At 51.3% G+C, this 115,343-nt stretch carries 71 protein-coding genes, 1 tRNA gene and 2 pseudogenes (1 of these 74 running past the window's edge); 22 read left to right on the top strand and 52 right to left on the bottom strand.

The features are described from left to right. The 6 genes from IPM52_10785 to IPM52_10760 all read right to left on the bottom strand — a co-directional run. On the bottom strand, positions 1 to 1,712 hold the 5' portion of the coding sequence (locus IPM52_10785; protein MBK9292094.1) for a long-chain fatty acid--CoA ligase. 109 nt of this gene lie to the left of the window's left edge; the window shows 1,712 of its 1,821 coding nt (coding positions 1–1,712); the start codon lies at positions 1,710 to 1,712; the stop codon falls past the left edge of the window. Between the two features lie 8 nt (positions 1,713 to 1,720). Next, positions 1,721 to 2,290 (bottom strand): DUF4442 domain-containing protein, encoded by a 570-nt coding sequence (locus IPM52_10780; protein ID MBK9292093.1) that lies wholly within the window; start codon positions 2,288 to 2,290, stop codon positions 1,721 to 1,723. Between the two features lie 114 nt (positions 2,291 to 2,404). Beyond that, a complete protein-coding gene (locus tag IPM52_10775; GenBank protein MBK9292092.1) occupies positions 2,405 to 4,189 on the bottom strand; it encodes an acyl-CoA dehydrogenase family protein in 1,785 nt (594 codons plus the stop codon). A 20-nt stretch (positions 4,190 to 4,209) separates the two neighbouring features. Further along, positions 4,210 to 5,385 (bottom strand): acetyl-CoA C-acyltransferase, encoded by a 1,176-nt coding sequence (locus IPM52_10770; protein ID MBK9292091.1) that lies wholly within the window; start codon positions 5,383 to 5,385, stop codon positions 4,210 to 4,212. Positions 5,386 to 5,405: 20 nt separating this feature from the next. Next, positions 5,406 to 7,805, bottom strand: a complete 2,400-nt coding sequence (locus IPM52_10765) for an enoyl-CoA hydratase/isomerase family protein (protein ID MBK9292090.1) — start codon at positions 7,803 to 7,805, stop codon at positions 5,406 to 5,408. Positions 7,806 to 7,826: 21 nt separating this feature from the next. Then, positions 7,827 to 8,282, bottom strand: a complete 456-nt coding sequence (locus IPM52_10760; protein ID MBK9292089.1) for a MarR family transcriptional regulator — start codon at positions 8,280 to 8,282, stop codon at positions 7,827 to 7,829. Positions 8,283 to 8,473: 191 nt separating this feature from the next. Between IPM52_10760 and IPM52_10755 the strand changes: the two genes are divergently transcribed. From IPM52_10755 to scpA, 8 genes are all read left to right on the top strand, one after another. Then, positions 8,474 to 9,433, top strand: a complete 960-nt coding sequence (locus tag IPM52_10755) for a nitronate monooxygenase (protein MBK9292088.1) — start codon at positions 8,474 to 8,476, stop codon at positions 9,431 to 9,433. A 128-nt stretch (positions 9,434 to 9,561) separates the two neighbouring features. Next, complete coding sequence (locus IPM52_10750; GenBank protein MBK9292087.1) at positions 9,562 to 9,960, top strand: hypothetical protein; 399 nt, start codon at positions 9,562 to 9,564, stop codon at positions 9,958 to 9,960. Positions 9,961 to 10,052: 92 nt separating this feature from the next. After that, a complete protein-coding gene (locus IPM52_10745) occupies positions 10,053 to 12,296 on the top strand; it encodes a TonB-dependent receptor (GenBank protein ID MBK9292086.1) in 2,244 nt (747 codons plus the stop codon). A 258-nt stretch (positions 12,297 to 12,554) separates the two neighbouring features. Beyond that, positions 12,555 to 16,913 (top strand): CusA/CzcA family heavy metal efflux RND transporter, encoded by a 4,359-nt coding sequence (locus tag IPM52_10740; GenBank protein MBK9292085.1) that lies wholly within the window; start codon positions 12,555 to 12,557, stop codon positions 16,911 to 16,913. Beyond that, on the top strand, positions 16,910 to 18,025 hold the full coding sequence (locus IPM52_10735; protein MBK9292084.1) for an efflux RND transporter periplasmic adaptor subunit: 1,116 nt from the start codon (positions 16,910 to 16,912) through the stop codon (positions 18,023 to 18,025). The genes IPM52_10740 and IPM52_10735 overlap by 4 nt, the downstream gene beginning before the upstream one ends. A 113-nt stretch (positions 18,026 to 18,138) precedes the next feature. After that, positions 18,139 to 19,647, top strand: a complete 1,509-nt coding sequence (locus IPM52_10730; protein MBK9292083.1) for a hypothetical protein — start codon at positions 18,139 to 18,141, stop codon at positions 19,645 to 19,647. Between the two features lie 171 nt (positions 19,648 to 19,818). Beyond that, positions 19,819 to 21,699, top strand: a complete 1,881-nt coding sequence (locus tag IPM52_10725; GenBank protein ID MBK9292082.1) for a methylmalonyl-CoA mutase small subunit — start codon at positions 19,819 to 19,821, stop codon at positions 21,697 to 21,699. Positions 21,700 to 21,720: 21 nt separating this feature from the next. After that, positions 21,721 to 23,874, top strand: coding sequence for a methylmalonyl-CoA mutase (scpA, locus tag IPM52_10720; protein ID MBK9292081.1), 2,154 nt, complete (start codon positions 21,721 to 21,723; stop codon positions 23,872 to 23,874). Between the two features lie 281 nt (positions 23,875 to 24,155). Here the strand turns inward: scpA and IPM52_10715 are convergent, their stop codons facing one another. Both IPM52_10715 and kbl read right to left on the bottom strand, forming a co-directional pair. Then, positions 24,156 to 24,536: a holo-ACP synthase gene (locus IPM52_10715; protein ID MBK9292080.1), complete on the bottom strand. Its 381-nt coding sequence runs from the start codon at positions 24,534 to 24,536 to the stop codon at positions 24,156 to 24,158. Positions 24,537 to 24,629: 93 nt separating this feature from the next. Then, positions 24,630 to 25,820, bottom strand: coding sequence for a glycine C-acetyltransferase (kbl, locus tag IPM52_10710; GenBank protein ID MBK9292079.1), 1,191 nt, complete (start codon positions 25,818 to 25,820; stop codon positions 24,630 to 24,632). Positions 25,821 to 25,968: 148 nt separating this feature from the next. On the opposite strand from kbl, the gene mnmA reads away from it, so the two are divergent. From mnmA to IPM52_10690, 4 genes are all read left to right on the top strand, one after another. Further along, on the top strand, positions 25,969 to 27,036 hold the full coding sequence (gene mnmA, locus IPM52_10705; GenBank protein MBK9292078.1) for a tRNA 2-thiouridine(34) synthase MnmA: 1,068 nt from the start codon (positions 25,969 to 25,971) through the stop codon (positions 27,034 to 27,036). Positions 27,037 to 27,103: 67 nt separating this feature from the next. Beyond that, positions 27,104 to 30,067 carry a histidine kinase gene (locus tag IPM52_10700; GenBank protein MBK9292077.1) on the top strand — a complete coding sequence of 988 codons (2,964 nt, stop codon included), beginning with the start codon at positions 27,104 to 27,106 and terminating at the stop codon, positions 30,065 to 30,067. Further along, positions 30,060 to 30,461: a response regulator gene (locus IPM52_10695; GenBank protein ID MBK9292076.1), complete on the top strand. Its 402-nt coding sequence runs from the start codon at positions 30,060 to 30,062 to the stop codon at positions 30,459 to 30,461. Before IPM52_10700 ends, IPM52_10695 begins: the two co-directional genes overlap by 8 nt. A gap of 198 nt (positions 30,462 to 30,659) precedes the next feature. Beyond that, a complete protein-coding gene (locus IPM52_10690; protein MBK9292075.1) occupies positions 30,660 to 31,046 on the top strand; it encodes a hypothetical protein in 387 nt (128 codons plus the stop codon). A gap of 80 nt (positions 31,047 to 31,126) precedes the next feature. Here IPM52_10690 and IPM52_10685 read toward each other — a convergent pair whose 3' ends face one another. The 9 genes from IPM52_10685 to IPM52_10645 all read right to left on the bottom strand — a co-directional run bounded on the left by IPM52_10685 (position 31,127) and on the right by IPM52_10645 (position 50,946). Continuing rightward, on the bottom strand, positions 31,127 to 33,262 hold the full coding sequence (locus IPM52_10685; protein MBK9292074.1) for an elongation factor G: 2,136 nt from the start codon (positions 33,260 to 33,262) through the stop codon (positions 31,127 to 31,129). Between the two features lie 155 nt (positions 33,263 to 33,417). After that, complete coding sequence (locus tag IPM52_10680) at positions 33,418 to 34,392, bottom strand: adenosine kinase (protein ID MBK9292073.1); 975 nt, start codon at positions 34,390 to 34,392, stop codon at positions 33,418 to 33,420. Between the two features lie 67 nt (positions 34,393 to 34,459). Further along, positions 34,460 to 42,430 carry a hypothetical protein gene (locus IPM52_10675; GenBank protein MBK9292072.1) on the bottom strand — a complete coding sequence of 2,657 codons (7,971 nt, stop codon included), beginning with the start codon at positions 42,428 to 42,430 and terminating at the stop codon, positions 34,460 to 34,462. Between the two features lie 3 nt (positions 42,431 to 42,433). After that, positions 42,434 to 43,453: a PorP/SprF family type IX secretion system membrane protein gene (locus tag IPM52_10670; protein MBK9292071.1), complete on the bottom strand. Its 1,020-nt coding sequence runs from the start codon at positions 43,451 to 43,453 to the stop codon at positions 42,434 to 42,436. Beyond that, on the bottom strand, positions 43,450 to 44,970 hold the full coding sequence (locus IPM52_10665) for a gliding motility-associated C-terminal domain-containing protein (GenBank protein MBK9292070.1): 1,521 nt from the start codon (positions 44,968 to 44,970) through the stop codon (positions 43,450 to 43,452). The genes IPM52_10670 and IPM52_10665 overlap by 4 nt, the downstream gene beginning before the upstream one ends. 361 nt (positions 44,971 to 45,331) lie before the next feature. After that, on the bottom strand, positions 45,332 to 46,723 hold the full coding sequence (locus IPM52_10660; GenBank protein MBK9292069.1) for a hypothetical protein: 1,392 nt from the start codon (positions 46,721 to 46,723) through the stop codon (positions 45,332 to 45,334). Further along, the gene (locus IPM52_10655; GenBank protein MBK9292068.1) at positions 46,701 to 47,801 is read right to left on the bottom strand and encodes a PorP/SprF family type IX secretion system membrane protein; all 1,101 of its coding nucleotides are present in this window, start codon (positions 47,799 to 47,801) and stop codon (positions 46,701 to 46,703) included. The genes IPM52_10660 and IPM52_10655 overlap by 23 nt, the downstream gene beginning before the upstream one ends. A 1-nt stretch (position 47,802) precedes the next feature. Further along, complete coding sequence (locus IPM52_10650; protein ID MBK9292067.1) at positions 47,803 to 50,565, bottom strand: gliding motility-associated C-terminal domain-containing protein; 2,763 nt, start codon at positions 50,563 to 50,565, stop codon at positions 47,803 to 47,805. A 78-nt stretch (positions 50,566 to 50,643) separates the two neighbouring features. Next, entirely contained in the window at positions 50,644 to 50,946 is a 303-nt protein-coding gene (locus IPM52_10645; protein ID MBK9292066.1) for a hypothetical protein, read from the bottom strand. 152 nt (positions 50,947 to 51,098) lie between these two features. On the opposite strand from IPM52_10645, the gene IPM52_10640 reads away from it, so the two are divergent. Continuing rightward, positions 51,099 to 51,172: transfer RNA gene (locus IPM52_10640), tRNA-Asn, on the top strand. A gap of 1,137 nt (positions 51,173 to 52,309) precedes the next feature. Here the strand turns inward: IPM52_10640 and IPM52_10635 are convergent. Continuing rightward, a complete protein-coding gene (locus tag IPM52_10635; GenBank protein ID MBK9292065.1) occupies positions 52,310 to 52,765 on the bottom strand; it encodes a hypothetical protein in 456 nt (151 codons plus the stop codon). A gap of 156 nt (positions 52,766 to 52,921) precedes the next feature. Here IPM52_10635 and IPM52_10630 point away from each other — a divergent pair, with 156 nt between their 5' ends. From IPM52_10630 to IPM52_10615, 4 genes are all read left to right on the top strand, one after another. Then, a complete protein-coding gene (locus IPM52_10630; GenBank protein MBK9292064.1) occupies positions 52,922 to 54,721 on the top strand; it encodes a glycosyltransferase in 1,800 nt (599 codons plus the stop codon). After that, positions 54,681 to 55,685 (top strand): diacylglycerol kinase family lipid kinase, encoded by a 1,005-nt coding sequence (locus IPM52_10625; protein MBK9292063.1) that lies wholly within the window; start codon positions 54,681 to 54,683, stop codon positions 55,683 to 55,685. The genes IPM52_10630 and IPM52_10625 overlap by 41 nt, the downstream gene beginning before the upstream one ends. Before the next feature lie 159 nt (positions 55,686 to 55,844). Then, positions 55,845 to 57,830, top strand: coding sequence for a glycosyltransferase family 39 protein (locus tag IPM52_10620; protein MBK9292062.1), 1,986 nt, complete (start codon positions 55,845 to 55,847; stop codon positions 57,828 to 57,830). After that, entirely contained in the window at positions 57,827 to 59,023 is a 1,197-nt protein-coding gene (locus tag IPM52_10615; protein MBK9292061.1) for a phosphoglycerate kinase, read from the top strand. The genes IPM52_10620 and IPM52_10615 overlap by 4 nt, the downstream gene beginning before the upstream one ends. A gap of 1,528 nt (positions 59,024 to 60,551) precedes the next feature. On the opposite strand, the gene IPM52_10610 is transcribed toward IPM52_10615, so the two are convergent. The 7 genes from IPM52_10610 to IPM52_10580 all read right to left on the bottom strand — a co-directional run bounded on the left by IPM52_10610 (position 60,552) and on the right by IPM52_10580 (position 78,653). Continuing rightward, positions 60,552 to 66,488 carry a hypothetical protein gene (locus IPM52_10610; GenBank protein ID MBK9292060.1) on the bottom strand — a complete coding sequence of 1,979 codons (5,937 nt, stop codon included), beginning with the start codon at positions 66,486 to 66,488 and terminating at the stop codon, positions 60,552 to 60,554. Positions 66,489 to 66,759: 271 nt separating this feature from the next. After that, positions 66,760 to 67,569 (bottom strand): DUF3108 domain-containing protein, encoded by an 810-nt coding sequence (locus IPM52_10605; protein MBK9292059.1) that lies wholly within the window; start codon positions 67,567 to 67,569, stop codon positions 66,760 to 66,762. Beyond that, a complete protein-coding gene (locus IPM52_10600; protein ID MBK9292058.1) occupies positions 67,569 to 70,352 on the bottom strand; it encodes a leucine--tRNA ligase in 2,784 nt (927 codons plus the stop codon). Before IPM52_10600 ends, IPM52_10605 begins: the two co-directional genes overlap by 1 nt. Positions 70,353 to 70,371: 19 nt before the next feature. After that, entirely contained in the window at positions 70,372 to 71,115 is a 744-nt protein-coding gene (locus IPM52_10595) for a M15 family metallopeptidase (protein MBK9292057.1), read from the bottom strand. A 483-nt stretch (positions 71,116 to 71,598) separates the two neighbouring features. Next, positions 71,599 to 72,957 carry an ATP-binding protein gene (locus tag IPM52_10590; GenBank protein MBK9292056.1) on the bottom strand — a complete coding sequence of 453 codons (1,359 nt, stop codon included), beginning with the start codon at positions 72,955 to 72,957 and terminating at the stop codon, positions 71,599 to 71,601. Positions 72,958 to 74,932: 1,975 nt separating this feature from the next. Further along, entirely contained in the window at positions 74,933 to 76,579 is a 1,647-nt protein-coding gene (locus tag IPM52_10585; GenBank protein MBK9292055.1) for a hypothetical protein, read from the bottom strand. 151 nt (positions 76,580 to 76,730) lie between these two features. Further along, on the bottom strand, positions 76,731 to 78,653 hold the full coding sequence (locus IPM52_10580) for a polysaccharide biosynthesis protein (protein ID MBK9292054.1): 1,923 nt from the start codon (positions 78,651 to 78,653) through the stop codon (positions 76,731 to 76,733). A gap of 403 nt (positions 78,654 to 79,056) precedes the next feature. On the opposite strand from IPM52_10580, the gene IPM52_10575 reads away from it, so the two are divergent. Beyond that, positions 79,057 to 79,686, top strand: a complete 630-nt coding sequence (locus IPM52_10575; protein ID MBK9292053.1) for a hypothetical protein — start codon at positions 79,057 to 79,059, stop codon at positions 79,684 to 79,686. On the opposite strand, the gene IPM52_10570 is transcribed toward IPM52_10575, so the two are convergent. The 12 genes from IPM52_10570 to IPM52_10515 form a co-directional block, all read right to left on the bottom strand. Further along, positions 79,687 to 82,212 carry an SLBB domain-containing protein gene (locus IPM52_10570; protein MBK9292052.1) on the bottom strand — a complete coding sequence of 842 codons (2,526 nt, stop codon included), beginning with the start codon at positions 82,210 to 82,212 and terminating at the stop codon, positions 79,687 to 79,689. After that, the gene (locus IPM52_10565; protein ID MBK9292051.1) at positions 82,209 to 82,865 is read right to left on the bottom strand and encodes a sugar transferase; all 657 of its coding nucleotides are present in this window, start codon (positions 82,863 to 82,865) and stop codon (positions 82,209 to 82,211) included. Before IPM52_10565 ends, IPM52_10570 begins: the two co-directional genes overlap by 4 nt. An 11-nt stretch (positions 82,866 to 82,876) precedes the next feature. Beyond that, positions 82,877 to 84,688 carry a hypothetical protein gene (locus tag IPM52_10560; protein MBK9292050.1) on the bottom strand — a complete coding sequence of 604 codons (1,812 nt, stop codon included), beginning with the start codon at positions 84,686 to 84,688 and terminating at the stop codon, positions 82,877 to 82,879. A 147-nt stretch (positions 84,689 to 84,835) separates the two neighbouring features. After that, complete coding sequence (locus IPM52_10555) at positions 84,836 to 85,615, bottom strand: glycosyltransferase family 2 protein (GenBank protein MBK9292049.1); 780 nt, start codon at positions 85,613 to 85,615, stop codon at positions 84,836 to 84,838. Between the two features lie 219 nt (positions 85,616 to 85,834). After that, entirely contained in the window at positions 85,835 to 87,100 is a 1,266-nt protein-coding gene (locus tag IPM52_10550) for a hypothetical protein (protein ID MBK9292048.1), read from the bottom strand. After that, complete coding sequence (locus IPM52_10545) at positions 87,090 to 88,151, bottom strand: hypothetical protein (GenBank protein MBK9292047.1); 1,062 nt, start codon at positions 88,149 to 88,151, stop codon at positions 87,090 to 87,092. The genes IPM52_10550 and IPM52_10545 overlap by 11 nt, the downstream gene beginning before the upstream one ends. 566 nt (positions 88,152 to 88,717) lie before the next feature. Continuing rightward, on the bottom strand, positions 88,718 to 89,629 hold the full coding sequence (locus IPM52_10540; GenBank protein MBK9292046.1) for an IS3 family transposase: 912 nt from the start codon (positions 89,627 to 89,629) through the stop codon (positions 88,718 to 88,720). A 2-nt stretch (positions 89,630 to 89,631) separates the two neighbouring features. After that, positions 89,632 to 89,967, bottom strand: a complete 336-nt coding sequence (locus tag IPM52_10535; GenBank protein ID MBK9292045.1) for a transposase — start codon at positions 89,965 to 89,967, stop codon at positions 89,632 to 89,634. A gap of 216 nt (positions 89,968 to 90,183) precedes the next feature. Then, positions 90,184 to 90,927, bottom strand: coding sequence for a hypothetical protein (locus IPM52_10530; protein ID MBK9292044.1), 744 nt, complete (start codon positions 90,925 to 90,927; stop codon positions 90,184 to 90,186). Further along, positions 90,924 to 91,907, bottom strand: a complete 984-nt coding sequence (locus IPM52_10525) for a class I SAM-dependent methyltransferase (GenBank protein MBK9292043.1) — start codon at positions 91,905 to 91,907, stop codon at positions 90,924 to 90,926. The genes IPM52_10530 and IPM52_10525 overlap by 4 nt, the downstream gene beginning before the upstream one ends. A gap of 42 nt (positions 91,908 to 91,949) precedes the next feature. After that, positions 91,950 to 93,191 (bottom strand): oligosaccharide flippase family protein, encoded by a 1,242-nt coding sequence (locus IPM52_10520; protein ID MBK9292042.1) that lies wholly within the window; start codon positions 93,189 to 93,191, stop codon positions 91,950 to 91,952. Between the two features lie 1,489 nt (positions 93,192 to 94,680). Next, entirely contained in the window at positions 94,681 to 94,863 is a 183-nt protein-coding gene (locus IPM52_10515; protein MBK9292041.1) for a hypothetical protein, read from the bottom strand. Between the two features lie 1,280 nt (positions 94,864 to 96,143). On the opposite strand from IPM52_10515, the gene IPM52_10510 reads away from it, so the two are divergent. The 3 genes from IPM52_10510 to IPM52_10500 all read left to right on the top strand — a co-directional run bounded on the left by IPM52_10510 (position 96,144) and on the right by IPM52_10500 (position 100,177). Further along, positions 96,144 to 96,809 carry a hypothetical protein gene (locus IPM52_10510; protein ID MBK9292040.1) on the top strand — a complete coding sequence of 222 codons (666 nt, stop codon included), beginning with the start codon at positions 96,144 to 96,146 and terminating at the stop codon, positions 96,807 to 96,809. A 259-nt stretch (positions 96,810 to 97,068) separates the two neighbouring features. Further along, entirely contained in the window at positions 97,069 to 98,046 is a 978-nt protein-coding gene (locus IPM52_10505; GenBank protein MBK9292039.1) for a helix-turn-helix domain-containing protein, read from the top strand. Between the two features lie 370 nt (positions 98,047 to 98,416). Further along, positions 98,417 to 100,177 (top strand): hypothetical protein, encoded by a 1,761-nt coding sequence (locus IPM52_10500; GenBank protein MBK9292038.1) that lies wholly within the window; start codon positions 98,417 to 98,419, stop codon positions 100,175 to 100,177. A gap of 240 nt (positions 100,178 to 100,417) precedes the next feature. On the opposite strand, the gene IPM52_10495 is transcribed toward IPM52_10500, so the two are convergent. Together IPM52_10495 and IPM52_10490 are read right to left on the bottom strand one after the other, a co-directional pair. Then, a complete protein-coding gene (locus IPM52_10495) occupies positions 100,418 to 101,023 on the bottom strand; it encodes an archaeosortase/exosortase family protein (protein ID MBK9292037.1) in 606 nt (201 codons plus the stop codon). 131 nt (positions 101,024 to 101,154) lie between these two features. After that, complete coding sequence (locus tag IPM52_10490) at positions 101,155 to 102,177, bottom strand: hypothetical protein (GenBank protein ID MBK9292036.1); 1,023 nt, start codon at positions 102,175 to 102,177, stop codon at positions 101,155 to 101,157. A 71-nt stretch (positions 102,178 to 102,248) separates the two neighbouring features. On the opposite strand from IPM52_10490, the pseudogene IPM52_10485 reads away from it, so the two are divergent. Next, a pseudogene (locus IPM52_10485) lies at positions 102,249 to 103,390 on the top strand (DegT/DnrJ/EryC1/StrS family aminotransferase). On the opposite strand, the gene IPM52_10480 reads toward IPM52_10485, so the two are convergent. The 13 genes and pseudogenes from IPM52_10480 to wzy form a co-directional block, all read right to left on the bottom strand. Then, positions 103,310 to 104,317, bottom strand: coding sequence for a hypothetical protein (locus tag IPM52_10480; GenBank protein MBK9292035.1), 1,008 nt, complete (start codon positions 104,315 to 104,317; stop codon positions 103,310 to 103,312). The pseudogene IPM52_10485 and the gene IPM52_10480 overlap by 81 nt on opposite strands. A 46-nt stretch (positions 104,318 to 104,363) precedes the next feature. Then, positions 104,364 to 105,617 (bottom strand): ATP-grasp domain-containing protein, encoded by a 1,254-nt coding sequence (locus IPM52_10475; GenBank protein ID MBK9292034.1) that lies wholly within the window; start codon positions 105,615 to 105,617, stop codon positions 104,364 to 104,366. Between the two features lie 26 nt (positions 105,618 to 105,643). Continuing rightward, the gene (locus tag IPM52_10470; protein MBK9292033.1) at positions 105,644 to 106,450 is read right to left on the bottom strand and encodes a class I SAM-dependent methyltransferase; all 807 of its coding nucleotides are present in this window, start codon (positions 106,448 to 106,450) and stop codon (positions 105,644 to 105,646) included. 199 nt (positions 106,451 to 106,649) lie between these two features. Then, on the bottom strand, positions 106,650 to 107,075 hold the full coding sequence (locus IPM52_10465; protein ID MBK9292032.1) for a YdcF family protein: 426 nt from the start codon (positions 107,073 to 107,075) through the stop codon (positions 106,650 to 106,652). Between the two features lie 47 nt (positions 107,076 to 107,122). Beyond that, entirely contained in the window at positions 107,123 to 107,722 is a 600-nt protein-coding gene (locus tag IPM52_10460) for an acetyltransferase (GenBank protein ID MBK9292031.1), read from the bottom strand. 4 nt (positions 107,723 to 107,726) lie between these two features. Next, a pseudogene (locus tag IPM52_10455) lies at positions 107,727 to 108,343 on the bottom strand (sugar transferase). Positions 108,344 to 108,345: 2 nt separating this feature from the next. Beyond that, a complete protein-coding gene (locus IPM52_10450) occupies positions 108,346 to 109,428 on the bottom strand; it encodes a glycosyltransferase family 4 protein (protein MBK9292030.1) in 1,083 nt (360 codons plus the stop codon). Between the two features lie 74 nt (positions 109,429 to 109,502). Continuing rightward, on the bottom strand, positions 109,503 to 110,342 hold the full coding sequence (locus IPM52_10445) for a nucleotidyl transferase AbiEii/AbiGii toxin family protein (GenBank protein ID MBK9292029.1): 840 nt from the start codon (positions 110,340 to 110,342) through the stop codon (positions 109,503 to 109,505). After that, positions 110,335 to 110,964: a hypothetical protein gene (locus IPM52_10440; protein ID MBK9292028.1), complete on the bottom strand. Its 630-nt coding sequence runs from the start codon at positions 110,962 to 110,964 to the stop codon at positions 110,335 to 110,337. The genes IPM52_10445 and IPM52_10440 overlap by 8 nt, the downstream gene beginning before the upstream one ends. 228 nt (positions 110,965 to 111,192) lie before the next feature. After that, positions 111,193 to 112,359 carry a glycosyltransferase family 4 protein gene (locus tag IPM52_10435; GenBank protein MBK9292027.1) on the bottom strand — a complete coding sequence of 389 codons (1,167 nt, stop codon included), beginning with the start codon at positions 112,357 to 112,359 and terminating at the stop codon, positions 111,193 to 111,195. Beyond that, entirely contained in the window at positions 112,356 to 112,928 is a 573-nt protein-coding gene (locus tag IPM52_10430) for an acyltransferase (GenBank protein MBK9292026.1), read from the bottom strand. Before IPM52_10430 ends, IPM52_10435 begins: the two co-directional genes overlap by 4 nt. Next, positions 112,925 to 114,010, bottom strand: coding sequence for a glycosyltransferase (locus tag IPM52_10425; GenBank protein MBK9292025.1), 1,086 nt, complete (start codon positions 114,008 to 114,010; stop codon positions 112,925 to 112,927). The genes IPM52_10430 and IPM52_10425 overlap by 4 nt, the downstream gene beginning before the upstream one ends. Further along, positions 114,010 to 115,343 (bottom strand): O-antigen polysaccharide polymerase Wzy (wzy, locus tag IPM52_10420; protein ID MBK9292024.1); only part of this gene is annotated, 1,334 nt, incomplete at its 5' end. The genes wzy and IPM52_10425, both read right to left, overlap by 1 nt.

Here is a 115,343-nt window from a genome sequence, read left to right as displayed (position 1 = left end):
CGGCGCAGCTTCAGGGTGGGCGAGAGTTCGCCGGTTTCGGGAGTCCATTCGGTGCAGGTGAGCTCGAACTTCTTGACCTGTTCATGTGGGGCAAGGCCCTGGTTGATGCGGTCGATCTCCTGCTGGAAACGTTCGATCACTTTGGGGTGTTTGATGAGCTCCTTGGAGTCGCGATATTTCACGCCATGCAGAAATGCCCAACCGTTCAGGAAATGGAAGGCAGGACAGATGATGGCTGCGGCAAATTTTTCGTTTTCGCCCACCACCATCAGCTGCTCGATAAACTGCGACTCCTTGAACTTGTTTTCGATGACCTGGGGCGCCACATATTTGCCTGTGGAGAGCTTGAAGATTTCCTTTTTCCGGTCGGTGATTTTGAGGATGTTGTGTTCATGCAGTTCTCCGATGTCGCCGGTGTGGAACCATCCTTCCTCGTCAATCACTTCGGCGGTTTTTTCCGGGTCTTTGTAGTAGCCCATCATCAGGCTTGGTCCGCGCATCAGGATTTCGCCATCGTCGGCAATTTTCACTTCGATGTTTTTGAGCACCGGGCCTACCGTTCCGAATTTGAGGAAGGGATACTCACGTTCGTTGCAGGCAATCACAGGCGAGGTTTCGGTGAGCCCGTAGCCTTCCTGCACGATGAGGCCGGCGCAGGTGAATACCCTGGCCAGGCGAGGTTGCAGGGCAGCGCCGCCCGACACAATCACCTCCACCTTGCCGCCCAGGGCTGCCCGCCATTTGCTGTAAACCAGCTTGTCGGCAATCTTGCGCTGAAACTCGTACCAGGCACCATTGGCACGGTTGAGCTCGTAGCGCAGACCGATGTCGACTGCCCAGAAAAAGATGGCTCTTTTCAATCCTTTGAGCTCTCTGCCTTTCAGGATCAGCTTGTCGTACACTTTTTCGAGCACACGTGGCACCGTTGTAAAGCCCTGGGGCGAAATCTCGCGCAGGTTATCACCTATGGTTTCTGTACTTTCGGCATAATAAACCGACACCCCCTCGTGCTGCAAAAGCATGTTGACCATGCGCTCGAACACGTGGCACAAAGGCAGGAAGCTCAGGAATCTGGCGGTATGGTCCACTGGCAGCAGGTGCTTGCTGGCCATGATGTTCGACAGGAAGTTTTTATGACTCAGCATCACGCCTTTGCTCCGGCCTGTGGTGCCCGAGGTGTAAATGATCGAAACCAGGTCTTCGTGTTTGATGGAGGCTTTTACCTCTTCCAGCTTTTCGGGTGCCGGGTTGTTCCGTCCGGCTTCCAGGATGTCGTCGAAGCCAGGTGCGCCTTCCACCCGATCGATTGTAAACACCTTTTCCACATTGGGGGTTTGCTGAGCCAGGGGAAGAATCTTCTCATATAGCTCCTTGCTCGAAACAATGACAAAGCGCGCATCGGAATGCGACAAAATGTGCAGAAACTCGTCATCGCTGTTGTTGGGATACACCGGCACATGGATGCCGCCGGCCTGACTCATCCCCATGTCCATGATGTTCCATTCGGGACGGTTGTTGCTGATGGTAAAAATCTTATCCCCTTTATTCAGGCCCATCGAGAGCAGGCCATAGCTGAAAAGGTCAACCTTTTCTTTGTATTCGGCGGTGGAAAATTTCTCCCATCGGCCGTTGCGTTTCACGGCAAGGGCATCATCCTTGGGATAAAGGGCCATCATGCGGGCCACAATGTCGAAGGTTCTCGTTACTTCCATAGTTTAAGTTATTGTGTTGAATGGATATTCTTTCTGCGGAATGTCCAGTGAAAGGTAAACCTGGCCACCTCGGTGCCTTGTGCGTCGAAGCCGCTGGTATGCACCACCACTTCCTGACCATCGTTGCTTTGGCGGCAGGCAGCTATGGCATTGGCAATGGCCTGGCCGTCGCGGCTTTCGAAGCGTACCCTGCTGCGCGCTTTTTTCAGAAACCTGGCTTCCATGCCGATCACCAGCATCGAAACGGGCACTTCGGAGGCCAGAACACCCCTGAGGGCATACAGGCCCGAAGCCAGCTCGGCAGCCATGGTCATGGGCGCAAAATACATCGAACGAAAGGGGTTGGAAGTGATGCGTCCGTAGGGCACCGAAACCACCGATGCTTCCCCGTCGAAACGCTCAACCCGCAACCCGGCCACAAAGCCGAGGGGCAGCTTGCGCAACAGGTAAAAACCAAACATGATGCGGCTGTGTACGGCCCGCTCAAACAATCTAAGTCTTTTATGATTCATGGCTTCCATTCCGGTGAAAATCCCTATTGCTGAATGCCCGGAAGCTGCAGCCGTGTAATGCATCATTGCAAGGTTTTCAGCTAAAATATAAATTCACAGCGTTTTAGCAAAAAAACTCACATTTTTTTACAGATTACTGCAGCTTCGGGCATCAAAATGAACTGTTAACCGCAAAACAGTTTAAAAAGGATATCCCCCAACTTCAATCATATGCCTGGCAATGCGGCGGCGGGCAGCCACCGGATTCACCTGCTGAGGCCTGGTGAAGCGCTTGAGCCCCATGAGCATGGCGTTGCGCTCATCGCCTGTGGCAAAGGCGTTCACGGCATCCAGCCCGTGCTTGTGCATCAGGGCACAGACATCATAAAAATAAACATCGGCAGCATCCTGAAGCAACGCCAGCTTATCGGCTTCGAGCACACCCGCCTGCTTTTCGATACGCAACAGCATCGACTCGGCAGCGTAGGTGTAGATGACCATATCGGCCAGGTTGAGCATAATTTCCTGCTCGTCGGCAAAGCGCTCGGCGAAGTTTTGTACCGCTGCTCCGGCCACCATCAGGATGGCTTTTTTGAACTGGGCAAGCACTTTGTGTTTCTGCTCGAAATAGTCGGCACTAACGCTGCCGAAGTCGGGTATGGCCATCAGTTCTTTGGCCACAGCCATGGCGGGGCCAAGCAGGTCGATCTCGCCTTTCATGCCACGCTTGAGCAGTTCGCCCACGATGACCATGCGGTTGATTTCGTTGGTGCCTTCGAAGATGCGGTTGATGCGGGCATCGCGGAAAGCACGTTCCACCTGTGTTTCTGCCGAATAGCCCATACCGCCGTAAATCTGCACCCCTTCGTCCACCACATAGTTGAGCACTTCCGAGCCATACACCTTGGCAATCGAAGCTTCGATGGCATACTGGCGCATGGCTTCCACGGCGGCTGCACCCTTATCCCCACCCTCAGCAATGAGCGAAGCCCGCACATCCTCGATGTTCTGGCTGGCGCGGTAGGTAAGGGCCTCGCTGGCATAGGTGCGGATGGCCATCTCGGCAAGTTTGTGCTGAATGGCGCCAAAGCTGGCTATGAATTTGCCAAACTGCTTGCGTTCGTTGGCATAGGCCGTGGCGTATTTCATCACACCTTTGGCTGCGCCAACAGTGGCGCCGGAGAGTTTGATGCGGCCCAGGTTGAGGATGTTCAGGGCAATTTTGAAGCCGCCGTTGCGCTCGCCCAGAAGGTTTTCCACGGGCACGTAAACGTCTTCAAAGTAAATCTGTACGGTCGAGGAGCCTTTGATACCCATCTTCTCTTCATCCGGACCAATGGTTACACCTTTGCTGTTTGCCTCCACAATAAAGGCGCTGAGGTTTTTGTCGTCATCGATGCGGGCAAACACAATCAGCAGGTCGGCCACTCCGCCGTTGGTGATCCAGATCTTGACACCGTTGAGGATGTAATGTTTGCCGTCGGGGCTGAGGGTAGCTTTGCTTTTGCCGGCATTGGCATCCGAACCGGCATCGGGTTCGGTGAGGCAGTAGGCGCCAATATATTCGCCCGAAGCCAGCCTGGGGAGGTATTTCTGTTTCTGAGCTTCGTTGCCATAATACAGGATTGGCAAGGTGCCTATGCCTGTGTGCGCCGCAAATGCCACTGCAAAGCTGAAGCCCTTGCCCATCTCTTCGGTGGTGAGCATCGAAGTGACAAAGTTTTGTCCAAATCCGCCATATTCCTCCGGCAAGGCGATGGCCAGCAGGCCCATTTCACCGGCCTCTTTGAGCAATTGGCTCAATAGCCCGCGGTCGTGTTTTTCGAGCTGGTTCATCTGGGGGATGACCCTGGTTTCGTTGAAGTCGCGGCAGCTTTGCGCCATCATCCGCTGTTCTTCGTTAAATTCTTCGGGGATAAACACCTCCGATGCGGCCGTGGCCCTGACAAGAAATTCGCCTCCTTTGAGCATTTTGTTGTTATTCATGGTTTTGGATTGTTTTTTGGTTAAGAAAGATTTTCGAAAATTCCGGCTGCACCCTGGCCCGAGCCTACGCACATGGTTACCATGCCATAGCGTTTGTTCAGCCGGCGCATGTCGTTGAGCAGCTGCACGCTGAGCTTGCTGCCGGTGGCCCCCAGGGGATGGCCGAGTGCGATGGCGCCCCCGTTGATGTTGACCCTGTCGGGATCGAGGTTGAGCTCGCGTATCACTGCCAGCGATTGCGAGGCAAAGGCTTCGTTGAGTTCGATAAGGTCGATTTCGTTCAGGCTAAGCCCACTGTGTTTCAGCACTTTGGGTATAGCCTCCACTGGACCTATGCCCATTTTGTAGGGTTCGACCCCGGCCACCTGATAGTCCACAAACCTGGCTAAAGGTTTGATGTCCAAATCTTTTAACACCTGCTCGGATACCACAAGTACGAAAGCTGCTCCGTCGGACATTTGTGAGGAGTTGCCGGCAGTGCTGGTGCCATTGGCTGCAAAGGCGGGTTTGAGTCTGGCCAGGGCTTCGAGGCTGGTATCGCGGCGCGGACCCTCGTCGGTATCGAACACATAGGAACGTCTGGCCGGCTTGTCGTCTTTCACATAATTTTCTTCCACCCGCAGGGGGACGATCTGCGATTTGAAGACGCCGTTATCCAGGGCAGCGATGGCTTTTTGCATGGAGCGCAAGGCAAAGGCGTCCTGTTCGTCGCGGCCGATGTGGTATTCCTTGGCCACCATTTCGCTGGTGAGTCCCATGCTCAGGTACCATTTGGGGTGCATGCGTGCAATGTCGGGATTGGGTGTCACGCGCCAGCCGCCCATGCTGACCAGGCTCATGGTTTCGGCTCCGCCGGCCAGCACGATATGGGCCATGCCGCTGTGGATTTTTGCTGCAGCTATGGCAATGCTTTCCAGGCCTGATGCGCAATAGCGGTTGATGGTGCAGCCGGGCACGTCCACCGTGTCGAGTGCCAGAAGCGAGAGCATGCGCCCCATATTAAAACCTTGTTCGGCCTCCGGAAAGGCGTTGCCCACAATGAGGTCGTCGATACGGCTTTTTTCGATCTGCGGAAAGTCGGCCAGCAGCCTGCGGATTACTGCCGCAGCCATGTCGTCGGGTCTCATAAAGCGCAGGCTTCCCCGGGGTGCTTTGCCCACTGCAGTGCGGTATCCGCCTATGATATATGCATTCATGTTTTTCAGTTTTTTAGGTTTCAGTTACGCAGAATTTTTCCGGTTGTGATCAGGCTTTGCATGCGTTCGAGGGTTTTGCGCTGCATACACAGTTCCACAAAAGCCTTGCGCTCGAGGTTGAGCAGGTATTGCTCCGACACTTCGGTGAGGGCAGCCGACACATCGCCACCGGCCATAACCCAGCCGAGTTTTTCGGCGATGAGTTTGTCGTGCTCGCTCATGTAGTTGGCTGTGGTAAAGCTGTCGGCGCCCACATAAACCATTCCCATGGCTTCGCGGCCCAGCACTTTGATGTCGGTGCGGGGCAAGGGGCGTGTGTATCCTTTTTCGGCCATTGCAAGCACAGCCTTTTTGGCCTGAGCCAGCTGATGTGCACGCGAAACGATCACCTCGTCGGTGCCTTTGCGCAGGTAGCCCAGATCGAAGGCCTCGTAGGCCGAGGTGGAAACTTTGGCCTGGCCGATGGTCAGAAAGCGTTGCTGAAATGCGTTGATACGCACATCGCCCTCCTTGAGCTCATCGGACAGCCGCAGGGCAAATTCTTTGACACCTCCGCCGCCGGGGATAAGTCCCACACCAAATTCGACAAGCCCCATATAAGTCTCGGCATGGGCTATCACCTTATCGGCATGCATGCACACCTCGCAACCTCCGCCAAGCACCATGCCGTGCGGAGCAGCCACCACAGGCACGGAGGAGTAGCGCAGGCGCATGGTGGTTTTCTGGAACCATTGCACAGCGAGGTCAAGCTCATCGAAATCCTGTTCCACAGCATACATGTAAATCATGCCCACATTGGCGCCGGCCGAAAAGTGTTCGCCCTCGTTGTAGATGACCAGCCCGGCATACTCGCGCTCGGCCAGGTCGAGGGCCTTGTTGAGTCCTTCGAGCACACCCTGGCCGATGGTGTTCATCTTGGTATGAAACTCCACGGCCAACACGTCGTTGCCCAGGTGATGGATGGTAGTATCGTTGTTGTGCCACAGTTTGGAACCGCTGAGGCTGCGCAGGCTGAGCAGGTTTTCCTGACCGGGAATCAGTGCATAGTCGCCCAGATCGGGGCGGTAGCAATAACGCTTTCCTTGCCTGAGTGTGTAGAAGCTATGGATGCCTTTGGCAAGCATTTGATGCACCCAGGGTGCCGGGCTAAATCCCTCTGCTTCCATGGCTTGCAGTGTTTGCTGCACGCCCAGGGCATCCCAGGTTTCGAACGGGCCGAGCGCCCAGCCAAAACCTGCACGCATAGCGTCGTCCACACGGTAGAGCTCATCCGAGATCTCCGGGATGCGGTGCGAACTGTAAGCCAGCAGACTGTAGAAGTTGAACCGGAAAAACCTGCCCGCCTTACCTTTGTCGGCCAGCAGCACGGGCAGGCGTTCAGCAAGGTTGTTCAGGTTTTTGGTTTGGTCGATGATGCCAAGCTTAGGCTTGGGCGCATCTTCATATTCCAGGCTGGAAAAATTGAGCGAAAGAAATTTCTTCTCGCCGTTTTCGGTCACCTTTTTGAAGAACCCCTGCCCTGTTTTATCGCCCAACCATTTGTTTTCAAGCATTTTAGCCAGCCAAGCTGGGGTGGCAAAAGCCTCCTGTGCTTCGTCGGCTGCCTGTTGGCGAATGTTTTCGGCTACATGCAGCAAGGTATCCAGCCCTACGATATCGACTGTGCGGAAAGTGGCTGATTTGGGGCGACCGATAAGCTGGCCGGTAAGTTTGTCAATTTCAGTTACATTGAGGCCGAACTCCTGCACATGATTGAGCAGGTTCATAATGGCATAGGTGCCGATGCGGTTGGCAATGAAAGCCGGGGTATTTTTGGCAAGTACGGCAGTCTTGCCCAGAAACCTTCCTGCATAATCGTTCAGAAAATCAACCACTTCCGGCAAGGTGTCGGCCGAAGGGATGATTTCGAACAGTTGCAGATAGCGGGGTGGGTTGAAAAAATGTGTCCCGCAGAAATGTTTGCGGAAATCGTCGGACCGGCCCTGGGCCATGGCTTCGATGGAAATACCGCTGGTATTGGTGGTGACCAGGCTGCCCGGCTTGCGGTATTTTTCCACGCGTTCAAATACCTGTTGTTTGATGTCGAGGCGTTCGGTAACCACCTCGATCACCCAGTCGCATTGCGCAATTGACGGCATGTGGTCGTCGAAATTGCCGGTGGTGATGCGCCTGGCAAAACTGCTGTGATAGAGCGGCGAGGGCTTCGAACGGATGGCCTGTTCCAGATTTTTTACCGCAATCCGGTTGCGCACAGCTTCATCCTTGAGGCTCAAGCCCTTGGCGGCTTCCTCCGGACTTAGTTCGCGCGGCACAATGTCGAGCAGCAGCACCTCGAGGCCGATGTTGGCAAAATGACAGGCAATACCGGAACCCATGATGCCGGAACCCAGCACGGCTACTTTGTTGATTCTTCGTATCATAAATGATTGTTTAAGGATGTGCTACAATTCTTCGTCTTCCACCTCATATCCTTCGGCCAGCCTGCCGGCTTCGGTGCGAATGAGCTGGCATACCCGGATGAACGCCTCTGTATCGCGGGGATCAAGACCTGCAAAGAGCTTTTTATTGAAATCGATCACCACCTGCCTCACCTTGCGCCGGAGCTGCTGACCTTTTTCGGTGAGAAAAACCATGACCACACGTCGGTCGCCGGTACTTTTTTTGCGGTAGATCAACCCATCCTGCTCCATGGTTTTCAACAGGCGCGTCAGGCTGGTGGCACTCATGCCCATCATGGGTGCGATGCTGGTGGCAGCAATGCCATGGTGAGGCACGTTGATCAGCACATAGGCCACGCCCTGGGTGGTGCCCAGCTCTGCCGCCATGATATTGTACATGCGCCTCATGGCAAACAAAGCTCCGCGGATGTGGTAATCAATGGTTTCGCTGATTCGCATGGAAAATTTATTATGCACGCATGGCAAATTTATAAGGAAACCTTACTTTAGCGCAATCGTTTTCTGTGAAAAATTCACAACAAATGAAAAAATGCGGTTTTTAACGGGACAGACAAAGGTTTTTCAGGAAAGAAAAATCTCAACAGTTTGTTTTTCAGTTATTTAAACACGCATTGTACATTGCGTAACAGATGAGCACTTCAAAAACTACTTTGGCACAGATGCTGGGAATCCGGCACCCCATTTTGGTGGCACCCATGTTTCTCATTTCGAATGTTGCGATGGTGAAAGCGGCGCTGGATGCCGGAGCCACTGCGGCCATACCGGCGCTTAACTTCCGCAGCCCGGAGGAGATGACTCAAGCCATCAAAGAAATCCGCCGGCACAGCGACAAGCCTTTTGGCATCAATCTTATTGTCAACCGGTCGAATCCCAAATACCGCGCCCAGCTTCAGGCGCTTATGGCGCAACCCCCTGATTTTGTGATCACTTCGCTGGGCAGTCCTGCCGAAGTGATTGACAAATGCAAGCCGCTGGGCATCAAGGTGTTTTGCGATGTGACAAATCTTGAGTATGCACAAAAAGTAGAGAAACTGGGCGCCGATGCGCTGATTGCCGTAAACAACAGGGCCGGCGGACATTGCGGCCCGCTGGCGCCTGAAACGCTCATGCCGCTGCTAAACACCCATTGCTCAATTCCGGTGATCTGGGCCGGAGGAATTGCACTGGCAGGGCATGTCAGCGAGGCACAGCAGCTTGGTGCAGCAGGGGTTTCGGTGGGCACTGTATTCATAGCTACACACGAATCACCTGTGTCGGAGGACTATAAAAAGGCGCTGGTAGAATATGGCGCCAAAGACATTGTGCTGACCACCCGCCTCTCGGGCAGCCACCTCACTGTGATCCGCACACCTTACTTCGAAGCCCTGGGCGACAAACAAACCTGGCTCGAGCACCTCTACAAACAACACAAATGGGTACGTAAATACCTCAAAATGATCATCTTTGCTTCGGGCATGAAAAAAATTGAACAGGCCGCATTCAAAGCCACCTACAAAACCATTTGGGTGGCAGGCCCTTCAATTGAACATGTGCATGCCATCCGGCCACTGACCGAAATTGTACACGAATTGGCAAAAGGCTGGCATTGATGCCACACCATGCAATAGCCGGACAAGCTGACATGCCGGGGTCATATTGCAAAAGACTACTTGTTTTTATTCAGGAAAATGAACCGGTCTTTTGTTTTACCAAAGCCGAAACCGTCTAATTTTGGGTTGTGGAAGTACGCCCGGCCATTAGATCTGCACTGATTGCACTGATAATTTTTGCCTCGCTGGTGCAAGGCTCGGGCAGGCTGTTTATCCTGATCAATTTCAAGCTGCACCAGGCTTACATTGCCAGGGTGCTTTGCGAGCAGCGCGAGGTGGCCAACAACCAGTGCCAGGGTAACTGCCACCTCAAAAAAGAGCTCCGGAAAAGCGAAGACCGGGAGAGAAAACAACAGCCTCCGGTCATCCAACTCAAAGAAGTGCTGCTTTGTCCACCTCCGAAACATGGCAACAGCATGGCAGAATTAGTTCGGCCCATCGCCAAAAAGATTTTTCCGGATTGCAATCCTGATATCCTACGCGGCGCCTGCCTTTCAGTATTTCATCCGCCTGAAAATCAGTTTTAAATCTCTTTTCAAGATGCTTTTCTACCCTGACAGTTTAATTTGATTGTCGGGCTTTCTGTCTATTTCTCACTTCTTAAAACTCATTTACAGGCATGAAAAAGTATTTGTTTATTGTGCTGCTGTGGCCCTATTTTGCCTTGGCACAGCAAACGCTGAAACTTACCATAGGCCCTGAAAAAGAGGCGCTTTCCCATGCACATTATGTGTACGGAACCCAGAAGGGAACAGCAAATGAACAGGGAATCATTACACTCAAACCTATTGAGGGTGCGAGCCTCGAAATCACACATCTGAGCTCGGGTTATCAGCTGATAGGCCCGGAAGAACTGAAAAGCGCACTTGCCGCCGGCGAGCTGCAGCTGGCCAGGGGAACCGGCTATCAGTTGCAACCGGTTACAGTGATCGCTTTGCGGCCGTCGAAGCCGCAACAGGAGCTGCTTCCGGTTGGTTATTATGGTGCCATTGCACACGATGCGGGGGCTTTTCTGCTCTCGAACCCGGTGGTGGCGGGCATACGAAAAAGCGGGGCATATGGGGTGGATCCGGTGCTACGCGGTTTCAAATACGATCAGATCAACATCATCCTCGACGACGGACATACTGCCCTGGCCGCGTGTCCGAACCGCATGGACCCTCCTGCCAGCCAGATCCCGATGAATATGACCGGTAGTGTGGAAATCCTTAAAGGTCCGCATGTGCTCCGTTATGGAAATACAACCGGAGGCACCATTCACTTCCGCAGCAACCCGCCGGAGTTTTCGGACCATCTGGCCCCCATGGCACGCGTGACGATTGGCTATGAGTCGAATGGTGAAATTGTACGCAGCGAGCTGATGGCTGGCATCAACAGCCGAAATATTCAGGCTCAGCTCTTTGGTACAGTTTCGCAGGGTGGCAGCTACACCTCGGGCAAGGGCGACGAAATCCCTGCCGCGTTTTATCGTCAAAGCGCGGGTGCCCGAATCTCGGCCAAACCCGCCGGCAATCAGCTGTTGCAAATCAACGTTTTCAACAACCGCGCCAGGGATACCGATTTTCCCTCGCTTCCCATGGACCTGCGTTCGGACAACACCTGGATGCTCAACCTGCGCCACGAATTGGAGAGCAAAGAACAGACTTTCAAGGCCTTGCGCACACAGGTAAATGCCAGCATGGTGGATCATGTGATGGACAACCTCACCCGCCTCATCAATTCCCGCACCATGGATGCCAGAACGTTGGCACAGACATCATTTGCCGGTTTTCGAAGCGAAGGGGAATTCAGCTTCGGAAAAGGAGTGATGTTTGCCGGCATCGACGCCCGCAGTGAGACATCCTCTGGCGAGCGTACGCGCAAGATGCTCATGGGACCAATGGCCGGAAAAGAATTCAAGGACAACATCTGGCAGGATGCTGTGGTCAACAGGTCAGGTTTGTTTGCCGAATACCGCCAGAGCTTTGGCGCATACAACTTTGTAGGAGCCATGCGGCTCGAATACCTGAGTGCCCGGGCCGGCAAAGCCGACGACAAGTTTAGCTCCACCTACACTCAACTTGATGCCAACCAGCTGTTTCCATCGCTGAGTGCCGGGGCTTCGCGGCTGCTGAATCCCAACTTTAGTGTTTCGCTCTGGCTGAGCCGCAGCATGCGCGGCGCGGGCATAGCCGAACGCTATATCAACTTCCTCCCCATCGGCCTCGATCCTTACGAAATTGTGGGCAATCCATCGCTGAAGCCCGAAGTGAACCACCAGGCAGATATTGAACTGCAATACCGAAACAAAGGACTGTTTGCCGTTGTAAGTATCTTCGGTACCCTACTAAATGATTACATCAGCCAGGAGAAAACGGACATGCAACCCAGGCTCCCTTCCTCACCCGGGGTGCGTCAGTTCCGGAACATCGACAGGGCCAGCATGACGGGTTTCGAGTTTCAGCTGAAGAGCAAACTGCCGGCCAGCCTGACCGCCGGCTTGCAGATGGCTTACGTGCGTGGCCAAAACCTCAGCCTGGAGGAACCCCTGCCTGAAATCGCCCCGCTGGATGCACGCATTTTTTTACACGGAAGCTATGCCAAAGGCAAACTCACACCTGAGCTAAGCCTGCGCACTGTTGGCAAACAAAGCCGCATTTCGAACAACTTTGGCGAAACCGAAACCCCCGGATTCACCCTGGTTGATCTTGCCGTTTCGTACCAAATTGCCAATAGCTTCTACCTCAAACTGTCGGGCACCAATCTGCTCAACGAAAATTACTACGAACACCTGAGCAGGGCCATGAGGGTGACCACGCCACCCACACCGCTCTATGCTCCGGGCCGGAGCCTGAATGTGCTGTTGAACTACCGCCTCAATTGATGATCCATTGCACCAGCGGCTTCAACTACCAGACCCTCCAAGGCCGGAAAGCTCTCTGAAACTTGTGGCGGAGCATTCATCCTCAGCAAGCGGGATGGGATAAATTGCCCGAAACATTGGCGCACCAGGGCTTTCCGGCCGTTTTTTATTCAGGCAGCACCAGAAATTGAAAGAGCAGATCTTTTCAAAAAGTGAAAAAGTTACACAACAGGCGAAGGATTTTAAACCGGATTATTTCAGAGCTTTGCCTATCTTTGGATGGTCGAATTACCCAAACAGCAAACCAGGTTGAAAACCATCATCACTTTTAGTTTGCGCTACAAGACGATGGTGCTTCTGGCCACCGCCTCGATTGCACTTTTTGGGCTGTATGCCTTGTTCAATCTGCCTATAGGCGCAGTTCCGGATGTTACCACCAATCAGGTGCAGGTGATAACGACCACGCGCAACCTAAGCACAGCCGATGTGGAGCGCTTTATCACCCAGCCTGTGGAAATTGAGATGGCCAACTTGCCTGGCCTGGTTGAGCTCAGGTCGGTATCCAAATTCGGTTTGTCGGTTGTCACAGTCGTTTTTGACGACAGGATGGGCACCTATCTGCCCCGTCAGCTTATTGCCGAACGCATCCAGGCCGCGGTCGAAAATATTCCGCAAGGCTTTGGCAGCCCGTTTATGGGTCCCATTTCGACCGGTCTTGGGGAGATCTACCAATACATCCTCGAGGTTGACCCTGAATATCAGCATCTTTACACAGCCACCGACCTGCGCACCATACAGGATTGGGTAGTAAAACGTCAGCTTTCGGGCATACCCGGGGTAGTGGAGGTGAATACCTGGGGCGGATTGCTGAAACAATACGAAGTGGCTGTCAATCCGGTCAGGCTCAGGGCTGCCGGCGTGAGCATCACTGAGATATTCGATGCCCTGGAGCGCAACAACAGCCTGGCCGGAGCAGGATATATCGAAAAAAACCAACAGGCTTACTTCATTCGTAGCGAAGGCCTGATCGAAAACCTCGACGAACTGCGCGAGGTGGTTGTTGCCAGGCACGGCAACCTGATTGTCAGGCTTGGCGATGTGGCCGAAATTCGCGAGGGCAGCGCCACCCGTTTCGGGGCCATCACCGCCAACGGAGAAGGCGAGAAAGTGCTCGGGCAGGTGATGATGCTCAAGGGCAGCAACTCCAATGAGGTGATTAAAGCGGTCAACGAAAGGGTTCAGCAAATTTCGGGCAGCCTGCCGCCCGGCATCCGGATCAACGGCTTCCTCGAGCGCAGCAAGCTGATCAGCAAAACCACCACTACCATAGCCGAAAACCTCATCCTTGGATTTTTGATTGTGATGTTTGTGGTGGTGTTGCTCCTTGGCAACTGGCGTTCGGGCCTGCTCGTGGCTTCGGTGATTCCGTTGAGCTTATTGTTTGCCATTTCGATGATGTATTTGTTTCATATTGATGCCAACCTCATGAGTCTGGGCGCTATCGACTTTGGCATCATCATCGACGGCACGGTCATCATTGTGGAGTATGTGGCGTTTCAGATCAGCCGCAATGCGGCCGAGCTGGGCCTGCTTGCAGGCAAGCCCTTGCGCCGGCGCATGGACGAGATCACGGGCGATGCCACGCAGAAGCTGAGCCGATCAGCCTTATTTGGCCAGTTGATCATCATCATTGTGTTTATCCCGATATTATCGCTCACCGGCATCGAAGGCAAGATGTTCCGACCGATGGCGCAGGTATTTGTGGCTGCGCTGGTGGGTGCCATGATTTTCGGATTTACCTACGTCCCTGTCATGTCGGCGCTTTTCCTGAAACCAGGCGGTGGTCATTCCCTGGCTACCAGGCTGATTGCCCTGCTCAACAAGGCTTATGTACCCAGCATCAACTGGGCTTTGAACCACAAAAAGCTTGTGTTGGGCGCTGCTTTGGCCGTGCTGCTTGCCACCGGAGTTCAGTTCGTTCATCTTGGAGCTGAGTTCGTTCCCACGCTCGACGAGGGCGATTTTGTGATTCAACCCGTCTTTAAAACCGGAACCACACTCAGCGAGACCATCGGGATGACCACAAAAATTGAGACCATACTGAAAAGCTTTCCCGAAGTGGATCAGGTGGTCAGCCGCATCGGGGCAGCCGAAGTGCCCACCGACCCCATGTCGATGGAAGAAAGCGACATCATCATTACCCTCAAACCCCGAAAAGAATGGGTGACAGCAAAGACCAAGGACGAACTGGCAGATGCATTCAAAGAAGCGCTGAATGTTTTTCCAGGTGTGGAGATCGAATTCACCCAACCGATTGAAATGCGTTTCAATGAACTGATTACGGGCACAAGAGCCGATGTAGCCATAAAAATATTTGGTGAAGACCTCGAGATGCTCAACAACCTTGCCCAGCGCATCAAAATCCTGGTGGAGGATGTGGAAGGTATTGGCGATATCGTGGTGGAAAAAACCACTGGTCTGCCTGAGTATCTTATTCGACTGAACAGGTCGCAGCTGGCCCGATATGGATTGACCACCGACGAAGCAAACAAAGTAATCAGCATCGCCTTTGCCGGACTCAAGGCGGGCGAGGTTCTTGAGGGCGAGCGGCGTTTTGATCTGGTATTGCGCTATGATAAACCTTTCAGAAAGAACGACATAGATCTTGCAAACATCATGGTTCCCGTGGGAGGAGGGCTTGAGATACCGCTATCAGAACTTGCCGAAATTGTGCCCGGTGAGGGGCCAGCCAAGATCTCGCGCGACAACGCCCGCCGCAGGGTAGTGGTGGGCATCAATGTGCGCGGACGCGACATGGAATCGGTGGTGCAGGACGTGCAACAACGCATTTCATCCTCCATCGTTCTGCCCGAAGGGTTCACTATAGCCTATGGCGGACAGTTTGAAAATCTCCGCATGGCAAGGCAGCGGCTCAGCATAGCCATACCGGTGGCGCTTTTGCTGATATTCATCATGCTGCACCTGGCTTTTGGCAACTTCCGCGACGCCATACTTATCTTTACCGCCATCCCCATGGCCGTGGTCGGAGGGGTTTGGCTGCTCTGGCTCAGGGGAATGCCCTTCAGCATTTCGGCCGGTGTGGGCTTTATTGCGCTTTTTGGAGTGGCCGTACTCAACGGCATAGTGCTGATCGAACACTATCATGCCCTGAGCGCCAAAGGCATCACCGATCTGCGCACACTCATCGTGCGGGGTGCAAGCGAACGGATGCGTCCGGTATTGCTCACCGCCATGGCAGCTGCACTGGGATTTCTGCCCATGGCCATCTCGCAATCGGCCGGAGCCGAAGTGCAACGCCCGCTGGCCACTGTAGTCATAGGCGGCTTGTTTACCTCCACATTTTTAACCCTTATCGTTCTGCCTGTGTTATACTGTGTTATTATCCAGCGCTCTGAAAAAATGTTTATGTCAAAAAAATCCATTTACACTATTATTCTGCTGATGCTTGTTTCCTCAACGGTTCCTGCCCAGTCACCCGGAGCCGACCTCGCCGTGGAGCGCGCACTGGCAAATAATCCGGGACATCAGGCAATACGCAAACAGCTTGAAGCAGCAGAAGCAGCCATCCCCCTGGCTTTGTCACCGGAAAAGCCCATAATTTACTATTCGCTCGACAAGAATAACCTGGCATCCAACGATCTGCCCCTTAATGTGTGGGGCATCAGCCAGCAGATCGCATGGCCGGGGCTGATAACGGTAAGGCATCAGTTGGCCAAAACGCAATACGAGAAGGCCACGCTCATGTTGCAAAAATCGGCCGCATCACTCGAGCTCGACGTGCGCCTGGCGTATAACGACTGGCAATACCGGCATGCCCTTCAGCAAATATACGAGCGGCTGTCCGGAATAGAAAAACGCGTGCTTGAGCTGGTAACCAAACGCGTGGACGAAGGTGCGCTCACCCGCCTCGAACTGCTGATGGCCCAGGCCAATTACAACGAGATTGCACTGGCGCTTTCCGAAGCGGGCTACCAAACGCAGCAATCCAGAAAAAGGCTCGAAGCCCTGATTGGCACAGACCTCGACCTGCCCGCACCCGACAGCCTCGTGCCTATGCCCTTCCCGGATACAGCTTCCCATCAGGGCGTTTGGAATGTATGGTCTGATAACTTATTGAAGCACAATAAACTCCTGCTAAAAAGCGAAAACAGGCAATGGCTGCCTGACCTGGAACTGGAATATTTTTCCGGAACCAACAAATTGCTCCATCCCACCAGGATCGACGGTTTTAAAATCGGGTTGAGCCTGCCACTGTGGCTGTTCCCGGCAACAGCCCAGTATAAAACAGGCAAACTGCAGATGCAATCGCTTGAACTGCAACTGCAACAGGCACAGAGGCTTTATGATTTGCAGTTTTTCGATCTAAAACAGAACCTGAAGATGTCGGGCAGCCACCTGCGCTTTGCCAGGCAGCAAAGCCTTGATCTGGCCTCAAAGATCGAAAATACAGCCTTATTGGCCTACGAAAACGGAGATGCCGACCTCGACACCTACCTCATGGCCTTGTCGAAAGCCCTGAAAATTCGCAGGACGTTCAGCGAGGCTATTCACCAATACAACAAAAGCGTCCTGGAATATATGTTGCTGCCAATTGTAAATACTTTTATGGAACAATGAACGCACAGGTTTTTCAATCGTTTGTCTGCTTTGGCCTGCTTTCCCTGCTGGCCGCATGCGGGCAAAAAACAGCCCCCGAAACCGGTGAAGTCAGCTCACAGATTGCTGTCGAACAAAAGATATTTGCTGAGGCGGGAATGGATACGGTGCGCCTGGCCGATACGGTATTCAGCGATTATTTGCGTTGCTCCGGACAGGTGGATGTCGATCCATCAGGAAGAGTGCTCATCAGCAGCCTGACAGGCGGGGTGGTATCCAGTTTTGACGTGCCCGAAGGCCAGCAAGTGCGCAAAGGCAGCGTGCTGTTTTACATTGAAAGCACAGAAATTGCTGATTTGCAATACGATTACCTCGAATCTCAGGCACAGCTCCAATTACTCGATACCCAGCTGGCACGCGCCCGCCGTCTTGCCCAGGGCGATGCCACCAGCCAGCGCGAACTGCAACAGGCCGAAACAGCTTATGCCACAGCCAAAGCGCGACATGACGCATTGCAGCTTAAAATGGACCTGCTGAAGCTCAAACCGGCCACCGAAGGCATAGCGGCTAAACTGGCTTTTCGCGCCCCGTTCGACGGCATCGTGGCTAAAAGAATGGCAATCAACGGACAACATATGGCAGCCGAGCAGGCCATAGTGGAACTGATCGACGATTCAAGAAAAACCCTTCAATTGCAGGTGATTGGCTCGCAACGCGCCCAAATCGAAATCGGTCAAAAAGTATTGCTCACAGAAGCCGTAGGACAAATGCCGGACATCGAAGCGGAGATCAGGCATATTTCGCCTGTTGCCGATCCAACGACTTCCGCTGTGGGGCTCATTGCCACATTTACAAAAGGCGACCTCCGGAAACTGCCCGTCGGCGCGCCGGTACAGGCTGCCATCCTGACCCGTTCCAGGCCGGTGAAATACCTGCCTTCGACAGCCATTGTTCCCCATGAAGGCAAACGTTTTGTGCTGGTTCTGGACAAGGTAGCAGACGAAATGATGTATTTCTCCCCCGTGGAAGTGACTACCGGACAAACCATGGGTGCACTTACCGAGGTTCTCTCGGCCGAAAAGCTACCCCCAAAACCCGTGATTGGGAAAGGCGGATTCCAGCTGCTGCAATAAGGCCACTCGCCTGAACGTTACGCTGCCATAATGCCATAAGCTTGTTGGCAGGGGGCCGTCGCCCATGCGACTTTCGGACATGGATGCCCGATAAAACCTTACTTTTGCCGGTGATGAAGCTGTCGCGACTGTTCATTCTGCTCAATCTTTTGCTGCTGTGCGGAGCGCTCACTGCCCAGCAGCGCACCACCATTCACGTGGAGCGAGCCAGACTGCAGCGTTTCGACCGGCAGCTCGGCCCCGATACCGAGCGCCTCATCGGCAATGTGATCCTGCGACAGGACAGTACCTTATTCTATTGCGACAGCGCCTACCTCAACCAGCAAACCCGCAACTTTGAAGCCTTCGGCAACGTCCACATCAAGATAAGCGACACGCTGAACATCTACAGCGACCGCCTGCTCTACAATGGCGAAGCCCGCACTGCCGAACTGTTTGGCAACGTGAAACTGGTGGACGATACCACCACCCTCGAAACCCAGTACCTCATCTACAACAGGCTGACACGACTGGCTACTTACCCGAATAACGGACTGATAACCAGCGGCGAAAACAAACTGAAAAGCAAACGCGGTTACTACCGCTCCGACCTGAAAACCTTTTATTTTGCCAAAGACGTCGAGCTGATCAATCCCGAGTACACCATTTACAACGATACCATGGTGTATAACACCAATTCCGAGATGGCGTACTTCTACGGTCCTACCCTCATCCGGGGCGAAGAAAGCAATATTTACACCGAATACGGCTGGTACCATACCGGCCGCGACCAGGCAAGGCTCACCAAAAACAACCGCCTCGATACCCAGCAACAAACGGTGAAGGCCGATGACATCTTCTACGACCGTACCATCGGGTTTGCCGATGCCAAAGGGAACGTCTCCATGACAGACACCACCAACCGGCTGATTGTGGAAGGCGATCTGGGCAAACTTTGGGAAGACGAAGGCCGCTCATTTGTGACCGGCGAAGCCAGGCTGCTCTCCTACGACAAAACCGACACCCTTTATATGCATGCCGACACCTTGTTCAGCTTTTTTACCAAAGAGCGCGATGTAACCATGTTCAAGGCATACTACGGGGTGCGTTTTTACCGGCAGAGCATTCAGGGCCTGTGCGACTCCCTGGTGTACACCACCGCCGACAGCACCATGCGCATGTACAAACAACCCGTGCTCTGGAGCGACGAAAACCAGCTCACAGCCGATTCGGTTTTTATCACCAACCGCAACAACCAGCTCGACTCGCTGGTGCTGCACAACAATGCCTTCATCGTTTCGCTCGACAGCATCAAAGGCTACAACCAGATCAAAGGCAAGACGATGATCGGCTGGTTTGAGAACAACGAACTCGACCGCATTTTCGTGGACGGCAACGCCCAAACCGTGTATTGGGTGCGCGAAAACGACGGCACCCTTATCGGTATCAACCTTGCCAAATCGAGCACCATGCGCATAGAGCTCGAAAACCGAACCATCAAACGCATCATCTACTTTTCCGCCCCCACCGAAGTAATGTATCCGGAAAACGAACTGCCGCCGGGCGAGGACAAACTCAAAGGTTTTCAATGGCTGGAGGAGCTCCGCCCGCTCAACAAAAACGACATCTTCAGGCGGAATTGATTCCCGACCACCTGCTGCGCCTTACAACCTGATATTGTGAAATATTTAACAATTCTGCGGTCCGAGCCGGATAACATTGGTTTTTTTACCTTAATTTTGCCGCCAAACCCGCTGAATTTCAGGGCAAAGTAAATATGTTGCTGATTTTCAGCAAAAAACAATTTAATGCGTATGGAACAGGAAATCAATAAGCTGTTCGCCGAGTTTCCACCGGTCAGCACGGAAGAATGGGAAGTGCAGATCATCAAAGACCTCAAAGGCGCTGATTACGAAAAGAAACTGGTTTGGAAAACAGCCGAAGGTTTTTCGGTCAGGCCCTACTACCGCATGGAACACCTCAACGAAGTTCCTTGGCGTCACAACCTGCCCGGAAGTTTTCCGTTTGTCAGGGGCAACAAACCCGCAGGCAACGACTGGCTGGTGCGCGAAGACATTGTGGTGGACGACATTGCCACCGCCAACGAAAAGGCGCTTGCCCTGCTCATGAAGGGCGTGGATGCCCTGGGATTCAGGCTCGATTGCAAAAGGTCCTACACCATAGACGACATCGAGGCGCTGCTGAAGAATATCCGTGTTGACATTGCGGAAGTTAATTTCAGCAACTCGCCCGACCAGTTGAGCCTCGTCCGGTTTATGGATCAGCTGGTGCGCAAATACAACCGCCTGCCGGAAAAAGTACGGGGATCGGTGGAATACGACCCCCTCGGCCGCTTCAGCCGCCGCGGAAAGTGGTACGACAACGAAGAGGCCGATTTCAGTCTGGCCTACGAGCTGGCCAAAGCTGCCGAGCGTCTTCCGGCATTCAGGGTATTGAGTGTCAACGGCAGGCTTTTTGCCAATGCCGGAGCCACCATCACCCAGGAAATGGCCTTTACCCTGTCGATGGCTGCCGAATACCTCACCCGCCTTACCGATAAAGGCCTGTTTATCGGCCAGGTAGCCCCGAAAATGAAATTCAACCTGGCGGTGGGTTCAAATTATTTCATGGAAATGGCAAAAATCAGGGCCTACCGCCTGCTGTGGGCACACCTGGTGAATGCCTACGGCCTCAACGATGCCATGAACGGCCGGATGTTTATCCATGCCGAAAACAGCACCTGGAACTTTACTGTGTACGACCCCTACGTGAACATGCTGCGCACCACCACCGGCACCATGTCGGCTGTGCTGGCCGGGGTTGATTCGTTCCGTGTGCTGCCTTTCAACGAAGTGTTCGAGCCGACCACCGAATTTTCGGAACGCATTGCGCGCAACCAGCAACTGGTGCTGCGCGAAGAGTCGTATCTCGACAAAGTGGCCGACCCGGCAGCTGGTTCGTTCTATCTCGACAAGCTTACCGATACCCTGGCCGAAGAAGCCTGGAATCGCTTTTTGCAGATTCAGGACGAAGGCGGATATGTGGAGGCCATGCGTAAAAATGTAATTCAGCAAATGCTGGCCGACACCGCCCGCAAAAGGCGCGACAATGCGGCCAACCGCAAGGAAATTTTGCTGGGCGTAAACCAATATCCCAACTTCACCGAACGCATCACCAAACCCCTCGACCCCGCCATCTTTGCCCCAACCGACCAGGCAGCCGCCGATGCCGAGATCAGCACCATCAAAACATGGCGCGGCGCCCAGGAATTTGAAGCCCTTCGCTATCAGACTGATATGTACAGCCTCGCACACAAACGTCCGGTGGCCTGGATGTTCACCTTTGGCAACCTGGCCATGCGCAGGGCACGTTCCACCTTTGCATGCAACTTTTTTGCCTGCGCAGGCTATGAAGTGGTGGACAACAACGGTTTTGCCAGCATTGACGAAGGCATAGCCGCTGCGCGTAACGAAAAACCGGAAATTGTGGTCATCTGCAGTTCCGACGAAGAATATGCCACCATTGCCCTTCCCATCTTCGAGGCATTGAAAAACGAGACTATCGTTGTGCTGGCTGGCTATCCCGCCGAACTGACCGAAACCCTCAAAGCAGCTGGTTTCGAAAACTTCATCCACGTGCGCTCCAATGTGCTCGAAACCCTGAAAGGTTTTCAACAGAAACTTGGAATTGCCTAACCCACCAAACACCAACGAAAGATGAAACCCAACTTCAGAAACATCAACATAAAGAATGCTCCGGCAATCAACGACACCGAGGCATGGGAAAAGCAGCACGGCATAGCGCCTACATGGGAAACCCCCGAGCACATCATGGTGAAGCCGGTTTACACGGCCAACGACCTGAAAGGCGCTGAACATCTGCACTATGCAGCCGGGATACCGCCATTTTTGCGCGGACCTTACAGCACCATGTATGTGATGCAGCCCTGGACCATCCGCCAGTACGCCGGATTCAGCACCGCCGAAGACAGCAATGCATTTTATCGCCGCAATCTGGCAGCCGGACAGAAAGGTCTCTCGGTGGCTTTCGACCTTGCCACACACCGCGGCTACGACTCCGACCATGAGCGTGTGATTGGCGATGTGGGCAAAGCAGGCGTGGCCATCGATTCGATCCTCGACATGAAGATCCTCTTCGACCAGATTCCGCTCAACAAGATGTCGGTTTCCATGACCATGAACGGTGCCGTCTTGCCCATCATGGCCTTTTATATTGTGACTGCGCTTGAGCAGGGCGCAAAACTCGAAGAGCTCAGCGGCACCATTCAGAACGATATCCTTAAGGAGTTTATGGTGCGCAACACCTACATCTATCCGCCCGAGGCCAGCATGCGCATCATTGCCGATATCTTTGCCTACACCTCGCGCCACATGCCCAAATTCAACAGCATCTCCATCTCGGGCTACCACATGCAGGAAGCGGGTGCCACGGCCGATATCGAGCTGGCCTATACCCTGGCCGACGGTCTCGATTACATCCGCACCGGATTGAAAGCCGGGCTTGAGATTGACGCCTTTGCTCCCAGGCTTTCGTTCTTCTGGGGTTTGGGCATGAACCACTTTATGGAGATTGCCAAACTGCGTGCCGCCCGTATGCTTTGGGCCAAGATTGTCAGGCAGTTCGATCCGAAACTTGCCAAGTCGATGGCCTTGCGCACCCACACCCAGACCTCGGGCTGGAGCCTGACGGAACAAGACCCGTTCAACAATGTGGCGCGCACCTGCATCGAAGCTCTGGGGGCTGCCCTCGGACACACCCAGAGCCTGCACACCAATGCCCTGGACGAAGCCATCGCCCTGCCCACCGACTTCTCGGCACGCATTGCCCGCAACACCCAGATCTATTTGCAGGAAGAAACCTACATCACCAAAGTGGTTGACCCCTGGGGCGGCGCATATTATGTGGAAAAACTGACGCACGAACTCGCCCATAAAGCCTGGAAACATATCGAAGAGATTGAAGCCATGGGCGGCATGGCCAAAGCCATCGAAACCGGCCTGCCAAAGATGCGCATCGAAGAAGCTGCCGCGCGCAAGCAGGCCCGCATCGACGCCGTGAAAGACGTGATTGTGGGGGTGAACCGCTACCGGCTTGAAAAAGAAGACCCCATCGACATCCTCGACATCGACAACACTGCCGTGCGTCAGGCACAGATTGAACGCCTGAAACAGCTGCGTGCCAACCGCAACGAGGCCGAAGTGCAGGCGGCCCTGGATGCCATCACCCATGCCTGTGCCACCGGTGAGGGCAACCTGCTCGAACTGGCAGTGGACGCCGCCGCCAAACGCGCCAGCCTGGGCGAGATCAGCATGGCCTGCGAAAAGGTATTCGGCAGGTACAAAGCCGTAATCCGCTCTATATCTGGTGTTTATTCAAGCGAGAGCGGACAAAACGAAAGCTTCAGAAAAGCCCAGGCCATGGCCGACGAGTTTGCCAGGCTCGAAGGACGCCGCCCGCGCATCATGATAGCCAAAATGGGACAGGACGGTCACGACCGCGGCGCGAAAGTGGTAGCCACCGGCTATGCCGATATCGGCTTCGATGTGGACATCGGCCCCCTGTTTCAAACTCCGGCAGAGGCAGCACGTCAGGCCGTGGAAAACGACGTGCACGTGTTGGGGGTGTCGAGCCTGGCCGCAGGCCACAAAACCCTTGTGCCCCAGGTGATCGAAGAACTGAAAAAACTCGGGCGCGAAGACATCATCGTCATCGTGGGCGGTGTGATCCCTCACCAGGATTACCAATTCCTCTACGATGCCGGCGCAGTGGCCATCTTCGGACCGGGAACGGTGATCTCCGAAGCCGCCATCAGCATACTCGAAATCCTGCTCGAGATGCACAAACAATAACAAACTGATTTTTTGTTTTCCGCATCCAACAACTGCAGGGCTTCAGGGTTCTGCAGTTGTTTTTTTGAGGCTGCCAAGTGCAGCTTTTCTCGCTTCTGACAATCAGGCGCACACAGGAACAATCGCTTTCCCTGAGCAAGCCGCACCGGAATGGAACGCATGAGAAATTTCTACGAAAGTCACCCCAGGATATAAAAGTTCTGTTGATTCAATGATGCTGCCCTGCAACGGAATCTGCGCGCAAATCATGCCGGGAGCCACAACAACGAACCCTCCCTGGGTTAATCTCCTTTTTCGATGACCACGAACGCATTGGCCATCTCCTTCACGTGCGAGATGCTCAGGTGAATGCGGCTGAGGCCTTCTTTTTCCAGATATTCCTTCACTTTGCCGGAAAACTCCAGCACCGGTTTTCCCAGCGCATCGTTGAGCACTTCCACTTCGGTAAAGGCCATGCCGAAGCGATAGCCCGTGCCCAGGGCTTTGAAGAATGCTTCTTTTGCGGCAAAACGCGCTGCATAATGCTGAAAACGCGTACTCCGGGCCTCGGCATATTCCTGCTCGCGCGCCGTAAAGAGCTTTTCCTTCAGGCCGGTTGTGTTCGAGAGCTGGCGTTCCATCCGGCTTACTTCGATGATGTCTGTCCCTATGCCGTAGATCATGGTTGGGCTTGTTATTTATGATCAGCTCGCTGTGGTAATCAAAAAAACAGGCCGGGAGTAAGAACCGCCGGCCCGTCTGTATGTGCCTTATTATTACTTAATTACACCCAGTTCGCGGCCCACTTTGGTAAATGCGGCAATGGCTTTGTCGAGGTGTTCTTTTTCGTGCGCTGCCGAGAGCTGTACCCGGATGCGGGCCTGTCCTTTGGGCACCACCGGATAGTAGAAGCCAATCACGTAGATGCCTTCGTCGAGCAGCCGGGCAGCCATCTTTTGCGACAGCGGTGCATCGTAAAGCATCACCGCGCAAATGGCCGACTGGGTGGGCTTGATATCGAACCCGGCTGCCAGCATTTTTTCCATGAAATAGACCGTATTGGCATGGAGTTTTTCCTGCAGCTCGTTGGTTTCGTCCATCATCTCGAACATTCGGATGCCGGCAGCCACCACCACAGGCGGCAGGGAGTTGCTGAACAGATAGGGGCGTGAGCGCTGGCGCAAAAGTTCGATGATTTCCTTCCGGCCTGTCGTAAATCCGCCAATGGCACCGCCAAAGGCTTTCCCCAGTGTACCGGTGATGATATCCACCTTGCCGCGGATGTTGAACAGTTCGGTTACACCCCTGCCGGTTTCGCCCACCACACCAGCCGAATGGCACTCGTCCACCATCACCAGGGCGTCGTATTTTTCGGCCAATTCCACAATCTTATCCATCGGAGCCACATTGCCGTCCATCGAAAAAACGCCGTCGGTCACAATGATGCGGAAGCGTTGTGCCTGTGCTTCAATGAGTTGCCTTTCCAGATCTTCCATATCGGCATTGGCGTAGCGGTAGCGCTTTGCCTTGCTGAGCCGCACCCCGTCGATGATGGAGGCATGGTTGAGCGCATCGGAAATAATCGCATCCTCTTCGCCAAACAGCGGTTCGAAAACGCCGCCATTGGCATCGAAGGCAGCAGCATAAAGGATAGTATCTTCCGTACCAAAAAACTCGGCCACCTTGCGTTCGAGGGTTTTGTGCAGGTCCTGGGTGCCGCAGATAAATCGCACCGAACTCATGCCAAATCCATGGGTATCAAGGGCTTTTTTTGCTGCTTCAATCAGCTTTGGGTTGTCGGACAAGCCCAGATAGTTGTTGGCGCAAAAGTTGAGCACACGCTGACCGGTGTTAAGGGTGATTTCGGCGTTTTGCGGACTCACGATGATGCGTTCGCTTTTGTACAGGCCTGCCTGCCTGATGGCTTCGAGCTCCTGTTGCAAGTGTTGTTGTATCTTACCGTACATATGCTGTTTTGTATTGGTTTACAGATGGATGCGGTTTGTTAATTGAATCACCAAAGGTACGCTTTTTCACCGGCATTGCAAACCGTTGCGCCGGCAACAAGGGCCTGTTTGGTCAAAATGACGAACTTTGCACCGCAAACTGAAACTCATGGAAATAGCCGCTTTGGTTTCCGGCGGAGTGGATAGCTCGGTCACCATCCCCTTGCTCAAGGCACAGGGCTTCGATCCGGTGATCTTTTATATCAAGATCGGCATGGAAGATGTGCCAGGCTATACCGATTGTCCGTCGGAAGAAGATATCGAGATAACTTCCTATATTGCAGACAAATACGATTGTCATTTCATCACTGTTGACCTGCAGAAGGAATATTGGGAACGGGTGGTGGCCTACACCATTGATGCGGTGAAAAAAGGCCTGACCCCTAACCCCGATGTGATGTGCAACCGGATGATCAAGTTTGGCGCCTTCGAAGAGCGCTTTGGCAACCAGTTCGATCGCATCAGCACAGGTCATTACGCCCGCATTCTGGAGCAGGACAATATACGGTTACTGGGGTGTGCAGCCGATCAGGTAAAAGATCAGACCTATTTTCTGGCACGCATCACCCAAAGCCAGCTCAGCAAGCTGATGTTTCCGCTGGGCGACCTGACCAAAGCCGAGGTACGCGCCATAGCCGAAAAAATGCGCCTGCCCTCGGCACATCGCCCTGACAGCCAAGGGATCTGCTTTTTGGGAAAGATCAATTACAACGAGTTTATCCGCCGGTACACAGGCGAGCGCCCGGGAAAAATCGTGGAGCTCGAAACAGGCAAGGTCCTCGGACAGCACAAAGGTTTCTGGTTTCATACCATCGGTCAGCGCAAAGGACTGGGCCTCAGCGGCGGCCCCTGGTACGTGGTGAAAAAGGATGTAAACGAAAATGTGGTGTATGTTTCAAATGCCGTCCATCCCGAGTCGCTGCTTTCGGATCAGGTATGGCTCACCGACATGCACCTGCTGCACGACAGCTTCCGTCTGGAAGAAGGCCAGCCGGTGCGTTTCAAGATTCGTCACCAGCCCGACTTTTACAAAGGTACCGTCCGGCTCAGGCAAGGAATGCTGATGTTGCAGTCGGCGCAACCTATTGCCGGCATTGCACCCGGACAGTTTGGGGTTGTTTATCACCCCGAACTGCCCTATTGTCTCGGCAGCGGGGTGATTGCCGAGGCGCCTTAAAAAACACCTGTTTTTTTGTTTTTCGCACTCCGGCTTGTTACATTTGTGGCAACAAGCCCATTGCGACATGCGCAACCTGAGCCTGCTTCTGGTATTGTTTTTCGCATCCGGAATCACCCCCCTGGCCGGTCAAAACCATTTTTTCCGAAAATACGACAGCCGCCAGGGCCTGCCATCCAGCGAGGTTTACTATGGCCTGCAGGACGATGACGGCTATATGTGGTTCAGCACCGACCACGGGCTGGTGCGCTACGACGGGTATCAGTTCAAGACATACGATGTGTACGATGGCCTGCCGGAGAATCCGATTTTTATTCTTCATAAGGACTTCCGCAACCGTGTTTGGTTTGTCACACTCAACGGCTTGCTTGGTTACCATCACAAAGGCAGGATCTATCCCTACCAATTCAACGACAAACTCCATTCCTACATTTCCGACACCCTGAGGGCTACCTACAACCTCATCACAGACTATGAAATAGACCACCAGGGCAGTTTGTGGTTCTCGCTGCGAAATACCGGGCTTTTCAGGATCGATAGCTCTGGCCAGATCATGAAGATGAATCCGCGTAGAAAAAACCGGACAACAATGCTGGTTCCGGCTGCCGACGGGCGACTGATGATTGATTTTGCAGCCCTGCCCATCTCCGACACCCTCATCGTGCAATGGCCCGATGCGCCTGCTGATACCTTTAACGTAAGCAAGTATTTCAAATCCAAGATCTTCGTTCATCACTACAACCTGCTGCATCAGGGGCCGGACATCTACTATTCCGAAAAAGATGTGCTTTTGCATATCCGCAAAGGCCGCATCGTTGGCGCCCGCAAGCTACCCTATGCCATCATCCGCATGGGTTTCGACCACGACGGACGCATCTGGCTATCTACACAAGGGGGCGGAGGTAGACTGCTGGACAGGGAACTCAATGAAATTGAAGTATTTCTGGACGGCGAACCCATCTCGTCGTTCTGCCGCGACCAAGAAGGCGGATTATGGTTTACCTCGCTCAACTCGGGTATTTTCTACATCCCCGAGCAGCAAAACAAGGTGATTGTGCCGCCAAATATGTACCGGCAGGACAAAATAATTGATCTCAAATACGACAAAAAAGGCACCCTCTGGTATGCCTCTTTTGCCGTTTTCGGAGGTTTTGATGCTTCACAAAACCAAATCCACCGGCTTAAAACTGCGGGCGATACCGTCATCAGCGCCATCCAGCCCGATCCGGATGGCCGCAGGTTATGGGTGGGAACCAACAGGGGGTTGTTGTGTCTTGATACGAAAACAAACACCTATTTGCCAATTATGGCAGCACTGAGGCAGCCCTGGAAGAATTACGGAGTGAAAAATCTGCATATGGATACCACGAGCGGGATATTGTGGGTAGGCACTTACGCCGGATTTTATGGATTAAAAAATGGAGATATCTGGGTGCCAAACACCGGAGAAGGAATCACCCACAGGGTCGAAGCTCTGGAGACAGCACCAGACGGCAGGGTGTTTGTAGGCAGCCAGAAAGGTTTGTACCTTTATGCCAATGGCAGGCTTGAAAAACAGCTTCAGTTTGGTCTTCCTGAAACACGCATCACAGCCCTGAGGTACCGCAACGACAGCTTGTGGATTGGTACCCGTCAGGCCGGCCTGATGCTGCTTACTCCCGATACCCTGATTAAATTCGGCAGGCAAAGTGGTTTGCCCTCTTCTTCGGTTTCATTTCTTGAGTTTAAAGGCAATCTTCTGGTGGCCGGAACCAACAGAGGCATCTCGATTGTTGCTCCTGATCACCGCAGTGGCGACAGCCTCAGGCTGATACAAAACATCACGGCGGGTTATGGACTGCTTGCCAACGAGGTTTCGGCCATGACCGTGGGCAACAACCGCATCGTGGCCGCAAGTGCCGGGTTTATCAGTTTTCTTGTCCCCGATACCAACCTGCTCCAACGCATCCGCATGCCCTGTCACATAACCGCTGTTGCGGCCGGCCGACTGCAAGTTAGAGATTTTGACCAGCGAATTGAATTAAAGTATAGCGATAACAATCTAATAATCAATTATTTCGCCATATCCTTTTTCCTGCAGGAACGTCATACCTACAGGCATCGGCTGCTGGGGCTGGAAAGCGAATGGGTCGTCAACCAGCAAACGACTGCCGCCTATCCTTTTCTCCCACCAGGAAATTATGTGTTCGAAGTAGAAGTAAGAAACCCTGATGGCAGCTGGTCGCCGGCATCTGAGAAGATTTTTGTCCGTGTGCTGAAACCTTACTGGAAACAATGGTGGTTTATCGCCTTGATGGTGCTGACAGGCATCTTGCTTATGTCGGGCATTGTTTACCTGGTGGGTCGTCAGATTCTGAGGCAACGCAACTTGCTCAACGACATGTGGCGCTTCCAGCAGGAGGCTTTGGCCTTGCAGATGAATCCACATTTCATTTTCAACGCCCTCAACACGGTGCAACGTTTCATTGTCGAAAACGACAAGCTGGCTTCGAGCCGCTATCTTTCGCGCTTTGCCGGGTTTATGCGTGCCATGCTCGATAATGCCCAAAAACCCGACACCAGTCTGGCTGCCGAAATGCAGCTTTTGGGCCAATACCTTGAGCTCGAGTCGGCACGGGCGCATCAAAGTTTCACCTACGCGATTACGTGCGACCCGCAGATAGACACCGAAAAAACCTTGATCCCTGTATTTCTCATCCAGCCCCTGGTCGAAAATGCCATACAACACGGCCTGAAAGCGCTCGAAAGCGGCGGAAAAATCGAGCTGCGTTTCAGGCTGGAGGGACAAGACCTGCTGGCTGAAGTTGAAGACAATGGCATTGGGCGGGCCGCAGCAGCCAAACTGCGTCCGGAAAAAAAGTCCTCGCTTGGCCTGCCCATCACCGAAAAAAGGATATTTTTGATCAACAAAAGCAGACAAACCCAAATCAGACTCGAAATTACCGACCTGTTCTCGGAATCGGGCCAAGCTGCCGGAACCCTGGCCAGGCTCCGCTTTCCGGGTCACGCAAAAACCAAAACGCATGGATAAGCTCAGAATAGGTATTGTGGACGACGAACCCGATGCGGTGGCACTTCTGGAAATGATTGTCAGGGAATACTGCAAAGATGCCGAGGTGGTTATGACCGCCAACCTCATCGACCAGGCCTGGGAAAAGATTAAACAAACCGAACCTGAGCTGGTTATTCTGGATGTGGATATGCCCAGGGGTACGGGTTTCGACCTGCTTGAGCGCTTCCCAATCCGCCGTTTCGACGTCATCTTTGTTACAGCTTATGCTAAATTCGAATCAAAGGCTGAGCGATACGGCGCTTATGATTATCTGCTGAAACCAGTTGATATTGAGCATTTTGCAAAGATTATTGAGCGTTACAGATCCGAAAGGAGCCAGCGCCCGCGGCAAGCTTTCCGGCTTAGCCATTAATTGCTAAAAAAACTCCCCCCTACCCCGTAATTCACTTTCTCCCTTAAGTGTCCGGTACCGAACAGTTGGTGTACGAACCATTTCGTTCACAAGACATTAAGTTTGCTTGTATTATTGCAAAACATTGATTTGGTGTATATTGTAACTTTTGGCATGGTATTACGTCATAGGAAGTGTAACAAAAAAACACTTCATACCATGAAAACAGCAACCTTCCTTATCGGCACCATGCTCATGCTTTCATCGTTTGGCCTCAGGGCCGGCAACTTTGTCCACAATGACGAAACATACATCGACGACATTCCATTCGACACCAGGGCTATTTTCGATTCGGTGCAGGCCAGCAGGTTTACGGCCGAGTTTCGTCCATCGGAGGAACCCTATGTGGACGACATCCCGTTCGACACCCGCAGCATTGCCACACAGGCGCTTTCGGAACAGGCCCTCAATCAGCGGTTTCGCATGCCCGAAGAGGCTTATATCAACGATATTCCGTTCAACACCAAGGTAATTGCCTCGCGCCACATGTATAACAACGGGCCTGGCATGAGTGGCGGAGTCATCCGGTTTGTATTTATCCGTTGATTGATTGTAATCGACACCATGAGACCAAAAAAGGCCACCATTTCCGGCGGCCTTTTTTATTTGATTGACGAAGCGGATAATTAATCCTCGTCTTTTTGCTTTTCTTCGTATTCTTTGAGCAGTTTGGTCTGCACATCTCCGGGCACCTGAGCATATTCGGCAAATTTCATGCTGAAGCTGCCGCGTCCCGAGGTGATCGAACTGAGCGAGGTGCTGTAGCGGTCCATTTCGGCCAGGGGTACCTTGGCGCGGATCACCTGGTATTTTCCGTCGGAATCCATCCCCATAATCACGGCGCGGCGTCCCTGCAGGTCGGTCATCACCGAACCCATCATGTCTTCGGGCATGCGCACTTCCACATCGTAGATAGGTTCCATGATCTTTGGTCCGGCATTTTTGAAGGCGATGCTGAAGGCGTTGCGACCGGCCAGTTTGAACGAAATTTCGTTTGAGTCCACAGGGTGCATTTTGCCGTCGTACACATACACGACGATGTCGCGGGCATACGAACCGGTAAGCGGACCTTCTTCCATGCGTTCCATGATGCCTTTGAGGATGGCCGGCATGAAGCGGGCATCGATCGAGCCACCCACAATACAGTTGTTGAACACCAGCTTACCGCCCCAGGGCAGGTTGTGTTCTTCCTTGCCGCGCACCGGAAAATCGTTGGGGTCTTTGTAGCCTTCAAAATACGGCTGAACCATCAGGTGCACTTCGCCAAACTGTCCGGCACCACCCGATTGTTTCTTGTGGCGGTAGTCGGCTTTGGCCGATTTGGTGATGGTTTCGCGGTAGGGTATCTTGGGTGATGAGATGACCACATCAATTTTGAATACATTGTCGAGGTACCACTTCACGGTGTTGAGGTGGTATTCGCCCTGGCACTGCAGGATGAGCTGCTTGAGCTCGCGCGAGAGGTTGGCGATGATGGTGGGGTCGGTGCGGTGCATGTCCTGCAGCACACTTCCGAGCTTTTCGTCGTCGTTGGAGTTGACAGCTTTGATGGCCACCGAGAACAAAGGTTCCGGATACACAATAGGTTCGAAGGGAGCATCTGCAGCCTTGGAATCCATCAGGCTGTCGTTGGTGCGGGCGTCTTTAAGCTTGATGGTAACGGCAATGTCGCCGGCCACCACCTTTTCGACCTTTTCGCGGTTCTTGCCGTTCACCACAAAGAGTTGCGAGATGCGTTCCTTGTTGCCGGTGCGGGGGTTGATCAGGTCTTGCGCTTCGCTGATTTCGCCGCCCATCACCTTGAACATGGAGATTTCGCCCAGGTGTTGTTCGTTGGCCATTTTGAAGATGAACATGGCCGAGGGGTCGGAGGTTTTGCAGGTGTAGGTTTTGCCATCGGTGGTGCTGCGGCCTTTCGATTGAGAAGGCGAGGGACAGGTTTTGCTCACAAAGTCCATCAGCCTGTGCACGCCTACGCCGTGTTTGGCAGCGCCGCAGAATACGGGGAATACGCCGCGGCTGGCAAGCCCCTTGCGGATACCCTCGCGGATTTCGTCGAGGGTGAGGGTGTCGTTTTCAAAATATTTTTCCATCAGCGCTTCGTCGCCTTCGGCTGCAATTTCAACCAGGCTGCGGTGCAACTCTTCGGCTTTGGCCATTTCGCCGGCAGGGATATCGCTTACCTGAGGCTCGCCCCCACCCGGTTTGAACTTGAGCATCTTCATCAGCATCAGGTCGATGATGGTATCAAAACCTTCGCCCGGGTTGAGCGGATATTGTGCAAGGGTCACCTTTTCGCCGAAGTAATCCTTGAGCTGGCGCACGGTTTCGTCGAAATTGGCATTGTGGTGGTCGAGCTGATTGATAAAGAAGACCACCGGTGTGCCGGCTTTGGCAGCCTGACGCCAGGCGTTTTCAGTGGTGGCTTCCACCCCCGACTGGCCGTTGACTGTGCACACCGCCACATCGGCTGCATGGCAGGCGGTGAGGATGTCGCCGGTGTAATCGCTGAAACCGGGCGCATCGAGGATGTTTATCTTTTTGCCGTCGTGCAGGGTGTGGAGCAACGAAAGATGCACCGATATCTGCCTTTCGGTTTCGATGGGCCTGTAATCCGAAACTGTATTTTTATCGTCAACCGAGCCTTTGCGGTTTATCACCTTGCCTTCGAAAAGCATATTTTCGGATAAGGTGGTCTTTCCTGATTTGGCGGCACCTATCAGCGCCAGGTTCCTGATTTCCTCTGTCTGAAAAATCTTCATATCACTTCATATTAAATTAATATCCAAAGGTACCGTAAAGGCGCAAATTTATGAATTTAAGGCCAATAAACCAGGCCGCCCGGGCTTATTTATAACGATGCTGAATAAGGTGCAATGCCCTGTAGGCAGGCATTTTACCGGACATCAGGCAGGCTTCAGATCCCGGAGATTTGTGTCCTGAGTTGGGGCCACATGGCATCGGGAATTTTTGGGCCGAGCTGCCCGATCACCTTTGCGCCCAGCAGGGCACCCGCAGCGACTGCCTGCTGCAATGTGCCACCCAAAGCCAGCACATGCAAAAATCCGGCTGCAAACAGGTCGCCTGCACCGGTAGTGTCAATCACATCGGCCTGAAATGCCTGACCCAGTACGGTTTCGCTTCCGCGTTTTACCAGGGCGCCCCTGGCACCCAGTTTAACCACTGCCAGCCCGCATACGCTGCCCAGATAGTCCAGGCTTTGCTCCGGATCGCCTCCGGTGAGGGCTTTGGCTTCCTCCTCATTGGCAAATACAATATCCACGTACGATTTCAGCAGGTGTTCCAGCAAAGGCCGGTTTGCCTCCACTACATTGTAACTCGCCAGGTCGAGCACCACCTTCAATCCGGCTTCTTTGGCCAGGGCCATGGCCTTGATGATCAGCTCCTCATTTTGTACAAGATATCCTTCAACATAGAGGTATTCAGCCTGTGCAAACATCTCAGGACGAAGGTGTTCGGCGCTCAGGTTGAGCGCTGCCCCCAGAAATGTGGCAAAAGTGCGCTCTCCATCCGGCGTGATCAATGCATGGGCGATGCCTGAGGGATCGTTGCTGGTGATGAGGATGGGTTGGATGCCGGCTTTTTCCATATCGCTGCGGAAAAAATCGCCGGTTTCGTCATTGCCGATGTGGCCGATGAAAGCCGTAGCGTTGCCCAGACGCGCCAAACCATGGATGGTATTGGAGGCGGAGCCGCCGGAGGCTTTGGCATTTCCAAAATGCTCCACGGCAAGCATCACCTGACGTGCGCGGGCAAAGTCAACCAATTGCATGCTGCCTTTGGGCAGCCCCAGGGTATGAAGTATGGTGGCATCGGGTATCTGAACCAACACATCCACCAGGGCATTGCCAATTCCGATAAAACGACTCATGGGCAGGAATTTTGTGCAAAAGTAGCCAAAATCCTGCCCATGGGTTCAGGTTAGCGGTTGAGCCCTGCTACATGATCACAAGCTTGCGCACATACTGCCGGCCTTTGTGCACCACCAGCACGGAATAAATGCCCGAAGGCAGATACCCCAGGTCGAGGGTGCAGGGCGAAAGGGCCGTGCACGTCTGGTCTTCGCTGCTGTACACACTCACCCCCTGGCTGCTGAAGATGCTGATGCGCAGCACATCACCTTCAGGGAAGTTGTGGTTGATGGTAAAGCGGCCATGGGTGGGGTTGGGCGAAAGGCTGATGCGGTTCAGGTCGTCGTTTTCGCCTATGCCGATGTAACAGTCGTTGCGAACGGTCACCTTAACCGAACCTACCGCCGAACACTGTGCAATGGTGCCTACCACAGTGATGGTGCGGGTAGTGCCGGGGAAATAGCTGGTCCCGCGCACAATGGTGGTGCGGGTGGTGTCGCCGGTGCTCCAGTAGTAATGCTGGAATCCCGGACCGGCATCAAACTCTACCTGCTCATGCGGACAAATCTCCACATCCGGCCCGAGATTGATGGCGGCTGAGATGTTGACCACGGTGGTAAAAGCAGTGTCGGAGCCAATGCAACCGAACGGGTTGAGGTAGGAATAGACGATCATATGTGTACCGGGGCCGGCCACCTGCAGTCGGAACTGACCTCCAACAATACCAGGTCCGCTGAAAATACCACCGGCGGGCGTACCTGTAAGCACAGCCGGCGCATCATTGAGGCAGTAATAAGGCGCCAGCCCGCTCAGGCTCACCACAGGCGAAGGGATGATGTTCACTTCGATCGAAGCCGTTCCGGTGCATCCGTTGGCCGAAACGCCAATCACATTATATACTGTCGTGCTGTTTGGACTCACCGTGATACTCGATCCGGTCTGACCCGTTGACCAGATATAAGATTGCGCACCGGAAGCTGTCAGGATGATGGGGGTGCCACCACATACATTCTGGTCGCTGGCTTCGACGGTGATTTGGGGCGCCGGGAGCACCGTGACGAGCACACTGTCCTGCCGCAGACAACCCAAAGGCGGCCCTCCGGTGATGGTGGCATAATAGCGTCTGGTTTGAGTAGGTTGAATATTTACAGTATAGCCCAGACCGACAATCTGGCCGCTGGTATCGGTCCAGATGCAGCTGAAACCACCGGTGGCAGTGAGGGTAAGCGGTTGTCCGGCACAGATGGTGGTGTCGGGGGTAATGGTCATGGCCGGCAACGGCTGCACGTTCACCAGGAGGCTGTCGGACCCACTGCAACCAAACGTGCTAACCATACGCACATTGGTCCAGGCCGTCTGATTGAACTGCCTGGTGAAAAACTTCACCGTATCGTTGCCCATGGGCTGAACGACGCTATTGTTCCAGATGACGTGCGAGATGGGTACGTTGCTGGTTTCGCGCACCGAGAAAGTGACCTCGCTGAACTGGCAAACTGTTGGTGCACCTTCGCTTATTTTCATCCTTGCCTGCGGGTTTGGCCGCACCATCACATCAAGGGTGTCGTACACAATACAGTTGTCCGGACTGATGACCCTGGCCCAGTAACGCACCAAACCGGTGTCGGCGGGAGTTACAATGCGGGTAAGGCCTGTAAAGCCATCCCACCACCTGAAATCGGCGGCATCGCTTACACTGGCTGTGAGGGTCACACTCTGGCCAAGGCAAAGGTCTGTGTCCGAGGACGTCAGTGTCATTTTCGGACTGATCAGCGGAATGACCAGGATATCCAATGCATCGAAACAGTCAAATACCGTGCTGACTTCGAGCCTGATGACCACAGTATCGGCCACGAGGAGGCTGAAAGTTGTGTCGGTGCTGGTCAGTACACCATTAAGGAACCATTTGTAACTGAAACCAGGGCCAACAGGAGCTTCAAATTCCAGTGTTTCGCCCAGGCAGGCTTGTTGAAGCGGATTGATGTTGATTACGGGCGTCGGATTGACCTGGATGAAAACATTGCGTGTGCGCGTACATCCGAACTCATTGGTTACTAAAAGGCTTACTGTATCCGACTCCATGGCCGGGAAGCTATACTCAGCACCTGTGGCCACAAGCACATTGTTGACAAACCATTCGTAGGTATTGTCGCCCTCTACGGACGCAAGCAGCGTCATGGTATCGCCCGCACAGATTGATGTACCCATTGGCGTCAGAATCACGGCATTAGGCAATGGACGCACATTGATCACAGCCGTATCGTGCGAAACGCAACCTATGCTGTTGATGCCCTCGGCCCAATAGATAAAGGTGCCCACCTGATTGGCCAGAAACGTACGGCTGGTCTGGTTGCCCGCCAGGTTGTCCCACCAGTTGAACGAAAGAATATGCTGCGGATCAATTGTCAGCGTAAAACTGTTTCCGACACACACATCCAATGTGTCCGGTGTCAGAATAATGCCAGGAGCAGTGTGAATGAAAATCTGCAGCGAATCGGACGAAGTGCAGCCAAAGTTGTCGGTTACTCGCAACCTGACCCATGAATCTTGCAAAATGGGATAAGTGAGCTGGTGGGTATTGCCTGCCACAGGCAGGTTATTGACAAACCATTCATATTGATAATCTGGATCCTGAGGGCCAACAAAGGTAGCCGTAGCGCCTTTGCACACGGTGTTGTTGCCGCCCTGAATTTGCAGGCTGAATTCTGGTTGGTTACGTACATTCACATAGCTTGTGTCGCGTGCCCGGCAGCCATTGGCACCAATGGCCTCAGCCCAGAAAGCATAGGTGCTGTCGCCAAAGGCCGGCAGGAAACTGCGAAGATGTAAGTTGGTGCCCAGCCCATCCCACCAGATGAACGAGGTGCCATTGGTTGTCAGGTTCAGGATGGCCTGTTCGCCCAGGCAGATGGTCTGATTGTCGGGGCTCAGATTGATGGTTGGCGATGGCAGGGTGGTGATAACCACTTCATCAGCGGCAAAACAACCTTGAGGGGTGGCCACTTCGAGCCGGAGGGTGATGTTTTGCGTAACTTTAAACCTGTACACCGGGTTGCCACTCACAGGAATTCCATTGACCAGCCAGGTGTGGGTGATGCCTGGTCCGGTGGGACTGCTGAATTCGGCCACATAACCGACACAGATGGCCTGGTCGGGACCGAGGTTGACGATAGGAGCTTCATTGACAACAATGGTTACTTCGTCCGATTTGACACATCCAAATGCGTTGGTCACCTCGAGCCGGATCAGGCTGGTGAAATCGGCTATATAGCTGTATATGGGTGTGGTGGCTACTTCCACGCCGTCTTTAAACCATTTGTAGCTATAGCCCACATCCTGCAGTGCAGTTAACACCACTTCCGAGTGCTGGCAGGCGATGAGTCCGTTGGGTGGCGGAATGATCTGCGCCACCGGATTTGGATGAACAACTACCAGTGTGGTATCGCGGCTGAGGCAACCGGCCGCATTGTACCCCTCGGCCCAATAAATATAGGTGCCTACCTGATTGGCCACAAAAGTTCGCTGAAGCAGGTTACCCAGCAGGCCGTCGAACCAGGCCGTCGACACGACGTGCTGGTTGTTGATGGTCAGCAGAAATTCCTGGCCCTGGCACACTTCGAGGGTGTCGGGTTGAAGGATGATTCCGGGCAGGTTGAGCGATTGGATGGCCACCTGGTTCTCGTTGACACATCCAAAGGCATCGGTTACCCTGAGCCTGACCACCACATCCTTGGTTACTTTAAAAGTGAGCTGGTGGCTGTTGGTACCTGCCGGCTGATTATCGATAAACCACTGGTATTGATGTCCGGGCACTTGCGGACCGGTGATGGTGGCATTGGCCTGATCACAAATCACATTCGAACCGCCTGCGATGGTCAGGGGCACTTCGGGCAAGGCCCTCACATAAACCTCTACAGAGTCGCGGTTGGTGCAGGAGTAGCCATTGATGGCCTCAGCCCAGAAAATGTAAGTGGTATCGGAACCAAAGGGATAGAACCTTCGCGGGTTGATATTGCCCGAGAAATTGTCCCACCAGATGGTGCTGGTTGCACCGTTGGTCTGGAAGGTCAGATCCACATAGTCTCCGGCACAGATGGCGCTGTTGCTGGCGCTTACCGTGATGCCGGGGATGGGCTTTGAGGTGATCACCAATTCGTCGGTGGTGGTGCATTCCTCCGCCGAAGACGCTTCGAGCCTGAGTGTGCTTGTGCCCTGAGGAACCATAAAATTGATTTCTCTGTTCGTGCTGAATGGCACTAACTCGTTGTTGAGAAACCACTTGTAGCTAAAGCCGTCGCCTGCCGGACCACTCAGGTGAACTACCTCTTTTTCGCAGACCTGCAAATCGGGTCCAAGGTTAAATATGGGTGCCACCCGGGTGGTGATTTGCTTGAAGGCCGAGCCGCCACAGCCGACTACCGTGTCGGTGACAATGACCCTGACCACAGAGTTTTGCGTAAATGTGCGCGTCAGCGTTGCAGTTTTGGCGTTTGGAAGAAGCACGCCGTTTACATACCACTGGTATTTGTAGCTGGGTGCCACCGGTGCATTGAACATCACTTCGCTGCCAATGCACACAGGCGAGTTGCCATTGGACGATACGATGCTGAACGCCAGGGTGTCGCGTACCAGGATATCGACATATTTCCGGGTAATGCATCCCGTGGCATTGATGGCCTCCGCCCAGATGGTCGTATCCTGGGTGGGTATAAATCCGCGGGTGAGCACATTGCCCTGCAGGCCGTCGCCCCAGGCAAAATTGACCGGAGGAGGACTTGGTGACGAGAGCACAATAAAGGTTTGGTCGCCAAGGCAAAGCTGGTATTTGCTTACATCCATATTCAGGATGGGGGCCTGCACCGGATTGACGAGTACCGAGTCGGCATTCTTGCAGCCGGTGAGGGTGTTGGTCACTTCCACCCTCACATAAACAGGATTTGTTCCTTTAATGGTGTCGCTGAACATGTGGGTTGTAGCCAGAGGTTTCAACTGTCCTCCCACATACCATTTATAATTGTAATTGCTGTTTTGTGTGGCTGTAAATTCTTTGGGCTGGCTGGTGCAGGCAGTGGGGCCTCCTATGGCAGTGATGGTGACCGGGGGTGGTGCGAGTACATTCACGGTAACATAAGCCGTGTCGGTACAACCGTAGAATGTGGTGGCTTTGGCAGAAAACACCTGGTTGCCTGTCTGATGGGGGTAGATGGTGATGGGCGTAAAATTGGCCAGGGTGTCGGGGTGTATCCAGTTCCATGTGGTGCCCGAAACACCAAGCAAAGTGAGTGTGACAGGCGAACCGGAACAAACCTCAGGTGCGCTGGCATTGAGCTGAATGGCAGGCAGGGGGTGTGCCACAATGGTTTCTTCATCTTCCAGCTCGCAATCGTTGAGCTTTACAACCACTTTGACTGTGGTGGTGGCCGTCAGCTTAAACTTGTAGGTATTGAATCCGGCACCTGTGCCTTGCAACACCAGGTCGCCGTTTTTGTACCACTTATATTCGTAGGAGGGGTTGAAGGGGGTTTGCATGAAGATGCTGTCGTTCACGCACTTGGGTGTGTTGCTGTCGGTGTAGGTGAGGTTGACCGAAGGAGAGGGCGCCACCACGGCTGCTACGATGTTCGAAGTGGCCGGGCTGCCCGATTTGCATTGCTCGCTCGAGGTGAGCACCACCGCAATCTGGTCGCCATTGGCGGGCGTGTAGGAAAAGTCGGGGGCATTGTTGCCCACATTCACATTATTCACCTTCCATTGGAATATCGGGCTGGCGCCTCCGTTGACGGGCGAGGCGGTAAAATCCACATTTTGTCCGGCACAGATGTCCACAGTAGCCGGGCTGATGCTGACACTCACCGGGAGGATGGGATTGACGGTAAGGGTTAAAGGAGGCGAAATCACCGTGGGGGCGCTCACGCAGCTCAGGCTGGAAGTCAGCTCAACGCGCACCACATCGCCATTGGCCGGGGTGTAGGTGTAAGTGGGGCTGTTGGTGCCCACATTCACATTGTTCACTTTCCACTGGTAAGCAGGCGATGTGCCTCCGTGGGTGGCCAGGGTGGTAAATGCCACCTGCTCGCCGGCACAAACCTCGGTTTGAGTAGCAAAAACCTGAATAGCCGGCGTAACCACAGGGGTCACATTCATGGTCACGGGATTTGAGGTAGCTATGGCACTCAGCACACAACTCTCGTTCGAAGTCATCTGTACGGTAACCTGGTCGCCATTGGCAGGTGCGTAGCTAAACGTATTGCTGGTAGTAGGGCCACCCTGATTCACGCCATTGACCCTCCACTGATAAATGGGGCTGGTGCCTCCGTTGAAAGGGGTGGCAGTAAAGTTGACCACTGTGCCTTCACACACATTGTTGGCATCGGGGGCCACCAAAACACCGGCGATCAATTGGTTAAGTACCGTCATGGTCAGGATGTTCGAGCTTGCCGGGTTGCCAATGGCACATACCTCGCTCGAAGTGAGCTGCACCTGAATCTGGTCGCCATTTACAGGGATATAGGCGTAGGTAGCACTGTTGGTTCCTACATTGTTGCCGTTCACTTTCCACTGATAAACGGGTGTAGCTCCCTGATTTGAAGGCGTGGCGGTGAAGGTGACCAAGGTGCCTGTACACACCTCCAGATCCGGGTCGTCGGCAGCTATGGTGACGGCCACAGGGAGGGTGGGATTCACGGTCATGGTGAGGGGCAGGCTGGTGGCGGTGGTGGTTGTGAGGCAGCTGGCGCTTGAAGTGAGCTCTACGGTGATCACATCTCCGTTTGATGGAGTGTAAGTAAATGAGGGACTGTTGGTTCCGGCATTCACATTGTTCACTTTCCACTGATAGGATGGTGAGATTCCTCCGTTGACAGGCACCGCCGTATAAGTGACAGGTGTTCCGGCACATACGATGCTGGCCCCCACGATGCTCACCGAGGGAGTGACATTGGGATTCACTGTCATGGTGATGACATTGGAATTGGCCGTAGCCCCGGTGCAGGCGCTAGATTGCACCACTGCGTGCACCTGGTCGCCATTGAGGGGCGTGTAGGAAAATGTGGAAGTTGTTGCGCCCACCTGCAGCACATTGTTCACATACCACTGGTAGGTGGGGTTGTTGCCTGCGCTGGTGGGTGTGGCAGTGTAGGTCACACTGGTTCCCTGGCAAACCGGATTGAGGCCGCTGATGCTTACCGAAGGTGTGATGACGGGACTTACTGTCATCGTCAGAATGTTCGAGCTAACCATACCTGGCGAGCAGTCCAGCGAGCTGGTCATCTCGACCCACACATTGTCACCGTTGTTGGGTGTATAACTGAACGTGGGCAGGTTCGGCCCAACCGGATTGCCATTCACCCGCCATTGGTAAATAGGTGTAGCGCCAGGAGCTGTGGGTGTGGCTGTAAAACTGACCAGCGTACCGGTGCACACTGTCGATTCGCTTGAGGTGATGGATACTGCAGGACTTGGTATGGCGTTCACAGTTATGCTGCCGGAGGCGACAACCGTGCCGCATCCGCCAGTAAGGTTTACCGTATAGTTATAAGTGCCCGGGTTAAGTGGTGTACCGCTGATGGTGACCACATTCAACGCCCAGTTGCCCGAAACACCAGTCGGCAAGCCGGTGAAGGTGGCACCCGTGGCTCCGGTGGTGTTGTAGGTGATGGTGGTGATAGGGCTTCCGTGGCAGAGGGTCTGGTTGTTGGTTCCGGGTGCCGAACTCAGGGTGATGGTATTGTTGGGCAGTACCTCAATGTAGTCGACCTTGGTTTCGGTATCCGTACCATTGTCGTCGGTAATGGTAAGCGAAACAGTTTTATACCCCGCAGTGGAATACGTCACCGTGTGCGGCCCAACAGTATTGGCGGTAGCCGGACTTGCACCGGCGCCAAAGTCCCACGAGTATGTTACTGTACCCGTGGTGCCGGAAGAGTTGTCGGTGAAAGTCACAGGCTGGCCAATGCAAACTGTTAACGGGCTGGCCGTGAAATCGGCTGTTTGTGCATTCAAGCCAATATGGCTGAAAAGCAGCAACAAGAGGATAGCTATTGGTTGGTAAAGAAGCTTCATGGTTTAGTCCCTCCTGTATTTTTGTTCGTACATCTGCTGATATTCATGGAGCATATAGCGTTTGTTGTTGTCGCGTTTTTTGGTGCGTTGTGGCGGTCCACCTGTGGAGTATCTGGACGAGCCAGTGGTACTGCCTGTTTCGCCAAACCGGAATCCCAGGCTCAGTTCGTGGGTGCCGCCTGAGCGATAATGGTAACCTCCGATGCCTGCCTCATAGGAGTAGGTGAGCTGCATGGCATTCACCAGCCGGCCGCCCACCAGAATGGCAAATGCCTGGCTGTTGCGATACAAACCGCCTATCCACACCTGGTCATTGAAAACCAGATTGACCGATGCGTCGATGCCGGTGGGCTGGTTTGAGGTGTGCCTGACCAAAAGCATGGGCATCATAAAGGCATTGTCGGCCAGGGGGACACGTCCGGCAGCATGAAACAGAAACTCGCGTTCAAATGCATAGTTGCCCTGGCTATGAAGCACATACGCATCAGGTGTGCGCAGCAATACGGGCATACCCAAACCGGCTTCAAACCATGGATTGGCGTACATGATGCCCCATCCGGCATTGAAGTTGAGCTTGGTCAGCTGGTCGAGGTTCTGAAACAAGGGATCACTCAGATCGCCCTGAAGGCGGCTCAGGTTGATGCTGTTCTGATAAATTTGTCCGTTGATACCAAAATGCAGGTATTGTTCTTCGGTCATCTGAAGCTTGTAGCTCATGCTGAGCAAACCTTTGAACCGTTCGAGGATGTCCACCCTGTCGAGAAAGGCTTCAGCCCCAAGGTAGAGGCCGGCGCCCACCCCGAAATTGGTGTTGAACCGCATGGTTTCAGGAGCGGGATTGATGTTCACCCAGTCCTTCCGATAATTGAAGAAAAACTCGCCCTGACTGCGCGCACCTGCAAATTGTGGCCCAAGGCTGTATGGGTTCTGCACATAATGATTCGTGAGCGGAAACTGTTGCCCGTGCACCGAAAAAGCCCCGGACAACAGAAATAACATCATGGTTCTGAGCAGCTTTTTCATCGCAAGAGGGTTATCGTTCCTTTAAAAACCTGACCCCGGGCGCCTTCAATCACATAAAAATACGAACCCTCCGGCAAAGGGTTGCCGTTGAAGGTGCCGGCCCAGTCGTTGTTGTAATTCGTCGATTCGAACACTTTAAGTCCCGAGCGTGTATATATCGTCACCCTTGCCGGCCGAATGCTGTTCAAAATATCGATCTTCCACACGTCGTTGTGGCCATCGCCATTGGGCGTGAGAATGTTCTGAACTTTGAAGCCCGGATCGTAATCGAACTCGCTTTGCTGGATCACAAAACTTTTTTGTGTCTGGCATCCCAGGCGATAGCCTTTTACGGTATAGTTGCCCGGAAGCGTGGTGGCATAGTTGAGGTTCCTGACCTGGTTGTTCCATATGGCCGAGTCGAGGGTTCCTGCCACGCGAAGGCGCACGGTGTCGAAACGGTATTTGGTGTAAGGCGATTGGAAAGGCTGGCCATCCTGAAACTGAATGGTAAAGTTGGGCGGGTTAAGCACATTCACTTGCCGGGTAATGGAGTCGGTACAACCTGAGGTGGTGGTCACCCGCAAGCTGACCTGGTACATGCCCGGCTGGTTAAAGGTGTGGTCAGGATGCTGGTTGGTGTAGGTGCTCTGTCCGATGGTCCATTTCCATTGCTCGGGAAAGCCTACCTGTACCCGCGACTGGTCGGTAAAACGTATTGGCGCGCCGGCACATGCCGGGGCATGCACAAAGTTCAGCAAGGGATAATCGCCCACCACCACCGGAAAATAGGCCGAGTGCGGAAGGCTGCTGTGCCTGGTAATCACCCTGATACCCACAAGACGTTCGCCCGGACTGTCAAAGAGGTATTTTGCAGTATTGCCCGCAGCATCGTCGAACTGCAGGTCGGCATCCAGATCCCACAGCACCGACAGCACGGTGTCGTTGGTTTGAATACGGGCAGTAAAAAAGGTGCTGTCGCCTATGCAGGTGCGGGTATATTCGAAATCAGGAACTGTGGTGTAGATCACATTGACGCTTGCCGATGCCATGCTGGAGCAACCGTTGGCGCCTGTGCCTCTGACGGTATAGGTATTCTGGGGCAGATGTGGCCGCACAAAAAAGGTTGCGGTATTGGGGCCTCCGGTCCATGCATAAGATTGCGCACCTGAGGCTGTAAGCAACACAGCCTCGCCGGGCAACAGGCTGGCAGTGGCCGGACTGATCTGCACATCGGGCAATGGCAACACATTCACCCTGATGGTGTCGCGCTGGGTCTGGCCCTGAAAATTGGTGAGTCTTACCCAATAATCGGTCGTTACCGAAGGCCGGGCAATAATAAAACGGGTGGTGGCCCCTGTGCTCCATAAATAACTGAAAGCCAGAGGAGCTTCGATGACTGTGCTGTCGTTGAGGCAGATGCTGCGGTCAGGCCCCAGAAAACCATCCTGCGCAAAAGCTCTGACATGGCCGGCCACGAACATAAGACCTGCCAGACTTACAACAAACACAATATGGCGTAGCCTTGCCTGCTTCATAAGCGCATTTTTGGTTTTTGCTTCATAATAACCTGTAAAAATAAAACCCAAACGTTTATGCCCAACGCATCATGGCGAAAAAACTCACAATTGCTTTTACTCTTTTCGCGCATCCAGGTTTCCGCAAACCATACAATTCCGTTAAAACTTTATCATTTCTGCATAAATAAATTCAGCGCTCATTGAAGTTAAAGACGCCTAAACTGTGATTATAAGTTGCTTGTTAACAAATATTTATGAAATAGATGGTCGGTTTTTTGCCGGAATTATCCTCTGTGATGGTATGGTTTCCGCCTGGCATCAATTACGAAATACAAAAAAATAATTTTTTCACCTGTGACTGCGTCTGCAACTATCCGGGTCAGTTTTCGGGGCAAAAACCCTTTTCGAATACCGGTCCTTCAATTGCACAAAGTCGTTTGCGCAGCTTGTCTTTCATTTTTCCATCGGGCAGGGCAAGCACATAGTCCATGGCCACGAGCGCATCGTAGGGGGAGCGCGTCTTTTCGACCCTTTCCACTTCCAACACAGCCCGTTGTCCAATCGAAGGTTCTTTGTTGCCTTCCCAGCTCAGGTTGATGAGCATATCCGACTTTCCGGGCAAACTATGTGCAAGCTGTCCCGCTCCGACTGTCTCCACGCCTGCGATTGTTACCCCCGGCGTTTCGACCAGAAGGCTGAGCGGATAAAACCTCAGGTCGGGCGGAAGATCACCCTGCAAACTTATAATCAGCATATTACCTTGCACCTCATGGGTGATTTCCACGCGCTGGCGAACCAAAAGATAGTTGAGTATCTCCTCTTCCGAAGCCATCCAGATGTCGTCGCTGCCCTGTTTGCCATACGTTTTGGCAATGTAGCTCCAGTCGTTGTAAAAATCATCCAGCGGATAGTCTTCGATAATGCGGTGGGTAAACACGGGCATCCAGTAGTTGGCTCCATGTACACTTTTTCGGGCCAGATTGTCGGCAAGTTGTTTTACATCAACGGTTTCGGCCAGCACCCTGTTAAGCTCCAGGGGTTTGTCCCAGGCCTGAAAGGCATTCACGTTTATGCCGGTTTCGGGGATGATGGTCCAGGCGCCCATCCGGAATGCATAGCGATAGCCCAGGCGAAAAGCCACCGGACTAAACTCCTGCAAACCATTGGGATTTACCAGTATTCTGGTCCTGACATCCTCAGTTGCGAGGCTTCGGCGGATGTAGCTCTCGTTGCGTCGTATGGAGTAGCTGATTTCTTCGGGGGTTGTTGGCGCATCCGAGGTGAAACCGTGGTTGTAGATGCCGCAGCCATGGCGGTACATGCTGGCAAGTTGATCCCAGCTCACCGTGTTGTAGTTGTTTTGCAACTGATGCATATCTTCGTTATTCCATGCACTGAACGAAAAGAGTGCCGCACTCAGCCTGAAAGGAAGCTCGTTTCCGCAACCATCGGTGAAAAACAAACCCGGAAAAGGGCTTCCATCTTTGCCCGTAAAAAATTTAAATCCAATATGATACACATCGGCAAAACCGTCGTCGGTGTGAAAACTCATGGCAAAACGCTTGTTGTAGCGCAAAGGAGTTTTTTGCACGCCGACTTTTTCCGGCCTGCCGTCGAGGCGGATACGTATCTGGTGTATTCCAGGACTATTGCCGGACTGCTGTGCATTGGAGCACGAAGGCATCAGCATCCAGGTGAGGATGATCAGACATAGACGTGGCAGGAAAAAACACTGGAAAGTGAAGAAATCAAAACTTTTCGTATGGCGCATAGCGGGGCTGCAGGGGCGTCTGGTATGGTTTGATCCTTATGTTGCCATGGTTGTTCGACCTGTTTTTGCGAACGTTCTGGCGGCTTTGATTTCTGACGGACTGTTGATTGCCGGTTTGCCTGTCCGTTTGACGGGCAGGACGCCTTTGGTAGGCATCGTGGCGGTTGTTTTTTTTGAAGCCTGTATTGTCCGGAGCAGCAAGTGATGTAAACCCGATGCTGATTTCGTGGCTTCCGCCCGAACCCAGGTTGATGCCGCCGATGCCGGCCTCGTAGGTGTAGTGAAACACGGTGCGGTCGAACACACGGCCACCCACACTCAACCCAAACAGGCCTGTGGTGCGGTAGAGCGCCCCCAGCCACAGCCGTTGGTCGTAGCTGAACATGGTTGAAAAGTCGAAGGTGGACGGCTGGTTGATGGTTTTTCGGTAAAGCAGCATGGGGCTGAACTCCCAATATCCGTCAATATCAAAGCGATGGCCGGTAAATACATCCCATGCGCGCTCGTAGGCAAACAGGCCTTCTACGCCAGTGTAATAGGCTTCGCGCGTGCGCAATACCAGGGGCGAGCCTGCGCCAACGAAAAAGTTATCGTAGCTCCAGCTCAGTCCGAACGAAACATTGAAGCTGGTGTTGAGCAGCCGGTCGAGGTCGCGGAGCACGGGGTCTTGCAGATCCACATTGGCACGGTCGATGCGGATGAGGCTCTGGAACATGTTGCCGCCCAGGCCAACACTCAGGTATTGCCCATCGCCGGTTTGCAGGCGGTAGGTCAGGCTAAGGCCTGCCCGGAGGCGGTAAAAAATATCGGCCTGATCGCCCAGCAGCGAGCCGCCAAGGTGCAGCCCCTCCACCAACTTCCGGTGGCCGTTGATCTGAATGGTGGTCGGACTACCCGGAATGCCTACCCAGTCGCGCCGGTAGTTCATAAAGAAAGACCTGTCGTAGGTTTGCCCGGCAAAAACAGGGTTGAGCGAATAGAGGTTCACCAGGTAATGAGAGCCAAGGGGTTGTTGCTGCGCCCTTGCGGAAGCCGAGAGCAAAAGTATGCCAGCCAGAAATCCAACAATTCGCTTCATATCACCTGATGATGGTTAAAGGTCCTTTGATGACCACGCCATCGCGGCCTTCGATAATGTAGTAATATGTGCCTTCAGGAAGCGGGTTACCGTTGTAGTAACCATTCCAGTCGTTCTGGTAGTTATTGCGTTGGAAGACCAGGGCGCCTGTCCGGGTGTACACGGCCACCCGCACCGGTCGCAATGCTTCGTAGTTGTGGATCACCCACACATCGTTATATCCATCGCCATTGGGCGTAAAGAGGTTCATCATGCCATCGGAAGGCGCTGTGCCGCCCAGTTGCTTCACCGCAAACTGCCTGCGCACCACACATCCTCCGCGGTACACATCCACGTAATAATTTCCAGCTGCAGTCACCGCATACGTGGGGGTACGCACCGTGCCCTGCCAGATGAGGCTGTCGCGCACACCTTCCACACTGAATATCAGCTGCTCTCCCGGCTTGATGGGAGTTTCCGAGTCTGGCGCCACGATGGTTCCGTCCGAAAGCCGAAGGCTGAATTCCGGCAGCGGATGTATGGTCAGCAAACGGGAAAGGGTGTCGGTACAACCGTAGGAAGAACTCACCTCCAGGGTCACCAGGTAGTTGCCTGTCTCCAAATATTGATAGTTGAATTCCGCATTGCCAAACGCATTGCCGTCGCCGGTGCTCCATACCCGCTGGGCGATGGTACCTATGCTGACCGTGGATTGATCGGTAAATGTCACAGGCAATCCCACACACTGCCCGCTCGTGGAAAAACGCACCTGGGGTTTGTCGGCCACAATCACCTGGTTGTATTTGGTGATAACGGCCTGGCTTGCGGTGTTTACCTGCAATCCGACGTTTTTTTCGCCAATGGTGGCAAACCTGATGCGCACGGTATCGTTCACTGCATCGCCAAATACCCCGTCGCCATTGAGGTCCCACTGCAACGACACAATGCTGTCGTTGGTCTGAATCTGGGCAATAAGCAGGCTGGTGTCGCCCAGGCAAACCGGCTCGAACAGAAAGTCCACAATGGTGGTAAACACCACTTCGACCAGGGCTTCGGCAAGTGAGCTGCAACCATTCTGGGCCGTGCCTTCCACCCAATAGCTTGTTGTTTTGCGCGGACTCACGGTGATTGAGGGTGTGGTCTGGCCGGTTGACCAGAGGTAGGTGGCTGCACCCGAAGCAGTTAGTGTGGTGGGGTCGCCGGGATTGATGGATACCTGTGCGGGCTCTATAAGCACATTGGGCCGGGGCAGCGCCGTTATATGAACGGTATCGCTGATGACGTAGTTATTCGGGTAAGTTACTCTGGCCCAGATCGTGGTGTTTTCCTCCACCACCCAGGTGAGTGTGCGTCCGGTATGTCCGTTGCTCCAAAGGTAACTGAGTGCTTCAGGCGCGGTAAAACGCAAGGTGTCGCCCACACATACTGCGGTGTCGGGACCTAAGAATTCCGGCGGGCGGCAAAATCCGAGCTCATAAGGGATATTGCCCGGCAAGGCACAAAGTCGGTCGCGCAGGGTTTCTTTAAGTTGTCCGTCGGGCAGCATCTGCACATAGTCCATGGCCACCAGGGCATTGGCATGGGTGGTTTGCTGTTCGGCAGCCAGCACCGCAGCCGAGGCGCGTTCGCCGGCATCGGGGATCACCCGGCCATTCCACTTCAGGTTCAGCTGTGCTTTGTTCTGGTTGAAGAAATAGCTCGACAACCCATCGGGCTGCACCACCTGCATATCCACGATGTTCGAGGCGCCCTCTACCACAATGGTCAGGGCGTAATAACGGAAATTGCCGGGGATGTTGTTGCCTGTGAATGTGAGGGTGAGCACATTGTCGTTGATGTTGGTGTTGACCGTGATGAGCTCCCTGAGCCTGAGGTACTCGAACACCTCGCTCGACGAGGCCGACCAGATGCGGTCGGAACCGTTGCGGCCGTAGGCCGCTGCAATCTGGTTCATCTGCGTCTTGAACTGGTCGAAAGTGATGTCCACATTGCCGAATCCATGATTGTAAAAGGTGGCAATGAGGTGATTGCCCGGACCTGCCTGGCTGGCAATGGTTTGCACCTGATTGAAGAGGTTGTTGGTGATGCTCCAGCGCGAAATCTGTATGCCCTGTATCTCCGGGAGGTTTTCGACCACAAGCGGGTTGGGCAAAGAGTTGATGTTGTCGTGATACACCGCCAGGTTGTGCTGCCTGGCGATGGGCAGTTGTGCCTCCACATTGTTGGGCAGCACATATACATTCATGTCGTAGCCGTCGGGAATGGTGCCGCTGAGGGTCTTACGCTTGGTGTAGCTGGCGTTGCGGCGCACCTCAAGCTCATGGTCGGGGCTTGGGGGGTCGGTAAGTCCGTGGTTGACTATGCCAAACTCGCCGGCCCACAAATTGATAATATTGTCCCAATGCAGAAAACCGGGAACGTAGTTGTGGATGTCGGCACCCAGCCCATTGAACGAAAAATGAACTGCATCCATCTTGAAAGGCTGGATGTTTTGGGGTATGCCCTCGGTGTAGAACAATCCGGGATTGCCCTGCTGCCCCTTGAAATAAGGCATGACCAGATCGTGGATGGCAGGATTGCCATCGTCCATCTGCAAAATGAGGGCAAAGTCTTTGTTATATTTCAAAGGCGCCTTGATTACCGATGGCGTATCGGTGATGGGCTGGGCGAATGTGATGGTGATCGTAAAATCGCTGATCTGACTAGGCTGCTGCGCAATTATGCTTCCTTTCAGGCAAAGGAAAATAAAGGTAAGACAAAGCCGGAGCAGTTTATCGGTATTCATGGATGCAGCTGTGGCCGGGTAAGTTTTGCAAAACTATTATTTTTTCAACGCGCTGCAAATCCAAATGATCTTTCGGGCTTACCAGTGGGCAGTCAGCCCCTCCCAGTCGGCATTGGCAAACACATACACCTCGCCCGAAAGCACATCTGAGTCTGCCGACTCGGTGACGTGGGCCATCACCACCCGGTGCTCATGCCTGACGTAAGCCGTGCAAAACCATTTGCGTCCGTCGCTTGCCGAAAGCTCAATGCTTTGTTGCACGGTGAAGCCGGCTTCAATGAGTTCGTCGGGAATGGCAAACTCGTCGATGGGCGACAGACCGGCTGTCATTTTCTCGAATTCGTCTGTGTCGAGTTGTGAGGAAAAGGAGATGAGGGCCATATGCACTGAAATTTTAGCGTGCTGCAATGCTGCTCCCGCAAAGTTAGCCAATGGACCAGCGCAGAGATGAGATACCTGCGAGAATTTTTGAAAAAAACTATTGCTCATTTTGTAAAAAGCTATAATTTTGCAGCCTCAAATCTGAGAAACACTCCTCCTTAGCTCAGTTGGTCAGAGCATCTGACTGTTAATCAGAGGGTCGCTGGTTCAAGTCCAGCAGGGGGAGCGAAAATGAAAGGGGCTGCGGTTAGCAGCCCCTTTTTCTTTTTAAGCTCATAGTATCCATGTCAATGCAATTTCCCGGCCTGGCTGATGCTTTCGCGCAGGTCTTCGAGGTAATGCAGCATGCGGTTGGTGTTGATATCGTTGAGTTTGATGCGCTTATTCCGTGCGATTCCCAATGTTCGCTGAAGCTGTTCGCAACTCTAAACCAACGCCTTTTTTTCTTGTTCTTTTGCTGGCCCAAAAGAACCAAAAAGCTTGTCCGCCTCAGGTGGAGCCTTGGGCGAACGAAGCTACCTCCCCGCCCAGCCCGGTGAAAGTTTCAAGTGTTTCTGCTTGAGCGCTTTAATTGCAATCTATCATTTCAAAAGGAATTAAGTTCGGAATGATTTCAAATCGCACGAAACTGGCAAGCCGAACTGAGCCATGACAACAACGACAACCATCGACAACAATGACAACCCTCCTCCGCCCTTCCCGCCGTTCGCCCTTCCTCCCCGCCCTACCCGGTGAAAGTGTCAAGTAATTCTGTTTAGGCACATTAATCAAATCATTTGTAAGCAATGAGTTTATGTTTTATGAGGTTTACCACCACCTACACTTCACATCAAACAGCTTACTGGCGGGGAGGAAGGCCCGGGCGCGGGGACGGTGAGGCGGGAATTTCCAAAAACGTAGAAATCCGTGGGGCTGGACACGCGACAGCGTGGCCATCGCGGCAAGCCTGCCGCCCGCCCCACTGGATTTCAAGTTTTTGGAAAGGGCGGGGAGCCTTCGCCCGGGCTTGATCTTTGCCTACTTTGTATCAAGACAAAGTAGGAAATAAAAAATCTATGCTTTGAAGGAACAAACTTGCATGCATGGGAAGCGCTGCATATAAATTGCCTCCTTCAAACTAATGGAAAACAGTAGCTTTTAACGAACAAGGACAACAATGACAACCACGACAACCACCAACAACTACGACAACTCCAATAACCAAGACAACCTCCCGTCACCCGTAACTCGCTTCCCGCAACCCCTTGAATCTTTGAATCTTTGAATCAGGAATCTTTGAATCCCTGAACCCAGATCCCAGTACCCAGAACCCTGACATTATTCGGCCCTTTTTCTTTATCAGCTCTTTCCATCCTTATTAAGGCTATTCCCCGGCCTGGCTGATGCTTTCGCGCAGGTCTTCGAGGTAATGCAGCATCCGGTTGGTGTTGATTTCGTTGAGCTTGATGCGCTCATACAACTCGTTGAGGTGCTGATGGATACCTTTTTTAAAGATCTCTATCTTCTCCATTGTGACCTCATCAGCTTTCGGGCTGGTTTGCATGGCCCTGAGCTCGGCAAGCTGGGCTTTGATCCGCTCGAGTTCGGCCAATACATACGCCATATCCATGCTTTCGGGCTTATCAGGCAGGCCGGCAGGATGAAAAAACAACATTTTCTCCTCAAGCTCGGCAAAACGACGCAGGTTGTTGCGCCTGTGCACGACAAGAAAGAAAAACAGCATCAGTGCGATGAAAAGGAGCAACCCGACAATCACCCACGGAATCAACTCCATCAGGTTGAGTGGTAAATAGCCGGCTGTAGGCTGCAGTGCTGGCATAACAGCTTGGTTGGTTTAATGTTAGTGCAATATTACAAAAAATGGGATGCCATGCCATGTGGCAGCGCTTTTTCCATCACAAAACAGCCTGAGCATCAGCCAAGGGTATCTGTGATGCGCAATTTTTCCCAACTTTGGCCTCCCAAAACCTCAACTATGCGTTTGTTGTCGGTGGCCGTCATCACCTGGAACGAGGAAAAAAACATTGCACGCTGCCTGGCATCGGTGAAAGGACTGGCCGACGAGGTGGTGGTGATTGACTCTTTTTCGACCGACGCCACGGCACAAATTTGCCATGAGGCCGGTGTGCGGTTCGAACTGCATGCATTTGAGGGATATATCGAGCAGAAGAATTATGCCCTGAGCCGGTGCACACACGATATGGTGCTGGCACTGGATGCCGATGAAGCCCTTTCGCCCGCACTCTATGACGCAATCATGCGCGAAAAACAGCAGGGTTTTCCGGCGGATGGCTATACCATGAACCGCCTCACCAGCTACCTGGGGAAATGGGTGAAGCACAGCGGATGGTATCCCGACCGCAAGCTCCGTCTGTTCGACCGCACCAAGGCGCGCTGGGGCGGCCTCAACCCGCACGACAAGGTAATGTTCAACAGGGAAGCACGAATCGTCCACCTGAAAGGCGACCTGCTGCACTATTCCTACCACCGGCCGGAAGACCACAGCCTGCAGATTGAACACTTCAGCTCGATTGGCGCCAAAACCTATTTCGAAAAAGGGCGCAAAGCCGGCAGACTCTTCCTCTGGCTTTCTCCTGTGGTAAAATTTCTGCGCGATTATGTGGTTAAGCTCGGGTTGCTCGACGGACTAACAGGCTGGCGCATTGCCCGTCGTTCGGCCAAAGCCACTTTCCTGAAATACCTGAAGCTGCGTTACCTGCAAAAGCCCATCCAGCCAAAAACCCTCATCATCTCGCGCACCGACAGCATTGGCGATGTGGTGCTCACCCTGCCAATGTGCGGCCTGATCAAAAGATATTACCCCGAAACGAAGATCATTTTTCTTGGTAAAGCCTATACCAAAGCCGTACTACGAAGTTGCATCCATATTGATGAAATCTGGGATGCCGATGCCTTGCTGCAGCAGCCTCCCGACCGGCAGCTGGCTGCGTTGAAATCGGCCGGTGCCAACACTATGATACATGTGTTTCCGCGCCGCGACCTTGCCACGCTGGCAGCAAAGGCAGGCATTGCCCACCGCATCGGCGCCAGTGGTCGCTGGTACCATTATCTCTTTGTAAACCATCTGGTACCCCTGAGCCGGCGAAGCTCCGACCTGCACGAAGCCCAGCTCAACATCAAGCTGCTGATGCCACTGGGGATTGTGGACTTTGTGCCCCAGGCCAGAATATGGCCGCTGTATGGTTTCAAACCTTTGGTAACCAATGATGATAAAGCTCCTTTCGATCTGATTCAGCCCGACAAGATCAACCTGATCTTTCACCCCAAGTCGAAAGGCAGCGCACGTGAATGGCCACTCGAAAAGTTTGCCGAATTGGCCGGATTGCTTCCTGAGGAAAAATTCCGGATTTTTGTGGGAGGCACGGCTGCCGAAGGCGAACTCATCAAACCCCTGATGGCACAGCATCCCCGGCTTATCGACCTTACCGGGCAGCTCGATCTGGAACAATATATCCGTTTTATTGCACGGGCCGACGGACTGGTTGCAGCCAGCACCGGACCACTGCATCTGGCAGCAGCCCTCGGACGTATTGCAGTAGGCATCTATCCGGCCATCCGGCCCATTCATCCCGGACGTTGGCGGCCACTGGGGCCAATGGCATATGCATTGAGCCTGAAAGAAAGTTGCAACGATTGCAAAAAATCTGCAACTTGCGCCTGCATGTCAGCACTCGATGCGCAAACTGTTGCAAATCAACTCAACAAACTCATTGATGAAAGAAACCGACAAATGGCTCGTGGTAGTCAACCCTAAGGCAGGGAGTGGAAAATGTGAAAAAGACTGGCCAACCATACACGACCTGCTCGTCGAAGCGGGATTCACGTTTATCTCGGTACTCACCGAGCGGCCTTTCCATGCCATAGAGATCACCCGCAACATGGTGAACGATCTGGGTTTCAGTAAGATCATTGCCGTGGGTGGCGATGGCACCCTCAACGAAGTGGTCAACGGCATTTTTCAGCAGACGCGCTACGCCACACATGAAATCACCCTTGGCATGATCACCGTGGGTACGGGCAACGACTGGGGGAGGATGTACAAATTCCCGCTCAAGTACGAAAAAGCCATCCGCATCCTGCGCAAAGGGCGCACCTTTCTTCAGGATGTGGGCAAGGTGAAATACCGTCACGACACCGAAGACAAGAGCCGGTACTTCATCAACATGGCCGGCATGGGCTACGATGCGCTGGTGGCCAAGAAAACCAACGCCATGAAAGCCGAAGGCAGGGGCGGCACCCTGGTTTACCTGTACAACCTGCTCACAGGCTTGTTTCAATATCAGAACGTTCAGTTGAGCATTGTGGTCGATGGGAGCGAGGTGTTCAACGACAAGGTTTTCAGCATGAGCATCGGCATCTGTCGCTACAACGGAGGCGGAATGATGCAGTTGCCTAACGCCATACCCGACGATGGCCTGTTCGATATCACCGTCATCCGTAAAACCACCAAATGGCGTGTGGTGAAAAACATCAAAAACCTCTACGATGGTTCATTCATCAACCTGCCTGAGGTGGACACCTTCCGGGGCAAAACGGTCAGCATCACTTCCACACCACGGCATTCCATTTTTCTTGAAACCGATGGTGAATCGCTCGGTGTTTCGCCCCTGGATTTCAGCATCGTACCAAGGGCAGTGCGGCTCATTGTCCGCAAAAAAGCCCTGAAAGAATTCGGCTCGGATCAGGCAGCCAACGGAAACGGCAACGATGACGATTGACACCGTGATTACTTGCCTACCGGAAGAATCATAATATACTATTTTTCATATAGTTGCATTAATGCAACCGTTTGCTGCGCTGCTTTGCCGTTGCTCGGGGCGGCAATCCGCTCTGCCTGATAAAATAGCCCTACTTTTGCATCAAGATAAGAGGGCCTTATGCTGAAAAGCCAGAGCTTTCAGTGCCGAAGCTTGACAAACATCCTTACTGTATTTCTTTTGCTGGTGTGGGTGGCTGTGGTTTACCGTTCGTCGGTCAACAGCTTTCCTTCGCATGTGCATGCCTGGACGCAAAGCGACCGCTATGCCCTCACCATCGGGTATCTGGAGAATGGCTTTGGGCTGTTCAGGCCATCCACGCCCAACCTCTGGCCCAAATATCCTCCGGAGCAGATGCCCGCACAACTGCAAGGCATCACCAAGGCCGACCTTCCCCTCACCGAATACCTTGCAGCGCAGCTGATGAAAGTGAGCGGGATGCGGCAACCCTTTTTTCACCGCGGTCTGAACCTGGCCCTGATGCTCACCGGCCTGATGATGCTTTTTGCCCTGATGCGTAACATGGGGGCTACGCTGACCATGGCCTGGCTGGGTGTGGCCTTTGCGATGCTTTCGCCGGTGGCAGCCTATTACCTCGATGGGTTCATCCCAGGCATTCCGGCCCTTGCAATGGTCATGGCAGCCTATTATTTTTTGCACAGGTATGCACAAAGCCCTGACCTAAAATCCTATTTCATTGCAATAGGTCTTGTCACCCTGGCTGCACTCATCCGTCCGCCTATGCTGATGGCCCTGCCGGGAATGGTGCTGGCTGCGCTGTGGATAGACGGAAAGACCCGCCCGGGCAAAATACTGCTGCCCCCGCTTTTGTCGCTGCTGGCCATGGCCGGATTGTATGTGCACAACCAGCACCTTGCACACACTTACGGCTCGCTGTTCATTTCGCAGCTCATGCCTGCCGAAAGTCCGGCCATGCTGCTGACGCTGGCCAAACAGAGCCTGGCGCAATGGAAGCTGGAATATTTCAGTTACGTGCAATACCTGCTGCTGGTGTTTGCGCTGCTTATGCTTCTCATTTTCAGGCATCGGCTGCAAACTGTTCAGGCAGGCATAATCCTGCTGGCCGCCCTGTCGCATCTGCTGGCGGCCCTGGCCTATTTTGTGGCCATGGCAAAGCAGTTTCCTGACCACGACTACTATTTTCTCGAAAGCTTTTACCTGCCACTGCTGATGCTGCTTTCCGTGGGTTTGTCGCTTCCGCAGGCCGACAAACCGCTGCGCAAACTGAGCTTTGGTGTGGTGTATGTGCTTGCCTTCTGGCTCATGGCCGATGCTGCACTTGCCAGCCGCGAAAAACGATACACCTCACACCCCTGGGACCAGACCGAGACCACCCGGAAACTCTTTGAAGGCAGCGCTGCCTGGCTCGACCAGCTGGGCATTCCGCGCAACGCACGCATGCTGGTGCCCGACAGCTACACCACCAATGTGCCCTTGCTGCTCATGGAACGCAAAGGCTTCACCGTGATCAACACCACGCGCGAAAATCTCGAGGCAAGCCTCCGGCTTCCGTTCGATTATGTGGTTGTGGCCAACCGCAGCCTCCCGGCCGACCTGCTCCGCAACCTGCCCGGGCTGACTTCACAACTGATTCCGGTGGCCAACAACGGACGTCTCGGCCTTTACAGATACGACAGCCTTTCGGGAGAAAAACAACTGCGCGACCTGGTGATGCCTGACCAAAGCACCCTGTGGCCCGTGAACGACAGTCGGATCGTTCTGACTCCGGAAACCGAATTTGCAGAACTTGTGTCGGCACCCTACCCTGCTGCTGCGCTTAGCCGTGCCTTGCTATTCGAAGCTGCAGCCACCGCCGACATGATTCCGGTAAAAAACCTGCATCTGGTGGTGGACATCAGCCAGGGTGAAAAGCAATTGTTCTACGACAGTTTCAGGCTCGATCCCTTCTTTGAAAATACTGATGGCGAAGCAATTGTACGCACCTTTGTAAACTTGCCCGGGCTTGCCGAAGCCGGAACCAGGCTGAAGTGTTATCTTTGGAATGCCGGAGCAAATCGATTGATAATCAATAATCCAACTGTAGAAATACTAAGTTACGATAACCTTAAAAATCATTCACAATGAAAAACATTGATCAGTACAACCTCTCAGGCAAACGCGTGATTGTGCGGGTTGACTTCAACGTTCCGCTGAACGAGAAATTCGAAGTGACCGACGACACCCGCATCCGTGCTGCCGTTCCCACCATTAAGAAAATTCTTTCCGTTGGCGGCTCAGTCATCCTGATGTCGCACCTGGGCAGGCCCAAAGACGGTCCAACCGACAAGTATTCGCTCCGGCATGTGATCCCTACCCTGGAGAAACACCTCGGCCTCAAGGTGAAGTTTGCTCCCGACTGCATTGGTCAGGAAGCCCGCGAGCTGGCCGAAAACCTCAAGCCGGGTGAAGTGCTGCTGCTCGAAAACCTGAGGTTTTACAAAGAAGAGGAAAAAGGCGACGAAAACTTTGCCAAAAAACTGGCCCTGCTGGCCGATGTGTATGTGAACGACGCTTTTGGCACCGCCCACCGCGCACATGCCTCCACAGCCATCATTGCCCGTTTCTTCCCCGGCGCCTCGCTCTTTGGCTACCTGATGCAGGACGAAGTGGCCAGCCTGGAAAAAGTTACCGTCAATCCCGAACGTCCCTTCACTGCTGTGCTGGGCGGCGCCAAAGTATCGGGAAAGATTGAAATCATCAACAACCTGCTCGACAAGGTGGACAACCTGATCATAGGCGGGGGCATGATGTTCACCTTCATCAAAGCTATGGGCGGACAGGTGGGCAACTCGCTGGTGGAAGACGATCTGATGGAAACCGCTCTTAAAGCCGTAGAAAAAGCCAAAGAGCTGGGCATCAACCTGCTCATCCCGGTAGATGCCATTGCTGCCGACAAATTCGACAACGAAGCCCAGCAAAAGATTGTCCCCTCGAACCAGATACCCGACGGATGGATGGGGCTGGACATCGGACCTGAAACCGTCAAGATGTTCAGCGAAGTGATCCTCAACTCAAAGACCATCCTCTGGAACGGCCCGATGGGTGTGTTTGAGTTTCCGAACTTTTCGGCAGGCACCCGCGACGTGGCCCATGCCATTGTGAAAGCCACCTCCAGCGGAGCTTTCTCGCTGGTTGGTGGTGGCGACTCTGTGGCTGCCGTGAACAAATACGACCTGGCCGACAAAGTAAGCTATGTATCCACCGGTGGAGGCGCCATGCTCGAATACATCGAAGGCAAAGTGCTGCCCGGTGTAAAGGCTATTCAGGAAGGCATCTGAGCGTAATTTTGGATACTAAAAACGCCGCCCCTTTTCGGAGCGGCGTTTTTTCATTCTAACCATTCCTTTTTGAACCCCTTACTGTGCAAGGGGTCGAAAAACTATCTGTAAACTAAGCTAGATAAGCATGTCAGCTGCGACCTTTGCCTTCCCGCCGTTCGCCCGGCCTCCCCGCCCAGCCCGGTGAAGTGTGAAGTGTTTCTGCTTGAGTGCTTTATGTATAATCTGTCTCTTAGAATAAGTTTTATTTCATTACTAACTCACAACCCACGGAAACCTGCACGCTAAACTGAACCATGACAACCACGACAACTATGACAACTGCGACAACCTCCCTTAACTCGCTTCCCGTAACTCGCTTCCGCTGAATCTTTGAATCAGGAATCCTTGAATCCCCCTGACAACCCTCTCCAGTCTTATTAGTACCTCTAAACCAGAAGTTTTTTTTCTTGTTCTTTTGCTGGCCCAAAAGAACCAAAAGGCCTTGGGCGAACGAAGCTAGCTCCCCGCTCTGCAGCAAGGGCGCAAATCTAAGTGAGGAGAGCATTACAGCATGCCATTGTTCATCCTCCAACTTTCATTGAGCGGGAGCATAGTACTTTACTGGAATTTCATGCACGCATGCTGTAACGCAAACAGCCCGCGCTGGGGCGCGTGCTGCCTCACAAGATTTGCTGCCCTTGCTGCATTCACACCGGGCGCTCCCCGCCGTTCGCCCGGCCTCCCCGCCCAGCCCGGTGAAGCGTGAAGTGTTTCTGCTTGAGTGCTTTATGTATAATCTGTCTCTTAGAATAAGTTTTATTTCATTACTAACTCACAACCCACGGAAACCTGCACGCTAAACTGAACCATGACAACCACGACAACAATTACAACAATGACAACCATCGACAACCTCCCGTAACTCGCTTCCCCTGAATCTTTGAATCTTTGAATCAGGAATCCTTGAATCCCCCTGACAACCCTCTCCTTCCTTATTTGTATCCCAAAACCAGTGGCTTTTTTCTTGTTCTTTTGCTGGCCCAAAAGAACCAAAAGGGCCTTGGGCGAACGAAGCTAGCTCCCCGCTCTGCAGCAAGGGCGCAAATCTAAGTGAGGAGAGCATTACAGCATGCCATTGTTCATCCTCCAACTTTCATTGAGCGGGAGCATAGTACTTTACTGGAATTTCATGCACGCATGCTGTAACGCAAACAGCCCGCGCTGGGGCGCGTGCTGCCTCACGAGATTTGCTGCCCTTGCTGCATTCACACCGGGCGCTCCCCGCCGTTCGCCCGGCCTCCCCGCCCAGCCCGGTGAAGTGTGAAGTGTTTCTGCTTGAGTGCTTTAAGTATAATCTGTCTCTTAGAATAAGTTTTATTTCATTACTAACTCACATCCCACGGAAACTTGCACGCAAAACTGAACCATGACAACAACGACAACAATTACAACAATGACAACCATCGACAACCTCCCGTAACTCGCTTCCCGGAACTCTCCCCCCGTCACCCCAAACCCAGTACCCAGCACCTCAAACTGCTCCGCTTTAATCAACTGTGACGCGGATGCCGGCTGAGTGGGCAGAGAAGGCCGGGGCATAATAGCTCTGCATGCGGGCAAAGCCACCGCTGTATTGACCGCGATGGGTTGCGATGAGGCTGTATTCGAATACATGTTTTCCTCGGGGCAGCAGGTCGAAGTAGAAGTCGGTGACGGCATCGCGGGTGCTTTGATAGTAGCCCAGGCCGGTGCGCCACTGGTAGCCCGAAAGCACTTCCACAGGTTCGAAGGCCGGGCTGCGCAGGTCGCTCAGGTGCACAAACTCCATATCGCGGTCGGTTTCAAGCACCAGCCTTACCCTGATGCGGTCGCCAGGCTTCAGCCCCTGTGATCGCCAGGGTTCGAAGACTATGCCAGCCGGCGAGGCTTTTTCAACCAGAATCTCCCGGCTGAGGCGCATATAGCCCGCATTCTGGCGCACCGCATCCACCGGCACCTCGTATTGGCGGAACATGCCTGCCCACGCCGGTCCAGGATTGGGGTTGTCGATTTCAACCTTAGCCATTGCCTGATTCATTCCCTCCGTCCAGCTGAGGCTGAATTGTCCGCTACCAGCCTCCTGTGCGGGCACTTCCACCGGTTGACCTGCCACCTTCACCTCCACCGGTTTTCCGGGCGAGGTCCAGTCGCTGCCAAAGGTGAGCAAGGCATACACGGCTTCGGCTGTAGCCTGACCGGAGATCCAGCGGCGGGTTTGTTTCTGCGAGAGGAGGTATTGCCTGATGCCATCGGCCATGCTGCGGTCGGGGCCGATCAGCTCGAATACCTGCACCAGCAGCGCTTGTGTTTCTACCGGAAGCGCCTGGTTGTCGGTGCGCCCGGCTTTCCACCAGATGCCAAGTTTTTCGCTCCTCACGGCACGCTCGGCCAGCGAAGCTGCAATGCGCGCAGCTGCTTTCATGTTGTTTGTCCTGCGATAGTGCAGACTGGCCATGGCCTGTTCGCTGATGACCAGTTTGTTCCAGTCTTTTTCGAGCAGGGATTCGAAGTACTGGTAGGCCTTTTCAGCTTCGGGCGATCGGGGTAAGCTGCCAAAATAGCTGCGCGTGACGAGCAGTTGCAGTGGTGTGCCCCCCACATTCCTCATGCCGGTATCTTTTGCATAAAGCTCGGCTGCCTGCCTGTCGATGTAGGCGATGGCCCGATGCAGCATGCCTTGCACCTCAGCCGGGGTGGCCAGTGTGGAATCGAGTTCGGTGAGTTTGCCGAAGCCATGCAGGATGTTCAGGGTGATCCACAGGTTGCCCCGCATGCCCGGGAACCAGGGCCATGATCCGTCGGGCAGCTGCAATCGGGCAAGTTTTTGCAGGGTCTGTTCTCTTTCGGAGCGGATGCGGTTGTGGTCGAAAAACATCTGCAGCCTGAGGCGCTGGGAGTGCTCGTCTTCGGCATCCCGCAGCCAGGGTGTTTGTTCGATGCTCTGCATTTTCAGTTCCTGATTGTTCTGCAATTCCGAGTGCAGGGCATTGCTATGGCTGCTGTTCCATGCTGCCAGCACTGCTTCAAAGTTCGGGATGGAAGCCGCCACATGAGCTGCGAGCGTATTGGTATAGAACTGCCGGAAGATGTTGTCTGCATTTTCGGCACCCGGGTCAACCACATACGGCAGGGCTTTGACGGCTATCCAGGCCGGGTGGGTGGTCACATCGAGCCGGAGGCTGAGGGTGCGTTCGGCAGGAGAAGGTTTTTCGAGGCCGGGCAGCGTGAAGGCAGCTTTGCGGTTGCCCTGTACAAACATCGGCAGGGTTTCGGTGAGCCGGATGCCCGCAGGCAAAAGCGGCACCAGGTGTGCTTCGGCATCGGTGAATGCACCGGCCGAGGCTGAAAGCTGAAAGCGCAGGAGCGAAGCATTGGTGTGAAGTACCACGCTCCAGCGCAGCTCGGCGCTTTGTCCCGGCTGGAGTTGCACAAAAGGTTTACGCGCAGCATCCTGCAGTTGTCCTGCCGGCTGGTTGTTGAGTGCGTTGGTCAGTTCGAGCATGGCCATGCCGTCGAGGACCTGATTGCCGGTGTTCACCACTTTGCAGGCAATCACAGCGGTGTCGCCCAGCCGGTAGAAACGGGCGAGGTTGGGCACGACCATCAGGGGTTTTGACGATTCTATGTCGTGGGTAAGGAAGGCATGTCGCAGGTCGGTGGTATGGGCGAGCAGCATGAGGCGCCAGCGGGTGAGTGCGTCGGGTGGGGTAAAACTAAAGCTGACGCCACCGAGGCTGTCGGTTTGCAGCTGGGGGTAGAAGAAGGCCGTCTCGCGGAAGTCGCTGCGCAGGTTGCGGGCCACAGCAGTGTTTTCGCTTGTTGCCGGTTGTTCTGCCGTCTGGTCGGGCGTTTCGATGACCCTGTCCAGGGTGGCCCCGGGAGCACTTTCCAGGGCGATCATGCGGCTATCCATCGGGCCACTCATCCGCTTGGTGAAGCGAAATCCATGGTGGCCAAAGTCGTACCATTGAAGCGTGGGCGGACTCAGGTCGCTGATGCGGATGGGTTCATGCGGGGGTGAGCTGATGATCCAGGTCTGGGTGGTGCCGAATCCGTTGTCGCTCATCCAGCGTTGGGCAAATGGCTTAGGCGGCAGGGGATCGAAGCGCCAGGTATGGGGTTTAAACTGCTCGAGCGAGGCGTCGTACATGGCAGCCAGCAGTTCGGCAGCTACGGGTTTGCCATTGTTTCCGGTGATACGGACGGTCCATGTTTCGGGTCGGCCGGGTTGCAGGCGACCGGCTATGGTTTCCAGTTTCAGGTCGAGTTGCCTTTCCGGGTCGTTCACATTGATATCGAAGGCCTGATGAAAGTGTCTGTTGAGGGCAATGCCCGACACCTGCACGGTGAGCTTGCCGATGTGGGCACGGGTGAGGGTGAAATGCAGCACTTGTTTCCGGTTGTTGACGGATACCCATCGGCGGAGGAAAAGCTCGTCGTCGGAGCTCAGCTCGACCAGCAGCCGCATGCCCCGGAGGGAGGATGCCAGCACGAGGCTGAGGGTGTCGCCCGGTTTGGCTTCGCCTGTTGTCATTTCGGCAAAGACGAACTGTTCGGGCAGGGTGCGGCTCGAAGCAGGATTGTGGAGGGTGAAACGTTGCTGCAATCTAACAGGGTTTCCGGCATGGTCGGTGGTCTGGTATTCGGCCAGGTATTCGCCTTCGGGCCACTGGGCAAGGGTTTCGGGCAAGGCCGGCGCACTGCCGTTGACCAGGGCATGGTAGGTCAGGATGAGCTTCTTGGGGAGGCTGTCGGGCAGGTAAGGCGCATAGAAATCATCGTTCGGAAAGAGGGTTTTCAGGCTTTGCTCATCGAGCAGGCGGCGGTCGGGACGGTCGAAGATGGCCGGACGGATAGTTGTCCTGCCTGTTTCGATGAGGTAAAAGCTGAAGGTGGTTTGTGCTGCTGCCGGCCGGCCCTGGGTGGTATTCAGCAGGATTTTTGAGTTGTGGGCTTGCTGCAGGCTGATGTTGCGTGGCAGCTGGGCACTCAGGATGAGGCTGCGGTTGCCGATGCGCAGGCTGGTTGAGGATTGTCTGGTTTCGCCGGTGCGGTCGGTCACCCAGGCCGTGACCACATAGTCGTAATATTGCTCATCGTCAATGGGCCTGGAAAAGTCGGGCAAAGCCACAAAGGGGATGTCAAAACTGCCATCGGGACGGGTGAGGGTACTCCCCTGCCCGATGAGCTGACTGACAGGTTCGGTGGGCCACACCCGCCACCAGGGCATCCAGGGGAAGTATTCCCTGCGCTCGATGCGGTAATCCACCTTCGCGCCATCAACGGGATAACCGGCAAAAGCTCTGGCTTCGGCTTTGAACCTGAGGCTGTCGCCGAGCATGAGTTGCACATCTGTCGGGAGGATTTTCACTTCAAACGTGGGTCGTTTGTACTCCTCCACATGGACAAAACTGTTGCCGTGTTCGTTGCCGATGCGCACCTGACCGGTGAGCATTGTGGCCGGCAGCACAAAGCTGCCTTCGAACGAGCCGTATTCGTTGGTTTTCAGCCTGAGCGCCTGCAGTTCGCGGCCGTTGACGTCGAACAACCTGACCGTGCTTTGGGCTGCAGTGTTGGTTGTCCAATCCGATCCGGGATGTTTTGCCAGGCTGATGCCTTTGAAGTAGATGATCTGTCCGGGGCGGTAGATGGCACGATCGGTGAATATCCACGATTTATAGAGGCTGCGCTGCGCTTCGGTGCGTTGGCTGGCGTCGAAGTAGTTGTCCGTCAGGAGGGTATCGCCATTCTTTGAGATTTCGAGGTAAAACGAGCGGTTGCGTGGCAGCCCGGGCAGGTCGGGGCCGATGAGGAATTCGCCATTGCGCGGGGTGAGGAATGTGGCAAGGGTTTTTTCCACAGTTTTTTGCTGGCCGTAGTCGTATTCGCGTACCGCGACACTCACCTTTGCGCCGGCCACAGGCTTTCCGCTATGGCGGTCGAGGAGCACAAAGTTGTTGGTACCCTTGCGGTTGACCTGCATGAACGACATGCTGCTCACCTGAAAAGTGGTATAAGCAATGTATCGTTCGGGACTGAAGTCGTTTTGATCGGAGGCCAGCACGACGTACAGTCCGGGATTCAGGGCGGGCAGGGCGATGATGCTGCTGTGTTCGGCATAGTCGGGTTCGAAGGGCAGCTCGAGTTGCCACTGGTTTTGCACCGGAAGTTGCAACAAGGCCTTCACACGGGTTTGATGGTCGAAGCTTTGGTTGATCTGGCTCAGCTGCTCTTTGGTGACCCTGGCAATGCGGAAGGCCGGCCTGGTGAGGTTGCGGTAGGTGAGCAAAGCCGGGATAGGTTTTCCGGGATATTCGGTGCGCGACACAATCAGCCTGAGGCTTGAGGCCTGGATTTCGGCGCGCAGGGCTTTGCAGCGTTGGGCGCCGCGGCTGTCGGGATGGCGGGCAATGGCTTCATCACAAATGCGCAGGGCCTGTGCCAGGGGCATGTCGATGCCTGAAATGGCGGTGTTGCTGCGAAGCAGTTCCGCCAGGTCGGCATCAATCTCTGTGGAAGCGGGATGCGCGAGGTATTGTTGCCTGAGCCGGCTCAGGGCTTCGAAGTAGGCCTGCTGGTTGCCGGTGACCTGGCTGAGCCAGCGATAGCGCTGCAAATCGTTGTGAATGAGGGCAAAGGTATTGCCGAGGCGGATGTTTGACGTCAGGATACGTTGCATGATCCTGAGCCGGAGCAGGGTTTCGTGGTCTTGCCTGGGCAGGTCGAGGGTGGCAAACAGGGTGGCTGGTTGCCAGATGTCGTCGGGCAGGGCCTGCGACAGGGGCAGGCGCGACTGCAGGGCAGCATCGCCGCCCTCGAGGAAGCGCAGGTAGCGTCCTGCCAGGAAATCGAATAAGGTGGGCTGCAGTTCGATTGCAGTGGTATCGTGTTTTTCGAGCAGGATATCCCAGTCTTTCAGGCTGATACGTTCGAGTTCGGCCTGGTTGCGGATGCTTTGCTGGTAATGGTGCAGTATCTGGTCGCGGTAGCGCGGGGCATCCCATTCGTCGGGATCGGAAGCCTCAGGTGCAGCAGTGGTCTCGCGCTCAAGGATGCGGTAGCGGTTTTCCTGATAATGAAACCAATACATCTCGGCCAGAAGCGAATGGGCGATCGCCCTGACAGGGAAGTCGGATTGGGATATCAGCTGCCGGGTTTGACCGATGGCGTTGTTGAACACCCCGTCTTCGAACGACTTGCGCAGGCTGAAGCCAAAGATCATGGCCCGCAGCATCTGTTGCGGGTTGTTTTCGGCCAGGGCTTTGTCGTAGATGCGGTTGACGACCAGCAGGGCCGACTGTGGCAGCTGTTTTTCGTTCAGCTGCAGGGCCTGTTGCCAGAGCTGATCGAACGACTCTTCGGACTTGTTTCCGGCTTTTCCGGGGCCGATGACTAGGAGGATGGTGGTCAGGGCGGTTATCAGGAGGGTTTTATTGGGGAACATGGGGCGCTGGGTTGCGGGATTCAAAAATTCAAAAATTCAAAAATTCAAGATTTAAGGATTCGGAGGTTGTTGAGTGGGTGAGGTAGGTGGATGAGATATAATGGTATTGTTTTTATCGTCAGGCGCTTAACCAATCTTTGAATTATGAATCCGGAATCATTGAATTTCTTTTTCGAGGATCTGGGTTTCAAAAATCGTGCCTGAGATGGTTGAGCGGTTGGGCAGGCAGGATGTGCCTTGTTGGGCTGATGTGTGGAAAACAGAAAAATAATCACATCCGGAGGCGGGCTTTCATGGGGTTTTTGAGGTTGCGGGCTTCGACGAGTTCCATTTTGACGCTGCCCACAATCACTTTCGATTCGGCGAGCAGGGGAAGGTGGTTTTCGTCGTCGGTCACCCACACAAACATGGGGTAGGCATCGGCAAACACATTGCCTGTGGCCATCATGGGGGCTATCTTGAGGCAGCGGAAAGTGCCCAGGCTGGTGGTGATTTCTTCCCGGCCCACAAAGACCACCTTGCTGTTATAGACTGAGTCGTCGAGAAAAAAGTCGATGAAATAGTTGCCCTGTGCGTCGAAGTCGCTCAGGCTGAGGGTGCGCATGAAGTAGAGTGCCGACACGAAGTCGTGCACGTTTTCGGGTATGGGTTTACGGGCAGTTTTGCTCACAGCCAGGCGCTGCTGGGGGTAAAAATAGACGTCGTCGTCTTTGACATAGCTGCCTTCGCGGGTGCGGCGGATAAAGAGGTAGGGGATGACCGCCTGCTTGTCCACAAAGCTTTCGTAGCGGTTGCGCACCTTAAAAAACCAGTTGAAGGCTCCCCTGCTGCGCCCGTGGGCTTCGATATGCCACACCTCGCGGCCAAAAAACCTCCTGGAGGTGGGCTTGACTTCGATGGTGGCCTCACCCGCTGTGACGTTGCCGGTGAGCATGGAGTTGTAATATACCCGGTATCGGAGAAACTCGCCTGTGTCCCAGGCATTGTTGGGGTGGGTGCGCAACTGCTGGGCCTGTGCCCCGGGCAGCAGGATGCTCGCAAAGAACAGGAAAAGCGCAGTGCGCACCAGCCTGATTTTCATCACACAACAATGTTGATAATCCGTTTTGGTACCACGATCACCTTGCGCACCGGTTTGCCTTCGGTATAGCGGGCAGTTTCGGGGGCCTCCAGGGCAGCTTTTTCAATGTCGTGCTGGCTCATGTCGGCGGGCAGGGTCAGTTTGAAACGTGTCTTACCATTAAACGATACCGGATAGGTAAAAGTGTTTTCGCTGAGGTATTCTTCCTTGTATTGCGGCCATTGCTGCATCACCACGCTTTGGGTGTGGCCCAGTATCTGCCAGAGTTCTTCGGCAATATGCGGGGCGTAGGCCGAAATCAGGATGGTGAGGGGCTGCAGGATCTGGCGTTTGCGGCAGTGCAGCTCGGTGAGTTCGTTCACACAGATCATAAAGGCCGACACGGCAGTGTTGAACGAGAAACGCTCGATGTCGTCTTCCACCTTTTTAATGGTGCGGTGCAATACCCGGAGCTCATCTTCGGTGGCTGGCGCTTCGGAGATGTCGGGTTTGTTGTTTTCGTCGTGAAACAACCGCCAGAGCTTACGGATGAACCTAAACACGCCCTCGATGCCCTGGGTGTCCCAGGGTTTGGATTGTTCGAGCGGGCCAAGAAACATCTCATACAGGCGCAGGGTGTCGGCACCGTATTTTTCGATGAGGTCGTCGGGGTTCTGGACGTTGTATTTCGACTTGGACATCTTCTCGACTTCCCAGCCGCAGATGTATTTTCCGTTTTCGAGGATGAATTCCGCGTCGGCAAACTGGGGTTGCCAGTTGCGGAAGGCTTCGAGGTCGAGCTGGTCGTTGTGCACCAGGTTGACGTCCACATGCAGGGCCTGCACCTCGTATTGGTGGCGGAGATTGGCGCTGACAAAGGTGTTGGTGCCGGCGATGCGATAGACGAAGTTCGACCGGCCCTGTATCATGCCCTGGTTGATGAGTTTTTTGAACGGCTCGGGATGCACGGTCATGCCAAGGTCGTAGAGAAACATGTTCCAGAACCTTGCGTAGATGAGGTGGCCGGTGGCATGTTCGGCTCCGCCGATGTAGAGGTCCACATTTTGCCAGTATCTGATGGCTTCGTCGGAAAAATAGCGTTCGTTGTTGTGGGGGTCCATGTAGCGGAGGTAGTATCCGCTTGAGCCGGCAAAGCCGGGCATGGTATTGGTTTCGAGGGGATAACCCTCGGGGGTGTGCCAGTTTTTGGCCCTTGCCAGGGGAGGTTCGCCCGATTCGGTGGGCAGGTAGGCATCCACGGGTGGCAGTTCGAGGGGGAGCTGATCTTCGGGCAGGGTGTAGGGCATGCCGTCTTTGTAATACACAGGGAAAGGTTCGCCCCAATAGCGTTGGCGGCTGAAGATGGCATCGCGCAGGCGGTAGTTGGTCTGGCGGGTGCCGATGCCACGTTTCCCGGCTTCGGCCACCACGGCTTCGATGGCGTCTTTCACTTCCAGCCCGTTGATGAAGCCCGAGTTGATGGCGATGCCTTCTTTCGAGTCGTAGCTTTCGTTCCAGGTGGCCGGGTCGGAGGGTTGTTCGCCTGGCCGGCTGATCACCTGGATGATGGGCAGGTTGAAGTGGCGGGCAAAGGCAAAGTCGCGGCTGTCGTGGGCCGGCACAGCCATGATGGCGCCGGTGCCATAGCCCATGAGCACATAGTCGGCAATCCAGACCGGGATGCGGGCCTGGTTGAAGGGGTTGATGGCATAGGCACCCGTGAAGGCTCCGCTCACCTTTTTCACTTCGGCCATGCGCTCGCGCTCGGAGCGGTTTTTGGTGCGCTGCACATAGGCCTCCACCTCGGCCTGCTGCTCCGGCGTGGTGATCCGGGCCACCAGCGGATGCTCGGGCGCCAGCACCATAAAGGTGGCGCCAAAGATGGTATCAGGTCGCGTAGTAAATACTTCAATATCAAGGCTGTGCCCTTCGAGGGCAAAACGGATGGCGCCACCGGTGGACTTTCCGATCCAGTTGCGCTGGATTTCCTTGAGCGAATCGCTCCACTCGATGTGGTCGAGGCCTTCGAGCAGGCGGTCGGCATAGGCGGTGATGCGCAGCAGCCATTGCTTCATCGTCTTGCGTTCCACCGGATGGCCGCCGCGCACCGAAAGGCCTTCGCTCACCTCGTCGTTGGCCAGCACCGTGCCCAGGGCCGGACACCAGTTGACCATGGTATTGTCGAGGTAGGCCAGGCGATACTGCATGAGCACCTGCTGCTGCTCCACTTCGGTCATCTGGTTCCACTGCGTGGCCGTAAACACCTCCACCTCACCACAGGCAGCATGCACGCCGGCATTGCCCTCCTTTTCGAAGATGCTGACCAGGCGCGGGATGGGTTCGGCTTTTTGGGTGTCGTTGTTGTACCAGTGGTGAAAGAGCTGGATAAAGGTCCACTGAGTCCATTTGTAGTATTTAGGGTCGCTGGTGCGCACCTCGCGGCTCCAGTCGAACGAGAAGCCGATTTTGTCGAGCTGTTCGCGATAGCGGTTGATGTTGATTTCGGTGGTTACAGCCGGATGGGTGCCGGTTTGGATGGCGTATTGTTCGGCAGGAAGGCCAAAGGCGTCGTATCCCATGGGATGGAGCACATTGTAGCCCCTGAGGCGTTTGTAACGGGAATAAATGTCGGAGGCGATATAGCCGAGCGGATGCCCCACATGCAGTCCGGCGCCTGAGGGATAAGGAAACATGTCGAGCACATAGTACTTGGGTTTGCTGTGGTCGATGTCCACCTTATACACCTGGTGTTCGCGCCAGTATTGCTGCCATTTCTTTTCTACTTCCTTGAAATTGTACTCCATGGTGATATATCCTTATGCGTCAGTGTGATAGTTCTTTTTTGGGATAGCTGGTGCTGCCTGCCTTTTTTGAGGCTTTTCGGAGCTGGGCAAAGCTCAGGTCGAGGAGGCTGAAGCGCTGCCAGCCCACGAAGTCGAAGTGCCACCACTCGCTGCTGAGCACCTCGAAGCCATAGCGTTGCATGATACGGATGAGCAGGTCGCGGTTGGCAATGATATGTTCGGGCAGGTTGTTGTTGGTGGGGAAGGCTTCCGGACCGAAGTGGTCGTATTCAGTGGGCATGGGCAGGAGGCTGCCGTCGGCTTTGCGGATCAGCCCGACATCCACAGCTGCGCCGCGGTTGTGGCGTGAGCCTTTGGCCGGGTCGGCCACAAAACGGGGGTCGGGATAGATGTCATAAAACTTTAGGGTAGCGGCATAGGGCCGGTAGGCATCGTACACCACAAGGGCCAGGCCGAGGCTGTCGAGGGCCTGCTGCACCCGGGCCAGGGCCAGCGCGGCAGGCTTGCGCAGCCATGCAGCCGGATAGGGATAGACCTGGGTGCGGGTGAAGTTGTCGGTGGTGGCGTAGCGGATGTCGAGCCGCAGGCCGGGAATGAGGGCTTCGAGGTTGAGCATGAGGTTGTCGTCGCTTTGCTGCAACTCGGCCAGATAAGCTTCCGGAGTACTGACCAGGGGCAGGTTGTGCGGATTGGAAGCACGCTGCGCCTGTACCATCGCGGAAAGAAAAAGAAGCACGTAAATCAGTACAAAGCTGAACCGCATGGGTTATTTTTTCAGCCTGCGAAGATAGGGAAAATGGGGGATGGGAGGCGGGTGGCGGGTGACGGTGTGACGGGTGACAGGGTGACGGGTTGGGGGTATTGGAATTTTGGGCCTTTGGTATCCCAAAACCAGTGGCTTTTTTTTGTTCTTTTGCTGGCCCAAAAGAACGCAAAAAGCGTGTCCGCCTCAGCTGGAGCCTTGGGCGAACGAAGCTACCTCCCCGCTCAGCCCGGTGAAGGTGTCAAGTAATTCTGCATGAACACTTTAATTGCAATATATCATTTCGAAAGGAGTTCTGTTCGAAATAACTTCAAATCACATGGAAACTGGTAAGCTGAACTGAACCACGACAACAACGACAACTATGACAACAATGACAACTATCGTCAACCTCCCGTAACCCCCAACTCGCAATTCCTAACCCCTTTATCGTCAGGCACTAAACCAATCTTTGAATTTTTGAATCCGGAATTTTGGAATTCCTTATTTCATCAGTTGAAGGAGCTGGTCGGGCAGGATGATGTTTTCGGAGGGATGGGGATGGTTTTTTAGGAATAAAACGGGAAGGATTTGTTTATCCTTTGCAAACGGCAGCTTTTGTGTCTTTGCAAGCAGCTGACTGATAAGCTGTTCGGTATTGTGGTTGTCCGACCATTTGGCTTCGCCGGCCAGTAAATATTTGCCGTCGGTTGATTCGGCCAGCAGGTCGATTTCTATTTGCTGGTTTCGCGCTACATTGCCCCACCAGCGGGATGCTGCACGGAATTGCCTGCCCATGAGGGTTTGTCCGCTGACTGCCCTGCGGCACAACTCCTCCCAATGTCCTGAAACGTAGCTGCTCAGGCTATTTTCGACTTCCTGCAGCACCAGCCGGCTTCTTCCCAGCTCGATAAGGGTACGGTTGGGCACCACAAACCTGAAATAAAAATCCATAAAGGGGTCTGCAATTTTGTAGATGCCCTTTTTACTGCTCCGGGGAGGCTCGCCAAAAGGTATCTCACGCCGGATATAGCCCAGCTCGATCAACTTATCCAGGGGTCGCGACAGGCTGGTTGCAGGTTTGTTGGTCCGGGCAGCTATTTCAGAAACCCGGTTGACGCCATTGCCAATCAGCGAAAGCAGGGTGGACGCCTGCACAATATCGCGCATATCGTCGATGAGCAGGCGATATGGCTCTTCAAAGAGCAAGCCTTTGGCATTGATCACATTGTGCACAATGGCCTCCCGAATCGATTTGCTTTGCAGCCGGACCTCCCAGTAGCGGGGAATACCACCCCAGACTGCATATTCTTCCACAGCGGAATGCGAAGAACAGCCCAGCGCCTCCGACAGATGATATACACTTAGCGGCTGGAGCTTTAGTATCTGGTCTGCCCGGCCATAGAGGGGTGATGCAGCCTCAAGCACCAAACCCTGCATCAACTGCTGCGACGAACCGCAAATAACGACGTTGTACCTGAGGGTTTTGCCATCCAAAAGCTTTTGAAGCACAGCCGGCAGTTCGGGAGAACTTTTGACCAGATAAGGAAACTCATCGAGGTACAAGGTAAACCGCTCGCGGGTGCGTGCGTTGAGGGACTCGAACAAGGCTTGCCAGTCAGGATAAATCAGCCGCTCAAAGCCATTCATTCTGAGGCCGATCTCTCGAGCCAATAAGGCGATCTGGTGTGCACGCTCGGTCTGGTCGGCCATAAAATATACATCGTCCGGCGCAAGCGCCTGCCTGATCAGGGACGATTTGCCAATGCGCCTGCGACCGTAGATGACAACAAATGCAGGTTTTTCGGCCGTCAACGCGGACTTTAACCTGTCGAGCTCCTCTGTTCGGTTTACGAAAACCATTCTTAAAATTATGTTTTACAAAAATAATGTTTTTATGACATAATTTTTGAGGAAGGAGGAAATGAGGTGGCGGGTGGCGGGTGACGATGTGACGGGTGACGGTTTAGGGGGTATTGGAATTTTGGGCCTTTGGTATCCCAAAACCGGTGGCTTTTTTTCTTGTTCTTTTGCTTAATCAAAAGAACCAAAAATTAAGGGCGAACGAAGCTACCTCCCCGCTCAGCCCGGTGAAGGTGTCAAGCATTTCTGCTTGAGTGTTTTAATTGCACTCTATCATTTCAAAAGAAGTTCTGTTCAAAATAATTTCATGGTTAACTGAAACTTACAAACTGAACTAAAACATCACAACCACGACAACCATGAAAACAATGACAACCCTTCTCCGCCCTTCCCGCCGTTCGCCCGGCCTCCCCGCCTTACCAGGTGAAGTGTGAAGTGTTTCTGCTTGAGCACTTTAAGTGTAATCTAGCTCTTACAATAAATTTTATTTCATAACTACCTCATAAGCAACGGAAACTTGCACGCTAAACTGAACTATGACAACAACGACAATAACGACAACAACGACAACCCTTCTCCGCCCTTCCCGCCGTTCGCCCTTCCTCCCCGCCCAGCCCGGTGAAAGCGTCAAGTAATTCTGCTTAAGCGCTTTGATTGCATTCTATTATTTCAAATGGAGTTCAGTTCAATACAATTTCACAGTTCACTGAAACTTGCAAGCTGAACTGAACCATGACAACAACCGACAACAATGACAACTACCGTCAACCTCCCGTAACCCCCAACTCGCAACTCGTAACCCCTTTATAGTCAGGCGCTAAACAAATCTTTGAATTTTTGAATCAGGAATCCTGGAATTCCTGATTCTGCCGCCCGCCCCACTGGATTTCAAGTTTTTGGAAAGGGCGGGGAGCATTCGCCCGGGCTTGATTTTTACTCCACTTTTTATCAAGAAAAAGTGGAAAAGAAAAATCTGACGCTACGAAGCATCAAACTTTCCTGCAAAGGAGGCGCTTCAACTAAAATACTCCATCAAACTAATGGAAAACAGTAGCTTGTAACGAACAGGGACAAAAATGACAACCTACGTTCGGCCTATTGGTATCCCAAAACCAAAGCCTTTTTTTCTTGTTCTTTTGCTGGCCCAGACGAACCAAAAAGCGTGTCCGCCTCAGGTGGAGCCTTGGGCCAACGAAACTACTTCCCCGCTCTGCAGCAAGGACGCAAATCTAAGTGAGGAGTGCATTACAGCATGCAAACCCTCTTTTCTTCTGCCCGCATTGCGCAGGAGCAAAACACTTAACTGGATTTTCCTGCCCGCATGCTGTAACGCAAACAGCCCGCGCTGTGCGCGGGCTGCCTCACAAGATTTGCTGCCCTTGCTGCATTCACACCAGGCCCTTCCCGCCGTTCGACCTTCCTCCCCGCCCAGCCCGGTGAAAGTGCCAAGTGTTTCTGCTTGAGCACTTTAAGTATAATCTAGCTCTTACAATAAATTTTATTTCATAACTACCTCATAACCAACGGAAACTTGCACGCTAAACATAACTATTACAACAACGACAACAATGACAACCACAAACAACAATGACAACCCTCCTCCGCCCTTCCCGCCGTTCGCCCTTCCTCCCCGCCCAGCCCGGTGAAAGCGTAAAGTAATTCTGCTTAAGCGCTTTGATTGCATTCTATTATTTCAAAAGGAGTTCAGTTCAATACAATTTCACAGTTCACTGAAACTTGCAAGCTGAACTGAACCATGACAACCACCGACAACAATGACAACTACCGTCAACCTCCCGTAACCCCCAACTCGCAACTCGTAACCCCTTTATAGTCAGGCGTTAAACCAATCTTGGAATTTTTGAATCAGGAATCCTGGAATTCCTGATTCAAGGATTGGACGCTGATCTGGCTGATTGGCGGGGATGGTTGCTTGTAAGGAAGGAAGGCTTCGGCAAGCGCGCAGTGGTGGGGTTTAGTAGTGCCAGTGTTGGGCGGGTAGATTGAGGCGGAGGGCCAGGCCGAGGTAGGCGTCGGTGGTATTGCGTTGGGGAATCTGGCTGCGCAGGCGGCGCAAACGGGCTTCGAGGCTGAGGTAGAGCGCATGCCGGAGCTCGTAGCTGATCCAGGCATTGGCATTGATCAGGCGGGTTTTGACCCCCTGCCCTACCCTGTTGCCGGTTTCGCGTTCGTAGGTGTGGTAATCCAGAAAGATATTGCCCCCCCAGTTGCTGCCGGCGCTGTCGGCGCCATAGAAAGCATATTGCCCAATGAACCCTGCATGAAAACGGGGCAAAGGCATGAAAGACACCATTAGCAACCATTCGTTCAGGTTGGCTCCCAAAGGATGAGCAAGTGGCTGGTTCTGATGGCTGTAACTATTTACCGGATAGGTACCGCTAATGGTGTAATGTGCATAGGTATAGGGCCTGATGCGGTTTAGCTCGGCTTGCAACTCCAAACCGCGGATCGGATCATCGGAAGCATACCGCAAGCCGGCCTGCCAACCAAATTTGTTGGCATGCGAACCTGTACCCCGAATCAGGTCGTAAAACCTGAATTCGTTCAGTAAAAATTGCCCATAACATTCCAAGCCCCGGCCGAACAAATACTGTGCGTTAACCCCAACCGTCATCTTATCAGGGTCGCCCCGCTGGTGCTCGATGGCCCGGTAAAGGATAACCGGATTCAGGTAAGAAATATCAAAACCTTTGCCCGTGCCATTGTTGTCATGAAACATTGCAGCCTCGAACAATCCTGCCCTGAAACGCGTGGATGGCTGAAAAGCAAGGTAATGCATGGCATAATATTTTGCCGGAAGCAGTGCATGCTGCCAGGGGTTGACCAGTCGTGTGTAACGATCGGTGAGCCGGGCGTACATATTGACATAATCGAACTTACCAACACGGGTATGAATTTTCAAAAAAGGATAGGGCGTTGCAAAATCGGAGAGCAACAACGAACGCATCCCATTTCCAATAAAATTCTTGTCCTGACCGAACTGTATCGTCACCTCCTCCAAAGGTGAATACACAAGGTAACCCGAGGAAGTAAGAAAATCGTAACCCCTGGTGCGGTATGGTTTGACCAGATGGGCACCTGGATAAACCTGCCACTTATTGAAAAATTCCTGTTCATGAACAGCTGCCCGCAACTGGGTTTCATCAACGCGACTATAAAAACCGATCTTTTTCGCAATATGCCCTTTGACTTCCAACATGCGGTGATTGACAAACAAGGGCAGTTGTTCCTTATGGCTTAAACCGAGTGAGAAATCGAAACCCGGGTTGATGGCCACATATGTTCTTTCTGAGGCAGCCTCTGCAAAACGTGCAGGATTCGATAACCACGGCTTCCATTTAGTGCTGGCTTTTTTCTGCGCATCATTTTGAATCTGGCCATAAGCATTTTCGTAGGCCAGCCATCGACTGCCATGTATTCCCTTATTGTTGCTATCAAGCCGCTGGAGCGAATTAACCCATTTTTCAATACGATGCACGGGCCAGGGCCTGATTTCAGGTGAAAATTCAGCCGGAAGCCTGCCCTCAATCACCAATTGCCGCAACACCATTGATTCGTTGACAGAACCTGTGGTGGTGTACCATGACTGAGCAGGAAGCATACGACCCACCAATAGCAGCCATAAAAGTAAGGGTGAAATTTTAAGGTTAGGCTCGGTTTTCACAGAATATTTTTATGCAGTTCGGATGGGCGTGATGCCACGCAAATGCTAAGCAGAGGACTTGTCCGTTTACTCCTCACTGTGAATGAACTCAACTTCCCCCGGTTTTTTGGTCCAATTTCTCGAACACCGAATTGTTGCTGATGAATTCGGGCACCATGGCTTTCATTTTCTCGACCAGGCGGAAGTCGTCGCCATCGAGGATGAGGTGCGACAATTCGTTGAGCTGGGTGCAGATCCACTGGTAGTCCACTTCGCGTACCCTGGCGCGCATGATTTTGCGGTGGTGGGTATGGATGGTGTTTTCTTCCCCGGCCAGCAGTTCTTCGTAGAGTTTTTCGCCCGGACGGAGTCCGACCTCTTCGATGCGTATGTCCACATCGGGGACCAAACCGCTCAGCTTGATCATCTTGCGTGCGAGGTCGATGATTTTGACCGGACGGCCCATGTCGAACACAAAAATTTCGCCTCCGTTGCCCATGGCACCGGCTTCGAGCACGAGGTTACATGCTTCGGGGATGGTCATGAAATAGCGGGTGATGTCGCGGTGGGTGATGGTGACCGGGCCGCCTTTTTCGATCTGCTTCCGGAAGAGGGGAATCACGGAGCCGTTGGAGCCCAGCACATTCCCGAAACGGGTGGTGATAAACTGGGTGCTGCCGTTGCTCAGGCATTGCACATACATCTCGGCAATGCGTTTGGTGGCGCCCATCACATTGGTGGGGTTCACCGCCTTGTCGGTGCTCACCATCACGAATTTTTTCACCTTGTAAGCCACAGCCAGGTCGGCAAGCACCTTGGTGCCAAACACGTTGATCATCACCGCCTCGTAGGGGTGGTCTTCCATCAGGGGTACATGTTTGTAGGCTGCGGCGTGGTAAACGACACCAGGCTTGTATTTGCGGAACAGCCCTTCCATACGCATCCTGTCTTTCACGCTGGCCACCACATATACTACCCTGTCGGCCAAAAGCCTGAGTTTTTCTTTGCTATTGATTTCCTGCTGCAGGTCGAACAGGGCTGATTCGGCCTGGTCGACCAGGATGAGCCGGCCGGGTTTGTAGCTCAGCACCTGCCGGGCTATCTCGCTTCCGATGGAACCTGCCGCACCGGTAACCATGATGATTTTATTGTGCAGTTCGGCAGCCACCTGTTCGTTGTCGAGCCGGATGGGATCGCGCTCCAGCAATTCTTCGATGGCTACCTGGCGCAGCTGGCCGGCGCTCAGCTGGCCGTTGATCCAGTTGTCGATGGGCGGAACGACCTTGACCTGCAGGTTGAGATCGAGGCCTTTCTCGATGACCTGGTTGCGGTAGTTCACATCCATACGCTGGATGGCAATGATGAGCTGGCTCACCTTGTTGCGTTTGATAAAGGCTGCATCGAGCACCTTGTCGGCCGACATGACCGGGATACCTTCGAGGGTTTTGTTGACCTTGGAGCTGTTGTCGTCTATGAAAGCAATGATATCGTAGTGAAACAGCACATCCTGAATCAGGGCATTGCGGGTGAGCATGCCGGCCGCTCCGGCCCCATAGATGACCACACGGATGCGCCTGCGGTTTTGTTGGTTGAGCAACTGGCTGTAGATGGACTTGATGACAAAGCGGCTGCCCACCAGGGTAAATACGGCAAGCAGGAAGTGAATGATGGAAACCGACAAGGGGGGCACATAGGTTTTGCCAAGCTGAAGGTCGCGGGCGAGCAGGCTGATGAACAGCAGCACCAGAAATGCGCCGCCGGTGGCTTTGAACAGGCGCAGGGCATCGGCCATGCCGGTGAGGCGGATGATGCCACGGTAGGAATCGGTGAGCAGAAACCCTGTAAGGTAAAGGACAAGCACGATAATCGACTGTCGCTCAACAGTATAAGGATTGAGCGCAATGTATTCGAAGTTGTGCCTGATCAGGTTGGCCAGGATGAAGGTGGCATACACCGTTACGCTGTCGAAGATAAATACGATCCAGCGCGAGAGAAACTTGTCCGAGTATCTTTTAGCCAGCGATGAAACCATATTGGTTGGTTTGGTTGGCAACTTCAGTGAATTCTGTTGGTTTACGATGCTTCAGATGCACGTTGGTTCGCTAAGGTTGCTGTAATGAAAAGCAAATTTACATAAATCACATACGGGACTCAATTTTTTTTTGAATACATTTACCTTTGGAGATGGTATTGCATGCGTCCCCAAAAATAAATATCCGTACATGGATTTGATTGAGATTTTTGCTATACACCTCATGCACAAATTATTAATAGTCACATTAAGTCATCTGCCAACAGATGTTTGATTCAGGTAAAGGGTACATTTGTCACATCAATAGTGATTAACGCTGCATATGTCATTCGGTCGTTTGATTAAAATCAGGTTTAAGTGGTTAATCGGATTGGTTTGGTTATCCGCATGCACGGAACCAGCTGTGCCAGTAAAGGACACTTCTCTTCCAACTGAGCTAAAGCGCGCTTTTTATCATCTTCCGGGAAGCTACTGGATACTTGAGGAGCAGGCTACAGGGGCCTTTTTCCGCGATTCGGTCTATGTGTTGAGCAGCAGGATAGATACTGTGGATGTGTTGCACCCCGGGAGCCGGGAGGCTATTGCACGTAAAGAGGTGTTGAAAGTGCGTGTTGCCTGGCCCTTTTACGGGATGGAGTATGAAATCGTCAGCGAAAGTTCTTCGTTTTGTCCTCCGATTGGCGCAAACAAAGAGCCCTGTCATTACCTGACCATTGAATTTTTTCATGAGGGAAAATCCAAAGGAAGGACGCGTATGTATTATTATCCTGCGCACCCGGATGGAGGCTGGCCAGTACGGACGAGCGGGCTTGATGAACCTTTGGTCAGGATAGATACAGTTATGTCGAGCTATCAGCAAAAGACGTTGACTTTTCAAGATGTGGGCAGGGTGGTCCTGGAAACAGACCGTTCGTTTCAGGGGACACGCTCTGTGCGATACATCAGCCCGGATGCAGGCATAATCCGCTGGCAGTTTCCATTGTTTGGCATCGACTGGCAGGTGGTACGATACCGTGTGCTCCAAGGCAGCTGATTATTTGCTGGCAGAGATGATGATAAACAGCAGGCTGCTTACGGAGGTGATGATAGAAGCAATGGCAGCTGAAGCTGCAGGGTCGATGCGTCGTTTGGTTTCAGGTTTTGCCGGCACGACGATGATGCTTCCGGGTTGTACGTCAGGGTAGTTTTTAATTCCCAGGAAACTTTTCGTCATGGCGGCCTTTCCGTTGGGTTGCAGGACGAAGAGGCTGTTTCTGGCGCCATTGTGGAGCACACCACCAGCTTCTGAGATATAGGTTCTTACATTCTTACCGGAGTAGTTGACAGTGATCTGGTTATTGACCATACCCCTGACGGAAACGCTGTTGTCTTTTTCCAACACCACGATCTCGTCACCGTCCTGCAGTTGGAGGTCGTTCCGGCTGCCAGGCCGACGTATGATGTTATTTACGTTGCTCAGGGCAATGTGAATGAGTTCTTCATCCGGTTCGCTCCTCAGTCCATATTCCATGCTGAAACCAGTAGAAAAAGTACTTGTTTGGCCAAAGTTTGAGGATGGGCTTTGGTTGAGGCGATTCAGCGTGTTATTCCGGTTGAATGCTTCGGCAACTGCCCGTTGAGCGGCCAGTGAGTCGAGCTCAAACAAGGCATCAGCATCGTTTGAGATGCTTGTGTAGTCGCGCTGAAGCAAGGGATTGGTGTTTTTGCGAAGGATAAATACTGCATTCTCGTCGGCAAAGTTTGTCAGGCCACCGGCCCGTTGAAGCAGGCTGCTGATTTTTTCGTTGCGTTCGAGCAGGACATATGGTCCCGGACTTGAAACCTCGCCACGCAGGTACACGATATGTTGGTTACGTAAGTCCGGGTCTGGTTTGACAATCACCACATCCTGATGTTTCAGTTCCACTTCGTCGGCTCTGATTCTGAGGGAGGCGTCAGAATCGGCTTTCACTTCGAGCGCAACCGTTGACTTGCCGAAGTTTTCGTTGCGTCGGACAATTTCAATCTTGTGGGTGATTGCAGAGATTTTCATTCCACCAGCGAGCAGGGCGGCATCCAGGGCGGTCATTCCCGGTGCAAGAATGAAGCGACCCGGCCCATTCACCTCGCCCACCACATCCACAAATCCGTAGGGGAAAAATGCTTTGCGGTCGGATAGCACGATGGAGTCGCCGTCCATGAGCAGGATATCCGCACTGGATTGAAGAATTTCGGCGGGAACGAAACGGAGGTAAGCGTTGGTATGGTTTTTACCAGAGCGATAAATCAGGCCTCTGGTTTCGAGCAGACTTTCGGCAGGGCCTCCGGCCAAGGATATAAGCTCTGAGAGTTTTAACCCTTGCTGCCAACCGTAGGCACCGGGTCGTTTGATGGCACCCGTGATAAACACCCTGTGGTAGCGTTCGTCGGTCACTGTTCCCACGTAAAAACGGTCGCCGTTTGCCGGCAGGTAGCGGTTAAAATCTTCCAGTGCAATAGTTTTGGAAAACAGGGCATTGCTTCCGATCTGCTCCACTGCAATATGGCCCTGAAAGGCTTCCGGACCAAATCCACCGGCAAAATTCATCAGGTCGGCAAGTGTTTCGCCTTGTTTGAGCATGAACCATCCGGGACGCTTGACGGCGCCTTCGAGCCGGACCATGATCTGATATGCCGGAATATTGATCAGGTCGTTTTCTTCAAGGCGTACGTTATTGCGCATATCGCCCCTGACCAGAAAGTCGTACAGGTCGATTTTTGCCACCACTTCCCCTTTGCGGATCACTTCGATATCCCTGTAGGAACCAGCTGGTCCGGGGCCGCCGGCAAGGTGAATCAGGTGGAAAGCTGTGGCAATGGAGGATACGTAATAGTTGCCGGGTTGTTTGGCACCAATGATGGTAACCGGTATGGATCGATAGGCCGACATGCTGAGGGTAAGCCTTGAACCTCCGTCGCGCAGCGACTCAAAGCCATGGCGTGCAAGTGCGGCCTGCACCTTTTGCGCAGCCTGTTCTATGGTAAGCCCCCCAACCATGAGGTTGCCTGCATAAGGGAGCCGGAGGTTGCCCGAAGGCTCAACCCGGATGTCGGTAAAAATCTCCTGATTTCCTGTGATACTCAGGTTAACCAGGTCGCCAGGGCCGAGGATGTAGTTCACCGGGGTGGCAAAGAACTGGGGCGGGGCAAAGTTGAGCTGGCTGTTGGTGAACAATGATGCGCCGAAAAGCGAATCATGGGTTGAGGCAGGGAGTTTCTGGCTCTCGGTAGCCGGAGGGATGTTTTGCACTGAGCTGCTTTCCTGGGGTTGTTGCGCAGCCTGGCCTGTGGATGTTTCCTGCAAGCGGCGGATCAGCTCGGAAGCGCTGTTCTGGCTCATCCCTTTGCCCATGAGGTAGGTGCGCAGGTCGTTATCCGACAGCCCGGAAGCTTTCACCTGGGTACGGATGGCCTGGATTTGCACATTGCTAAGCGAGGCGGGATTCAGGTTTCGCAAGCCAGCCGGACCAAAGATATCCTGGCCAGACAACGAAAGCTGAATAACCATCAGCAGGCCAAATAAGAATGCGCTGGGCTTCATTTATTGATGACGACTAATGCAGTGCTGATCAAAATTTTCAGGTCGGTGAGCAGGTTGGCTTTGCGGATGTATTCGAGGTCGTGCACGAGTTTCTCAAGGTTATCGTTTGGGGTGGCATTGGGGTTGCGCACCTGGGCCAAACCTGTGATGCCAGGCAGGGCATTGTGCCGTGCATTAAAATCGGGGTGCTTTCCGGAGAAGATTTCCACATAGTGTGGAATTTCGGGCCTTGGTCCCACCCAGCTCATCTCGCCGCGTAGGATATTATAGATTTGAGGCAGCTCATCGAGGCGGAACATCCTCAGGATGCGCCCGACCGGGGTGATGTCGTTGTGATGATGTTTAGTACCGTTGGAGGTGTCGGAAGTGCGGCGGATGGAACGAAACTTGTACATGACAAAAACCTTCCCGTTAAGTCCCACACGATGCTGGGCAAAAATGACAGGAAATCCCATGGTGAGCGAAACCAGCATCCAGCAAACGATTCCGGCAGGGATGGCAAAGGGCAGCATGGCCAGACTAAGCATTATGTCGAAGGCTCTTTTTTGCCTGCTCAGCAGGTAGGAATTGACAAAAGCATCCGTCTGAATCCCCGGATTATAGGAGGAGTCATGATGCCTGGCTGTACCGTTAGGCATTTTATGACCGTTCATCCTGCGCTGCTTCAGAACATATACATCAGGTTCATCCCGGCGTTGACCGACCAGGGATTGATCCCCGGAAAACGGAACGGGTCGGGTTGACCGTTTGGATCGTAGTTCCATTGGAAGTTGTAGGTTTTTAAGATATGAAGGTGTATATCAACTTTCAGTTTACCCAGGTGGTTTTGGTGGCTGAGCAGGAAGCCCCAGTCCACGAAATGTTTGCTGACATCCACGAAAAAAGGGTTGGCTCCTGAACCCAGACGCAGGTAGGGAATGGAGGTATAGAAAAGGTCTTCGTTGTAGGCCACACGTTCGAAATGGAGGCCCAAACTTCGTTGACCCCATCCCCTGCGGATGCCGAAGGTCATCATATTGCTGCCCGGGCCTATGCCGGCGCCCAGCACCTGGCCGAGATGTGTCCAGCCTTTCAGCGCACCATGTGTATAGAAACTGTAGCCGGAAGTTCCGGGGCTTACCATATTGCCAAAAGGCGCCTGCACTTTGGTGTATTCGGCTGATGTCTCCAACCAATGGTTTTTCTTTTGCAAGCTGAGAATCTTCCTGAACCCGAAATTGTAGGCGGTGGAGTACTGAAGGCGGGTCAACAGGTCCTGAAAGTCGTACCAGAAATCCTCTCTGCCTATCTCCATATAAATTTCTGCGCCGGATTCCTTAAACAGGTACCTAAAAAAAACCGATGCGAGCTGGTTCCGGTTGAGCACCTGGGCGTCTGGCGGAAGGTTGGTGAGGTTCTCACCACGTGCACTCAGGTAAAGTATTTTGAAATAATCCAAAAAGTTGTCCGGGTCGCCTTTGGCCTGTACGGCCCGTGTGGCCCCCAGGAAAAGTCCGGGAAGCCATTTGGGTTGCCAGGCCAGGGCCATGGTATTGGTGTATCCATAAGGTTTGGTTCCGTTGATGGTATCGGGCACCACATCGCCGGCAACCGGGGGCCAGACCCCGTCGGCATACCTGAGGGGCCAGATGAACCCGCTGCGATGCAGACGTCCGGCTGCCATGTGGGCTTCGAATGTGCCCACAGGGGTGTGCACCGGGCGGTTGGTCATCAGGCTGAAGTGCCTGAATCCTGGCGCATTGTTGGTGAGTACGATGCTGTTTCTAAGTCCCGGGCCATACCAGAGGTTTTCGGTGGAATAGCCCATAGCTACCGGGCCGAGGTGCAGCCGGACGAACGACTGTCCGGGAAATAAGCGGAAGTATTCGTCCTGACCCATGCGCTCCGGCAGGTCGATATCGCGTGGCCTGACCGGAGGATTCTGAAAAGGCTTGTTTTGGGCATAGACCAGTTCGGGCATGAACTGCATTTCGAGTATTCCCGCCTTAAGATAAACACCAGCCGAGAAAAACTGCTGCAAACCTTTCGCAGGCACCATCGGACCATCGGACCAGCCGTAAGGGTGATGGCCATTGAAGCGGGTGCGTGTGACTACCGGCATAAGCTCTAATCTGAAATTGGCTTCCTCAAAACCGGCCTGTCGTTTGGCAGTCCATTTCCTGTTTTCGTTGCGTTGGATGTGCAGACGCATAGAAGGCGCCACATCCGGGCAAAGGGTATCGTCGGTGAGAAGTTTTTGTGCACATCGGAGCAGGTCGTACGGTTGCGCAAGGCGGCCGGGTTGCAAGGGCCGGATGCTAAAGGAGACATTGGCATCGAACCTGCCCTGAAGTTGCGACATCCGGAAAGCATCCTCAAAAAATGGCAGACCCACCGGCAGCGTCTGCGAGCAGGTATTGGCCGAAGCCAGTACGATCAGACAAGCTGCAATCGAAGAGATAACGGAGATTCTATTTATGTGCCGATGGCTGGTCATTCGACGGATAGCATTCGTGCGCAAAACTAAAAAAAAGCCTGAAGAGATATCACAAGAACTGTTAATTGTCAGAGAATTATTGAACGCTAATGCTCCCTGCAAGCCAGACAAGAAGATTCATCCGCGAATTGTAAATGTGATTCCAATTCAGAAAGGCAGTCTTTTTCGTGTAGCAATGCTGATGTAGATGATCATATACCAAATGACTTTGAACCACGGCAGGCTGTTTTCGGACAACAGGATAGACAGGTGTGAGCGGGCTGCGCGCAGCGGGTTTGAAGAGCGTGATCCTTTACGAAGCAAAATAATTGTGGTAGGTTTGTCGAGGTATGCAGCGCGAACTTTGCCGGAGCGAAACACATCAAGCCAGAAGGCATAATCTTCGTGAACCAGGTGTGCGGGCACCGGCCGGAAGTATAGCTTACCGAGGGCTTCGACCAGATACATGGACGAGCTCATTGGGATGGCATTGGTTTTGAGCATGTCGTGGTAGGTGGCATCAGGCAGGAGGCGTACCAGCTGGCGGGCATGGGGATTGCGCTCCCGTGCATAATACACCGCGGAATACAAGAGGTTGGTTCCCGGACGTTGGCTGGCCAGCTTCAATTGCCACTCGAGTTTCTGTGGCACCCACACATCATCCGAATCGCAGAACGCAATCCAGCTGCCTTTGGCCAGCCTGGTACCTATATTGCGCATGCGCACCACTCCCCTGTTCTGTTTGGAGCAAATCAGCCTGACCCTTTGGTCGTTGCGTTCAAATCCGCGGACAATTTCAATGGTTTTGTCGGTCGAGCCGTCGTCGAGAATGAGGAGTTCGAACTTGTCGAAGGTTTGGTTGAGCACAGCATCTATGCTTCCTGCTATGGTGCCGGCCGAATTGTAGCAGGGCATGATGACCGATACTGCTGGTTGGGTGTATTGCAAAACGGAACAATTTCGTGTAGCAAATTTAGCAGATATGATGCTGCAATAAAAGGTTGCGCAGCCTGGAAAAAATAAAGCTGCATGAGGTCGGAGGAGAGGTTGATTGGAGGGGAAAATCAGGTTTCAAAATACCAGGTATATCATGATATGTTTTTATCAGGCTTGATGTCATGATCTAACTTCACCTCGTGCAATATGCTGTTTTTTAGTTAGTTGTTGTCAGCCAAGGGGTGATGTTTGATTGGCAAGGCTTTCGTCCACATGATTTTCCGGTTCTTCAGGGGGGAATATAGTTCGGTAGCTCAGGGCGAGCATTGCGAAAGGGATGGGGTCGCCAATGCTGCCCAGGGCAAAGGTGTTGAAAACGAAAAACAACCAGATGGGTCGGGCATGGCGGTTGGTGAGCATTTCGGTTCTGCTTAGGTAGGGCACAAACGTAAGCAGGAAGATGGCCAGGGCCACTATTCCGCCCTCGAGCATGAGGCCTGCGGCAAAAGCCGTCGGTCGCACCCCTTCGAACTGTCCTCCATGTTCGCTTGCAAAGTGGGCGATGGTTTCGGCGGGCAGTCCCAGGGCCTCCATGGCAACAATGCTGGCATTGCTCCATGCCCCGATACCAGCGCCCAAAGGATGCACCAAACCGTAAACATAAGCTCCCCAGACACTGACGAAGCGGAATCCGGAGTTTTCGACCAGCCAGGGGATGAAGTCGGTGTATTCCTGCTCGAAGATCAGGTTGTAGGCAATGGTAATGGCCCGGGGTGCATCGTCCCTCGGACCCAGGCTATGTATGAGCACAGCAAGTGCAAACAGGCTGATCAGGCCAGCCCACAGCAATTGTCTGCGGTTGAACAGGGTGATGATGTAAAGCACAAACATGACCAGTCCGACAAACGACCGCAGGATGAAAATATCGAAGACCGCCAGGGCTGCAATCAGCGCGATGACATACCATTTGCGGGTATCGCCACGGTGAATGAGCATGAGGTAGGCAAAGAAATAGTGCACAGCCACTGCGGCATAAGCCGGCTCGGCATACAGGCCGGCCACTCCCCTGCCGCCCCCGTAGATGCCCGCAGTGAACCGCTCGATGAGAAAATACATCAGCGGCAAAAGGAATTTAGGAAACAAATCGCTGAACTGCAGCAAACTGACCACCACCTGCACCAGCAGCACCACACCGACGGCTTTATTGAGGAAGCGGTATTCTTTTTCGCTGCAATTGATGAGGGCAAAAAAGATGATTGTGGCATTGACAAAGGCAAAGAGCGCTCGTGCGCCCACCAGGGGCGAAGGCAGGCGTGGCAGCATGAAGAGGGCCGAGAGCGACAGATATGCCAGAAAAGCCAGGTAGGGCCAACTTAGCCTGAGGCTGGTGCGAAAAGCATAGAGGAAAGACCACGGAAAAATCTCGGACCTGAAAAGGGGACCGGCAGGGGTGAGGTTGGGCAGAAAAAGCAGGACACCAAGCAGCTTACGAAGCATGGCTGCGATTTTCGGTTTGGGTGCCGGCAAACCAGGCCAGCGCAGCAGCAACTGCAAAACTTACAAAACCCGCAAGCAATGCAAGCTGCCAGGGTTTGAGTCCGGCGCGCTCGAGGGGGAAGCGGGGTTCTTCGATCACCTGAATGAGTGGTGTTTGCTTGCGCAGAGCTATCTCGGCAAGTTTGAGGTTTTTCATCAGCTCGGCATACAGGGCAATGGTTACCTGGAGGTTGATGACCGAACGGTTTTGCTCTATCCTCATGCGTTCCCAAAGTGGGTTGATGTTGAGGTCGGTGGCTGTGGCGCTGGCCACCAGGTTGCCCAAAAGCAGCTTTTGCACCGAGTCGGCTTCGTTGCGCAGGACTTCCACATTGTTGCGGGCTTTCACAGTGACAGATTCGATGTAGAAATCTTTGACAGTGTTGATGAGCAGCTTGCTGAAAGTTGCGGCAAGGAGGGGGTCGCGGTGGGTGACCCGGACGTAAATAAATCCCATTTTTTTGTCGGGTTTGTCCACCGACAGTACTTTTTCGCGGAGGTATTTCTGGGTTAAATAGAGTGCGGAGTCGGCCAGGGGATCCACATCTCTTTGGTTAGGTACAAATTTGACTTCCTTAAAGACCTCTTTACCGGCATGTGAAGTGCCTGCAAAAAAGAGTGCTGCGGGGGTGGTGGAGACGCCATTGTGTTCGATGGGGGTAAGCAGCGCCCGCTCGAGCATGCTGCGGGTAAGGAAAAGATGTACCAGGCTTTCGCCCCTGAACACGCCCCCGGGATTGCTCAGGCCCATGTCGAGACCTATCTGGGCAGCCAGGCGTTCGATGCCGGGCGTTTGTTCTTCTTCGGCAGCAATGATGTAAACAGCGCGGTATTTGGGTTTTAGCAGGAAGTGTCCGGCAAGGTAGCCTGCAAACAGTCCGGCCAGCAATGCCAGGCCAATCTTCCACCAATGCTTCAGCAATACAGCTGCAGGCGCCCCCAGCATTCCGGCAAGCTGGGTAAGGCTGAAAGTGGCCGTGAGTGGGCTTTGATGTGGTTGTTTGTTACCCATTTAAGGCAGATTTGAAAACGCAAATGTAATGATTAGGTGTTGTTTTCCCTACGAAGGGATGAGATTGGTGGCGGGTTACGGGTGGCGGGTTACGGGAGGTTGTCGTAGTTGTGGGAGTTGTCGTGGTTGTATCCGTGAAAATCAGCCTGATCAGTGTGATCTGTATTCCATTGTTGAGGATAGAAAGATTCGAGGGGTGGCGGGTAGTTTGTTACGGGTTAGGAGTTGCGGGTTAAGGGAGGTTGTCGTAGTTGTGGGAGTTGTCGTGGTTGTGGGAGTTGTCGTGGTTGTCGATGGTTGTAGGTGGTTGTATCCGTGTCTCGTCCTAAAAAAAGTTGACACTTTTTTGATGACTCGCCTGACACAAATTTACATTTTGTTTTTAGTCCTAAATCCGCTTAACGATTTTAATTTTGCATTGCCGATGAAAGCGGAAGTGAGCAATGCTGAGGAGCAACTCACCAGGAAATAAGTCGGTGGCTGACGAAGTAATTCGTTTATGAAGCCGGGTAGCAATATCCGGCTTTTCGTTGAATTACTTTAGAAGCCCCAATGCCTCAAAAAACCTAAACCTCTTCCATATCCACTTGCTTTTGTTTAGGTTGATAATAGTTCTTCCACAAGCGTTTTGGCATTGTACCATTGTTGAGGGAATGAGCCTCAAAAGGCGTTAGGTTGCCTATGCTGCTGTGTGGGCGAAGATGGTTGTAGGTGCTGATGGCAATAGCTACCGCTTCTTGAGCATGTGCAAAGGATTGGAAGCTTTCTTCCAGCAATTCTGTTTTCAGTATGCCGTTTACCCTTTCGGCAATGGCGTTTTGCAGCGGGTCGCCATTCTCAGTCATGGATATTTTGATGCGGTTTTTTTTCAGTATTTCCACATACTCATGGCAGCAGTATTGCACGCCTCTATCGCTGTGGTGGATTAAACCTTTGGTGTTTGGATTGTTTTTCAGTGCCTGTTTCAGTGCCAAAGTAGTGCCTTTTGCCGATAGGGTTTTATGAAGGCAAAATCCCACAATCTTTCGACTGAAGGCATCTGTAATCAAGCTCAGATAGCCAAAGCCATCGCCAATAACAATGTAGGTGATATCACACACCCACAGTTGGTTGGCAGCAATGGGAATGAACTCTTTTATCAGGTTGGGATACTTTCGGTAAGGGTGGTCGCTATCAGTGGTTTTGGCTTTCCTTCTGCGAACGCGAACCAGCAAACCATACTCCCGCAACACATCAAAGAAGGCATCTCTGCCCATACTGATGGTGTGTTGCTGGAGGAAACTGTCCATCATACCAAAGAGTTTCCTGCCTCCAATTCGCTTTTGCAGCTTTCGGTGGCGAAGCACTTCCTGCACAATCAGTTCCGCTTGAAACGCCTCTTTTTCCTGTTGTTTTTGGTACTGATAATAGGCTTGCCTGCTGTAACCAAGCAATGAGCAACACAAACCGGTTACCCGGTCAGGCTCCTGCTGCTCCACTTTCAAGACTGCTTGGTGCCATGCTTTTTTCGCAGGTCAATGCCGTATTGCTCCTTGCCAATATCCACCAACGCCTCCAACAGCTTGTTGTAAAGCCTTGCCTGCCGCAGTTCATGCTGCAATAGCTTTACCTCCTTAGGTAAATCCTCCATAGGCTTTACATCCGCTTGTTTGGACGGCTTCAGAGATTTGGTGCCCTTGCCCTTAAAATCCTGAACCCATTGATGTATGATTTGGAAACTGATGCCATACTTGGCTTGCAAATGGCGGTAAGTGCCACCGCCCGACAGGTAATCTGCTATTACCCGTTCCTTTAATTTTTGATCGTACTTTTTCATCTTTTCTTGTCCTAATTTAAGTTGATTTTTTGTCAACCTATTTCAGGACGAGACACCGTGAAAATCAGCATGATCAGTGTGATCTGTGTTCCATTGTTTAGGATAGAAAGATTCGTAGGGTGGCGGGCAAAACAATTGTATCAGGGGATATTTTTTTGGACTCTGTTCAGTTAACTGGAGTCAGGCCAGAGGTTGTTGCTGTCGTACAAAGGGTGCTCAGAAGGCACGGGAGCGGATGTGTTCGCGGATGGCTGCAGCTCTGGTGCGTAACCTGTCGGCTATCCTGATCATGCGATACCGGATTGGGCTGAAGGTACCAATGGAGACCAGATCCAATCCATATCCGGGCAGGAGCTGACTCAGGCGATGTTCGGTAATCACACAAAAACGTTTGCGCTGGCGCTCTGCCTCTGTAGCTTTGCGGTGCCATCCCCCCGAAAACCGACCAGGATTGAGCCAGCGGTCGAGCCAGTTTTGATAGGCCTCAGGCAGAGAATCGCTGTGTTGCACCGCCTGTGTGAGGGCGTGCTCAAAAGCGATCAGCTCGCTGCGTCCTGCTATGCCAAATATCCATGAAGCCAGATAGGTGGCCGGTTTTCCCGCCACGTGGTCGCGGTCGTGGCGGATATCGCCTGTGATGGCCCCTTGCGGAAGCCCGGCATGCAGGGCCTTACGCATGATTTCCCGCCATCCCCAGGTCCAATGCGTACGCAGCAAGGTGTCGTTGACAATGATGAAGGGGCCGGGACCGACGAAAAGCCTGCAAAGTTGTATGTATGCCGAAAATTCGCTGTATCGGTTGTCGCCCTGCACAACGTCACCAACGGCATGTCCGGCTTTGTTTTCGACGAAGAGCACGCGACCTGCGCCCAGCCTCCGTGCCCAGGCGCGAAGCTTGCCGAGTTGTGCCGGCGTGGCTCCGTATAATACAAAACCTATTTCGGGCATTGGCTTGTTCATGCTTGCCCGGACTTAGAAACGTGCTGGAAGACCACGATGGCCTGGTCGCTTCGCCCACGGCGGTTGAGGTAGTGGGCATAACGGTTGTACCAAAGCAGCCTGAAAGGCGAGAAATGCCTCAGCAATGGTGTGGGCCTCCCCTCCCGGTCGAAAAGCGGCAATCCTTTGCGGTAAAGCTCACTGCCCCAGAACTGCATCCCGTTGGCATCGTACACCATTCGGTTGACAAGCAATCCATGACTGTTTGCAAGAAAGCGGAGGCTGCTTCGGGTGTGCAAATACCAATGCCTGGGGGCGTCCCACTGCACCCAGTGAACGCCGTACTTTTCGAAGGCAAGGCTGTCGGACACCGGCAGGCGGACGATAAGGTATCCCTTATCGGCGAGATGGGCCGAAGCCCAGCGGAAGAAGTCGGACTGCGCAGGCATGTGCTCGAGCACATGGTGCATCATGATCAGGTCGTAGCGGCCCTCCAGCTCGCTGTAATGCCTGCGGTGGATGACCAGGTTTTCGTTGTGCCTGATGTCGTGCTGGTTGTAGGGGTCGATACCCGTGAGGTTTACAAAACCCAGATCATGCAGGGCCAATAGCTGTTCGCCGTAACCGCAGCCAATGTCGAGCACCTTCATGCGCGGATGAACGTTGGGCAGTCGGCGCAGAACGGACAAAAAACGATTGGGAAGCAAAGCGTTGAGGATCAGGCCAAGCGGGTTGCGCCTGTACCATATCCAGCGGTTGCGCAGGCGCTTGGCACGTTCGCGGAGCGAACGGGGGTCGGCCCATTTGCCAAAACTGTAATAGTAATCGGGGTAGTATTGGCCCGGCTCGGCCGGATATTCCTCAATCTGCACACAGCCGCAAGCGGCACATCGCCGGTAGGCAAAAGACTGTCCGGTGCTGAACATCCGCTCCTCCGCATGGTAGGCGTCAGGGCTGAGCTCCTGCTCACATATCCGGCATTTCATTGCATTTGAAGACATGAGATTTTAAGGTCGGTTACGGGCGTTAAACAGGGGCGCAAGTTAATGCTTTCGGACGAGGCGGAAGGCAGGTATCCACAGCATAAGGTTCAAAACGATATGCGTTGCCCACATGGCAATAGCCGTGCCTGTGGCACCAAAGGCCGGGGCAAGCAAAAAATTCAGGGCCAGATTGGCAAGCGCCGCGACAAGAAAGGCCGAGCGATAGGAGGTGTCGCGGTGAACGGCAAGCAGCAGTTGTCCGGGAATGATATTGAATGCAATGAGCATAGCCACCGGAAGCAGTAGCCGCAACATAGCCCCTCCGTCGGCGGCTTCCTGTCCGCCCATGAGCCGCATGATCCAGCCCGCGCTGATAAAGGCGGTCATCAGAAGTCCCACAAAGACAAAATAAAACCACAAATAATTTCTTACAATAAACCGTCTGAGCCTGTCCGCAACGCCATCGCGCGCGGCAGCCACATTGCACAGGGCCGAAAAGGTGGCCTGCGAAAAGGTCGAAAGTATCTGCTGCACAGCCAAAAGAATCTTTTCGGCCAGCCCGAACAAACCCAGCGGAGCGCCCTGCACAAAGAGCCCCAGCACAAGCACATTGCTGTTGACCAGGCTGGTGGTGGAGGCCGTTGAAACGAATAAGGGCCAGCCTTCCCTCAGTTGTGTTATTACGCGCCGCCACCCTGCCCAGGCGGGCCTCACATCCCAACCAGCCTTCATGATGACAAAGGCAGCCATGGCGGCCATAATGTTGGCCAGGCCGAAAAACAGGATCAGCATATAGGCCTGATCAGCCCGCTGCAACAACAGCACAACCGCAAGGAAAAACAGCAGTTTCGAAAAGGCGTTGATGATGGTGATCCAATGCATGCGCTCAATTCCCAAAAAGAACCATTGGGGCCATAAGGCATTGCCCAGCACCCAGCATAGCGCACCTACATACAGCATTAAGCCCCCTGTTTGTACCGGCAGGACAGCAAAAACCACCGCCATCGCCAGCACCGATCCCCAAAAAACCAACAGCCTGGTACTCATCACCTCCGAAACGATGTTGTTAAGCAGGACCTTGTCGGAGCGGTGTACCGATACCCTGCGCGTGGCCGAATACGTGAAACCATAGTCGACCAGCGAAGACATGACGGTGGCCAGCGACTGCACAAAAGCAACCTGGGCAAAGGCTTCGAGGCCAATTACAGGCAGTACGACCGGGATGACCAGCAGGGGCACCAATTGGTTGACTACCTGAACGAGGCTTAGGCTGAAAAAGTTCTTCAGTAGCGTTGAAGGCATGGTGCAAAGATCAGCATTCAATATTCAAGATTCAAGATTCAAAATTCAAGATTCAAAGACTGGGAAAGAGTTTGGTTACGGGTTAGGGGAGGGGGGAGGAGAATTCAAGATTCAAGATTCAAAGATTCAAAATTCAAGATTGGTTGAGGTTGTGGATGTTGAGGGGTTGGTCAGCTCGGGCTAGTACTCGATTCCATCACGTGAACCTAAACTGTTAAAGCAACTTGGAGCATCAATTAAAATGGAAAAATTTGTGCTTTTGCTGGTCCAAAAGCACCAAAAGACCTTGCGCGAACGATGCTGCCTCCCCACCCTGCAAAAACAGCGCAAATCCTGGTAAAGTTGCGGGTATGGCGCAATGCTGCCGTATGTTCTCCCTCTGGAGATCGGGCGGGGGCGAAGTGATTTTTTACGATTGAATGTCGCTTTGCGCCATACAAACAGCCCGCGCTGCAGCACGGGCTGCTTTACCGGATTTGCAGCCGTTTTTGCATTCCCGCCAGCGCTTCCCGCCGTTCGCGCTTCCCGCGCGCCCAACCCGGCGATTTTATAAGTGACGGGGGACGGGGAAGTGAATTCAAAATTCAAAATTCAACAATTCGTTGGATTTCAGCGTTTAACGCTCAGGTTTTTGACTTGGCTCTTTTTCCTTTTTCCTTGGCTCTTCTTCAGGGGCGGGGGACGAGGGACGGGAGTTTGCTTTCGGGTTAGGGGAGGCGGGTTACGGGAGGAGAGAATTCAAAGATTTAATATTCAAGATTTGGTTAGTTACGGGTTAGGGGATGCGGGTTACGGGAGGAGAGAATTCGAAGATTCAAGATTCAAAGATTGGGAAAGAGTCTTGTTACGGGTTACGGGAGGCGGGTTGCGGGAGGGGAATTCAAAATTCAAAGATTCAAAATTGGTTGAGGTTGTGGATGGTGAGGGGTTGGTCATCTTGTGCTAAGGTGCGATTCCATCGCGTGCGCTAAAACTGTTTAAGCCTCTTAGAGCACAAACAAACCTAAGAATATTTTGTGCTTTTGCTGGTCCAAAAGCACCAAAAGACCTTGCGCGAACGATGCTGCCTCCCCACCCTGCAAAAACAGCGCAAATCCTGGTAAAGTTGCGGGTATGGCGCAATGCTTCCGCGTGTTCACCTTCTGGAAAGTAGCGGGGGCTAAGTGATTTTTTACGATTGAATGTCGCATTGCGCCATACAAACAGCCCGCGCTCCCGCACGGGCTGCTTTACCGGATTTGCAGCCGTTTTTGCATTCCCGCCAGCGCTTCCCGCCGTTCGCGCGGCCTGCCCGCCCTATCCGGCGGTTCTTTCAGGGACGGGGGACGGGGGACGAGGGACGGGAGTTTGCTTTCGGGTTAGGGGAGGCGGGTTACGGGAGGAGAGAATTCAAAGATTCAAAATTTGATTGATTTTGGGGATGTTGAGGGGTTGGTCATCTCATGCTAAGGTGCGATTCCATGGCGCGAACTAATCCTATTCATCCTTCTCAGAACACCGACAAAATAACAACAATGACAACTTCCTGTTCTTTTGCTTGATCAAAAGAACCAAAAATCAAGGGCAAACGAGTTTTTTCAGTGACATGGGACAAGTGACGAGAGACGGGATTTGGTTGCGGGTTGCGGGAGGGGGGAGGAGTGAATTCAAAATTCAAAGATTCAAAATTCAAGATTGGTTGAGGTTGTGGATGGTGAGGGGTTGGTCATCTCGGGCTAAGGCGCGATTCCATCGCGCGAACTAATCCCACTGATCCTTCTCAGAACGCTAAATACGATTGCAACAATGACATCTTCCTGTTCTTTTGCTTGATCAAAAGAACCAAAAATCAAGGGCAAACGAGTTTTTACTCCCCGCTCTGCATCAAGGGCGCAAATCTATGTGAGGGGTGCATAACGGCATGCAAAACATTATTGTTTCATATAAATATGGCGGGAGCTGATCAGTATTTCCTGATTTTTTCGCAGCATGCCGTCATGCAAACAGTCCACGCCGGGGCGTGGTCTGCCTCACAAGATTTGCTGCCCTTGCTGCATTCACCCGGGGCGCACGCTCCCCGTTTGCCCTGGCCCGCGCACCCAGCCCGGCGAAATTATCAGTGACGAGGGACAAGTGACGGGGGACGGGAGTTTGGTTACGGGTTAAGGGATGCGGGTTACGGGAAGCGAGAACTCAACGATTCAAGATTCAATTATTCGTTGGATTTCAGAGTTAAATGTTCCAACTTTTGACTTGGCTCTTTTTCCTTGTCCCTTGGCTCTTCTTCAGGGACGGGGGACGGGAATCTAGTTACGGGTTACGGGAGGGGGGTTACGGGAGCTGGGAATTCAAAATTCAAAGATTCAAGATTCAAAGATTGGTAAAAGGTCTTGTTACGGGTTACGGGATGGGGGTTATGGTAGGAGAGAATTCAAAGATTCAAGATTAAATATTTCGTTGGTTTTCAGCGTTTAATGTCTCATTTTTTGACTTGGCTCTTTGTCCTTGTCCCTTGGCTCTTTTTAGGTGACATGGGACAAGTGACGGGGGACGGGAGTCTTGTTACGGGTTAGGGGTTGCGGGAGGGGGATTCATGATTCAAGATTCAGGGCGAGGCAAAGGGTTTGTGCGGTGATGATTCGGTATTTGGCAAGTGATGTGCTGATTATTTGATTGACTTTAAGGCTGTTAAAAGCAAACCGGGTATGCATGAGGTATTGAAAGTTACCTGAAATGGGAAAAAGAATGTGATGCTGTTATGGGGATTTTCGCTGGAATTGTTCTATGGTCTTTGGGCGGAAGGAATGACGATTGCCCTGACAGTTCCTTTCCGCAAATTCCCCAAATTCCCCAATGGCAGGGGCCATTTTGTCAGTAGGCAATAAGATAGCTGCCTTCAGGGAAACTGGAGAAAAAACGGCATGAATGCACGGTAATTGAGTAGCTGAGGATATCCATATAAATTTTTAAAAAATGGGAATTATTAAAAAAGGTATCCTCGGCGGTGTTTCCGGAAAGGTCGGAAACGTGGTTGGCGGCAGCCTGAACGGTGTGCATTACCTCCGTTCGTTGCCTTCGGGGATGCGTCAGGCCAACACTCCTTCTCAGCTGGCTCAGCGCGAGCGCTTTGGCATGATGGTCAGGTTTCTTCGACCCATGAAGGAACTCATCAGCATCGGCTTCAAAGCGGAAGCAAGCCGGATGAATCCTTTCAATGCCGCGGTTTCGTTCAACCTCCGGAATGCACTTTCCGGCGATCGGGAAACGGGCTTCAGCATCGATTATGCCAATGTAGCGCTTAGCCTCGGCAGCAGACCAGGAATGAGCGAAGCTGCCATGGAAAGCACGGAGGCGTCAAGTCTTAGCCTGCAATGGGCTGACAACAGCACCACGAAAGGCGCTTCGGCCGACGACATCCTCTTTTTGACCACGTTTAACGAGGCCAAAGGCGATGCCATCGTGGAGCTGAATCTGGCAACGCGTCAGGCCTCTGCTGCGCTACTCAGGCTCCCGGCCGAATGGAGCGGCGAAACCGTTCATGTGTTTGCCGGCTTTCTGGCCTCGAGCGTCCTGCTGGGTACGGTGAAGCCCGACCGCATTTCGCGCAGCCAATACCTGGGCGCCATCACGCCGGCCTAAGACGGGTATCGCCAGGCGAAACCGGATCTCCCTGGGGAGCATCCGGTTTTTTTTGTCGTTATATGGCAGACAATCGTGGGTTTTGCTGCTAAAAAACAGCGTGCCGGAAGTGTCTTAATACAATTAAAACATGATTGCAAAATGCATAAAACGCCTGCCCCTATTGAAATAGCTCAATTGTCAACAAAATAATGTTGAAATTTTCCTTGCTTTTATATGATTTAATTGCTATATTTTTGAGCCACAATTATGGATTTATATGCCTAAACCAATCATTGAGATTACGACAGATCCAGATCTGGGGCTGATGCATCATCTTGTGCAGGGGAGTCTTATGCCCTGGCTCGAAGAGAATAACGACCCCATGCTGTTTCGTATTTTAAAAGAAAGAAAGGAAAAAGAAATACCCGGAAATGCATTGTACCACCTTCTTATTCAGAGACCTTTCGGGGCGGAAAAAGATGTTAAAGAAGCATTGCAGCGGCTGTTTGCCGGGAATAAAGAAGACAAATTCAATGAGCTTTTTCATGCAATCAAGCCCATAGCAGAAAACTCGGACAAGCTGTTTTTCTATCTGGTGTTGGCCATCATGGCGCTGCATTCAGGGGTGTCAAATCTTCTTTATCAATTTAATAATTTAGGCGAGGATGAAAAGGCGCTTTTTCTGAAAAAAACGGTCAGGACGCTTCAGGAATTTTTTAACGGCTGTATCGACAAATGCATCGAAAGAACGGAAACAGACAAGACTATTCTATTCGTTTTGGCAAACTTCATTGTTATTCTTTATGCACACCTCGATAAACACCTTAACGGACATCTTGAAAAAATTCCGCTCAGTTTGAATGCAAGGGGCTTTTTGCGTCCTTCGGGCGATGAAAACAACAGGACAATGCAAACGGAAATACAGCGTATTGTCAATCAGTTTATCCAAAAGCATTACCGGGCGGAAAAGTATGGTTACGAGGAAAATGCTTATGAGGCATCGCTTGCTCACGATGATCTTCCAAAGGGAAAGAATAGCGCAGTTGATGCAAACAATAAATTAAGTCGTTCAGAAGATGGCGAAACGGTATTTCTGAGTACGAAGGAGGCGGCAAAACTACTTAATAATGTAAGTCCAAAAACGATTGTAAACTGGTGCAAGGCCAACAGGTTGAAGCACTTACGCATAGGAAAGTCCTATAAAATTTACAAAAAGGAACTCGAATTGATGATCAAAACACAACAAACCAATTGAAAAAACAATGGAAAAAAAACAACAAAACGTTAGCAATCAGGAAACAGGGAGATTTTTTGAGCAATTGCAACAGCAAAGGGCGCTTGACCTGAACAAGGCTCAGGAGAAACTTCGCCGGGAATACACGATTAACCGGTTTGTAGTCAAGCCGTTGAGCGAAGAGGTTAGCATAAACTTTTCAGACCGGTCGTTTCCGGGCGCTATCAGGACAAAGACCTCCGCAATAGCAGAATACATTGCTGCTGATGGGCAGGCGTCGCGGACGACGAAATTGAAATATCTATGGTTAGGGTTTAACGCGGAAGTTACCACACCGGATCATTGCCTCAAGCTTCAGCTTAAAGACCATCCGAAGCTCAAAAGGCTGTATATGGAATATCTCTTGCAGCGTTCTTTCGAAAAAAAGAGGCTGGCCGTTCAGAGGGATTTTGCCGGAAACCTGTGCGTTTGGCTGCCGACGGGAGAAAAAGGGACGATCGGGCTATATAATGAAGTGAAACTGCGGGTACAGTACGACAAGACATCGGAAGAATACTTATTACGCGTCAGTTTTGCGGGAGAGCATTCCGTAATGAAGCAAGCCCTGGCATGGATTAATGAAATGAAGCCCAATGCAGCCGATCATGTCCGAAAGGTGCTGTTCGACAATCAGATCCTTCACATCAATGCACTGCCACCAGAGGCAGGACGCTCTCCCGAAAAGTTTTTTGCGGTATTGAACCGCCGGCTTTCGGAAGCTTTGGGATTACAATGGGCGCACGTACCGAGAAAGGACAAACACGAGACTTTCCTGAAGCGCACGGAAGAATTCTGCCATACGCACCTCCTCCCTGACAGCGTAGAAGGACTCCGCATCAGTGCAAGCCCTGAAGAGGTAAGCCTGGCCGGTGATCTATACAAAGTACGCAATATCCCGCTGCTGTTTGGAAAGGGCGAACATTCCGATTTATACAAAGGGCTTCAGGAAGGCGGGCCATATCTTGCGCCGCCCTGCCGTCAACTCGTATTTTTCTTCATTTATGAAAAACGGTATGAAATATTAAAGGAATGGCTATCCGGAAAGTTGTTTGGAACGGCTGAGAAAGGATTATTCCACTTTATCAGGACGGCATGCTATCACGAAGGCGAACGCGACATTGTACTCAGCGAAGCCAAAAACGCCATTGCCGAACTAAGCAGGGCGCTGCAAACAACAAGCTTTGAGCCGGGAAAACAATATGTTGCCATTTACCTTAGTCCGGTAAGCCGTTTTTCCGTTAGCACGGCCATGCACAGCATTTATTACCGCATCAGGGAACTGCTGCTCAAAAGAGGGGTGATGATGCAGGCCATAGAGAGCCAAAAACTGGAAAAAGCCAAAGCTTTCTTTAACTTTTGGATACCCAATATCGCCAGTGCCGTTATTGCCAAAAGCGGGGGACTTCCATGGGTGCTGAAAACGGAGAATAAACCGGGGCTTGTGGTTGGTTTTGGGCTATATCAGACACGGAAATATGGCATGCGATATCTGGGCGCAAGCTTTTGTTTCGATACCAGCGGGCGTTTTATGGGCTACGATGCTTTTCCGGCCAACGACAGCGAGGGGGTGGCAGCCAAACTGAGCGAAGCCCTGAGGCGATATCATGCCCGACACGGCAGGCCGGAACGGATGGTGGTACACTACCACAAACAGATGAGCGACAGGGAGTTTGCTCCCATACTGCAAATTATTCAGGACTTTGACAGCAAGGTGGAGCTGTATGTGCTGAAAATCAACGAATCGGGCACGGATGATTATGCCGTGAGAGATCATACGAACACATACGGTTACCCGAAAGATGGCAGCGTTTTCAGGCTAAATCCGGGCGATTATCTGCTCTACCGTAACGGATATGACGGCACAGGAAGTCCTAAGTTGCAGCCCATGCCGCTCCGCATCTATATCCACAAGAGCAGCAGACCATTATCGGAAGCAGGCGCAATGGCGCTGCTGGAGGAGGTGTATCTGTTTACCCGTCTCAACTGGCGCAGCGTTGGGGACACTAGCCTGCCGGTAACGGTTCGTTTTCCCAAGCTTTACGCCTCACAGCGGGCCTGGTTCGAAGGGGAAAGCCTGCCTCAGGGGGTTCGCGAGCGACCGTGGTTTTTGTAGGTGTGGAAGGGTTTTCATGTCTTCCGAAGTTTGATGTAATTCGTCGGGAGCGGCTTGATATGTTGCTGTAATACTGGGCCTTAAAAAATGACGTCAGACATTTTAGGTGTTAAATCGGTGATTGCAATGTATTTGTTGGTGTGACACTATCCTTTTAACGCTGTAAAGGTTAAGAGACAAGGTCTCTTATGAATAGCCTTGATACAGTTCAGTATATCGTCTCGCCTTTTTATTTTTGGACTATGAGCGATGTTTTGTTGATGGTTTTGACGGGAAATATTCGACCCATACAACCCACATAACGAAAATCATGAAGTAGAAAAAGGTTTTAAAGATGTAGTCGTGGAAAAAGTCGAAATGGTTGGGCCAGGGTTTGAGCGTAAGCGTGAGGCCTACGATACGGATAATGTTCACAAAGTGAATGACTACAATTCCGGCCGGGATAAACCATAGCTTGTGCTTCCAAGGGCCTGGGAAAAAAATCATGATAAAAACAAAGTGCAGCCATTGTTTTAGACTGGTGCAGCCCGGGCTCACTTCAACATATCCCCACAATCCGTTGTTCGTCGAAACCCAAATGGTTTGGTCGCTCGTAGTATGTCCGGCTCTAAAAATATGTTTCAGAATCCAGTCGCTTTGCCTGAACAGAATATCGCTGGCAAAAGCGAAAAGGCTGTCGACGGCATTTTTTATTGGGTAAAAGCCTGTTGCGGCCCACCATTTATATATGAAGTGAAAACTGAGCAGCAGAATGGCAAAATAAACCACATTCCATAGTGGCCGAATGCGGCTGTCAGAATGCAGGGATCTCAGTTTATTCAGGGAGGATTTATCAAATACTGACATTATAAGTTCTTTTTGGTGTGTTTGCAAAGGAACGCTAGGCTTATCACTTCATCGACCATGGCAACCGTTCAGGTTTAGGATCATTGCGTAAGCTAATTATTCCAAGGTATTACGAAAATAGCCATTGTCTGTCATCTGCGGTAGGCCGGGAAAAAGCCCGATGCAGACTCGGGCGGATCGATTCCCCGTAGGGTGAGTTGGGCATATTTTTCCGGCTGATGAATAAAACGCAGGCTCGAAAACGTATGCAAGGTATTACCAAAGCCTTTTTTAAAGCGGAATAAGCCGTCGCTTGTGCTTGCGCCCAATCCCCCACCAAGATGAAGTAAAGATGCCTTTCGCCCGATGCCCAGCTGAATGGCTGTATCGATCATCAGCTTCGAAGGGCTGCCTAAAAGGCCTTTGTTGGTGGTTGCGCCAAGATGAAATTGCATGATATTACCGAACAGGGTAAACAATCCGCCCCCAACAAAATCATCGTCCTGACTGTTGTGCAATGCGATATACATCAGTTTTTCGCCCAGTAAATGACGAAGTGAGGTGAAATAGGTTTCGGGGAAAAAATAGTAAGGGTTGGCCTTTTTCCTTTGCATAGTCTGGTTGTAGGCTTCAATGAACGCATGAAAGGATTGGTAGTCGTTGGTTCTGACATAAAAACTTTCGTTACCGTTTCTTAGGTTGCGCCTATGGTTTTCGGAGTAGGTTTTGCGTATTACTTCGAACGGCTGTTTCAAATCGACCGACACCGTATTGCCATGGATTACCTGCCTGAAAGTGAGGTTTCGGCTGAATACCCAGTTGTTATAAAAGGGGTTGAGGCGAAGAAAAGTAGTGAGATAACCAGCGGCAACCGCTTCTTCGTCGAACGCCCTCAGGATGTTTTCAGCCTCATCGCCTGATAGCCGACGCGAGCAGAGTACCCCCGGATAGCCGTACGGACTGACAAGGTCGAAACAACGTTCGCAGCTTTCTACCGGCCTCGAAATGAGCGGAATCAGCGCGATAATGCCCTCGTTTTCGTAAACCCATGCCATGGCCTCACCGCCGAGCATCCAGGCTTCGATGGCGCAATACTCCGGCAGATGGTACAAATCGTGCTCAGTGCGCTTTAGTATATCGGGCCAAAGAGGATTGTCGGCTGTGATGAAAGGCATTCATCGGTATTTGGTGTGCAAAAATAAAGCCTGATTGTTACTTTTGCAGCATTATTTACCAACCTTGCCCGATGAAACAGAAAATCTGGTTATCGAGTCCGCATATGGGCGGAACAGAAAACACCTATGTGCAACAGGCCTTCGAAGCCAACTGGGTGGCGCCGCTTGGTCCGAATGTGGACGGTTTTGAGCGCGATCTGGAAGCCTATACCGGTGCCAAGCACGCCGCGGCCCTCAGCAGCGGAACAGCCGCCCTGCATCTGGCCCTGATTCTGCTGGGCGTCAAGGCGGGCGATGAGGTAATCTGTCAAAGCTTCACCTTTTCGGCTTCGGCCAATCCCATCGTTTATCAGGGTGCGATCCCCGTTTTTGTGGACTCGGAAACCAAAACCTGGAACATTTGTCCTGATGCGCTTGAAGTGGCCATAAAGGACCGTATGCGCAAAGGCAGGAAGCCCGCCGCCATCATTGCCGTGGACCTTTACGGCATGCCGGCACAGATGGAACGCATTACTGCGATTGCTGAATCGTACGATATTCCTCTGATTGAGGATGCGGCCGAGGCACTGGGATCGCATATCCGGGGCAAAAAATGCGGCACATTTGGCAGGCTCAATATTTTGTCGTTCAACGGCAATAAGATCATCACCACCAGTGGTGGGGGCGCCTTATTGTCGGAAGATGAGGCCATGATCAGCAAAGCCCGCTTTCTGGCCACTCAGGCCCGCGACCCTGCCCCTCACTACCAGCACAGCCATATCGGCTACAACTACCGCATGAGCAATATTGTAGCCGGCATTGGCCGCGGACAAATGGAGGTGCTGCCCGTGCGCATCAGGGCACGCAGGGAAAACTTTGAACGATACAGTAAACTTTTTGGGGATATTAAGGCCAGAGGCTATGCAGCGGAGCTGCTTCCTGAACCGGAAGGCTATTTTTCGAACCGCTGGCTGACTACGGTGATTATCGATCCGGAGAAGAATCGTGGCATCACGCGGGAAAAACTACGGCTGGCCTTTGAGGCCGAAAACATCGAATCGCGGCCTCTATGGAAACCCATGCACCTGCAGCCGGTATTCGAAGACGTTCCTTTTTACGGGGACGGCGTCAGTGAGAAGCTTTTAATGAAGGATTATGCCTGCCTTCGGGTTCCAATTTGAGCGAAACCGATTGGGAAAGGATCGGAGAGGTGCTGATGAGGGTTTTTGGTTGAGGACAACGCGCTTTGTTTATCCTCGTTTTGGGGCAAGTATTGATTCCGTCTTGTCTGGCTTAAAAAGACAACACGATCATTATTGATCGACTTCGAGATCCCACAGGCCTGCCAGGGTTGTGTGATGTTTCCTTTTCCTCCCGTATAAAAGTGCAGAACACCCTTTAAGGGTGGCTGGATCAGATCGATATCTAAAATGAACTGCCTGTAAAAGTGGTAAAAGGGCGAAAATCTGATAAATGAACACCGTATGTAATTTTCAAAATCCCGATAGATGCCCGCCTGTTCCTCAGCCACACGGTAAACAATGTATGTTCGGGCAGCTTCGGCACTTTTTTGTAACAGTTCCCCGGCAGACATTTGATTAGCACCGAAAAGATTTTTCGATGCATTCCGAAGCAGTATATCAAAATTCGGGTCATCATAAATGGCATTTGAAATTCTGGCATTCGTTGTCAAAAGACAATCATCAAAGTCAGTGGCATATTGCCGGTAAAGCGCCGATACCGGCGTGACATGGAAGATTTCGCCATGATTACCGGCCAATTGCTTCAATCCATTTACATAATCAATGGTGTGTTGTTTTGGGATCAGATTTGCCTTATGTACCCTTTCATCACCGGGGAAAATGCCAATCCTAAGACCGGGTTCGTATATCTCATGGACTGCCAAAGCGATTTTCGCGAGATTATCTAATGTCAATCTTTCACAATCATCAACGTGTTGGCCCGGCAGATTAGGGTTCTTGCATCCGCCCCAAAACTGAAAAAGATGGATGGGTTGATTTTCATCAATGCTTCTATACAGCATTTTCTTGATATTGGCCCCGGCTTCGGTGTCGGGCTTAGGCCCTGATCTAAAGCGTTTGTTGATCAATATTTTTAATATACGATCCGCCATTTGTATTTTTTCGGGGTCCCTGCTCATTTAATACCTATTTGCGATATTTCTTTAAAGATAGACGAAATTAATTTTAGTGAGGCAAAACAATATGGCTATCGTTTATCCCATTGAACAGATCCCGAATCATGATATCCTGACCCTTATCATTCATAATCTGCAAATGATTGATTGCCAACGTAGTTTTGTCGGATAAATCCTCTTTGTTCGTCGCTTTTACAATAAAACCCGCTACGCGGTCGGCGCTGGTCATATATGGAGATATCCGCATGCCCGGAGATTTATAGATTACCAATTCCTCAATGATTTTTTTGTCAAGCAGCTCTTCCTGACCTTTCACTTTATCAAACACATCGGGAAGCGAATAAATGCTGTTGGTAGAAATGTAGTCAGGATTGGGATTAAGATTAACTGCGGTATTTATCCCCAAATAAGTATTGATGGTTGCATCAATGGCATCGAATCCTGTACTCAGCTGTGTGGCGCGGCTGGCAAGTCCACCGGCCGCCCTGGCACCGAATTCAATGACAAAGATTTCTTTGTTTTTCACGATCGTCTGAATGAACAAGGTGGTGTTTTGCAGGCCAAAGGCGTTCACAAGATTTTGTGCAATATCATGAAGATTATCGACCATAGATTCTTCCAGGGCAAGGGGGCGCAAGGATCTAAAGCATTGCACTACCGTTTGATTGCTGTAGATGTTGTATTTCTCATAAATGGATATTATCTGAATTACACCCTCTGCAACAAAAGCATCTATGACGATCTCACGCCCTTCAATGAACTCCTCGATGATAACTTTCCTCAAACTACTTAACGTTCGGGCATATTCAATGTAGTCTTCCAATTGCCTCAATGAGTATGCAACCCGAACCCCTTTCGATCCGTAACTGTCCGCAGGCTTGACAATCAGCGGTAATTTTAAACCACCCAAAACAATATCCCTTCCAAAAGGCGCTACGATGAAAGCTGGTGTGGGAACCCGGGCTTCCACCATGCGATTCTTCATCAGCGCTTTATCCGTCACCAGCAAAGCCGTTTCAACGTTGTAAGGCGCCGGAAGGCCCATCTTTTGCGCAATCCGGCAGGCCACCAGATTAAGCTGATCACCGCTTGCACTGATGACAAGGTCTGCCCTTTCCATAATTGCCAGTTTTTGGATGGCATCAACATCCATAGCACTGATCTGGTGATGAACATCAGCAAAATCCCGAGCCACGGGATTGGGGTGGATATCCACCAATTGGGTAACATATCCTCTCTCCCTCAGATTGCTGAGTAACGAAATGTGCGAACTGGCTCCTCCCAGAACGATGGCTTTTTTCACAGAACGATTGTCTTATGCTGCATTTTTTAAGCAAGCTGTTCTGAATCGTTCATGAACGCATGTATGTTATAAACGAAAAATACCGGATGCTTTTCCAATCCAAGGTATTTATCAATGCTGTCGGTGAATCGATCCAAAGCCTTTTTGAATTTTTCGTGTCCTGAATTCAAAAGGCCGGGAATTTCATTGGTTGTGAAGAGCCAGTTTTTGTAGTCGTTCTTGTTCCAGTGCATCTGGGCCTCAAGGTTGAAATACCTATGCAAGATAAAAAGATTATTTTTATTGATAGTTTCGAGGATCGTCTCCCATTTCCAGCGTTGTGGCATGGTGAGCAATAGTTTGTTTGCGTTTATTTCGGCAACAAAATCAACATAGGCCTGATCCAGCTGCATGAATGGGGTGACAGGAGGATGTGATGGCCCCCAAAACGCAAATAGCCCATACGGTTTAAGTATGCGCTTTATTTCCCTGAGTGTGGTTTCAGGCTCCATCCAATGTATTGATGAAGATGCAGTTACCAGGGAAGCAACCCCGTCTGGTAAGGTAGTCTGATGACCATAAGCAATGCGATAGTTTACATTTTTGTTTTTTGTACGCCGGAGCGCCATCCGGATCATATTTTCCGAGGGGTCGATACCGATAACCTTGTCTGCACAAGAAGACCAGCTACGTGTTGAATTACCCGTTCCACATCCCAGATCAACAACCAGCTCGATTTGTTTGGATTGCAAATAGCGCAACAGAATCTGCCTGAGCTTCACAGGAACTCCAGGGCGGTATTTATTATATTGAGCTTCGTTGCCAGCCCAACGAGATAGTATTTGCGCAGTCATTGTTCTTTGGCTATTGCTTTCAAACTGACTCTTACTTTTCGAAAAGGAAAAAGAAAATTAGCTTGGTGTATTCCTGAAAAACGACCTTGGCGTCCTCTCTTTTATTGTACCAGCATCTTGCATCGAAACCTGTGTATGGATTGTGTGCCACTGATCGTTGAATATTTAGCTCTTGATCGTGTAAAACGTCATTAAAAATTTACCAGGAACGCCGGGAGTGATAGGATGAAATGATAATGGAAACAGTGTGAATTTGCTGGTTGGATTTTAAATATTCAGCAAAAACTCCTGCCTCCTGACGGGTACTTGATGCATCGCCCGGAATAATTGTAATGAGGCTGTCCGCAACACCAAGCGCTAGCAACAACTCCCGCGACACCGTCGCATGGGACGGAGCCCTGAACCCAATAGAATCAAGAATGTTGCGGTCATATACCACGTCATTCACCATTACTATCCGACTGATCTTACATTGCTTGAGGAGTGAATGGGCCAGTAAAGTCCGATCTACCAAACGACCTATGAGGATAATACCTACATCCGATTTTGGAGCTTCATCTGACCTGATTAGCCAGGAACCCGCATTTAGAAATAAATAAACATTTAAAAACAGAAAAGCGAACACAAGGCCCGCATTTCTTATCCAAATTCTATTTATCGGTTTTATGAGGTTCAATCCGGTATGTGCTTACTGACACGAGCAGGAATACCCACTACGACCACTTTATCGGGAATATCTGAGGTAACCACTGCTCCAGCACCGATGACAGCCCATTTGCCTATTTTAACTCCCGGGATCACTATGGCGCCAGCACCAATATGGGTTCCCTCACCAATTGTGACGCCACCACACAATGTTGCATTTGGAGAAATGTGCACATAATCGCCAATTTCACAATCATGATCGATGCTTGCGGCCGTATTAACAATACAATGGCGGCCTATGATGGTGCCTGACTGAATGATGCAATGGTGAAACAGGACAGATCCTTCTCCAACTGACGAAAATGGTGATAAAGTGGCTGTTGGGTGCATTACCGTGTGGTATTTAAACAGATGTGATTCAACCAGCCTCCTGCGGATGAAGCTGTCACCTATACCAATAATAATTTGTTCGTTATCTGGATTAATAAAATCTGTTTTATGGATCTTTAAGCCATTAATTTCAACTTTTTTCGGATCATCGTCAACAAACCCGATATTTTCGTGTCCACTGGCCACCAAACAATCATAGATAACCTTACCATGGCCACTTGCGCCATAAATCCATATTTTATTATTCTTTTCCATGAATAGTTCCGGTAAATTTTTCGGCTGTGGCATGGCCGTATTGGCTGATACCTTCGGAAATGAAAACTTTTTCTGCTGTTTTTATCAGAACTTTGAGATCGAGGGCAAAACTACAATTATCGACATAATAAACATCATATTTGAATTTCTGCTCCCAGCTTAGGGCATTTCGTCCGTTGACCTGAGCCCAGCCGGTGATGCCCGGCCTTACTTCATGGCGGCGCGCTTGTTCCCTGCTGTAAAGCGGCAGATACTCCATGAGCAAAGGTCGCGGGCCGATGAGGCTCATATCGCCTTTCAGTACATTGATGAGTTGGGGTAATTCGTCGAGCGAGGTTCTTCTGATAAATTTACCTATCGCGGTAAGGCGCTCCGCATCCGGCAATAAATCGCCGTTTTTATCTTTTTGTCGTTCATGGTTTTGAACTTCACAATCCTAAAGACTTTCTCATTCTTACCTGGTCGAGTTTGAAAGAAAAAGGGTTTCCCTTGATTCGCAAAATATAATCCAATTGTTACCACCAAAAAGATCGGCGATAAACAAATTAGTCCCACCAAAGCAATTGTAAAATCAAATAGGCGTTTAAGATAGTTTTTGTACATGGTTAATTAAGCTTACTTAAAAGATGATTATATTCTTCTAAAATGGCATTCCAAACCACTTGTTGTTCATAACGAGATTGAATCATGGAACGTGCATTGGTTTTCAATCGCTGATAATATGCCTGATTATTCATTAATGTATTCATAGCATCCAATATAGCTCTTGAATCCTTAACGGGAATAATCATTCCATTTTCTCCTTCTACTACAATTTCATTGCAACCATTAATATTAGAAACAATACACGGTAATTCCATTGCTCCCGCTTGCATCACTACATTCGGAAATCCCTCTCGGTAACTCGGAAAAACCAAACAATCCGAAACAGCAAAATAAGGTCTTACATCTGGTTGAAAACCTACAGAAATAATATTTGGATTTGTTTTGATAATTGTTTCGGTTTCAGGTAGTAATGGGTCTAACTCTCTTTCGTAATTTCCAACCAAAAGAAGTTTTGAGTTTTGAGTTTTGAGTTTTGAGAAAGCACCTATCAATTCGTTGATTCCTTTGTCTTTTACAATCCGTCCTACAAAAATAAAAACAAAATCTTCGAGTTGTATGCCTAATGATTTTTTAAGATTTTCTTTTTGTTCCTCTGATATTTGATTCGGATTGAAATAGGTGGTGTCAATTCCGTTTGAAGAGCCTTTACCGATTACTTTCAGCTTTTCTGTTGAAGTAAATTTATTTTCTAAAATAAAATCATACAGACCTTTCGAATTCGGATAAACCTTTGTAGCACAAGCATAAGTAAGTTTTTCTACAAAGTCCAAAATTTTTCTTTTGATTCCTTTTTCTTCCATTAGAGGTAAACCTGCAACCGTATGCAAACGAATCGGGACTCCTGCTAATTTTGCTCCTAACATTCCGATAATTCCTGCTTTTGGAGTGTGAGAATGTACAATATTCGGTTTTTCTTTTTTACATAATTTATAAAGATTCCAAAGTGATTTTAAATCCGAAAAAGGAGAAATCGTACGAGTCATCTCTAATGCTACAACCCTAATATTTTCATCATTTTTTACGTCTTCTAACTCTTGTCCTTTACTTGAAACTCCAACCACCTCAAAACCATTTTCGGACATAAAACGATGCTGTCCCTTTAAAAGCGTTTTTAAAGAAACCGGAACGGTTGTAATACGGATGAGTTTTGATTGAGTCATAACTTAATTTTTATAAAATCAACTAATTGCAGAAAATAGTCTGTTGTCCAAATGTCGGTTTCTGATTGATTTTTTATAAACGGACGTACATCGTTTTTAACCAAATTAATGTCTGTTTCAGAAATTCTTTTTTTAAGCATTTCTTTGAATATAGGAGGAGTAAGTGTTTCTTTAGTGAAATTATGTGTTTGTGCTGCTCTTTGTGAAAAATGCTCAAATCCCAACGGAATATCATTTCGCACGTACCATTCAAAATCATACCAGTCTCGCCCTTTCACCCTGTTTTTCCAGTTTCTGAACAACAAAGCGTGTGTTTTTCCCGCAAACAAATCAGGAAGCGTATAGCATCTGACCATAAAAGAAAAAGGCAACAACAATAATTTTGGTTCAGTTGAAAAACCCAAAGGAGGTTGCGTATCTACTTCTATTTTGATTTTTATGCTTTGCGTGGTTTGAAAGCTCAAATTATAAATTTCGGTTGTATCTTTCAAAAAAGCAGATTCTACCTGTGATAGATTTTTTTTCTCTTTTCTTGAAATAACTACTTCCCTGCCTAATGCCTTAAATTCGTCAATGACTGCTTCAAAATAATTTTCCAAAGAAAAATCACTTTCGGGTTGCAATAGGGAAAAATCCAAATCTTCTGAAAAACGAGGCAATCCGTGAAAAATCCTTAAACAAGTGCCTCCGTAAAAAGCAGTTTTATTGAAAAATCCTGCCCTATACAATCCTGCCAAAGTAACCTGCTGCATCACTTCGTGCAACGCATTGATGCGGTCATTCTCTGTTTGTATGGTATATCGAGACAGCATTTGGTCAAATACAGTGTTACTCATTTTCCAGCAATTTTAAAAGTTGTGTCAGTTCTGTTTTTTTCTTTCCTTTTTCGATACATTCACGGACAATTTCGGTATTCCAAACTTTTTTTTCAAACAAATCTATCCTTAAATTTTCTTCCAAATACGTTTTTACTGCTTTTACAGACTGTAACCTCAATCCCGAAGTAAGCAGTATCATATCACACAATGCTTTTTCGGGAGAAGCTATCAGAAATATGCTTTTACTCTTGGTTTCTTCTTGTTGGATACCTATCGAAAAATAATTTTCTGGAACTGTCCGATAATCAAATTCTCCTAAAGGAGTGGTGTATTGCTTGGCTCGTTTTGTTGTTACCGAACGAACGTTATACACTCTTTCAGGAATCAATCCGTAATAAGACAAAGCACTTTCGAGCGATATATAGGATGGTCCGTACAGATGATTGGCTATCAGCTCACGTGAAATTTCGCTTTTACTCACTTTGGGAGCTACCACATACAAACCTTTTTTGAGCCGTATCAGTTGGTCGCCTTTTTCCAAAGAGGCAATTTTGTCTTTTGCAGAACGGTATCCGTCCAATACAGAAGTCAAAGTAGCATACTCTACAGGAATGTTTCCAAAACGGGCTAAATTTATCATTTATGTATTTTGTATATTACTTTACCAAATATAAACGAATTAAAACACCAAGCAAAAATAGTAAAATATGTTTAGATAATCGAAATAAAACCGATTATTTATGTAAAATTCACTAAAAAATGATTTTTTATAACCACGTCAAAACCACTTTCGGACATAAAGCGATGCTGCCCCTTTAAAAGTGTTTTTAAAGAAACCGGAACGGTTGTGATGCGGATGAGTTTGGGTTTATTCATCTATTAGTCTTTCATTCATTAAAGAATAAAATTCTTGTCTTTTTTTGTCAAGATTTTCCTTTAAATACGGAACAGCTTTTTTTAAACTTGAAGTACTTTCTTGAATCAAAATTTCTCTATCTAAATACAATTGTTTTATATGATTGGACAATTCTTGTGCATTACCTCGCTGATGAACAAATTTCTTTGAAACTATATCAGGAATTCCTCCTACATTACTACCGATAACTGGACATCCCATTGCCATAGCCTCAATGGTGGCACGTGGCATCCCTTCTGTTAGAGAAGGCTGAACGTATAAAGACAATGTACTTAAAAAATCATTAATTTGATTTCCTGCTTCTAACCTTCCAATATATTCAATATTTTCATTTAGGTTTAAACGTCTCGCTAAATCTAAAACCCATGAAAAATCACCCTTGCCTACTAAACTAATTTTAATATTTGATTTTATATTTTCTTCTAATAAAGAGATTGCCTTTAACAAAACATCTTGTCCTTTATACTTTGCATCAAATCCTCCGATAAGTCCAATTCTGAATATGTTTCCAAAAAATCGTTCTTGATTTAAGCTTTGTTTTTCTAATATAGAATTGATTATGACATCTGATAAAGCAACAGTTATTGCTTGTGGCTGGGTGGGGTAATCTTTTTGAAGTTTATTTTCGGTAACATAACTTACAAAATCTGCTCGTTTTACTACTTTTTTATTTTGGTATTCAAAGAGAGGAGCTGCAACTTTACCTAATAAAGAACCATGGCTTCCAAGTGCCTCCTTTGCATTTCCTACTTGTTCTACCCATACCTTTTTATTCATTTTAAAAGCTAATTCAGCTGCTATAAATCCTAAAACACTAGGTAAACGAACTAAAACCACATCTGCTTTTTCAATTAAAACTTTAAGTTCTTGTTTAATTTTTCGATAATTCTTTATAGCGTCAATAGCTGAAGAATAATTTTTAGTTAGATAAAAAGAGACGTTTTTTGTAGAAGACTCTACTTTTTTGTCTTTTTCATTATCACTAAACCGACCATAAACAATAACTTTATCAAAATTAATTAAATAATTCTTCCATATAATAGAGGGTAAACCACCTCCACTATAAATAATCTCTTGACTGCTATAAAAAGGATGATCGTGTATAAACAATATTGTCATATCTCTTTTATTACTTTCGCTGGTATCCCACCAACAATTACATTTGAATCAACATCTTTATTGACAACAGCACCAGCTGCAATAATTGCTCTATTCTGAATGTGAACTCCTGCCAGTATTCTACAACCACACCCAATCCAGACATCATCAAAAATTGTAACTTTCCCATAAGTAACGGGATTATACTTTATCGGAGTAGTTTTATCTTTCCAATCATGATTAGTTGATAAAATTGTAGAATTATGAGCCACTGAAACATTATTTCCAATTTCAATTTCCCCATTAGCATCAATATAACAATTACTGTGTATACTAACATTAGTACCAATTGATAATTTTTCCCAACCTAAAATTTGGACATTTGTACCTATTTTTACGTTATCTCCACAAGATTTAATCCTTGCTTTTAAGATAATATATCTCAACCCGACAAATAGAATTTGTGAATGATTTGCAGTACAGTTCCAAATAAATAATAAAAATGATTTAGGTAAAAACGTAAAGAGCTTTACTAAAACATTTAATATCCTCTTATTTCTTTTAAACTTTTCTCTACCCGTTTCACTCATAACAGTTTATTATAAAATTCATCAAACCTCATCTTGTAGTCAAACTTCATCATTGTATTTTCTTTTAAATTGTGATCTCTTTTAGCCCTCATTAAATATAAGTCTTCTAACGCCTTGACAAATGCATCAACATCTTTAGGCTCAAATAATTGAGTGTTATTTGCAACGGTTTCTTGTATTGGGGCTATATCTGAGGCTACAAATGGCAGTCCCATAATCATTGCTTCAATTAAGGCATTTGGTTGTCCTTCGGTTAAAGATGGAAAAAAAAATACATCCATCGTATTCAAAACTCGAGGTATGTCTGAACGATAATTTAACAATATAACTTTATCATGCAACTGTTTTGATATAACCTGAGCTTCCAAATTATCTTTTACGTCATTACCACAAAGTAAAAAGTAAATATCATCATATTTTTTACAAATTAGGGTAGCAACCTCAATAATTGTATGATGATTTTTAGCTTCATTAAAACGACCTGTATGTCCTATTACAAAGGCACTCGATGGAATATTTAATTCTTCTCGGAGTGTTTTATCTTCCTCTATAAATGGCCTACTGTCAATTCCATTATAAATCACAGCAAATCGACTGTCTGTTTTCCATTGGTTAGGATAAAAGTAGTCAAATGCCGCTATAGAGTTTGATAATATATCTGTAGCGTATTGATAAGTCATTTTTTGTACAAAATTATTATAAAACAATCTAAATTTTGTTTCTTTAAAATGATTGGTTGCACCTCTATAAAATGAAATTCTTTTATTCACTCCAGCCCACTTTGCAGTAAGCAATATCACTCCAGCAAAATTACCTGTAAAATCACATACAACATCTATATTGTACTTTTTAAAGAATTTATAAATATATATATAATCTTTTGGATTAAAGAAGCTTATTTTCTTCACATGAATAATTACATTCGGAATAGCTTTGTACTTCATTTCTAACTGTCCTGCCTTTCCCCCTTTACAAAAGACATATATTTGGTCAAAGCTCTCAGCTTTATAGGTGAGAAATCTAAGTAAATAGTTTTCTATTCCTCCTGAATCTAATCCCGTTACAAAAAAAACGCAATTCATTATTCTATTTTAATTTGTTTAGAAAACAATTTATCTATTATAATAGTATACACAATTATTTTTAATGGATTTAAAAAAGTAGATCTATTAATATAAAAAGCGACTGTTATCAAAACCAAATATATAATTACAGAAATGTGGTTCTTATTATAGTGAGCATCAAATGTTAAAAAAGAAATGAAATACCCGAATATAAAAAAGACTAAAATAGTTAAATATGGCCCTAAATTGATATAAAGATCTGCAATGATTTCAGACCCCTCTCCATAAGAATAATATTCACCTTGACCAAGGACAGTAAAAAATAAGGTAGAACTCCTATACATTATAGGTATATCATAAAAAACAGAACTAAAAGGTATTACATCTACTGTATTTGAAATTAAAGTTGTCCCATATAAATAAGGATGTTGTTCTGGAACAACATCTAAAGCTCTGTATAAAATTCGAACACTACTAGCAAATTCCTCTGTAGGGTTAAATTTTTGTTCCAAGTAAGCTTCGTATCCTTCACTAAAAATATTACCTGAACGTTCACTGGCATCTCTTGTTCTACCTTCTCTTAATATTCCAAACAATACTGCGCCTATAAAGAAGAAAACTATCAATGTGCGTCCTTTAATATGCTTATAGAATAAAGTATAAGCGACTATATTAATTGAAGCTATTTGTAAAACCGGTCCTCTATCTCCAGTAACAAGAAACAGATATGTATATAAAACTAAAATCCCGATAAAGACTTTATTATTTAATAAATAACTAATAATCTCCTGCCTATTACGTTTGATATTTCCGAGGTTTCTATAAAAGTATATAATTTTTAAAAAAATTATCACCTTCAACAATAAAAATATATATGTAGCTCCAGTTCCCCACTCATCAACATTATAACTTCCACTCAAAAAACTATTACCAACTACTAATAAAAATAAAACAAAAAAGATAACTAATCCTTTGTCTAACCATTTAGATTCAATACGATACTTATCAATCTTTGAAACACAATGAAATTTATATTTTTTCCTAGCATTAATTAAAAACCCAAGAATCCAAAATAATATACATAATGTACTCAACCAAGTTGCATAGTTTACCACCTTTTTATTTATCCATATAAAGTCTGGATTTTCTGGTTCGATTCCAATTGAGGCTAAAAAGGGAATCTGAAAATGAAGTATTAAAAATCCTAAAACAAAAAACAAATCGTATCTAACCCAAGACTTAAATATTTTTAAACAAGTACGGAAAAATATAAAAACATTTAAACACACCAATATAGACAACCAAAAATTGATACTATTATCAAAATGTGATTTTAAATCTGGATTAAATA

This window comes from Bacteroidota bacterium (assembly GCA_016715945.1).
Taxonomy (GTDB): Bacteria; Bacteroidota; Bacteroidia; order Bacteroidales; family F082; genus JALNZU01.
The sequence above is the reverse complement of the archived record's forward strand: the minus strand, read 5'-3'. Positions and strand labels throughout refer to the sequence as shown.

What these genes read in the sequence shown, in the direction of transcription:
- IPM52_10780 (MBK9292093.1), bottom strand. Translation starts at nt 2,290, where the DNA reads ATGATGCATTACACGGCTGCAGCTTCCGGGCATTCAGCAATAGGGATT.
- IPM52_10775 (MBK9292092.1), bottom strand. Translation starts at nt 4,189, where the DNA reads ATGAATAACAACAAAATGCTCAAAGGAGGCGAATTTCTTGTCAGGGCC.
- IPM52_10770 (MBK9292091.1), bottom strand. Translation starts at nt 5,385, where the DNA reads ATGAATGCATATATCATAGGCGGATACCGCACTGCAGTGGGCAAAGCA.
- IPM52_10765 (MBK9292090.1), bottom strand. Translation starts at nt 7,805, where the DNA reads ATGATACGAAGAATCAACAAAGTAGCCGTGCTGGGTTCCGGCATCATG.
- IPM52_10760 (MBK9292089.1), bottom strand. Translation starts at nt 8,282, where the DNA reads ATGCGAATCAGCGAAACCATTGATTACCACATCCGCGGAGCTTTGTTT.
- IPM52_10755 (MBK9292088.1), top strand. Translation starts at nt 8,474, where the DNA reads ATGAGCACTTCAAAAACTACTTTGGCACAGATGCTGGGAATCCGGCAC.
- IPM52_10745 (MBK9292086.1), top strand. Translation starts at nt 10,053, where the DNA reads ATGAAAAAGTATTTGTTTATTGTGCTGCTGTGGCCCTATTTTGCCTTG.
- IPM52_10740 (MBK9292085.1), top strand. Translation starts at nt 12,555, where the DNA reads ATGGTCGAATTACCCAAACAGCAAACCAGGTTGAAAACCATCATCACT.
- IPM52_10735 (MBK9292084.1), top strand. Translation starts at nt 16,910, where the DNA reads ATGAACGCACAGGTTTTTCAATCGTTTGTCTGCTTTGGCCTGCTTTCC.
- IPM52_10730 (MBK9292083.1), top strand. Translation starts at nt 18,139, where the DNA reads ATGAAGCTGTCGCGACTGTTCATTCTGCTCAATCTTTTGCTGCTGTGC.
- IPM52_10725 (MBK9292082.1), top strand. Translation starts at nt 19,819, where the DNA reads ATGGAACAGGAAATCAATAAGCTGTTCGCCGAGTTTCCACCGGTCAGC.
- scpA (MBK9292081.1), top strand. Translation starts at nt 21,721, where the DNA reads ATGAAACCCAACTTCAGAAACATCAACATAAAGAATGCTCCGGCAATC.
- IPM52_10715 (MBK9292080.1), bottom strand. Translation starts at nt 24,536, where the DNA reads ATGATCTACGGCATAGGGACAGACATCATCGAAGTAAGCCGGATGGAA.
- kbl (MBK9292079.1), bottom strand. Translation starts at nt 25,820, where the DNA reads ATGTACGGTAAGATACAACAACACTTGCAACAGGAGCTCGAAGCCATC.
- mnmA (MBK9292078.1), top strand. Translation starts at nt 25,969, where the DNA reads ATGGAAATAGCCGCTTTGGTTTCCGGCGGAGTGGATAGCTCGGTCACC.
- IPM52_10700 (MBK9292077.1), top strand. Translation starts at nt 27,104, where the DNA reads ATGCGCAACCTGAGCCTGCTTCTGGTATTGTTTTTCGCATCCGGAATC.
- IPM52_10695 (MBK9292076.1), top strand. Translation starts at nt 30,060, where the DNA reads ATGGATAAGCTCAGAATAGGTATTGTGGACGACGAACCCGATGCGGTG.
- IPM52_10690 (MBK9292075.1), top strand. Translation starts at nt 30,660, where the DNA reads ATGAAAACAGCAACCTTCCTTATCGGCACCATGCTCATGCTTTCATCG.
- IPM52_10685 (MBK9292074.1), bottom strand. Translation starts at nt 33,262, where the DNA reads ATGAAGATTTTTCAGACAGAGGAAATCAGGAACCTGGCGCTGATAGGT.
- IPM52_10680 (MBK9292073.1), bottom strand. Translation starts at nt 34,392, where the DNA reads ATGAGTCGTTTTATCGGAATTGGCAATGCCCTGGTGGATGTGTTGGTT.
- IPM52_10675 (MBK9292072.1), bottom strand. Translation starts at nt 42,430, where the DNA reads ATGAAGCTTCTTTACCAACCAATAGCTATCCTCTTGTTGCTGCTTTTC.
- IPM52_10670 (MBK9292071.1), bottom strand. Translation starts at nt 43,453, where the DNA reads ATGAAAAAGCTGCTCAGAACCATGATGTTATTTCTGTTGTCCGGGGCT.
- IPM52_10665 (MBK9292070.1), bottom strand. Translation starts at nt 44,970, where the DNA reads ATGAAGCAGGCAAGGCTACGCCATATTGTGTTTGTTGTAAGTCTGGCA.
- IPM52_10660 (MBK9292069.1), bottom strand. Translation starts at nt 46,723, where the DNA reads ATGCGCCATACGAAAAGTTTTGATTTCTTCACTTTCCAGTGTTTTTTC.
- IPM52_10655 (MBK9292068.1), bottom strand. Translation starts at nt 47,801, where the DNA reads ATGAAGCGAATTGTTGGATTTCTGGCTGGCATACTTTTGCTCTCGGCT.
- IPM52_10650 (MBK9292067.1), bottom strand. Translation starts at nt 50,565, where the DNA reads ATGAATACCGATAAACTGCTCCGGCTTTGTCTTACCTTTATTTTCCTT.
- IPM52_10645 (MBK9292066.1), bottom strand. Translation starts at nt 50,946, where the DNA reads ATGGCCCTCATCTCCTTTTCCTCACAACTCGACACAGACGAATTCGAG.
- IPM52_10635 (MBK9292065.1), bottom strand. Translation starts at nt 52,765, where the DNA reads ATGCCAGCACTGCAGCCTACAGCCGGCTATTTACCACTCAACCTGATG.
- IPM52_10630 (MBK9292064.1), top strand. Translation starts at nt 52,922, where the DNA reads ATGCGTTTGTTGTCGGTGGCCGTCATCACCTGGAACGAGGAAAAAAAC.
- IPM52_10625 (MBK9292063.1), top strand. Translation starts at nt 54,681, where the DNA reads ATGAAAGAAACCGACAAATGGCTCGTGGTAGTCAACCCTAAGGCAGGG.
- IPM52_10620 (MBK9292062.1), top strand. Translation starts at nt 55,845, where the DNA reads ATGCTGAAAAGCCAGAGCTTTCAGTGCCGAAGCTTGACAAACATCCTT.
- IPM52_10615 (MBK9292061.1), top strand. Translation starts at nt 57,827, where the DNA reads ATGAAAAACATTGATCAGTACAACCTCTCAGGCAAACGCGTGATTGTG.
- IPM52_10610 (MBK9292060.1), bottom strand. Translation starts at nt 66,488, where the DNA reads ATGTTCCCCAATAAAACCCTCCTGATAACCGCCCTGACCACCATCCTC.
- IPM52_10605 (MBK9292059.1), bottom strand. Translation starts at nt 67,569, where the DNA reads ATGAAAATCAGGCTGGTGCGCACTGCGCTTTTCCTGTTCTTTGCGAGC.
- IPM52_10600 (MBK9292058.1), bottom strand. Translation starts at nt 70,352, where the DNA reads ATGGAGTACAATTTCAAGGAAGTAGAAAAGAAATGGCAGCAATACTGG.
- IPM52_10595 (MBK9292057.1), bottom strand. Translation starts at nt 71,115, where the DNA reads ATGCGGTTCAGCTTTGTACTGATTTACGTGCTTCTTTTTCTTTCCGCG.
- IPM52_10590 (MBK9292056.1), bottom strand. Translation starts at nt 72,957, where the DNA reads ATGGTTTTCGTAAACCGAACAGAGGAGCTCGACAGGTTAAAGTCCGCG.
- IPM52_10585 (MBK9292055.1), bottom strand. Translation starts at nt 76,579, where the DNA reads ATGCTTCCTGCTCAGTCATGGTACACCACCACAGGTTCTGTCAACGAA.
- IPM52_10580 (MBK9292054.1), bottom strand. Translation starts at nt 78,653, where the DNA reads ATGGTTTCATCGCTGGCTAAAAGATACTCGGACAAGTTTCTCTCGCGC.
- IPM52_10570 (MBK9292052.1), bottom strand. Translation starts at nt 82,212, where the DNA reads ATGAAGCCCAGCGCATTCTTATTTGGCCTGCTGATGGTTATTCAGCTT.
- IPM52_10565 (MBK9292051.1), bottom strand. Translation starts at nt 82,865, where the DNA reads ATGAACGGTCATAAAATGCCTAACGGTACAGCCAGGCATCATGACTCC.
- IPM52_10560 (MBK9292050.1), bottom strand. Translation starts at nt 84,688, where the DNA reads ATGACCAGCCATCGGCACATAAATAGAATCTCCGTTATCTCTTCGATT.
- IPM52_10550 (MBK9292048.1), bottom strand. Translation starts at nt 87,100, where the DNA reads ATGCTTCGTAAGCTGCTTGGTGTCCTGCTTTTTCTGCCCAACCTCACC.
- IPM52_10545 (MBK9292047.1), bottom strand. Translation starts at nt 88,151, where the DNA reads ATGGGTAACAAACAACCACATCAAAGCCCACTCACGGCCACTTTCAGC.
- IPM52_10535 (MBK9292045.1), bottom strand. Translation starts at nt 89,967, where the DNA reads ATGAAAAAGTACGATCAAAAATTAAAGGAACGGGTAATAGCAGATTAC.
- IPM52_10530 (MBK9292044.1), bottom strand. Translation starts at nt 90,927, where the DNA reads ATGAACAAGCCAATGCCCGAAATAGGTTTTGTATTATACGGAGCCACG.
- IPM52_10525 (MBK9292043.1), bottom strand. Translation starts at nt 91,907, where the DNA reads ATGTCTTCAAATGCAATGAAATGCCGGATATGTGAGCAGGAGCTCAGC.
- IPM52_10520 (MBK9292042.1), bottom strand. Translation starts at nt 93,191, where the DNA reads ATGCCTTCAACGCTACTGAAGAACTTTTTCAGCCTAAGCCTCGTTCAG.
- IPM52_10510 (MBK9292040.1), top strand. Translation starts at nt 96,144, where the DNA reads ATGGGAATTATTAAAAAAGGTATCCTCGGCGGTGTTTCCGGAAAGGTC.
- IPM52_10505 (MBK9292039.1), top strand. Translation starts at nt 97,069, where the DNA reads ATGCCTAAACCAATCATTGAGATTACGACAGATCCAGATCTGGGGCTG.
- IPM52_10500 (MBK9292038.1), top strand. Translation starts at nt 98,417, where the DNA reads ATGGAATATCTCTTGCAGCGTTCTTTCGAAAAAAAGAGGCTGGCCGTT.
- IPM52_10495 (MBK9292037.1), bottom strand. Translation starts at nt 101,023, where the DNA reads ATGTCAGTATTTGATAAATCCTCCCTGAATAAACTGAGATCCCTGCAT.
- IPM52_10490 (MBK9292036.1), bottom strand. Translation starts at nt 102,177, where the DNA reads ATGCCTTTCATCACAGCCGACAATCCTCTTTGGCCCGATATACTAAAG.
- IPM52_10480 (MBK9292035.1), bottom strand. Translation starts at nt 104,317, where the DNA reads ATGAGCAGGGACCCCGAAAAAATACAAATGGCGGATCGTATATTAAAA.
- IPM52_10470 (MBK9292033.1), bottom strand. Translation starts at nt 106,450, where the DNA reads ATGACTGCGCAAATACTATCTCGTTGGGCTGGCAACGAAGCTCAATAT.
- IPM52_10450 (MBK9292030.1), bottom strand. Translation starts at nt 109,428, where the DNA reads ATGTCCGAAAATGGTTTTGAGGTGGTTGGAGTTTCAAGTAAAGGACAA.
- IPM52_10445 (MBK9292029.1), bottom strand. Translation starts at nt 110,342, where the DNA reads ATGAGTAACACTGTATTTGACCAAATGCTGTCTCGATATACCATACAA.
- IPM52_10440 (MBK9292028.1), bottom strand. Translation starts at nt 110,964, where the DNA reads ATGATAAATTTAGCCCGTTTTGGAAACATTCCTGTAGAGTATGCTACT.
- IPM52_10435 (MBK9292027.1), bottom strand. Translation starts at nt 112,359, where the DNA reads ATGACAATATTGTTTATACACGATCATCCTTTTTATAGCAGTCAAGAG.
- IPM52_10430 (MBK9292026.1), bottom strand. Translation starts at nt 112,928, where the DNA reads ATGAGTGAAACGGGTAGAGAAAAGTTTAAAAGAAATAAGAGGATATTA.
- IPM52_10425 (MBK9292025.1), bottom strand. Translation starts at nt 114,010, where the DNA reads ATGAATTGCGTTTTTTTTGTAACGGGATTAGATTCAGGAGGAATAGAA.